General features: G+C 64.3%; 92 protein-coding genes (1 of these 92 running past the window's edge). 55 read left to right on the top strand and 37 right to left on the bottom strand.

Annotated elements, in window-relative coordinates; translation table 11 throughout:
• A partial coding sequence (locus LQ564_RS10970) for an RNA-guided endonuclease InsQ/TnpB family protein (protein WP_231058118.1) occupies positions 1-977 on the top strand: 977 nt, incomplete at its 5' end.
• Between the two features lie 39 nt (positions 978-1016).
• On the opposite strand, the gene LQ564_RS10965 is transcribed toward LQ564_RS10970, so the two are convergent.
• Positions 1017-2207, bottom strand: coding sequence for a mechanosensitive ion channel family protein (locus LQ564_RS10965; RefSeq protein WP_231058117.1), 1191 nt, complete (start codon positions 2205-2207; stop codon positions 1017-1019).
• Between the two features lie 202 nt (positions 2208-2409).
• Positions 2410-2589: a DUF3606 domain-containing protein gene (locus LQ564_RS10960; RefSeq protein WP_231058116.1), complete on the bottom strand. Its 180-nt coding sequence runs from the start codon at positions 2587-2589 to the stop codon at positions 2410-2412.
• Positions 2590-5126: 2537 nt separating this feature from the next.
• Between LQ564_RS10960 and LQ564_RS26015 the strand changes: the two genes are divergently transcribed.
• The 3 genes from LQ564_RS26015 to LQ564_RS10945 all read left to right on the top strand — a co-directional run bounded on the left by LQ564_RS26015 (position 5127) and on the right by LQ564_RS10945 (position 7648).
• On the top strand, positions 5127-5963 hold the full coding sequence (locus LQ564_RS26015) for an amidohydrolase family protein (RefSeq protein WP_371873469.1): 837 nt from the start codon (positions 5127-5129) through the stop codon (positions 5961-5963).
• 75 nt (positions 5964-6038) lie between these two features.
• Positions 6039-6353: a thioredoxin family protein gene (locus LQ564_RS10950; RefSeq protein WP_231058114.1), complete on the top strand. Its 315-nt coding sequence runs from the start codon at positions 6039-6041 to the stop codon at positions 6351-6353.
• Positions 6350-7648: an MFS transporter gene (locus LQ564_RS10945; RefSeq protein ID WP_231058113.1), complete on the top strand. Its 1299-nt coding sequence runs from the start codon at positions 6350-6352 to the stop codon at positions 7646-7648. The genes LQ564_RS10950 and LQ564_RS10945 overlap by 4 nt, the downstream gene beginning before the upstream one ends.
• 37 nt (positions 7649-7685) lie before the next feature.
• Here LQ564_RS10945 and LQ564_RS10940 read toward each other — a convergent pair whose 3' ends face one another.
• Complete coding sequence (locus LQ564_RS10940; RefSeq protein WP_231058112.1) at positions 7686-8489, bottom strand: DUF481 domain-containing protein; 804 nt, start codon at positions 8487-8489, stop codon at positions 7686-7688.
• Positions 8490-8625: 136 nt separating this feature from the next.
• Entirely contained in the window at positions 8626-9918 is a 1293-nt protein-coding gene (locus LQ564_RS10935) for an NCS2 family permease (protein WP_231058111.1), read from the bottom strand.
• Between the two features lie 112 nt (positions 9919-10030).
• Here LQ564_RS10935 and LQ564_RS10930 point away from each other — a divergent pair, with 112 nt between their 5' ends.
• Positions 10031-11236 (top strand): hypothetical protein, encoded by a 1206-nt coding sequence (locus LQ564_RS10930; RefSeq protein ID WP_231058110.1) that lies wholly within the window; start codon positions 10031-10033, stop codon positions 11234-11236.
• A 392-nt stretch (positions 11237-11628) separates the two neighbouring features.
• A complete protein-coding gene (locus LQ564_RS10925) occupies positions 11629-12762 on the top strand; it encodes a glycosyltransferase (protein ID WP_231058109.1) in 1134 nt (377 codons plus the stop codon).
• Positions 12763-13034: 272 nt separating this feature from the next.
• Here the strand turns inward: LQ564_RS10925 and LQ564_RS10920 are convergent, their stop codons facing one another.
• Positions 13035-14123, bottom strand: a complete 1089-nt coding sequence (locus LQ564_RS10920; protein WP_231058108.1) for a mechanosensitive ion channel family protein — start codon at positions 14121-14123, stop codon at positions 13035-13037.
• A 254-nt stretch (positions 14124-14377) separates the two neighbouring features.
• Positions 14378-16735: a hybrid sensor histidine kinase/response regulator gene (locus LQ564_RS10915; RefSeq protein WP_231058107.1), complete on the bottom strand. Its 2358-nt coding sequence runs from the start codon at positions 16733-16735 to the stop codon at positions 14378-14380.
• A 223-nt stretch (positions 16736-16958) separates the two neighbouring features.
• Between LQ564_RS10915 and LQ564_RS10910 the strand changes: the two genes are divergently transcribed.
• Positions 16959-17792, top strand: coding sequence for a phytanoyl-CoA dioxygenase family protein (locus LQ564_RS10910; protein ID WP_231058106.1), 834 nt, complete (start codon positions 16959-16961; stop codon positions 17790-17792).
• 33 nt (positions 17793-17825) lie between these two features.
• On the opposite strand, the gene LQ564_RS10905 is transcribed toward LQ564_RS10910, so the two are convergent.
• From LQ564_RS10905 to LQ564_RS10890, 4 genes are read right to left on the bottom strand one after another with little or no spacing between them, the layout of a single operon-like run.
• Positions 17826-18110 (bottom strand): hypothetical protein, encoded by a 285-nt coding sequence (locus LQ564_RS10905; protein WP_231058105.1) that lies wholly within the window; start codon positions 18108-18110, stop codon positions 17826-17828.
• A gap of 38 nt (positions 18111-18148) precedes the next feature.
• Positions 18149-18409: a DUF5985 family protein gene (locus tag LQ564_RS10900; protein WP_231058104.1), complete on the bottom strand. Its 261-nt coding sequence runs from the start codon at positions 18407-18409 to the stop codon at positions 18149-18151.
• A gap of 4 nt (positions 18410-18413) precedes the next feature.
• Positions 18414-18671, bottom strand: coding sequence for a DUF5985 family protein (locus LQ564_RS10895; RefSeq protein ID WP_231058103.1), 258 nt, complete (start codon positions 18669-18671; stop codon positions 18414-18416).
• Positions 18672-19064, bottom strand: coding sequence for a hypothetical protein (locus LQ564_RS10890; RefSeq protein ID WP_231058102.1), 393 nt, complete (start codon positions 19062-19064; stop codon positions 18672-18674).
• 183 nt (positions 19065-19247) lie between these two features.
• Between LQ564_RS10890 and LQ564_RS10885 the strand changes: the two genes are divergently transcribed.
• The 4 genes from LQ564_RS10885 (at position 19248) to LQ564_RS10870 (ending at position 22929) form a co-directional block, all read left to right on the top strand.
• Positions 19248-20036 carry a DNA/RNA non-specific endonuclease gene (locus LQ564_RS10885; protein ID WP_231058101.1) on the top strand — a complete coding sequence of 263 codons (789 nt, stop codon included), beginning with the start codon at positions 19248-19250 and terminating at the stop codon, positions 20034-20036.
• A 16-nt stretch (positions 20037-20052) separates the two neighbouring features.
• Complete coding sequence (locus tag LQ564_RS10880; RefSeq protein ID WP_231058100.1) at positions 20053-20310, top strand: hypothetical protein; 258 nt, start codon at positions 20053-20055, stop codon at positions 20308-20310.
• A gap of 57 nt (positions 20311-20367) precedes the next feature.
• Positions 20368-20673: a hypothetical protein gene (locus LQ564_RS10875; protein ID WP_231058099.1), complete on the top strand. Its 306-nt coding sequence runs from the start codon at positions 20368-20370 to the stop codon at positions 20671-20673.
• Positions 20674-20835: 162 nt separating this feature from the next.
• Positions 20836-22929: a general stress protein gene (locus LQ564_RS10870; protein ID WP_231058098.1), complete on the top strand. Its 2094-nt coding sequence runs from the start codon at positions 20836-20838 to the stop codon at positions 22927-22929.
• 413 nt (positions 22930-23342) lie between these two features.
• Here the strand turns inward: LQ564_RS10870 and LQ564_RS10865 are convergent, their stop codons facing one another.
• Complete coding sequence (locus LQ564_RS10865) at positions 23343-24350, bottom strand: sensor domain-containing diguanylate cyclase (RefSeq protein WP_371873463.1); 1008 nt, start codon at positions 24348-24350, stop codon at positions 23343-23345.
• Between the two features lie 136 nt (positions 24351-24486).
• Positions 24487-25338, bottom strand: coding sequence for a sensor histidine kinase (locus LQ564_RS10860; protein WP_231058097.1), 852 nt, complete (start codon positions 25336-25338; stop codon positions 24487-24489).
• 235 nt (positions 25339-25573) lie between these two features.
• On the opposite strand from LQ564_RS10860, the gene queE reads away from it, so the two are divergent.
• From queE to LQ564_RS10815, 9 genes are all read left to right on the top strand, one after another.
• Positions 25574-26209 carry a 7-carboxy-7-deazaguanine synthase gene (gene queE / locus LQ564_RS10855; RefSeq protein WP_231058096.1) on the top strand — a complete coding sequence of 212 codons (636 nt, stop codon included), beginning with the start codon at positions 25574-25576 and terminating at the stop codon, positions 26207-26209.
• A gap of 7 nt (positions 26210-26216) precedes the next feature.
• On the top strand, positions 26217-26663 hold the full coding sequence (queD, locus tag LQ564_RS10850; protein ID WP_231058095.1) for a 6-carboxytetrahydropterin synthase QueD: 447 nt from the start codon (positions 26217-26219) through the stop codon (positions 26661-26663).
• Positions 26656-27192: a tRNA adenosine(34) deaminase TadA gene (tadA, locus tag LQ564_RS10845; protein ID WP_371873462.1), complete on the top strand. Its 537-nt coding sequence runs from the start codon at positions 26656-26658 to the stop codon at positions 27190-27192. The genes queD and tadA overlap by 8 nt, the downstream gene beginning before the upstream one ends.
• 100 nt (positions 27193-27292) lie before the next feature.
• On the top strand, positions 27293-28219 hold the full coding sequence (locus LQ564_RS10840) for an alpha/beta fold hydrolase (protein ID WP_231058094.1): 927 nt from the start codon (positions 27293-27295) through the stop codon (positions 28217-28219).
• A 10-nt stretch (positions 28220-28229) separates the two neighbouring features.
• A complete protein-coding gene (gene ldcA, locus LQ564_RS10835; RefSeq protein WP_231058093.1) occupies positions 28230-29153 on the top strand; it encodes a muramoyltetrapeptide carboxypeptidase in 924 nt (307 codons plus the stop codon).
• Between the two features lie 107 nt (positions 29154-29260).
• Positions 29261-30862, top strand: a complete 1602-nt coding sequence (locus LQ564_RS10830; RefSeq protein WP_231058092.1) for an ABC-F family ATPase — start codon at positions 29261-29263, stop codon at positions 30860-30862.
• A 133-nt stretch (positions 30863-30995) separates the two neighbouring features.
• Complete coding sequence (nadA, locus tag LQ564_RS10825; protein WP_231058091.1) at positions 30996-32144, top strand: quinolinate synthase NadA; 1149 nt, start codon at positions 30996-30998, stop codon at positions 32142-32144.
• On the top strand, positions 32141-33025 hold the full coding sequence (gene nadC, locus LQ564_RS10820) for a carboxylating nicotinate-nucleotide diphosphorylase (protein WP_231058090.1): 885 nt from the start codon (positions 32141-32143) through the stop codon (positions 33023-33025). Before nadA ends, nadC begins: the two co-directional genes overlap by 4 nt.
• Positions 33026-33039: 14 nt before the next feature.
• Complete coding sequence (locus LQ564_RS10815) at positions 33040-33345, top strand: hypothetical protein (RefSeq protein WP_231058089.1); 306 nt, start codon at positions 33040-33042, stop codon at positions 33343-33345.
• A gap of 319 nt (positions 33346-33664) precedes the next feature.
• Here the strand turns inward: LQ564_RS10815 and LQ564_RS10810 are convergent, their stop codons facing one another.
• The 4 genes from LQ564_RS10810 to nadB all read right to left on the bottom strand — a co-directional run bounded on the left by LQ564_RS10810 (position 33665) and on the right by nadB (position 37657).
• Complete coding sequence (locus tag LQ564_RS10810; RefSeq protein ID WP_231058088.1) at positions 33665-34096, bottom strand: alpha/beta fold hydrolase; 432 nt, start codon at positions 34094-34096, stop codon at positions 33665-33667.
• On the bottom strand, positions 34093-34986 hold the full coding sequence (locus LQ564_RS10805; protein WP_231058087.1) for an NAD-dependent protein deacetylase: 894 nt from the start codon (positions 34984-34986) through the stop codon (positions 34093-34095). Before LQ564_RS10805 ends, LQ564_RS10810 begins: the two co-directional genes overlap by 4 nt.
• A gap of 43 nt (positions 34987-35029) precedes the next feature.
• Positions 35030-35929 carry a DMT family transporter gene (locus LQ564_RS10800; protein ID WP_231058086.1) on the bottom strand — a complete coding sequence of 300 codons (900 nt, stop codon included), beginning with the start codon at positions 35927-35929 and terminating at the stop codon, positions 35030-35032.
• Between the two features lie 99 nt (positions 35930-36028).
• Positions 36029-37657: an L-aspartate oxidase gene (gene nadB / locus LQ564_RS10795; RefSeq protein ID WP_231058085.1), complete on the bottom strand. Its 1629-nt coding sequence runs from the start codon at positions 37655-37657 to the stop codon at positions 36029-36031.
• A gap of 155 nt (positions 37658-37812) precedes the next feature.
• Here nadB and LQ564_RS10790 point away from each other — a divergent pair, with 155 nt between their 5' ends.
• Positions 37813-38307, top strand: coding sequence for a pyridoxamine 5'-phosphate oxidase family protein (locus LQ564_RS10790; protein WP_231058084.1), 495 nt, complete (start codon positions 37813-37815; stop codon positions 38305-38307).
• A 6-nt stretch (positions 38308-38313) separates the two neighbouring features.
• Here the strand turns inward: LQ564_RS10790 and LQ564_RS10785 are convergent, their stop codons facing one another.
• On the bottom strand, positions 38314-38664 hold the full coding sequence (locus tag LQ564_RS10785; RefSeq protein ID WP_231058083.1) for a hypothetical protein: 351 nt from the start codon (positions 38662-38664) through the stop codon (positions 38314-38316).
• A gap of 145 nt (positions 38665-38809) precedes the next feature.
• Here LQ564_RS10785 and LQ564_RS10780 point away from each other — a divergent pair, with 145 nt between their 5' ends.
• Positions 38810-39988, top strand: a complete 1179-nt coding sequence (locus LQ564_RS10780; protein ID WP_231058082.1) for a tyrosine-type recombinase/integrase — start codon at positions 38810-38812, stop codon at positions 39986-39988.
• On the opposite strand, the gene LQ564_RS10775 is transcribed toward LQ564_RS10780, so the two are convergent.
• Positions 39985-40263: a hypothetical protein gene (locus LQ564_RS10775; RefSeq protein ID WP_231058081.1), complete on the bottom strand. Its 279-nt coding sequence runs from the start codon at positions 40261-40263 to the stop codon at positions 39985-39987. The genes LQ564_RS10780 and LQ564_RS10775 overlap by 4 nt on opposite strands.
• A 105-nt stretch (positions 40264-40368) precedes the next feature.
• Positions 40369-41889, bottom strand: coding sequence for a hypothetical protein (locus LQ564_RS10770; protein ID WP_231058080.1), 1521 nt, complete (start codon positions 41887-41889; stop codon positions 40369-40371).
• 218 nt (positions 41890-42107) lie between these two features.
• On the opposite strand from LQ564_RS10770, the gene LQ564_RS10765 reads away from it, so the two are divergent.
• Both LQ564_RS10765 and LQ564_RS10760 read left to right on the top strand, forming a co-directional pair.
• A complete protein-coding gene (locus tag LQ564_RS10765) occupies positions 42108-42971 on the top strand; it encodes a protein phosphatase 2C domain-containing protein (protein WP_231058079.1) in 864 nt (287 codons plus the stop codon).
• A 431-nt stretch (positions 42972-43402) separates the two neighbouring features.
• Complete coding sequence (locus LQ564_RS10760) at positions 43403-46399, top strand: TonB-dependent receptor (RefSeq protein WP_231058078.1); 2997 nt, start codon at positions 43403-43405, stop codon at positions 46397-46399.
• Between the two features lie 635 nt (positions 46400-47034).
• Here the strand turns inward: LQ564_RS10760 and LQ564_RS10755 are convergent.
• On the bottom strand, positions 47035-47247 hold the full coding sequence (locus tag LQ564_RS10755) for a hypothetical protein (RefSeq protein WP_231058077.1): 213 nt from the start codon (positions 47245-47247) through the stop codon (positions 47035-47037).
• 153 nt (positions 47248-47400) lie between these two features.
• Between LQ564_RS10755 and LQ564_RS10750 the strand changes: the two genes are divergently transcribed.
• Entirely contained in the window at positions 47401-48057 is a 657-nt protein-coding gene (locus LQ564_RS10750; protein ID WP_231058076.1) for a hypothetical protein, read from the top strand.
• Positions 48058-48070: 13 nt separating this feature from the next.
• On the opposite strand, the gene LQ564_RS10745 is transcribed toward LQ564_RS10750, so the two are convergent.
• The gene (locus tag LQ564_RS10745; protein ID WP_231058075.1) at positions 48071-49144 is read right to left on the bottom strand and encodes a DNA-binding protein; all 1074 of its coding nucleotides are present in this window, start codon (positions 49142-49144) and stop codon (positions 48071-48073) included.
• 233 nt (positions 49145-49377) lie between these two features.
• On the opposite strand from LQ564_RS10745, the gene LQ564_RS10740 reads away from it, so the two are divergent.
• Together LQ564_RS10740 and LQ564_RS10735 are read left to right on the top strand one after the other, a co-directional pair.
• On the top strand, positions 49378-50463 hold the full coding sequence (locus LQ564_RS10740; RefSeq protein WP_231058074.1) for an AAA family ATPase: 1086 nt from the start codon (positions 49378-49380) through the stop codon (positions 50461-50463).
• Between the two features lie 6 nt (positions 50464-50469).
• Complete coding sequence (locus LQ564_RS10735) at positions 50470-51426, top strand: hypothetical protein (protein ID WP_231058073.1); 957 nt, start codon at positions 50470-50472, stop codon at positions 51424-51426.
• Positions 51427-51493: 67 nt separating this feature from the next.
• Here LQ564_RS10735 and LQ564_RS26010 read toward each other — a convergent pair whose 3' ends face one another.
• Positions 51494-51670: a Tn3 family transposase gene (locus tag LQ564_RS26010; protein WP_371873468.1), complete on the bottom strand. Its 177-nt coding sequence runs from the start codon at positions 51668-51670 to the stop codon at positions 51494-51496.
• A 158-nt stretch (positions 51671-51828) separates the two neighbouring features.
• A complete protein-coding gene (locus LQ564_RS10730; protein ID WP_075791083.1) occupies positions 51829-52845 on the bottom strand; it encodes a YeiH family protein in 1017 nt (338 codons plus the stop codon).
• A 55-nt stretch (positions 52846-52900) separates the two neighbouring features.
• Here LQ564_RS10730 and LQ564_RS10725 point away from each other — a divergent pair, with 55 nt between their 5' ends.
• The 8 genes from LQ564_RS10725 to sorB all read left to right on the top strand — a co-directional run bounded on the left by LQ564_RS10725 (position 52901) and on the right by sorB (position 59530).
• Entirely contained in the window at positions 52901-53875 is a 975-nt protein-coding gene (locus LQ564_RS10725) for a LysR family transcriptional regulator (RefSeq protein ID WP_231058072.1), read from the top strand.
• A gap of 81 nt (positions 53876-53956) precedes the next feature.
• A complete protein-coding gene (locus tag LQ564_RS10720; protein WP_209586670.1) occupies positions 53957-54385 on the top strand; it encodes a nuclear transport factor 2 family protein in 429 nt (142 codons plus the stop codon).
• A gap of 28 nt (positions 54386-54413) precedes the next feature.
• Entirely contained in the window at positions 54414-54920 is a 507-nt protein-coding gene (locus LQ564_RS10715) for an RNA polymerase sigma factor (protein WP_027868096.1), read from the top strand.
• Positions 54917-55714 carry an anti-sigma factor family protein gene (locus LQ564_RS10710; protein ID WP_209586669.1) on the top strand — a complete coding sequence of 266 codons (798 nt, stop codon included), beginning with the start codon at positions 54917-54919 and terminating at the stop codon, positions 55712-55714. The genes LQ564_RS10715 and LQ564_RS10710 overlap by 4 nt, the downstream gene beginning before the upstream one ends.
• A gap of 5 nt (positions 55715-55719) precedes the next feature.
• Positions 55720-56163, top strand: coding sequence for a DUF305 domain-containing protein (locus LQ564_RS10705; RefSeq protein WP_209586991.1), 444 nt, complete (start codon positions 55720-55722; stop codon positions 56161-56163).
• 3 nt (positions 56164-56166) lie between these two features.
• Positions 56167-57561, top strand: coding sequence for a YncE family protein (locus LQ564_RS10700; RefSeq protein WP_091874567.1), 1395 nt, complete (start codon positions 56167-56169; stop codon positions 57559-57561).
• Between the two features lie 119 nt (positions 57562-57680).
• Entirely contained in the window at positions 57681-58880 is a 1200-nt protein-coding gene (gene sorA, locus LQ564_RS10695; protein WP_370660048.1) for a SorA family sulfite dehydrogenase catalytic subunit, read from the top strand.
• Positions 58881-58891: 11 nt separating this feature from the next.
• Entirely contained in the window at positions 58892-59530 is a 639-nt protein-coding gene (sorB, locus tag LQ564_RS10690) for a SorB family sulfite dehydrogenase c-type cytochrome subunit (protein WP_228892616.1), read from the top strand.
• A gap of 146 nt (positions 59531-59676) precedes the next feature.
• On the opposite strand, the gene LQ564_RS10685 is transcribed toward sorB, so the two are convergent.
• Positions 59677-60693 carry a tyrosine-type recombinase/integrase gene (locus LQ564_RS10685; protein WP_084416635.1) on the bottom strand — a complete coding sequence of 339 codons (1017 nt, stop codon included), beginning with the start codon at positions 60691-60693 and terminating at the stop codon, positions 59677-59679.
• A 185-nt stretch (positions 60694-60878) separates the two neighbouring features.
• Between LQ564_RS10685 and LQ564_RS10680 the strand changes: the two genes are divergently transcribed.
• Entirely contained in the window at positions 60879-61847 is a 969-nt protein-coding gene (locus LQ564_RS10680; RefSeq protein ID WP_231058071.1) for a DNA-binding protein, read from the top strand.
• Positions 61848-61954: 107 nt separating this feature from the next.
• Positions 61955-64915 carry a Tn3 family transposase gene (locus LQ564_RS10675; protein WP_231058070.1) on the top strand — a complete coding sequence of 987 codons (2961 nt, stop codon included), beginning with the start codon at positions 61955-61957 and terminating at the stop codon, positions 64913-64915.
• Positions 64916-64923: 8 nt separating this feature from the next.
• Here the strand turns inward: LQ564_RS10675 and LQ564_RS10670 are convergent, their stop codons facing one another.
• A complete protein-coding gene (locus LQ564_RS10670) occupies positions 64924-65496 on the bottom strand; it encodes a hypothetical protein (protein WP_231058069.1) in 573 nt (190 codons plus the stop codon).
• 133 nt (positions 65497-65629) lie between these two features.
• Here LQ564_RS10670 and LQ564_RS10665 point away from each other — a divergent pair, with 133 nt between their 5' ends.
• Complete coding sequence (locus tag LQ564_RS10665; RefSeq protein ID WP_371873467.1) at positions 65630-66958, top strand: S8 family peptidase; 1329 nt, start codon at positions 65630-65632, stop codon at positions 66956-66958.
• 48 nt (positions 66959-67006) lie between these two features.
• On the opposite strand, the gene LQ564_RS10660 is transcribed toward LQ564_RS10665, so the two are convergent.
• The 5 genes from LQ564_RS10660 to LQ564_RS10640 all read right to left on the bottom strand — a co-directional run bounded on the left by LQ564_RS10660 (position 67007) and on the right by LQ564_RS10640 (position 72750).
• Entirely contained in the window at positions 67007-67171 is a 165-nt protein-coding gene (locus LQ564_RS10660) for a hypothetical protein (RefSeq protein ID WP_231058067.1), read from the bottom strand.
• 145 nt (positions 67172-67316) lie between these two features.
• Positions 67317-69737, bottom strand: coding sequence for a heavy metal translocating P-type ATPase (locus LQ564_RS10655; RefSeq protein ID WP_371873461.1), 2421 nt, complete (start codon positions 69735-69737; stop codon positions 67317-67319).
• Positions 69738-69804: 67 nt separating this feature from the next.
• Positions 69805-70143 carry an ISC system 2Fe-2S type ferredoxin gene (gene fdx / locus LQ564_RS10650; RefSeq protein ID WP_231058152.1) on the bottom strand — a complete coding sequence of 113 codons (339 nt, stop codon included), beginning with the start codon at positions 70141-70143 and terminating at the stop codon, positions 69805-69807.
• Positions 70144-71301: 1158 nt separating this feature from the next.
• On the bottom strand, positions 71302-71943 hold the full coding sequence (locus LQ564_RS10645; RefSeq protein WP_231058066.1) for a DUF305 domain-containing protein: 642 nt from the start codon (positions 71941-71943) through the stop codon (positions 71302-71304).
• Between the two features lie 405 nt (positions 71944-72348).
• Entirely contained in the window at positions 72349-72750 is a 402-nt protein-coding gene (locus LQ564_RS10640) for a DUF305 domain-containing protein (RefSeq protein ID WP_231058065.1), read from the bottom strand.
• A gap of 234 nt (positions 72751-72984) precedes the next feature.
• Between LQ564_RS10640 and LQ564_RS10635 the strand changes: the two genes are divergently transcribed.
• From LQ564_RS10635 to LQ564_RS10580, 12 genes are all read left to right on the top strand, one after another.
• Positions 72985-75474: a heavy metal translocating P-type ATPase gene (locus LQ564_RS10635; RefSeq protein WP_231058064.1), complete on the top strand. Its 2490-nt coding sequence runs from the start codon at positions 72985-72987 to the stop codon at positions 75472-75474.
• Between the two features lie 2 nt (positions 75475-75476).
• A complete protein-coding gene (gene cueR, locus LQ564_RS10630; RefSeq protein WP_231058063.1) occupies positions 75477-75935 on the top strand; it encodes a Cu(I)-responsive transcriptional regulator in 459 nt (152 codons plus the stop codon).
• Entirely contained in the window at positions 75877-76233 is a 357-nt protein-coding gene (locus tag LQ564_RS25970) for a heavy-metal-associated domain-containing protein (protein ID WP_307729950.1), read from the top strand. Before cueR ends, LQ564_RS25970 begins: the two co-directional genes overlap by 59 nt.
• Positions 76234-76577: 344 nt before the next feature.
• Complete coding sequence (locus tag LQ564_RS10620; RefSeq protein ID WP_231058062.1) at positions 76578-76994, top strand: hypothetical protein; 417 nt, start codon at positions 76578-76580, stop codon at positions 76992-76994.
• A 106-nt stretch (positions 76995-77100) separates the two neighbouring features.
• Positions 77101-77424 carry a hypothetical protein gene (locus LQ564_RS10615; protein WP_231058061.1) on the top strand — a complete coding sequence of 108 codons (324 nt, stop codon included), beginning with the start codon at positions 77101-77103 and terminating at the stop codon, positions 77422-77424.
• 10 nt (positions 77425-77434) lie between these two features.
• On the top strand, positions 77435-78853 hold the full coding sequence (locus tag LQ564_RS10610) for a TolC family protein (protein ID WP_371873460.1): 1419 nt from the start codon (positions 77435-77437) through the stop codon (positions 78851-78853).
• Between the two features lie 15 nt (positions 78854-78868).
• Complete coding sequence (locus LQ564_RS10605) at positions 78869-80260, top strand: multicopper oxidase family protein (protein WP_231058059.1); 1392 nt, start codon at positions 78869-78871, stop codon at positions 80258-80260.
• Between the two features lie 22 nt (positions 80261-80282).
• Positions 80283-80726, top strand: a complete 444-nt coding sequence (locus tag LQ564_RS10600; RefSeq protein WP_231058058.1) for a DUF411 domain-containing protein — start codon at positions 80283-80285, stop codon at positions 80724-80726.
• A 24-nt stretch (positions 80727-80750) separates the two neighbouring features.
• Positions 80751-81107, top strand: a complete 357-nt coding sequence (locus LQ564_RS10595; protein ID WP_231058057.1) for a copper-binding protein — start codon at positions 80751-80753, stop codon at positions 81105-81107.
• 63 nt (positions 81108-81170) lie between these two features.
• A complete protein-coding gene (gene copC, locus LQ564_RS10590; protein WP_231058056.1) occupies positions 81171-81536 on the top strand; it encodes a copper homeostasis periplasmic binding protein CopC in 366 nt (121 codons plus the stop codon).
• Complete coding sequence (locus LQ564_RS10585; RefSeq protein WP_231058055.1) at positions 81537-82478, top strand: CopD family protein; 942 nt, start codon at positions 81537-81539, stop codon at positions 82476-82478.
• A 25-nt stretch (positions 82479-82503) separates the two neighbouring features.
• Positions 82504-82947, top strand: coding sequence for a YybH family protein (locus LQ564_RS10580; RefSeq protein ID WP_231058054.1), 444 nt, complete (start codon positions 82504-82506; stop codon positions 82945-82947).
• 67 nt (positions 82948-83014) lie between these two features.
• On the opposite strand, the gene LQ564_RS10575 is transcribed toward LQ564_RS10580, so the two are convergent.
• The 7 genes from LQ564_RS10575 to LQ564_RS10545 form a co-directional block, all read right to left on the bottom strand.
• Positions 83015-84523 (bottom strand): calcium-binding protein, encoded by a 1509-nt coding sequence (locus LQ564_RS10575; RefSeq protein WP_231058053.1) that lies wholly within the window; start codon positions 84521-84523, stop codon positions 83015-83017.
• Between the two features lie 63 nt (positions 84524-84586).
• Entirely contained in the window at positions 84587-84964 is a 378-nt protein-coding gene (locus LQ564_RS10570; RefSeq protein WP_231058052.1) for a four-helix bundle copper-binding protein, read from the bottom strand.
• A gap of 104 nt (positions 84965-85068) precedes the next feature.
• A complete protein-coding gene (locus LQ564_RS10565) occupies positions 85069-85794 on the bottom strand; it encodes a copper resistance protein B (RefSeq protein ID WP_231058051.1) in 726 nt (241 codons plus the stop codon).
• Between the two features lie 506 nt (positions 85795-86300).
• Entirely contained in the window at positions 86301-88109 is a 1809-nt protein-coding gene (locus tag LQ564_RS10560; protein ID WP_231058050.1) for a copper resistance system multicopper oxidase, read from the bottom strand.
• A 785-nt stretch (positions 88110-88894) separates the two neighbouring features.
• Positions 88895-90697, bottom strand: coding sequence for a 2Fe-2S iron-sulfur cluster-binding protein (locus LQ564_RS10555; protein ID WP_231058049.1), 1803 nt, complete (start codon positions 90695-90697; stop codon positions 88895-88897).
• Entirely contained in the window at positions 90694-91386 is a 693-nt protein-coding gene (locus LQ564_RS10550) for a PepSY domain-containing protein (RefSeq protein ID WP_231058048.1), read from the bottom strand. The genes LQ564_RS10555 and LQ564_RS10550 overlap by 4 nt, the downstream gene beginning before the upstream one ends.
• Positions 91387-91467: 81 nt before the next feature.
• A complete protein-coding gene (locus LQ564_RS10545; RefSeq protein WP_231058047.1) occupies positions 91468-94179 on the bottom strand; it encodes a TonB-dependent receptor in 2712 nt (903 codons plus the stop codon).
• A gap of 699 nt (positions 94180-94878) precedes the next feature.
• On the opposite strand from LQ564_RS10545, the gene LQ564_RS10540 reads away from it, so the two are divergent.
• The 5 genes from LQ564_RS10540 to LQ564_RS10520 form a co-directional block, all read left to right on the top strand.
• Positions 94879-95109 (top strand): hypothetical protein, encoded by a 231-nt coding sequence (locus LQ564_RS10540; RefSeq protein WP_231058046.1) that lies wholly within the window; start codon positions 94879-94881, stop codon positions 95107-95109.
• A gap of 247 nt (positions 95110-95356) precedes the next feature.
• Entirely contained in the window at positions 95357-96595 is a 1239-nt protein-coding gene (locus tag LQ564_RS10535) for a DUF6161 domain-containing protein (RefSeq protein WP_231058045.1), read from the top strand.
• A gap of 965 nt (positions 96596-97560) precedes the next feature.
• The gene (locus LQ564_RS10530) at positions 97561-98862 is read left to right on the top strand and encodes a TolC family protein (protein ID WP_231058044.1); all 1302 of its coding nucleotides are present in this window, start codon (positions 97561-97563) and stop codon (positions 98860-98862) included.
• Positions 98859-100070, top strand: coding sequence for an efflux RND transporter periplasmic adaptor subunit (locus LQ564_RS10525; RefSeq protein WP_231058043.1), 1212 nt, complete (start codon positions 98859-98861; stop codon positions 100068-100070). The genes LQ564_RS10530 and LQ564_RS10525 overlap by 4 nt, the downstream gene beginning before the upstream one ends.
• Before the next feature lie 13 nt (positions 100071-100083).
• Positions 100084-100222, top strand: the 5' portion of a protein-coding gene (locus tag LQ564_RS10520) for a CusA/CzcA family heavy metal efflux RND transporter (RefSeq protein WP_231058042.1). Its footprint extends 3026 nt past the window's final position; 139 of the gene's 3165 nt are visible here — the first part of the coding sequence; its start codon is at positions 100084-100086; its stop codon lies beyond the right edge, outside the window.

Here is a 100222-nt window from a genome sequence, read left to right as displayed (position 1 = left end):
TGACGAAGTGCGCGGCTCAGGAGGCGATCCGGCAGTTGGGAACAGCTTTCAAGAATTTCTTTGCCAAGCGCACTGGCTATCCGACATTTCACCGCAAGGGGGTCAATGACCGGTTCACGTTAAGCAACGATCAAATTGAGGTGCAGGACAAGCACATCCGGATCGCGAAGCTGGGGTGGGTGCGCATGCGTGAGTGTCTGCGTCATCAGGGCCGCGTCGTCTCGGCCTGCATCTGTCGCATTGCCGATCACTGGTATGCCAGCATCACCGTCGATACGCTCGAGGAACGATTACTGCCGCCATCCGAAAACCAAGGCGCGGTGGGAGTCGATCTCGGCGTGAGCAATCTGGCGACGCTCTCCACTGGCGAAGTGTTCACAGGATCGAAAGCGCTGCGATGTGCACAGAAACAGCTGCGCCGACTAGCCAAAGCTGTTTCGCGCAAGGAAAAAGGATCGCACAACCGCCACAAAGCCAAGCGCAAGCTGGCGCGGCAACATGCGCGGGTCAGGAATATTCGCTCGAACGATTTACACCAGGCATCGACGAGCATCACGCGACGCTTCCACACGATCGGCATCGAGGATCTGAACGTGAAGGGAATGCTGGGCAACCATTGCCTGTCGCGGGCCATTGCCGATATGGGCTTTGGCGAGTTTCGCCGTCAGCTGGAGTACAAGGCGGAACGGCGTGGTGGGCAGGTCGTCGTGGTCGATCGCTGGTACCCGAGCAGCAAGACCTGTTCGTGCTGCGGCGTCAAGATCGAGACGCTGACCCTGGCGCAGCGGCACTGGACTTGCGACGCTTGCGGGGCCGCGCATGACCGTGACGTGAATGCGGCGATCAATCTGAGAAACATGGCGGTGAGTTCCACCGTGTCAGCCTGTGGAGGGGAAGGCGCTGGCCCTGTGCGCGAGCGCAGGGTGAAACCGGCCCCTGTGAAGCAGGAATTCAACAGCAAGGCGAGCTTTAAGTAGTATCAGGCAGCTTTGCGTAAGTTTGAAAGAACGGTTCCTTCAATGTTTGAGGATGAGGGAGGGGGTGTCCGGCCGTTCGCGGTCCGCCGCCGGGTCGCCGGCGCCATCGACCAGCTCGTTGGCCGCCGCCTGTTCTTCGCCGCGGACGTCGGCCCTGGCGTCGGGCGCTTCCTGCAGCAGCACGTGCTGCGGACGCGGCGCCATCGAGATGCCGAGGTCGGCGAACATCTGCATCGCGTCCAGGTTGATGGCCTGCTGGGTGTCCATGTAGAGGTCGAAGCTCGCATCCAGCATGGTGTAGACAATCTCGTATTCGATCCAGTTCTGGTCCACGGTCTTCAGGTGGGCGCGGTCGAAGCGCACCTTGTCGCGGCACTTGACGATCTCGGCCAGCATGCCCGGCACCTTGCCCGCCAGCCGCGGCGGCGTCGCCGGGCTGGCGCGCAGCGCGAACACGATGCGGCGCGTGGTCATGCGGCGGAAGTTGTAGACGGTGCTGCGCAGCAGCTCTGCATTGGCGACCACGATCTGCTCGCCGCCCAGGGCGCGCAGGCGGGTGGTCTTCAGGCCCACGTGCTCCACCGTCCCGGAATAGTCCTTGGCCGAGATGAAGTCGCCGACCTCGAAGGGCTTGTCGACCGCGATCGACATCGAGGCGAACAGGTCGCCCAGGATGTTCTGCACGGCCAGCGCGATGGCGACGCCGCCGATCCCGAGGCTGGCCACGAAGGTGGTGACGTTGATGCCGAGGTTCGACAGCATGGCCAGCACGAACACCACCCAGACCGTGGTCTGCAGCAGCCAGATCACCACCGTGTGCGCGACCGTCACCTGCTGGTCGACCGCGCCCGGATTGTGCGCCAGGAAGTAGCGGCGCGAGGCGATCTTGACGGCGCGGTGCAGGAACATCGCGATCTGGATGCCGAGCGTGAAGAACCAGAGGTGGCCGAGGCGCGTGTTCCAGGGCTCGGGCAGGTCGAGCACCGACAGGCCGATCAGGATCGCGGTGGCGACGATGGCCAGGGCGCCGGTATGGGCCAGGGTCTTGCTGAGCACCTGGGCGATGGTGCCGTGTTCGCGGTCGGTGCTGAGGGTGCCGAGGCGCTTCCTGAACATGATCAGCGCGCCGTGCATCAGGAGGTAGCTCAGCACCGCGGCGCCGAGCGCGAACAGGGCGTTGGGCAGGGTGATGTCGAGGGAACGGAAAAAGTCGATGAAGTGGAAATCCAAGCCGGGCTCCTTTCGGATGGAGCCGGCGCCGGCCGCGCCAGCCGCATGGAATGCACTCAATGCATGGGGGCGCGCGGCGGGCGGCGCCGGATGCGGGGCACAATCGCCCCGCAGGCCGGCAGGCTGTTCTGATGACCTGCCGGCGGATATGGGAGACGGTAGCGGTGCCGCCGTCCGTGCAGACACGCGGCCCGCGGGTCGATCAATGGCGTTTCAGGTGCTCGCGCACTTTGTCGGCGCTGGAACCGACCTGCTTGACGGCGCGTTCCAGCTCTTCCTTGCTCACGCCCAGCGACTCGGTCCAGTGACGGACTTCCCAGTCCTCGCTCATGTTGATGCGGGCACGATCCTGGGCGCCGCGGTTTTGCAGATTGTCGGACATGATGGGCTCCTTTGTAACGGGTTTGACCTACTATGCCCCTGCGACCTGGTGGAGTCCGTTAGGCACTTCACCTTGCCGCATCATTTCTGCCTGGTAGTGGAGAGGCCAAAAAGTTCCCTGTCAGGATGGTTGACGCTTGAGCGACATCAGCCGCCGGCGCTTTAGACTGCGATGCCTTTCCAGCCAAACTCATCTGTCAGCCATTCGTCAGACCCCTGGCCGAGCATCGCATGGTCACTACCGCACCAGCCCGGTGCGTCCCGGAAAACTTCTCTGGAGACAGACCATGACTACTCCTTCCAAGCGGCGCGCTCCGGCGCGCACCCTGCTGGCCCTGGCGGCCGGCGCCGTCCTCCTGGCCGGCTGCCAGTGGCCGCGCGGCGGCCCGGTCGACCAGCTCAACGACCTGCACGGCCCGGTCCGCGACTTTGCGGTGGAGCTGCGCGAAGGCACCAATATGGCGGCCGCGCCGTCGCCGGACGGCCGCCGCATCGTCTTTTCGGCGCAGGGCGCGCTGTGGGTGATGCCGGCCGGCGGCGGACGCGCGCTGCGCATCACCGACTACCGGCTGGAGCCGACCGCGCCGGTATGGTCGCCCGACGGCAAGCGCATCGCCTTCCAGAACTACGCGCCGGAGGGGAACTTCCATATCTGGACCATCGCGCCGGACGGCCGCGACCCGGTCGAGATCACAACCGGGCCGTTCGACGACCGCGAGCCGGCCTGGCTGCCCGACGGCAGCGGCCTGGTGTTCTCGTCGGACCGCAGCGGCGACGGCCAGTACAAGATCTGGCGCGCGCCGCTCGCCGGAGGCGCGCCGGTGCAGCTGACGACCGGGCCGGGCGCCGAGAGCAATCCGGTGGTGTCGCCCGACGGCACCCGCCTGGCCTATGTCGACGGCGCCAACGTCGTCACTGCGCCGATCGCGGGCGGCGCGCCGACCGTGGTGGCGCCCGGCGCGGCGCCGGCCTGGAACCCCGCCGGCACCGGCCTGGTCTACCAGAACGCCGCGCGCCAGCTGGTGGTGAACGGCATCGAGGTCACCGCCAACGAGGACCTCTTCCCCTTCCCGGTGCGCTTCCTGCCGGACGGGCGCTTCCTCTACACCGCGGACGGCAAGATCCGCACCCGCGCGCCGGATGGCGCCGCGCCGCGCGACATCGATTTCCGCGCCACCTTGCTGCTGCGCCGGCCGGCGATCCGCAAGGGCAAGGACCGCGGCTTCGACGATCCGGACACGCGCACCGTGGCCGGCATCAGCGCGCCGGTGCTCTCGCCCGACGGCGGCAGCATCGCCTTCGGCGCCCTGAACGACATCTGGGTGATGCGCATCGGCGAAGCCCCGCGCCGGCTGACGAACGATGCGGACCGCGACCTCAATCCCCAGTGGACCGCGGACGGCGCCGCGATCTACTTCTCGTCCGAGCGCGCGAATGCGGGCCAGCTCGCGGTCGACCAGGTCGACATCGCCAGCGCCGCGCGCACCCGCCTGGCCGCGATCCCCGGCCGCTCGATGGCCACCCCCAGGCTGTCGCCGGACGGCGCGCGCATCGCCTACACCACCTTGTCCGGGCAGCTCGAGATCTGGACCCGCGCCACCGGCGCCTTCGAGGTGATCATCCCTTCGCTGAGCACCCAGGTCAGCACGCCGCAGTGGACGCCGGACGGCGCGCGCATCCTGCTGGTCGACAACGAGCGCATCAACAACCGCTTCCGCGAGGGCTACAACAAGCTGCGCGTGATCGACCTGGCCACCCGCCAGGCGCGCTTTTACGAAGTGGCCCCGGCCCCGCGCCAGATCGCCGAGCGCGACGAGGGCGCGGCGGTGCTCGCGCCGGACGGCCGCCACGTCGCCTTCATCATGGATTCGCGCCTGCACGTGATGCCCGTCGGCGCGGACGGCGCGCCCACGGGCCCCGCGCGCCAGGTGAGCGAGGACGTGGCCGACCTGCCGTCCTGGGGCGGCGACTCGCAGACCATCCTGTACAAGTCGGCGGAGCGGGTGCGCAGCGTGCGCCTCGACGGCAGCGCGACGCGCGAGGTGCCGGTTCTGCTGACCTGGCGCCAGGCCATCCCCGCCGGCCGCACCGTGATCCACGCCGGCGCGCTGTGGGACGGCAAGGAAAGCACCCTGCGCCGCGAGGTCGACATCGTGGTCGAGGGCAACCGCATCGCCTCGGTCCGCCCGCACCGCGAGCACGCGCCCGGGGTGAAGGTGGTCGATGCGAGCGAACTCACCGTGATGCCGGGCCTGATCGAGACCCACCTGCATCCGCTGACCCTGTACCAGGGCGGCCAGTTCGGCCAGATCGCCCAGCTGATGCTGTCCTACGGCGTCACCAGCGCCCAGTCGGTGGCCGGGCCGCTGCACCAGAGCGTCGAGCTGCGCGAGGCGCTGGAAGCGGGGAACCTGCTCGGGCCACGGCTGTTCGTGTCGCCGCCGCTGTGGGAGGGCAACCGCCTGTTCTACAACTTCGCGCGCACCCTGCGCACGGTAGACGTAGCGGACATCGAGATCGCCAAGGCCAAGCGGATGGATGCCGACTTCCTCAAGAGTTACGTGCGCGCCCCGATCCCGGTCATGGAGCGCATCGCGCAAGGGGCGCTCGACCTGCGCGTGCCGAGCGGGACCCACATGGTGCAGCCGGGCGCCGCCACGGGCCTGGGCGGGACCACCCACCTGTCGGCCACCCAGCGCATGGGCTACGGCTGGTCGAAGTCGCTGGCGCGCGCGATCACCCCAGGACGCGGCCGACGTCTACGGCAAGGGCAGCTTCCACCTGATCGACACCCTGTTCTCGGCCGGGGTGCTGGCGGGGCTCGACCCCGACATCGTCAGCGACCCGCGCTTCATCCTGGTGCCGCCCAACTTCGTGACCAACCTGCAGAATGCCCAGCCGCCCACGCCGGCCCAGATCGCGACGCTGGTCAACGACGCCACCCAGCAGGCGCGGGTGGCCGCCGCCGGCGCCCTGGTCGCCAACGGCACCGATTCGCCGCTGGTGGTGCCCGGCATCTCGCTGCACCTGAACCTGCGCGGCGCGGCCATGGTGCGCGGCAACCTGGCGGCGCTGCAGTCGGTGACGCGCGACGCGGCGCGCATCGCCCTGGTCGGCGAGGATCTCGGCACGGTCGAGAAGGGCAAGCTGGCCGACCTGATCGCGGTGCGCGGCGACCCGCTGGCGGACGTCAACGCGGCGGAGGCGGTGCAGTTCGTGGTCAGGAACGGGCGGGTGATCACCCAGGACGAGATCCTGGCGCCGGCGCGCACGCCGCAGCAACTGGAGGCGCGGCGCCAGGCGCTGGCGGCGCAGGAGCCCCTGTGCCGCGACGATCCCGGGCATGGCGCGGAAGGTGGCGGCCACGCGCATTGACAATGCATCGCTGCTGGCTCCTCCATCGCGTTTTGAGGTAACCTTGCCACATCGGCAAACTGGAGGAGTACCCGCATGACCTACGAAACCGCCCAGCCCGAACGCAGCGCGATCGACGCGCTGCCGGGCACCGTCGTTCTCGATTTCGGCGCCAACTGGTGCGGCTACTGCCTTGCCGCGGAGCCGCTCATCAAGGAGGGCCTGGCCGGCGTCCAGGTCCGCCACGTCAAGGTCGAGGACGGTCCCGGCCGCGCGCTGGGCCGCTCCTTCCGCATCAAGTTGTGGCCGACCGTGGTGGTCATGAAGGATGGCCAGGAAGTGGCGCGCGTGGTGCGGCCGGTCTCGAGCGACGAGGTGCGGGTGGCGCTGGCCCGGGCGGGCGGCGCATGAGCGGAGCGGTACCCGTACAGCCGGCGAACAAGCCGCGCACCGTCCTGTTCGCGAGCCTGATCGGCACCACCATCGAGTTCTACGACTTCTATATCTACGCCACCGCCGCGGTGCTGGTGTTCCCGCAGCTGTTCTTCCCGGCCGCCGACCCGGCGGCCGCCACCCTGCAGTCGCTGGCGACCTTCGCCATCGCCTTTTTCGCGCGCCCCGTCGGTTCGGCCGTGTTCGGCCACTTCGGCGACCGCATCGGCCGCAAGGCGACCCTGGTCGCGGCCCTGCTCACCATGGGCGTCTCGACCATCCTGATCGGCCTGCTGCCGACCTACGCGTCGATCGGCGCCGCGGCGCCCCTGCTGCTGGCGCTGTGCCGCTTCGGCCAGGGCCTGGGCCTGGGCGGCGAGTGGGGCGGGGCGGTGCTGCTCGCCACCGAGAACGCGCCGCCGGAAAAACGCGCCTGGTACGGCATGTTCCCGCAGCTGGGCGCGCCGCTCGGCTTCTTCCTCTCGGGCGGCACCTTCCTGCTGCTGGACCGCCTGATGAGTGACGCCGCCTTCTTCAGCTGGGGCTGGCGAATTCCCTTCCTGGCCAGCGCGCTGCTGGTGCTCGTCGGCCTCTACGTGCGCCTGAAGATTACCGAGACGCCCGACTTCCAGAAGGTACTGGAGCGCGGCGAGCGGGTCAAGGTGCCGGCGCTGACCGTGCTGCGCGAACACCGGCGCGAGCTGGTACTGGGCACCCTGGTGGCGCTGGCGACCTTCGTGGTGTTCTACCTGATGACGGTGTTCGCGCTGAGCTGGGGCACGAGCAAGCTCGGCTTCTCGCGCCAGGAATTCCTGGCCCTGCAGCTGGTGGCGGTGGTGTTCTTCGGCCTGACGATCCCGCCGTCCGCGATCCTGGCCGACCGCTACGGACGGCGCACCGCGATGATGCTGGTGAGCGCCGCGATCGCCGTCTTCGGCCTGCTGTTCGGGCCCCTGTTCGGCGCCGGCACCATGAGCAGCGCCGCGGTGTTCATGGTCGCCGGGATGTGCCTGGTCGGCTTCACCTACGGCCCGCTCGGGACCCTGCTGGCCGAGATGTTCCCGGCCGAGGTGCGCTACACGGGCGCCTCCCTGACCTTCAATTTCGCCGGCATCCTGGGCGCCTCGCTGGCGCCTTACATCGCGACCTGGCTGGCCACCAGCTACGGCCTGGCATCGGTCGGCTGGTACCTGAGCGGAGCGGCGCTCCTGAGCCTGGCGGCCCTGCTGCTGGTGGGGAGGCGCGGCGCCGCGAAAGTAGCCGCGGCGCGCTGAAAGAAAAGGCGCGGACCGGGCGTCCGCGCCGCGCGCATCAGAAGGAATACACCATCGTCAGCGAGGTCTGGGTATCGGTGTTCTTCTTGCCCGGGGTGACGCTGGTGTCGTTGCGGGCCGAGAAGCCGGCCTTCATCTGCATGGTCGAATTGATCTTGGTGCTGAGCGAGGTCTCGGCCACCGAGTGGGTGTTCGAGGTGCCCTTTTCGACGCTGATGGTCTGGGCGAAGAAGGCCGAGGGGCTGACCCGCCAGCGGAACTGGGCCGCGCCGCGCACGGTCAGGCCATTCTCGTCCTCGCCGGTGTCGCGTTCGCCCGCGAAGTAGCCCGGGCCGATCTCGACGTCGAGGGTCTTGTCCGGCGCGCTCAGGATCTGGCGGCCATGGCCGATCGACAGCGAGGAGTAGCGCGTGTAGGCGCCGAAGCGGTCGTTGACGTGGGAGCCCAGGATGAAGGCGCGGGTGTTCGCGCCGAGCAGCTTGTAGGAAGCCTTGGCGGAAGCGGCGAAGCGCTCGGCCGACTTGTTGCGTTCCTTGTTGCCGTCCTCGTCCTCGTATTCGTCTTCCTTGAAGAAGCCGCTGACCACGAACTCGTGACTCCACTTGGAGGTCTCGTGCCGGGCGTCGATCTTGCCGGTGATCGAGGTGCCGGTGGTGTTGCCGGAGGTGGCGATGGCGCCCAGTTCGGCGGAGGTGAACCAGCCGCCTTCGGGAATCTTCGGCAGCGCCACCCTGAGCGGCCCGTGCACGTCGATGACCTGGGGCAGGTCGTCGTCGGCGTGCGCCACGCCATGCATGGCGAGGAAGGCCAGCGCCAGGGAGGAGAGAGTAGTCTTTTGCATCGGATTGCCTAGCTTGGATTACGCAAGATCGGCGACATTGTATCCCAAAGGCAGCGCGAAGCGATTCTTTGTGACACATTTAAACGCTGTTTAACGCCTTTTTACGCAAGCGGGATAGAAGACTCAAGTCCCTGCCTCAGGTACCAACATAAGCAATCTTGAAAGCAAACAGCGCCGCGATCACCCACACCACCGGCGCCACCTCGCGCGCGCGGCCGGTGAGGAGCTTGAGCGCCGCATAGGTGATGAAGCCGAAGGCGATGCCTTCCGCGATCGAGAAGGTGAAGGGCATGCCGAGGGCGGTGACCGCCGCCGGGATGCTTTCGGTGGAGTCGCCCCATTCGACGTCGCCGAGGTCGCTCAGCATCAGGCAGGCCACGAACAGCAGGGCCGGGGCGGTGGCGTAGGGCGGCACCACGCCGGCCAGCGGCGCGATGAACAGGCAGGCCAGGAACAGCACGGCGACCGCGATGGCCGTCAGGCCGGTGCGTCCGCCCGCCTGCACGCCGGAGGCGCTCTCCAGATAGGCGGTGGTGCTCGAGGTGCCCAGCACGCTGCCGGCGACGATGGCGCCGCTGTCGGCCAGCAGCGCCTTGTTCAGGCGCTCCATCTTGCCCTCGACCAGCAGGCCGGCGCGGCGCGCCACGCCCATCAGGGTGCCGGTGGCGTCGAACAGTTCGACCAGGAAGAACACCAGCACCACGTTCAGGATGCCGGCGGACAGGGCGCCCGGGATGTCGAGCTGGAACAGGGTCGGGTCGATGCTCGGCGGCGCCGAGAACACGCCCTTGTAGGTATTCCCGCCGAAGAAAAAGGAGAGCACCGTCACCAGCACGATGCCGATCAGGATCGCGCCCTTCACCTTCAGGCGGTCGAGCGCGACGATGGCGAGGAAGCCGACCACCGCCATGATCGCGGCCGGCTGGTGCAGGTCGCCGGCCTTGACCAGGGTCGCTTCGCTGGCCACCACGATGCCGGCGTTCTTCAGCGCGATCAGGGCCAGGAACATACCCAGGCCGACCGTGATCGCGACCCGCATCGACTTCGGGATGCCGTTCACGATCATGCCGCGCAGGCCGAGCAGGGTGACCACGATGAACAGGCAGCCCGAGATGAACACCGCGCCCAGCGCCGCCTGCCAGGTGATGCCCATGCCCAGCACCACGGCGTAGGCGAAGTAGGCGTTCAGGCCCATGCCGGGCGCCATCGCGATCGGATAGTTGGCGTACAGGCCCATGACCGCGGTGCCGAGCGCCGCCACCAGGCAGGTGGCGACGAACACCGATTCCCTGGGCATGCCGGCGTCGCCGAGGATGGAAGGGTTGACGAAGATGATGTAGACCATCGTCAGGAAGGTGGTCAGGCCCGCCAGCAGTTCGGTGCGGACGTCGGTGCCGTGCTGGCTGAGTTTGAAGATCTTGTCGAGCATTGCGCTGCGCTCCCGGTTATTTTGCCGGAAGCATAACATCCCGCCCCTTGCGGCAGCGCGCCATGCTGTCGATGCGCTAACATGTGGCTTCCAACCATGAAGAATTGACGCCATGCCGAAAAACAAACGTCCGCTGCCCCGCACCTCCAACAATCCGCGCGAGCCGGACACCGCCAGCCAGGCCCAGGAACTGGCCGACCTGGCCCTCGCCATCGCCGAGCGCGAGGAGGAGCCGGGCTTCGGCGCGGACGCCGAGCGCGAGGAAGAACTCACGAGCGCGGTGAGAAAACTGCTGCGCAAGAAGCGCGACGAAGCGCTGTACGAGGCGATCGAGACCGCGCGCTTCACCGATCCGCTGGCCTGCCGCCTGCTGCGCGGGCGCATCGAGGAAGAAGCGGCCACCCTGCGCATCCGCCGCGACGATGGCGAAGTCGAGATCGACGCCTTTTTGATCCCGCTGTTCGTGCGCAGCCCGGGCGGGCTGGTGGCCCAGGAGACCTTCCAGGACGAAGCCGCTTTCGAGGAATTGTCGAACAGCTTCCTGGCGGGCGGCCTGGAAGGCGGCAAGGGCAGGCTGGTGCTGATCCAGCACGCCTACGACCTGGCCGAGATCGACCACGTGTCCTTCTCGACCCTGCAGGAGATGCTGCGCGAGGCGGCCGCTTCGCTGCTGGAAAAGAAGCTGCAGCCGGCGCCCACCATCGAGGCCAGCATCCGCGGCTGGACCGGCGAACGCTTCGCCCCGGACGACTCGGCGGTCGAGCTGCGCTTCCTGCTGGGCTTCTCGCTCAAGCGCCTGGACGACCCCTTCTATGCGATTCCGGCGGACGAAGCCGAGGCCGACGCCTGGTACGGCGCGCGCGAGGAGCGCTACCGCGCCTGGACCTTCAAGGCCGCGCCGCTGGTGCGCCGCTGCCTGGCCGCCGACCCCGAGCGCGTGCACGTCGACTTCCTCTACCAGGACCTGTTCTACGGCGCCAAGGAGCAGGGCGTGGCGGAACTGTCGACCCTGTCGACCCTGTCCGAGGTCGCGCGCACCCTGGCGGCCAAGGAGCTCGACGCCGACCAGGTGCACGCCGCCGTGGCCCCGGTCGACGCGGGCGAACATATTGTGCTGCGCATCAACCTGTACGCGCTCGACGGCGGCCGCCCCTGGGGCACTGTCGAGACGGCGGTCGACCTGGCGGCCGACCTGACGGTCGAGGTGGACAACCTGTGCGACGCCCTGCTGGCGCTCGGACTGGAGGGCGTGTCGGTGGCCGATGGCTTCAGCGAGGACGGCCATGCCGAAGGGGCGGAGCCCTTCCAGCCACGCTGACGGGCTTGGTATTTGCGGGATATTCCTGTTGCACAGGGTAAAAACTACGCTGAAATCTCGTAGTGGAATCTCTCGTGTCAGTGTAGGACGCGGCTTACAGGAGCCTGCTCATCCATACGGTCTCCCCTATGGCAAGGCCGGTACAAAGCCGGGACCGATGTTTCTCGATTTTAATATTGCAATGCACAACTAAAAATATTGGAAAATTTGCATGTTACGATTCCAGAATCCGGTGCGCGCCACGTGTCGCCGGGAACTGGCTTTCGAGAGAAAAACGGCCAGGCTTTGCCAACAAAATAGCGCCACGAAGGCGAAAGGAACTGAATATGCCGACCTTGATCGTGTTTTGCCACCTCCGTTGGGATTTTGTCTTCCAGCGTCCCCAACACCTGATGACGCGTTTGGCGGAACACTACCAAATCCTGTTTGTCGAGGAACCGGTGTACAGCGAAGGGCAGGCATACCTGAAAAAGACGGCGGTCGCGCCGAACATCACGGTCTGCCAGCCGCACACCGCGATCCACGCGCACGGTTTCCATGACGACCAGATCCCGACCCTGCAAACCCTGCTGGCCGACCTCGTGCCGGAAGACGAGCAGCCGGTGGTCTGGTTCTACACCCCGATGGCCCTGCCGCTGCTGCAAGGCCTGAACCCATCGAAGATCGTCTACGACTGCATGGACGAACTGGCGATGTTCAAGAACGCCCCGAAACAGCTGCTGCAGCGCGAAAGCGCGCTGCTGAACATGGCCGACGTGGTCTTCACCGGCGGCCCGAGCCTGTACCAGTCCAAGCGCGACCGCCACGCCAACGCCCACTGCTTCTCGAGCAGCGTCGACGCCAAGCACTTCCGCCAGGCCCAGGACCGTTCCATCTCGCACCCGGAGCAAGCCCACATCCCGCATCCGCGCCTGGGCTTCTACGGCGTGATCGACGAACGCTTCGACGTCGACCTGGTATCGAGCATGGCGGACGCGCACCCGGAATGGAACATCGTGCTGGTCGGCCCGGTCGTGAAGATCGACCCGGCCACCCTGCCGAAGCAGCCGAACGTGCACTACATGGGCCAGCGCACCTACGACCAGCTGCCGCAATTCCTGGCCGGCTGGGACGTCTGCCTGCTGCCGTTCGCGATGAACGACTCGACCAAGTTCATCTCGCCGACCAAGGTGCTCGAATACATGGCGGCCGAACTGCCGTCGGTCTCGACCCCGATCACCGACGTGGTCGTGCCCTACGGCGACGTGGTGGCGATCGCCGACACCCCGGAAACCTACATCGCCGCCTGCGAGCGCATGCTGGGCCTGAGCGAAGACGACAAGGCGTCGCTGGCCAAGCGCATGCGCGAAGTCGTCGCCGGCACCTCGTGGGACCGCACCGCGAACCGCATGCACGAACTGATCGAAGGCGCCGTCGCCGGCAACAAGTCGCGTCTCCTGACCCCGGTGGCTTCGGAAACCGTGGAAGCGGGCGTGGTGAATTCGGACGTCGGCGCCGTCAAGGGCGGCCAGGTGCGCGTCGCCTGAACGACCTGAGTAGTCAATAGTTCGAAGGGCCGGCCGCGGAAGCGCGCCGGCCCTTTTTCGTAGGGTGGGCGCTCCCGCGCCCACGCGTGCAACTACACGGTGAACTGAGGCACTGCATCCATTTCTACGATGGTCGAACGCGTGGGCGGAGGACCGCCCACCCTACGAGGGTGTGAAAAATTCCGCCATGGCTGCGTTGCGCCGTCTCGCCGTACAAGTGTACTGTCTTCGACGGCGCGCCTTGCCCTGGCGGATTTTTCACACCCTCTACGTCAATGCCGCAGCTCGGATCCGAACCGCGGCGCCGGCCACCCGCCCGCCGGATCCTTGGCATCCGCCACCCGCACCACCGACAGCGGATGCGCGAACTGGATCCCTTCGCGCTGGAAGGCGCGGTAGATGCGCAGCAGGATGTCCTGCTGCGCATCCATGTGCAGGATGTAGTCCGGGCTCTGGAAGTGGTACACCACCTCGAAGTCGAGCGACCAGTCGCCGTAGCGGAAGAAGTGCGCGCGTTCGAAGGCGACGTCGCTGCGCGCCTGGACGATCTCGCGGATCATGTCCGGGATCGCGGTGATCTGCGATTCCGCGCTGCCGTAGGCCACGCGCAGTACGAAGGCGACGCGGCGCGAGGCCATGCGCTTGTGGTTGTGGATGCGGCTGCGGAGCAGTTCCCCGTTCGAGAACACGATCTGCTCGCCGCCCAGGCCGCGCAGCCGGGTGGTCTTCAGCCCGATGTATTCGACCGCGCCGAGGGCGTCGCCGACGATGATGAAGTCGCCCACCTCGAACGGCTTGTCGAGCATGATCGAGAGCGAGGCGAACAGGTCGCCGAGGATGTTCTGGGTGGCCAGGGCCACCGCGATGCCGCCGATACCGAGGCTGGCGACAAGGGTGGTGATGTTGAAGCCGAAGTTATCCAGCATCATGAGGAAGGCCACGGTCCATACCACGAGCCGCATCATGAAGAACAGGATGGTGCTGGACGCCTTGCGCGCGCCGTCGCCCGGCGTGGCCAGCAACTGGGCGCGCCAGCCGCGCAGGCCGGTGTCGCCCCAGATCGCCAGCTGCAGCAGCAGCGAAGCCACGGCGATGCGCGAGATCACGAGGCGCCAGCTGTCCGGCATCACCACGAAGATGGCGCCGAGGTGGACCCCGATCGCCAGCAGGAACAGCAGGTAGGTCCGGCGCAGCATGCGCACCGCGAGGTCGTCGACCTTGCTGACCGTGCGCCGCGACAGGTCGCCGAGGCGGCGCAGCATGACCGAGCGGATGAAGTAGAGGGCGGCCGTGGACCCCAGGCACACCCCGAGGGCCATCATCCAGTTTTCGAGATCGTTGTTATGCAGTAGGAACTCCATCCACCACTCCCGCCGGGACATCCGGCAAAAGTGATAGTGTGCGGGGTCGCGCGCATGCGGCGCGCACGCTTCGCAGCGTGACGGCTAGCGAGTACTTAGAACCTGTCCCGGTGGATGGGAGTCGTTCCTGCCGCGCCTGGCAGGCGTGCGCTGCGTTGCTCGTCGTTGCATGGCTAGCCATGCGGCCTCCTCGCGCCTTGCTCACGCCAGCCATGCATCGCCATGAACTTCCCCCCACCTACCGGGATAGATTCTTAGAGCCCGGCCAGCACCGCCTCGATCGCGTCCATGGTGGCCGGCTTGGTGAGATGGCGGTCGAACCCGGCCTCCAGGGTGCGGGCGCGGTCGGCTTCGCCGCCCCAGCCGGTCAGGGCCACCAGCCGCACGCCCGCGTGGCGCGGGTCGCGCCGGATCGCGCTCGCCACCTCGTAGCCCGACATGCCCGGCATGCCGAGGTCGAGGAACACCACCTGCGGCTGGAACGAGGCCAGCATGCGCAGCGCCTGGTGGCCGTCGTTGGCGACCGGCGCGCTGTGGCCGGCGTGGGCCAGCAGGGCGGACAGGGTCTCGGCGGCGTCGCGGTTGTCGTCCACCACCAGCACCCGCAGGCCGGCCCCGGGCGCCGCCGCGTTCGGTGCGGCGACGGGCGCCGGCAGCGGAGCAGCCGCGCCGCCGGCCAGCGGCAGCCGCACCGTGAACACGCTGCCGGCATTGGTGCCGGCGCTGCTGGCCGTGACCGTGCCGCCGTGCAGCTCGACCAGGCTGCGCACCAGCGACAGGCCGATGCCCAGGCCGCCGGCCGCCTGCTGGCGGTGCTCGCCGACCTGCGTGAACATGCGGAACACGTCGTCGAGCGAGTCCGGATGGATGCCGATGCCGTTGTCGGACACCGCGATCACCGCTTCCTCACCGTCGCGCTGGGCCGCCAGCACGATGTTGCCGCCGCGCGGCGTGTAGCGTGCCGCGTTGTTGAGCAGGTTCGATACCACCTGGGTCAGGCGCGTCAGGTCGGCGTCGACCCACAGCGGTTCCGGCGGGCGCTGCACGTCGAGGTGGTGGCGCGCCGCCTCGATCAGCGGCATGCTGGTCTCGACCGCGGCCCCCAGCACGGTGGCCAGGTCGATCCGTTCGCGCCGCAGCTCGATCTGGCCGCGCGTGATGCGCGCCACGTCGAGCAGGTCGTCGACCAGGTTGACCAGGTGGCCGAGCTGGCGCTCCATGATGTCGTGCACCCGCGCCACCGCCGCCGCGTCGCCCGGCGCGCGCCGGATGAACTGCAGGCCGCTCCTGATCGGGGCCAGCGGGTTGCGCAGCTCGTGCGCCAGGGTGGCGAGGAATTCGGTCTTCTGGCGGTTCGCCTCGGCCAGGTCGTCGGCCATGCGCCGCAGCGCGTCTTCCTGGCGCCGGCGCTCGGTGATGTCGTTGAACACCACGGCCACGCGGCGCTGTTCGGCCGGCCCGGTGCGGGTCGCGTACACGTCATACCAGCGCCCCAGTGCGCGCGCCTCGTTGATGAAGCGCACCGGTTCGCCGCTGGCGGCGACGCGGCCGTAGATGTCGAACCAGTGCTGCTCGTGGCGCGGCGCGAACTGGCGCACGGTGCGGCCGATCGCGTCCACCAGGCCGGTCTGCTTGACGAAGGCGGGATTGGTCTCGAGGAAGCGGTAGTCGCAGGGCTGGCCGCCGCTGTCGTACAGCATCTCGATCACGCACACGCCTTCGTCGATCGAATCGAACAGGGTGCGGTAACGCTCCTCGGACAGGCGCAGCTGCTGCTCGGCCTCGAACTGGCGGGTGGCGTCGATGATGACGCCGCGCAGGCGCATAGCCTGGCCGCCGGCGTCACGCTCGACCTGGCCGCGCGCGATCACCCAGCGCCATCCGCCGCCAGCCAGGCGCACCCGGAAGGTGGCGTCATACAGGCCGCCGCCGCGCCCCAGCGCCGCCTCCAGCAGGGCGCGCGTGGGTGCCACGTCGTCGGGATGGAGGGCGGCGAAATAGGCCGCCAACGGCGCGGCTTCCCGCAGCGCCGGATCGAGCCCGAACATGGCGGCCATGCGCGCGTCGCCGATGACCCGGTCGGCGGCGACGTCCCAGTTCCAGACCCCGAGTTCGGCCGCGTCGATGATCGCTTCCAGGCGTGAACGGGCATCCACCAGCGCGTTTTCGGCGCGTCCGCGCTGCACCAAGGCCTCGAAGGCGTCGATGTAGAAGCGCGCCTTGGCGCGCAGGATCACCGGCGACAGCGGTTCGGTCAGCACCGCGACGGCGCCCGCCTCGTACAGGGGTTCGAAGGAGAACGGGGCGTTCTCTGGCAGGGCCAGGGCGACGACCGGGGTGTGGCTGGAGCGGCCATTGCCGCGCACGGCGCGAATGAGGCCGGCCAATGCATCGATCTGACCCGGGAAGCCGAGCAGGATCAGGGCGAAATCCTGCTCGCGCACGAGTTCCATCGCCTCGAGCGGCGAACGCGCGCGCACGATCGATTCGCCCATCACCGCCATCACCTGCAGCACGGCGGGGTCGCTGTCCGGGCGGCCGCATACCAGCAGGACGCTGGCGCGCTCCGGGAATCCGGCGCCAGGCGGGATCGGCGCGGCCGGGGCGGTCATGGCGTCCCCGCGCGATCGCGGGCCGGGCGGGGGCGGAAAGATTTCATCGTGCAATGTGTTGTTGTGACATTTCACAATGTACGGGGGCGCGCCGGCGCTGTCAACGGGCCACCACGCCGCGCTGCCGGGCTCGCGCCGCAGGGCGTCGAATGCCGTTAATATGGGGCGGACATTGCGCGGCCGCATATATCGGAATGGCCGCGCCGCTCAATGGAGGAAGAACATGGAAGCACAACACCAGTCTGCCGGCTTCGAGACCGCCGACATCATGCGCGGCCTGTACGGGGACGGCATCATCGGCCTGCGCGGCGCCTTCAGCCGCGAGTTCATCCAGGAACTGCGCCAGGACATCGACGCGCTGTTCGGGGAAGCCCAGGCCCGCCCCGGCGGCGCGCTCAACCGCGGCCCCAACCGCTTCTACGTCGAGGTGCACCCGGAACGCCTGCGCGGCTTCGCCGCGATCGCCGGCCACCCCTGGGTGATGGCGGTGTGCAGCGCGGTGCTGGGGCCGGACTACCGCCTGGTCGAAGTCGGTTTCGACGTGCCGGGCCCGGGCGCCATGCACCAGCCCTGGCACCGCGATTTCGCCTCGCCGCCGGAAACCGCGCAGGGCAGGCGCCTGAGTTCGCTCGCCTTCAACATCACCACCATCGACGTCACCGAAGACATGGGTCCGTTCGAGATCGCTCCCGGCACCCAATGGGACCTGTACGGCGGCGACCCGATGTTCCCGGACGCCGCGCTGTGGCCGCGCTACGAGGCGCTGGCCCAGCGCAAGCTGCCGCGGATGGGCGACATCTCGGCGCGCTCGGCGCTGACGATCCACCGCGGCACCGCCAACCGCTCGAACCTGTCGCGGCCAGTGCTGGTGGTCGGGGCCGATGCGCCGGACGCGACCAATGCGATCCGGCACGACCTGCAGATGTCGCGCGCGTATCACGAAAGCTTGCCGGAAGCGGTGCGGAAGCACCTCAGTTGCCGCGTGGTGGAAGAGCTTGAGCCGATCCACCAGGCCCACACGATCGAGGGACTGAAGATGGGCGTGACGATGGGATAGCTTGGAAGGGCCGCCGGGGAGGCGGCCCCGGAATTACTCCTTCGGCGGCACCTGCTGCGACGGCACCGGCGACTTCAGCGCTTCCGGCAGCGAATCGGCGATGCCGTTTTCCGGCAGCTGGCCGACCCGGCGCGCCTCGTCCGAGTGCTGGTCGAGGCTGACTTCCTCGGCCACGTCGAAGCGGCCGTCTTCCGCGCCGCCTTCGCCGGGCAGCAGGTTCTCGGAACGCTGCTCCTCGCCGCCGCCCGCGTTCGGCGCGGACTGGTCTTTCTGCTGGTTTCCCTGGGCCATATCGTCCTCCTGTTGACGGTTTTTCATGGCCCATTATCTCCGCCGCCCGCCGAGGCGGGCGCACGTTAGTCCTTGCGCGGCAGGTTCTTTTCCAGGATCGCCCACAGGATCATGCCGTAGGCCGCCAGGCGGATCAGGTAATGCAGCGGTGAATCCTCGCCGGCCTCGTTCAGCACCGCCGAATAGACCCGGTGCAGCCCTTCGATGAAGAAGGAGAGCGCGAAATACAGGAAGAAGCGGTCGCCGGTATTGCGCCAGAAGCGCAGGAAGAACAGGGCGATGGTGAGCGAAGCCATCGAGATCGCACCGTACATCATCTGGGTCATCGCGTCATTCCTTCTCGTAGATCAGTCCGTAGAGCAGCAGCAGGCAGGCGACCAGGGCGCTGATCAGGCGCAGCGGCATGAAATCGACGTTCGGAAAGACGATCTTGTCGAAGATCAGGAACAGATTATTGAAGGTCATGACCGCAAAGCACGAGCCGCTCCAGAACAAGAGACGGTGCCGGGTGCGGCGGTAACTGGCCAGCAGCAGCCAGGTACAGGCCAGCGAGGTCAGCATGCACAGCGTATAGATGAGTTCGCCCATTTAGGAATCCTTTCGGAGGCGGAAGGCGTCGGCGAACTGCTGCGCCTTCCGGTCGAGAGAAGAATGGATCAGGTTGGTGACGTCGACCAGGTGGCGTGCGTAGAGCTCGGCCAGGCCGTCGATGCGTTCGCGCAGCGTGGCGGACGCCGGCGCGTAGCAATGGCAGTCTTCGTGCGGCGCCGGGCAGGGCGCGGCCATGCCTGCGCGGCTTAGCTCGTCGAGCAGGGTCTGGGCGGTGCGCTCGGCGATATAGAGGCGGCTGGCCAGCATCGCGCCGGACCATTGCTGGCCGGGGCTGGCGCGCAGCAGCAGCAGCGCTTCGAGAAAGGGGACCGAGGGAACGCTCGTCAGGATAAAACGGCGCAGCTCTTCGGGAATCGGCGGTCGGTTCATTCGTACCGAATGTAATTTCCGAAAAGGAATAGTTTGTTGAGAAAGGCGCAATTTTAGACCAATTCTGATCGGCAAGGAAATTCAATCGTGCGCGCTCGCTTTGGAGTCGCGCAATAGCTGTGCTTGACCTCCGTCAAATGGGCTCGGCTACAATGTGGCTTGTCTCATTTACCGCCACGTTTCATGCTTCGAACTCTGCTGTCGCGCCTCGGCGCCGCCTCCGTCTTGCTGTTGTCCACCCTGGCCGGCGCCGGCGCCCAGGCCGCCGACTGTCCGGCCCACTACCTCGACGGCCGCGCGCCCGAGATCCGCAACCCGAAGCTGGCCACCGCCACCCGCGAGCTGTGCTACGGCGTGTTCGGCGTCATGCATTCGGGCGTGACCCGCACCCCGCTGTGGTCGGCCGAATACCTGCGCGCCGACAATCTGGCGGCGGCCGAGGGGCTGGATCGCGACAACGCCTTCCACGCCGAATCGCGCCTGCCGCGCAGCCAGCGCGCCGAGCTGTCCGATTACGCGCGCAGCGGCCTCGACCGCGGCCACCTGGCGCCCAACGCCGACATGCCCGATCGCCGCGCCCAGCGCGAAAGCTTTTCGCTGGCGAACATGGTGCCGCAGGACCGCGACCATAATCGCCACATCTGGGCCCCGATCGAGGGCGCGGTGCGCAAGATGGCCAAGCGCGAGGGTGCGCTCTACGTGATCACCGGCCCGGCCTTCCTGGGAACCAGCCTGCGCAAGGTCGGCAACGTGCTGGTGCCGACCCATTTGTACAAGGTGGTGTACAGTCCGCGCCAGAAAGCGGCCGCGGCCTGGTTCGTCGAGAACCGCGCCGACGCGAAGATCGACGTAATCCCGGTCGCGGAGCTCGAGCGCATCGTCGGCATCGAACTGCTGCCCTCGCTCACGCGCCAGCAAAAGGAGCGCATGCTGGCGCTGCCGAAGGTGCGCCAGCCGAAGCGCAAGAACTGATACGGGAGAAATCGCCATGCCATCGAAGAAATCCTTCACCCCCTATGCCAACGAAGCCGACGTGGTCGAGATCGGCGACCTGATGCTGGAAAACCGCCTCGACCGCATCACCATCTCCGGCGACGTCGACCTGACCCGCGACAAGGCCGGCCTGGAACAGGCCCGCCGCCTGCACGCGCTGCTCGGCGCCGTGGTCGCGGCACTGGAAGCGCAGGACCTGCCGGACCGCCTGCCGCCGCCGGACGTGAAGACCGTCGACAACCCGTTCGCCTGAATGTCGCGAGTTGCGGTAGGCTGGCCGAATCGCATTTGCAGATTCGGAGGCAGCACCATGCAAGATACCGGCAGCAGCACCCGGTCCGACCAGGACGACGAGTCTTACCGCAAGCACTTCGACAGCGCCTACGGCGCCTCGGGTGCTTCCTACGATGAAGTCGCACCGGCCTACGGTTACGGTTCGCAGGTGGCGGGCAGCGGCCGCCATGCCGGACGCCACTGGGATGACGTGGAACCGGAACTGCGCAGCGACTGGGACAATCAATACGGCGGCGGCGCCTCGGCCTGGGACAAGATCAAGGCCGCGGTGCGTCACGGCTGGGACCGCGTCACGCGCGGCGACAGCGGCCTGACTTACTGAGAAGAAATCGATTTGACACCGGAAACGGCGCCTGCGGGCGCCGTTTTTCATGGCTGGGTCAGGCGCGCGCTGGACCGGAAAGGATTGATGTAATCTCAATTCGTCCGCCACGGGTGCCGCGCATCCCGTGTGCGATACCACCTATCCAACGGAGGAATGACCATGCAACATACTCTTGTAGCCGTGTTCGACAACCGGACCGATGCACAGAATGCCATGAACGAGCTGCTGTCCTCGGGCTTTTCGCGTAACGAGGTCAAGCTCTCCAACGCCGACCCGACCGGCATGACCGACAGCGTCACCGGCCGCAGCGATACCAGCGCTTCCAGCACTGACACCTATGCCGACGGCACCGGCGTGGGCATCGGCGAATCCATCAAGAACTTCTTCTCTGACCTGTTCGGCGCCGACAACAGCGAACACGCCAGCCGCTACGAAGGCGCGGTCACCCGCGGCCACCACGTCGTGACCGTGCGCGCCGATTCGCTGCCGGAAGTCGAGCGCGCCGCCGACATCGTCGAGCGCTACGGCCCGACCGACATCGACGAGCAGGCATCGGGCGCGGGCCTGGGTGGCCTCGGCGCCACCGGCGGCCTGTCGGAATCGATGCGCGCCAGCGCCGCCGGCGGCCTGCAGCAATCGTCGCAGATGTCGGCGCAGTCGGGCCTGTCCGGCAACCTCGGTTCGTCGTCCGCCTCGGCGTCGGGCTCCGCCACCGGATCGAACATCGGCTCGACCATCGGCTCCACCTCGAGCGCCGCCAGCCAGCAGCTGGACAACCCGGGCGACCGCAACATCTTCCAGCAGCAATCGCTGAACCAGGCCGAGCCGATGGGCACGACCTACCAGGAGCCGCAGGGCCAGAGCGGCCTGAGCGCTACCGGCGGCACCAACCTGCAAGGCTCGACCCTGCAGGAAAACTCGGTCCAGTCGTCCTCGCTCGAGGGTACGCAGAACGACCGCAACATCGGCAGCTCGGGCGGCCAGGCCGGCACCTTGCAAGGTTCCTCGCTGGAAGGCTCGGCCTACCAGGGCGGCGCCACCGGCTCGCTGCAGCGCGACACGACCAGCTCCAGCTTCAACGAAGTCCAGCGCGGCCGCTCGCGCATCTACTCGCGCACCGGCGAAGGGGCGGCCGGCGGCTCGGGCCTGCAGGTCGGCAGCAACTTCTTCGGCGACGACGACGACGCCTACCGCAACCACTTCCTCGCCAACTACACCGGCGAAGACTACGACACCGTCAAGCCGGCCTATGCCTACGGCGCCGAAAGCGCGCGCAGCGACAAGTACCGCGGCCGCAAGTGGGACGATGTCGAGAACGATCTGCACAGCGACTGGACCAGCCGCAACGGCGGCATCGCCAACAGCGCCGGCGACACCTGGGACAAGATGAAGGCCGCCGTGCGCCGCGGCTGGGACAAGATGACCAGCGACGACGACGACACCATCTACCGCAGCCACTTCAGCAGCACCTACGGCACCTCGGGCGCCAGCTACGACGATTACCAGCCGGCCTACAGCTACGGCGCCGAAAGCGCGCGCAGCGACAAGTACCGCGGCCGCAAATGGGACGACGTCGAAACCGACCTGAGCAGCGACTGGAGCACCCGCTACGGCAGTACCGGCTCGACCTGGGACAAGATGAAGGCCGCCGTCCGCCGCGGCTGGGACCGCATGACCCTGGACGACGACAACTACTACCGCAGCCACTACGACACCCACCTGGCGTCGTCGGGCGTGGACTACGACAGCGTCAAGCCGGCCTACAGCTACGGTTCCGAGATGCGCAGGAGCGAGATGTTCCGCAACCGCCCGTGGGACGACATCGAGGGCGACCTGCGCAAGGGCTGGGATTCGCGCGTCGAAGGCGGCGGCACCTACGCCGGCTCGACCCCGGCCACCACTTCCGCCAGCACCACCGGCAGCGTGGGCGGCGCCTGGGACAAGATGAAGGCCGCCGTGCGCCACGGCTGGGACAAGATGACGGACGACGACGACAACGACGCCGCCTACCGCTCGCACTGGAACGCCACCTACAGCACCGCGACCGACGGCAGCACCTATGACGAGTACAAGCCGGCCTACTCCTACGGTTCGGAAATGGCGCGCAACGAGAAGTACCGCGGGCGCCAGTGGAACGATGTGGAGAACGACCTGCGTACTGATTGGGATTCGCGGTATGCCAATGGCGGGCAGTCGACGTGGGAGAAGATGAAGGCGGCGGTGCGTCAGGGGTGGGATCGGATGACGGCGTGATTTGGCGCTAGCGGTCTGCGGGCAAACTTGGGTCCCGGCCTTCGCCGGGAGTCGTAGGCCCCAGTGGGGCGTACGACGTGCGGAGGGTGCGTTCCGAAGGAACGCTTTTGCTCACCTAGCCCCAAGACCGTCGTTCCGGCGAAGGCCGGAACCCAATTTCCGTAGCGCAGCCACTACGCAAACAAAATCGGCGCCCTCCGGCGCCGATTTCACTCCATCAGCCCGCAGGCCAACACCAACTCACTCCGCGTAATCGGCGACTCCGCATCCGACACCAGCTTCTCCTTCAGCCCGCCGCATCCTTGGTGATCACCACCACCGCCGGGTTCCTGGCCGACGGGTGCTTCCTGATCGCCGCATTCACATTTGCCACCGTCAGCTTCGCCAGGCCCTCACGCATCATGCGCGTGAAGTTATGCGGCTTCGCTGAGAGGCAAGCTGATCCGGTTCCGGCCCAGGTGCTTGGCCCGGTACAAGGCCGCATCCGCCGTGGCCACCAATTGGCTCGCATTGTTGTCCGGCCCCGCGATCGCCGTCGCCGCGCCGATCGACACCGTCACGTGGCGGGTCGGGGCGGTGGACGGCAGCTGCAGGGCTTCGACCCGGCAGCGGATGCGCTCGGCGACGATGGCGGCGCCCTTGAGCGACTGGTTCGGCAGGATCACGGCGAATTCCTCGCCGCCGTAGCGCGCCACCAGGTCGTTGGCGCGCATCTCGCTGGCCACGGCGCGGGCGATGCGCTTCAGGCATTCGTCGCCGCCCAGGTGGCCGTTGGCGTCGTTATAGGCCTTGAAGTTGTCGACGTCCACCATCAGCAGGGACAGCGGCTGGGCCTGGCGCAGGGCGCGCGACCATTCCGCATGCAGGGTGTCGTCGAAGCAGCGGCGGTTGGCCAGGCCGGTCAGACCGTCGCGGGTGGCGAGCTGTTCCAGGGCGACCTGCGCCATCTTTTCGTCGGTCAGGTCGCGCAGGGTCTCGACCACGGCCGACAGGTTGCCGTGCGCATCGTAGATCGGCGTGGCGTCCGCCGCCAGGTAGCGACGCCGGCCGGCGCGCGGCATGTCGAACCAGCTTTCCAGGCACAGTCCGGTGGACGAGCCCGGCTGGGCGGTGCGCGGCATGATCTGGCGCACGTCCTCGGTGCGGTTCTGCAGGACCAGGTCGGCCAGGGTGGGGCGGCGGTGCTCGTAGAAGCTGCGCCAGTGCTCGCCGGTGCCGATGATCTCGCTGGCCGGCACGCCGGTGAGCTGCTCGCAGGCGCGGTTCCAGATCATGACGCGGGCGTCGCGGTCGAGCACGAAGACAGGGATCGACAGCGATTCCATCAGCTGCCCGACAAAGGCGCCGTCGCCGATCAGGGCATGTTGGGCGGCATGGGCGGGCACGCCGCTGGCGGCGCTGTGGCTTGCTGTCTTGAGCATGTTCGTCCTCTGCATTCCGGTCCGGCCGCCGAATTGGCCGCCAACAGGAATGGATTCTGCTACCGCGCAGACACGGACTTATTGATTTTGAGCAAGCCTTCTTTTCGGCAACGATTTTGCCGGGTCGGGGCCCGGACTAGGCCGGCGCAGCCTCGGGGTGAGTAGGAAGCGACACCCGGACCACGGCGCCGCCGCGCCGTCCCGCCGAGAGCCGGACCGTGCCGCCGCAGGCGGTGGCGCGCTGCTGCATTCCCTCCAGGCCATGGCCGTGGCGCACCGGTTGCGCCGGGCCGACGCCGTCATCCTCGACCGTGAGGGTGACTTCGCCTGCGGTCTCGACCAGGGTCACGCGCACCGCGCTGGCCTGGGCGTGGCAGGCGACGTTCGACAGTGCCTCCTGCAAGGCGCGGAACAGCACCGCGTCCAGGTCGCGCGCCCGGACGCCGCCCGCGTTCCCCTCGACGCCCAGGTCGAGACGGTAGTCGAGCCCGTGGAGGCGGGCGAACTCGGTCAGGTGACGCTCGAGTGCCTGGCGCAGGCTCAGGCCCGGGGCGATCGGGCGCATGCCGGAAACGATCGCGCGCACCGAGCGGATCGCGGCGTCCAGGTTGGCGATCGTGCCGCCCAGGCGTTCGTGATTGGCCGGGGAGGCGCTGCGCGCCGCCACTTGCTGCAGCGACAACTCGGCGCGCAGCGAGAGCAGCCGCTGGCCGAGCTCGTCGTGCAGGGCGCGCGCGATGCGGGTCCGCTCGATGTCGCGTACGCCTTCCTGCTGGCGCACCAGGCGGCACAGCACCTCATGGCTGCCGGCCAGCGCCTCGGCGGCCTGCGCATGGGCCTGCTTCTCCGTGGCCAGCTGCTCTTCGAGGGCTTCGCTGCGCTCTTCCACCGTTCGCATGCGCCGGCCCTGCAGCAGCGCCACGCCGGCCGCGGCCAGCGTCAGCAGCGCCGCGCCCAGCAGTTCCGGCGAAGCGAAGGGCAGGGACATCGGCGCCGGTATGACGGCATGGGCCGGCAAAGCGAGGACCGCGAAAAGCGCGACGCCAATTCGGCCTAGGAATGAGCTGTATTTGTTCATGGTGTCCTTCTTACTAGCGTTAGGAACATTCCGTACGAAGGTACACCCGTGTACTGTAGGGAATATTGCTTATCCTCAACGCATGACGCCTATCCCACGGACGGCCCGGGGAGCGCTATAATGGAAGGTTGACGAGAGGTTTAACGTGACTTACAGCATCAAAGAGATCTTCTATACCCTGCAGGGCGAAGGCGCCCATGCGGGGCGCCCGGCCGTGTTCTGCCGCTTTTCCGGCTGCAATCTGTGGACCGGCAGGGAAAGCGACCGCGCCAGCGCCGTCTGCACCTTCTGCGACACCGATTTCGTCGGCACCGACGGCGAGCGCGGCGGCAAGTTCCGCGACGCCGGGAGCCTGGCGCGCGAGATCGACAGCCTGTGGCCGGCAAGCCATGCCGCCAGCAAGTATGTCGTGTTCACCGGGGGCGAGCCTCTGCTCCAGCTCGACCGTGCGCTGATCGACGCCATGCATGCGCACGGCTTCACGATTGCGATCGAGACCAACGGCACCCTGCCGGTGCCGGAAGGCGTCGACTGGATCTGCGTCAGCCCGAAAATGGGCTCCCAGCTGGTGGTCGCGAAGGGCAACGAGATCAAGGTCGTGATCCCGCAGCTGGGCCAGGACCTGTCCGCCTACGAGCACCTGGACTTCGAGAACTTCTACGTGCAGCCGATGGACGGCCCGCTCGCCGCGCGCAACACCCAGCTGGCGATCGAGACCTGCCGCCGCAACCCCAAATGGAAGCTCAGCCTCCAGACCCACAAACTCCTTCAAATCCCTTAAGCTTCAGATGCTCACCATTACCCGCAAGCTGGAATTCGACGCCGGCCACCGCATTCCCGACCACAAAAGCCAGTGCCGCAACCTGCACGGCCACCGCTATACCCTCGAAATCACGCTGCTAGGTGAAGTCATCGACGCGGAAGGAAATTCCGACAACGGCATGATCATGGACTTCTCGGACGTCAAGACGCTGGCCAAGGAGCACCTGATCGACGTGTGGGACCATGCCTTCCTGGTGTACGAAAAGGACGATAAGGTGCGCGAGTTCCTCGCTTCGCTGCCCGGCCACAAGACCGTCGTCATCGACTGCATCCCGACGGTCGAGAACCTGGCGCGCGTGGCCTTCGGCATCCTGAAAACCGTGTTCACCGACCGCTTCGGCACCGGCCTGCGCCTGCACAAGCTGGTGCTGCACGAAACCCCGAACTGCTGGGCCGAAGTCACCGATGCCTGAGGACCTGGCCCCAGTGCCGCTCGATGCCGGCGCGGCGTTCGACGAGCGCTTCATGACGCTGGCGCTGGAGCAGGCGCGCCTGGCCTGGGCCGAAGGCGAGGTGCCGGTGGGCGCGGTGGTGGTCAAGGATGGCGAAGTCATCGCCACCGGCTACAATCGCCCGATCGGCCGCCACGACCCGACCGCCCATGCCGAAATCATGGCCCTGCGAGCGGCCGCCGAAAAACTCGGCAACTACCGGCTGCCGGGCTGCGCGCTCTACGTCACCCTGGAACCCTGCATCATGTGCTCGGGCGCCATGATGCACGCCCGGCTGGCGCGGGTCGTCTACGCCGCCACCGACCCCAAGACCGGCGCCTGCGGCTCGGTCGTCAACCTGTTCGGCGAAGAAAAGCTGAACCACCACACCGGCGTGCAGGGCGGTGTCATGGCGGAGCAGGCGAGCAGCCTGCTCAGGGCCTTTTTCGCCGAGCGCCGCGCCGCCGCGCGCAAGCTGCCCGGACCGGACGCGGCAAGCAAGGAGGCGTGAATCCGGGCCGGGCGCGCGCCCGAGCGCCCCCGCCCTGGCGAAAGTGGTATGCTGGTTTCGCGTCTCGCCTGGAGCGCACCGAACCAGTCGCCCCGATCCCATGCCTACGCTGAACGCTAACGGAATCCGCATTGCCTTCGACACCTTGGGCGACCCCAAGTCCGTCCCGTTGCTGCTGGTACATGGCCTTGGGATGCAGTTGACAGCCTGGCCCGACGAATTCGTCGAAGGGCTGGTCGAACTCGGCTTCTACGTGATCCGCTTCGACAACCGCGACAGCGGCCTGTCCACCAAATTCGAGCAGGCCGGCGTGCCCAACCTGCCTCTGGCCTGGATCAAATCCAAACTCGGCTGGCCGCTGCGCGCCGCCTACGGCCTCGACGACATGGCCGAAGACGCGATCGGCGTGCTGTCGGCCTTGGGCGTCGCCCGCGCCCACGTGGTCGGGGTCTCGATGGGCGGCATGATCGCCCAGATCCTGGCGGCCCGGTATCCGCAGCGCATCCTCAGCCTGACCTCGATCATGTCGAGCTCCTGCCGGCGCGGCCTGCCCGGGCCGGAAAAGAAGATCCGCAAGCTCCTGATGCGGCGCGCCCGGGACCCCAGCAATATCGACAGCATCATCGACCTGGGCGTGGAAGTCATGCGCGCCATCGGCAGCCCCTCCTACCCGACCCCGGAACGCCTGCTGCGCAAGCGGGTCGCCCGTTCCGTGCGCCGCAGCTATTGCCCCTCCGGCGTGGCGCGCCAGATGATGGCGATCGCCGCCTCGGGCGACCGTTGCGCGCTGCTACGCACCATCACCGCGCCCGCACTGGTGATTCACGGCGCCAACGATCCGCTGGTGCCGCTCGCTTGCGGCGAAGACACGGCCAGCCGCATCCCCGACGCCCGGCTGGAAGTCATCGAAGGCATGGGCCACGATTTGCCGCCGCAGCTGGCCGAGCGGCTCCTCGCCTTGATCGACGCCCATGCCAGAGGTAAGATGTTGCCGGACTCAACACCCCGCTTATTCGTCAAACAATAAGCCTCAAACAGTGATCACCCAACAAATCGGCATCGCCATCGTGGCCCCGGCCGGCCAGGCGCTCGACCCCTGCGCGGTCGACCGCGCCGTTTCCCGCCTCGAAGCCCAGGGCTGCCTGGTGCGCAACTACTACGACCACAACGCCATCCACCAGCGCTTCGGCGGCACCGACGCCGGCCGCCTGGCCCAGCTGGACGCGGCGATTGCCGATCCCGACGTGCAGATCGTCATGGCGCTGCGCGGCGGCTACGGCGTGACGCGCCTGATGCCGCACCTCGATTTCGAGGCCATCGCGGCCAGCGGCAAGCTGGTCGTCGGCTTTTCCGACATCACGGCCATCCACATGGGCTTGTTCGCCCGCACCGGTGCGCTCAGCTACGCCGGGCCGATGGCGGCCGGCGATTTCGGCGCCCGCGAGCCGGTGCCATTCACGCTCGATCAATTCTGGCACTGCCTGGCCGGTCCGACCCATACCATCGCCGAGTGCGCGCCCGGCAACCCGCGCGTTTCGGTGCAGGGCAGGGTCTGGGGCGGCAACCTGGCGATGGTCGTCTCGCTGCTCGGCACGCCGTACTTCCCGCAGGTCGACGGCGGCATCCTCTACCTGGAAGACATCGCCGAACACCCCTACCGGATCGAGCGCCTGCTGCTGCAGCTGCACCAGGCCGGCGTCTTGGCGCGCCAGCGCGCCGTCCTGCTGGGCGACTTTTCCGGCTACACCCTGGGCAAGAACGACAATGGCTACGACTTCGACGCCATGGTCGCCCACCTGCGCGAGACCCTGCCGGTGCCGGTCCTCACCGGACTTACCTTCGGCCACGGCCCCAGGCGGGTCACGATTCCCTTCGGCGCCCAGGGCCAGCTGGAATCGAACGAGGAGGGCTTCAGCCTGCTGCTGTCGGATTACCCGACCCTGCGCCGGGCCATGCAGTAAGCCTCAAACCCGCCGCGGGCCGCTGCGCCTGAGCCGCTGTCCCGCCATCCTGCCCACAGTGGTAAAATGCGCGGTTATACCAACATCCACGCTTTAGGGTTTACACAGTGCTCAGTACAGCCAATATCACGATGCAATTCGGCGCCAAGCCGCTGTTCGAGAATATCTCCGTCAAGTTCGGCGAAGGCAACCGTTACGGCCTGATCGGCGCTAACGGTTGTGGCAAGTCGACCTTCATGAAGATCCTGGGCGGCGACCTGGAACCGTCCGCCGGCAACGTCAGCCTCGACCCGGGCGAGCGCCTGGGCAAGCTGCGCCAGGACCAGTTCGCCTACGAGGACGTGCGCGTGCTCGACGTCGTCATGATGGGCCACACCGAGCTGTGGAATGCCATCTCCGAGCGCGACGCCATCTATGCCAACCCGGAAGCGACCGACGAAGACTACATGAAGGCCGCCGAGCTGGAGGGCAAGGTCGCCGAATACGACGGCTACTCGGCCGAAGCGCGCGCCGGCGAGCTGCTGCTTGGCCTCGATATCGCGAGCGAGTTGCACCAGGGCCCGATGAGCGCCGTGGCGCCGGGCTGGAAGCTGCGCGTGCTGCTGGCCCAGGCCCTGTTCTCGAACCCGGACATCCTGCTGCTCGACGAACCGACCAACAACCTGGACATCAACACGATCCGCTGGCTCGAGGACATCCTCAACCAGCGCAACTCGACGATGATCATCATCTCGCACGATCGCCACTTCCTGAACCAGGTCTGCACCCACGTGGCCGACATGGACTACGGCACCCTGAAGGTCTACCCGGGCAACTACGACGACTACATGCTGGCCTCGACCCAGGCGCGCAACCAGCAGCTGGCCAACAACGCCAAGGCGAAAGAGAAGGTCGCGGAACTGCAGGACTTCGTGCGCCGCTTCTCGGCCAACAAATCCAAGGCGCGCCAGGCGACCTCGCGCGCCAAGCAGATCGACAAGATCAAGATCGAGGAATTCAAGCCGTCCTCGCGCGCCTACCCGTTCGTGCGCTTCGAAGGCGAGAAGAAGCTGCACCGCCTGGCGGTGGAGACCGAGGGCCTGTCGAAAGCCTACGACCGCCAGCTCTTCAAGAACTTCTCGATCATGGTCGAAGCGGGCGAGCGCATCGCGATCATCGGCGCCAACGGTGCTGGTAAAACCACGCTGCTGCGCTGCATCGGTGGCGAAGACATCTCGGGCCTGGCGGCCGACCAGGGCCGCGTGAAGTGGGCCGAGAACGCCAACGTCGGCTACATGCCGCAGGATCCGACCGAGGAATTCGCCAGCGGCGAGAACCTGACCGACTGGATGGGCCGCTGGACCCAGGAAGGCGACGACGACCAGGCCGTGCGCTCGATCCTGGGCCGCCTGCTGTTCGGCGGCGACGAGGTCAAGAAGTCGGTCAAGGTGCTGTCGGGCGGCGAGAAGGGCCGCATGATGTACGGTAAGCTGATGCTGGGCCGTCACAACGTGCTGCTGCTGGACGAGCCGACCAACCACATGGACATGGAATCGATCGAGTCGCTCAACATCGCCCTCGACAAGTACGCCGGCACCATGATCTTCGTGTCCCACGACCGCGAATTCGTGTCCTCGCTGGCGACCCGCATCCTCGAGATCCGCGAGAACGAGATCGTCGACTTCCAGGGTAACTACGAAGAGTACCTGAAGAGCCAGGGTATCGACTGATACCCGCGGCCCGTCGTTCCCGCGCAGGCGGGAATCCAAGTTTTGCATGCATTGTGGAAACGCTTTCAAAATTGGGCTCCCGCCTGCGCGGGAGCGACGTTCATATGGCAACAATCATCGTGAGGCCTTCCACATGATCACCGCACCCATCAAAACCTACGAATACGACCGCCCCCAGGTCGGCGAAGCCTGCACCATCAACCCGGCCACCGCCGAAGCCTGGGCCCGCGTCCCCGCCACCCCGAGCGCCACGGAGAAAGCCGAGCTGAAGGAACGCATCAAGCGCCTCCTGAAGGAACGCAACGCCGTCCTGGTCGCCCACTACTACGTCGACGCCGAGCTGCAGGACCTGGCCGAGGAAACCGGCGGCTGCGTCTCCGACTCGCTGGAGATGGCGCGCTTCGGCCGTGACCACCCGGCGCAAACGCTGGTCGTGGCCGGCGTGCGCTTCATGGGCGAATCGGCCAAGATCCTGAGCCCGGAAAAAACCATCCTGATGCCGGACCTGGACGCCACCTGCTCGCTCGACCTGGGCTGTCCGGCCGACGAGTTCGCGGCCTTCTGCGACCAGCACCCGGACCGCACCGTGGTCGTGTATGCGAATACCTCCGCCGCCGTGAAAGCGCGCGCCGACTGGATGGTGACCTCGTCGATCGGCCTGGACATCGTCAAGCACCTGCACGAGCAGGGCAAGAAGATCCTGTGGGCCCCGGACCGTCACCTGGGTTCCTGGATCCAGAAGCAGACCGGCGCCGACATGCTGCTGTGGCAGGGTTCCTGCCTGGTGCACGACGAATTCAAGGGCATCGAACTCGATCTCTTGAGGACCGAGCACCCGGATGCGAAGGTGCTGGTGCACCCGGAGTCGCCGAGCAACGTGGTGGCGCAGGCCGACGTGGTCGGCTCCACCACCCAGCTGATCAACGCCGCCGTCAACCTGCCGGCGACCACCTTCATCGTCGCCACCGACAACGGCATCCTGCACAAGATGCGCGCCGCCGCGCCGGGCAAGCACTTCATCGAAGCGCCGACCGCCGGCAACAGCGCCACCTGCAAGAGCTGCGCGCACTGCCCGTGGATGGCGATGAACGGTCTGAAGAACCTGGCCGAGGTGCTCGAATCGGGCGCCAACGAGGTCCACGTCGATCCGGAGATCGGCCGCCAGGCCAAGCGTGCGATCGACCGCATGCTCGATTTCGCCGCCGCTAGAAAAGCGCAAGCACTGCCGAGCGGCGCGCTCGAGCAGAATGCCCCACTGTTCAATGGAGTAGGCCCCGCATGACGACCCTGCGCAATCCGCACGCCGATCAAGGCGCATTCGACGAGAAGCTGCAAGCCGCGTTCGAAGCCAACATCCTCGCGGCCCTGCTGGAAGACGTCGGCACCGGCGACCTGACCGGCATGCTGGTGCCAAACGACACCCGCGTGCAGGCCCGCGTCATCGTGCGCGAACAGGCCGTGCTGTGCGGCGCGCCCTGGTTCGAAGGCGTGATGCTGGCGATCGACCATGACATCGAGATCGACTGGCAGTATGCCGAGGGCGACCTGATGACGGCCGATTCCGTGGTCTGCACCATCGTCGCGAACCCGCGCTCGCTGCTGACGGCCGAGCGCGCGGCGCTGAACTTCATGCAGCTGCTGTCGGGCGTGGCCACCGCCACCCGCGGCTATGTCGACGTCATCGCCGGCACCAGTGCTGCCATCCTCGACACCCGCAAGACCCTGCCGGGCCTGCGCCAGGCGCAGAAATACGCGGTGCGCGTCGGCGGCGGCAAGAACCAGCGCATGGCGCTGTACGACGGCATCCTGATCAAGGAAAACCATATCGCCGCTGCCGGTGGCGTGACCAAGGCGCTGCAGGCGGCCGAGGCCCTGAACTCCGGTGCGCCGGTGCAGATCGAGGTCGAGACCATCGCCCAGCTGGAAGAGGCGCTGGCGGCCGGCGTGAAGTCGGTCCTGCTCGACAACTTCGACCTCGCCATGATGCGTGAGGCGGTGCGCGTGAACGCGGGCCGGGCGCTGCTGGAAGCGTCGGGCGGGATCAATATGGACACGGTGCGTGCGATCGCCGAGACTGGCGTGGACCGGATCTCGATCGGCAGCCTGACCAAGGATGTGCGGGCGACCGACTATTCGCTGCGTATCACCGGGGCGGCGGCATGATGGACTGGAGCAGGGTGAAGATCGCGACCGGCGCGCGGATGCTGTGGCTGGTGTTCGGGCTGCTGCTCGGCTTGCCGACCTTGTCGAATGGGGTGCAGACCAATAACACGGCTGATCTGTGCTTCGGGATCGGCATGCTGCTGGTGGGCGTGCGCGGGTTCCTGCGGCCGGTGATGTTCGGGAAGGCGATGCGGATGGAGATGGATCCGCGGACGGCGCAGGTGTCGATCGGGACGCCGATGCTGCATGGGGGCTTGTCGTTGGTGATCTTCATTGCGCTTACGGCGGGGATTGTCATCAAGTACGTACTCAAAGGCTGAGCGTTTTTCGTACCGTTACACGTTGAGTCGTCATCCCGGCGCAGGCTGGGATCCAGTTTCCCATGCGGTCCGTACGCGCTTGGGTGCACCGGTCAACGTGATGCGACGAACTTGGGTTCCGGCCTTCGCCGGAAGTCGTAGGCGCCAGCGGCGCGTACGACGGTCTTTAGAGTACGAGTGAATGTGGCGTTGGTGGTCCGACGACTCTCAGACCCCACTCTCGCTAGCCCTCGCCAACGCCTCCGCCTCCGGCGTCCGCACATGCACCGGCTCGCCCACCTGGCTGGCAATCTGCTATCAAAGACGTGAACAAAGGTGCTCAGCGTCCTCTTCCTGCCCCGAACCGTCTTGTTGACCGTGCTCGTATCTGACAGGCGTGACTTTCCCGCCTCCCACCAGCAGTATGCCGGCAGCAGTGCCTGACGTTGCCGTCAGACTCGCCACGGGTAGCGCCGTTGTCGCCGCGGGGGCGCTCGAAGGCGATCACGCCGTAATGTTCGGCGGCTCGGTCGAGCAGGCCGGAGGTGACGAAATCCTCGGTGTAGACACCGTTGCCGTGCAGGAGCACCAGGACCGGGCCGCTGCCGCGCTCCAGATAGTGCAGGCGCACGCCGTCGACCTCGACGAACTTGCCTTGCGGCGGATGTTCCCGTTCCGCCTGGCGGGATTTGGCGCGGACGTAGGACCAGGAAGCCAGGCCGATGCCCGCGAGTACGAGGCCGGCGGATGATGTAGTTGCGCGTGTGGTCACAATATTCCCCTGTGGTCGAGTTGTATCTGTGACTGCTCCGGCTCCTCCGCGTGGAGCAGGCCGGCGACGCGCGGCAGCAGCCGCTCGGCCGACTCTTCCAGTTTGAGCGCGAGCATATCGTCCGCGCGGGTCCGGCCCAGGTTCAGCACCGCGATCGGCTTGCCCTTCTCGGCGGCAAGGCGGCAGAAACGAAAGCCCGAATACACCATCAGCGACGAGCCCACCACCAGCAGGGCGTCGGCCGCCTCCATCCGCGCGAGCGCGTCCGCGGTGCGCGCCGGGGGGATGCCATCGCCGAAGAATACGACATCCGGCGACAAGGCGCCGCCGCATTGGATGCAGGTCGGCAGGTGGAAGTCGAGCAGCGCGTCGGGCTCGATCGCCGCGTCGCCGTCCGGCAGGGGCACTGCCAGCGCATCGGCCAGTTCGGGATTGGCTTCCTCGAGCAAGGTCTGGATGAAGGACCGCGCAAACCGTTCCTTGCAATGCATGCAGACCACGCCGTGGACATTGCCGTGCAGTTCGAGCACGTCCGGGCTGCCGGCGGCCTGGTGCAGGCCGTCGACGTTCTGGGTCAGCAGGTGGGCGAAATGGCCGTGCCGTCCCAGCGCGGCCAGGGCGCGGTGGCCGGCATTCGGCCGGGCGCCGGCCATGATCGGGTAGCCGACCATGCTGCGCGCCCAGTAGCGGCGCTGGATCAGTTCGGAACGGCGGAATTCCGGCCCCTGGATCGGGGCGCGGCCGCGCCGGGTGCCGTCACGGTCGCGGTAGTCGGGAATGCCGGAGGCGGTCGAGAGACCGGCGCCGGTCAGCACCAGGGTGCGCTGGTGCCGCTGCAGGAAGGCCGCCAGTGCCAGGGCCGGATCGGGATGGGGAGAATCGTTTTCCATGTGCCGGGATCGTATCACCGCCGACCCCAGCCCGACACACGCTTCAGCGCGCCGACACCGCGATGCCGCCGACGATCATGCCGAAGGCCAGCACATGGTAGAGGTGCGGCGCCTCGCCGAGAAAGGCGGACGACAGCAGCGCCGTGAACAGCGGCGTCAGGTTGATGAAGAAGGACCCGATGCTCGGTCCCGCGCGCTGCACGCCGGCGCCCCAGCAGCGCATCGCCAGGATCGCCGGCCCGATCGCGACGTACAGCAGCGCCGCCGCCAGCTGCCAGCTCCACGTGATATGCACGTCGCGCAGCGCCCACTCGCCGCCCGCCAGCACACTCGACCACAGCACGCCGTAGCCCACCTGGGCCAGCAGGAAGGCGGCCCAGTCGGCGCGCAGGCCGGGCGCGTCCTTCTTCTGCATCAGCATCCAGCTGTAGAAGGACCAGGCGATGGTCGCCAGGATCATGTACAGGTCGCCGATCACGAGGCGCAGGCCGAGCAGCTGGTGCACGTCGCCGCGGCACAGCACCACCAGCACGCCGGCGATCGACAGCAGCGCGCCGGCGACCTGCCTGCGCCTGACCGGCACGCCGAAGAAGAGGCGGCCGACCAGCAGCATCCACACCGGCACGCCGGAGGCGACCAGGGTCACGTTGATCGGCGTCGAGCTTTGCAGGGCCAGGTACTGCAGCGAGTTGTACAGGCCGACGCTCAGCAGGCCTAGCATGGCGTAGCGGCGCCAGTTGGCCAGCACGCCGCTGCCGTCGCTGAACACGGCGCGCCCCAGCGGGACCAGCACCGCCAGCGCGATCACCCAGCGCACCAGGTTGAGCGTCATCGGCGGCATGGCGTCGCGCACCAGGCGGCCGACGATGGCGTTGCCGGCCCAGAGCAGGGGCGGGACGCTCAGGAGCAGGGCGGTGGATGGGGTGAGGGTGGGGCGTGTCATGATGCGATTTGTATTGCTGACCGAAAGACCGTCGCACCGGCCGAGCGGGGACGCCCAGTCCGGTGCGACGTGCGTGCGGAGCGGGCCGGAATCCGGGCGTCAGCGGCGTTCCGGCGTCAGGACACTCGGCAGCGCTTTCGGCAGCGTATCGGGGAAATCGCGCGAATAATGCAGCCCGCGGCTTTCATGGCGCGACAGTGCGCTGTTCACGATCAGGGACGCGACTTCGACCAGGTTGCGCAGCTCCAGCAGGTCATGCGTGATGCGGAAGTTGCGGTAGTACTCGTCGATCTCTTCCTTCAGCAACTTGATGCGGTGCTGGGCCCGTTCCAGGCGCTTGGTGGTGCGCACGATGCCGACGTAGTTCCACATGAAGCGGCGCAGCTCGTCCCAGTTGTGGGCGATGACGACTTCTTCGTCGGCGTTCGTGACGCGGCTTTCGTCCCAGGGCGGCAGCACCGGATTCTCGATCGTCGGCGCCGCCGCGATCTGGTGCGCGCAGGCGCGGCCGATGACGACGCACTCGAGCAGCGAATTGCTGGCCAGGCGGTTGGCGCCGTGCAGGCCGGTGCAGGCCGTTTCGCCGACCGCGTACAGGCCCGGAATGTCGGTGCGGCCGGTCAGGTCCGTCACGATGCCGCCGCAGGTAAAGTGCACCGCCGGCACCACCGGAATCGGCTCCTCGGTGATGTCGATCCCGAGCTCCAGGCAGCGCGCGTAAATGGTCGGGAAGTGCTCCATCAGGAATTCCGGGCTCTGATGGCTGATGTCGAGATGGACGTAGTCGAGGCCGCGCTTCTTCATCTCGAAGTCGATGGCGCGCGCCACCACGTCGCGCGGCGCGAGTTCGCCGCGCTCGTCGTGGGCCAGCATGAAGCGCGTGCCGGCGGCCGGGCCGGCTTCCGGCGGCAGTTTCAGCAGGCCGCCTTCGCCGCGGATCGCCTCGGTGATCAGGAAGGATTTCGCGTAGGGGTGGTAGAGGCAGGTCGGGTGGAACTGGATGAATTCCATGTTCGACACGCGGCAGCCGGCGCGCCAGGCCATCGCGATGCCGTCGCCGGTGGCGGTGTCGGGATTGGTGGTGTACAGGTAGACCTTGCCGGCGCCGCCGGTGGCCAGCACGGTGTGCTCGGCCTCGAAGGTCAGCACCTTGCCGTTGCGTTCGTCCTGCACGTACAGGCCGTAGCAGCGCGGCTGGCCCACCAGGTGCGGCGCGCCGCCATGGACGCCCTTGCCGGTCAGCTTGTCGGAGGTGATGACATCGATCGCGCAGTGGTGTTCGAACAGCGTGATGTTCGGGTGGGCACGGACCTTCTGCTCCAGGGTCACCTGCACCGCGTGGCCGGTGGCGTCGGCCGCGTGGATGATGCGGCGCTGGCTGTGGCCGCCCTCGCGGGTCAAGTGGAAACCGAGTTCGGCCGAGGCGTCGCGGGTGAAGGGCACGCCCTGTTCGATCAGCCATTCGATCGCCTCGCGGCCATGCTCGACGATGTAGCGGGTGGCCGCTTCGTCGCACAGGCCGGCGCCGGCCACCAGGGTATCGGCGATGTGCTGGTCGTGGCTGTCGCCGGAGTCGAGCACGGCGGCGATACCGCCCTGCGCCCAGTTGCTTGCGCCGTCGAGCAGTTCGCGCTTCGAGATGATCGCAACCGTGCGCGTCTGCGCCAGGTGCAGGGCCACCGACAGGCCGGCCAGGCCACTGCCGACAATAGCGACGTCAAATTTCATGGAGGTGCCAGCTTCGCAATTTGTACAGAGGCATCACTATAGCCGAAGTGCGCGCTCCTCGCCCAGGGACAAGGCCGGGCCAATGTACGCGGACGCACCGACGCGGCAGGCAGCCGGGCCCACCATCGGCCCTGGACTCAACAAGGAGGAATGCCATGTCAACGAATAACAATCACACCGCGCTGCTGGCCGACAAGATCGGCTCGATGCGCTTCGCCATGTTCACCACCCGCGACGCCAACGGCCACCTGGTCAGCCAGCCGATGACCAACCAGCAGATCGACGCGGAAGGCGGCCTGTGGTTCTACACCCGCAGCACCACCGAGCTGTGGGAAAACATCGCCCATGAGCCGGAAGTCAACGTCAGCTTCGCCAACAACGACGACAGCACCTATGTGTCGGTGAGCGGCACCGCCGAGCGCGTGGTCGACCGCGCCCAGATCAAGGCGCTGTGGAACGCCATGGTGCAGGCCTGGTTCCCGGCCGGCCCGGAAGACGAGCACGTGGTCCTGGTGCGCGTGCTGCCGCACGCGGCCGAGTACTGGGATTCGAACGACAGCAAGATGGTGCGCATGTTCGCGATGGCCAAGGCCGCCGTCACCGGCTCGACGCCGGACGTCGACGCCGACCACGGCACCATCCGCATGTAAGAAGCGCTAGCCCCGCGGCGGCAGGTCGGAAGCGTCCTGGTTGCCGCCGGTTTCCGGGGTGCCCAGGCCGGTACCTGTTTGCGCGTCCGGATCCGCCTGGTTGGGGCGGGTGTCCTGCGCGCCGCGGCCCACGTTGGTCATCGCGCTATCTAGCGCCTCGGGGTGCGGCCTGCCGCCAGGCGCCGCACCGTCCGGGGCGTTCGCCGTTTCGCCGGCCTGGTTGCGGGTCAGGCCATCGCCGCCGCCGCCGCCGGTTTCCTGCTGGGTTTCGTGACTTGGCGTCGCGCCTTGCTGGCCGCTGGTGGCGCCGCCGACGCCGAGCGTCGTGGATGGATCGTTCTGGTTCGAATGGCTCATGGGGGCTCCTGGTCGTGGTGTCGATCCATTATCGGCCAGGGAGCCAGCGGAGCGCGCGCGCCTCGTCCCGGAAAAACAGCGCATTAGCTTGGTTCCCGGTAAACCGGGATGATATACTGTATATCAATACAGTATTTTCGATTCCATGCCGATATTCCTGCCCATCGACCTCGACCCGCCCCTCGACGAGGAGCGCGCCGACCGCGCGGCCGCCAGCGTGCGCGGCGCCGGCGTCTACCGGCCGATCGGCGACGAACCGGTCACCAGTGCGCAGAGCGACGCCGAGCTGGCCCGCGAGTACATCGGCCACGGCGAACTCAGCCCGCGCTCGATCGCCAACACCCAGAAGGAACTGTACCGCTTCCTTACCTGGTGCCGCGAAGAGGCGAAGAAAACCTTCCAGCAGCTGACGCTGGCCGACCTGCATGCCTACCGCGAATTCATCCGCAACCCGCCGCCGGAGTGGATCAGCCGCACCAAGTGGCCACGCAACGATCCGCGCTACCGGCCGTTCTCGGGTCCCCTGTCGGATGCCAGCCGGCGCCAGGCCATGATCGCCGTGAAGGGTTTGCTCGGCTACGCGGAGCAGACCGGCTACCTGCGCCGCAACCTGGCGCGCCTGGTGCGCAACGTGCGCGCGCCGCAGGGCAGCCGCATCACGCGCTACCTGACGCCGCAAGCCATCGGGTACGCGCTCGACGCGGTCTCGCAGCGCGGCGCCGACACCCCGGCGGCGCTGCGCCGGCGCGAGCGCGACCGCTTCCTCCTGACCGCCTTTGCCCAAACCGGGGCGCGCCTGAACGAGATCGTCGGCGCCGCCATGGGCGCGATCTACAGCGAGGGCGACGGCCGCTGGTGGCTGGACGTGATGGGCAAGGGCGCCAAGCCGCGCCGCCTGCCGGTGCCGCCGCCGATGCTGGAGGCCTTGCGCAGCTATCGCCAGGCCTTCGGCCTGCTGCCGCAAACCGGCCGCGCCGACCGCACGCCGCTGGTGCTCTCGAGCCGGCGCGAGGAACCGGTGCGCATTACGGACGAAGCGGCGTCGGAAGCGCTGAAGGCGGTGTTCATGGCGGGGGCCGAGCGCGCCGACGCGCAGGGCGACTTCGATAGCGCCGCCAGCCTGCGCCAGGCCTCGACCCACTGGCTGCGCCACAGCATGCTGACCAACCACGCCAACAGCGGGGTGCAGCTGAAGACCCTGCAGGACACGGCCGGCCACGCCAACATCGCCACCACCGCGGCCTACCTGCACAAACGCGACCACGAGCGGCACGACGAGATCGTCGGCTCGGGCGGCGGCCTGCTGCCTGCGTCGGAAGATTAGATCGGCAAGTCCGAGGTGCCGCCGCTTGATCCCCCGAAGTTCTGCAGGTCGTCCAGCGACAGGCGGCGCTCGTTCAGCGCCGCGACGATCGCCTTGAGCTGGTCCGGGTCCGGGTTCAGGTAGACGATGCGCTGCTCCAGCTCGTTGTCCCAGTATTTCGTGTACGGCACGTCGGTCTCCGCCATCACCCTGGCGTCGAAGCTGCCGTCCATCATTTCGCCGACCAGCAGCACCCTGGTCGATTCCGCGGTCGTGTTGTTCACGGTAGTACCCATGCTCATCCTTTCGAGTGATCAGTTCGCATGTGCCTTTTTACCCGCTGCGGCGCGTGCGTGCAAACGGCTGGTCGCCAGCCGTGCGCGCGCCAGCCGTGCGCGCGTTCACGGCGTCGCCGCAGGCGCGCACACCGGCGGCCCGTCGATGTAGCGCCAGCCGAGCGGATGGATGCGCGCATCGCCCGGCACGACCCGGCCGCCCGGCCCGCACAGCAGTGCGTGCGCCGCCGCGCTTTCGTGATTGAACAGGATTTTCTTCGGATGCTTCAGGTTCGGATACGCGACCACCCGGTCCGGGCGCATCGAGCCGTCCTGCTGCGTGAGCCGCTCGAAGAAGATTTCCGGCTCCGGTTCGTAGAGGGCAGGGAAGCGCTCCAGCATGAACGTCGCGGCCGGGCTCATGGTCTCGTGCCTGTAGCTGCGCGCATACTTCACCAGGCCGGCCTGGACCAGCAGCATGGCCAGCAGCAGCGCCAACGGCCAGCGCGGCACGCGGTGCATCCAGCCGAGCGCCAGGTACATCAGCGGCATCGCGCCCCAGAAGGCGTAGCGCATCACGCCGGCGGCGCCGGAATTCCAGTTGACCGTCGACAGCGAAGGGATCGCCAGTGCCACGCTGAACAGGAGCGCGAGCAGCGTGTGCGGCAGCCAGCGCCGCGCATTGCGCGCGAACAGCTGGGCCACAACCAGCAGCATCGCCACCGGGAAGGCCACGATCATGCCCTGGTTCAGGTCGAAATAGAACGAGACCAGGCGCAGCGGCGTGATAAATGGCGGATAGGTCGCCAGGGCCGCGATGATGCTTGGCACGCCCCAGGTGGTGTAGCTGTAGGCCACCGGCACGGCGGCCAGCGCCGCCTGCAGGATGGACGCCAGCACCGTGTGGCGCGTGACGACGCGGCGCAATGCTGCGGACCACGCCAGATCCTCGTCGGCGCGCACCCAGGCGATGCGGATCAGGGGCGCGAACATCGAGAAGAACAGCAGCGGCGGATTCTGCATCGCCGCCACGCCGGCCAGCACGGCGGCCAGGTAGGGGCGATTGATGATCGAGTAGACCATCGCGGCGAGCAGGGCGCTGGCCGTCATGAACTCGGGACTGCACCAGTTCGAATACAGCAAGCCGCCGGAGAACAGGAAGAACAGGGTGGCGAACACCGTACGTTTGACCGAGGCGCTGAAGCGGTACAGGGCCAGCACGAGAATCGTCAGCGCCGCCAGGTTCACGATCTGGAAGGCCTTGAAGGGTGGGGCGCCGATCGCATCCAGCAGCTTGAAGGGGAGCGCGGCCAGCGCGGAATAGGCGAAGAAGTGGATCGCATAATGGCCGCCATGCTGGCCGGCGACGAAGCCGGGGAAGGGCCATTTGTCGCCCCGCGCGATCCCGGCGCGCAGCCGGCGGTGGACCTCGACGAAGCCGACCTCGGGGGAGAGGCGTTCGGAGATCGTGATGTCCTGCGGCCGGATGTCCGGGCTCCCGTGGCTGGAGAAAGCGATCGCCATCAGCGCGTATTCCTGGAAGTCGCCGCCCTTGTTGGGACGGGTGAGGGCGAGGGCGGCCAGCCAGAGGACGGCGATGAAGAGGACGATGCGGCCCTTGGGCGTGACGGGGAGATAACGCTGCATGCGATGGGAACGGGTTGGCAAATGGTCCAGATTCTAGCTTGCCGGACCCAACGGGAAAAGACGCCGCAAGTGCGAGAATATATTTACTATTAGTGGCGAACTAGCAGAATGATCATGCCAAATTTCAATCGACATTAGCATATATAATGTCGAGTTCGAGATCGTGCGCCGGGTATGTATGATAACGCCCCATCCGACACCTCTCCTCAAGAACACCCATGCATCTCGAAGCACTTACGTCCGGCGCCACGGCGCATCATAACGAAGACTGGGCCGGCGCCATGCAAACGACCCACGGCACCGATCTCATCGTGCTCGATGGCGCCACCTCGGTCGCCGAGCGCGATTACATCGACCCCGTCCAGGGCGACGTGTGCTGGTTCGTGTCCCGTTTTGCGGAAGCGCTGGGCGCCGCGGTCGGCGCCGGCATGGCGCAGGACGAGGCTGTCGAGCAGTCGGTTGCTGCAGTCAGCCTAACGTTCGATGAACACGTCGCGGGACGGCAGATTCCGTTGTATGCATGGCCGATCGCGGCCCTGAGCTGGGTGCGGGTGCGTCCACTGGACGGCGGCCACCGGCTCGACCTGTACTGCCTCGGCGACTGCACGATCCTGATGCGCGGTCCGGACGGCGTGGTGCGCGATCTCGATCCCTTCGTCAATTCGCAGGAAGCGATCGTGCGCGCCGAGGTCGCGCGCCTGAGCGCCGCGGGCATCGACGATCCGGCCGATCGGATGGCGCGCCTGCTGCCGATGCTGCGCGAACGCCGCGTCTTCCAGAACACGACGGCGCACACCAATGCCCTGTGCCTGCGGCCGAAAGGCGGCTTCGGTCCGCGCCGCTACACGGTCGAGGCCCCGGCCGGCGCGTCGGTGCTGGTCATGAGCGACGGCTTCTTCCGCCTGGTCGACACCTACGGTTTGCATACACCCGAAAGCCTCTTCGCGCTCTGTACGGAGCACGGCCTGCAGGCTGCGCTCGACGAATTGCGCCGCTACGAAACGGCAGCCAGGGCCGGCGCCGCTCCGGTGGTGAAGGCGGCGGACGATGCGTCCGCGGTACTGTGGTGCTCCGCTCCTTAGCGCTCCCGCTCTCTGCCAAGCGATGGAGCGCGACGGCGCGCTGCGCATTATAAGTTGTAGCGGCACAACAGTTTCAAATCTAAATTGTTTAGCTGACCCAAACGTCAATACAGCATGTTCGGCGATCACGTGTGAGATCGGTTCATATCTCCTCGATATTTACGCAAATTTACGTGTTCCATGCTCCGCGCGCCTGTAAAGCGTGCATATCCATTTTGCATGACCGAGCTCACGCGCGCGTCTTTACTAAATAGAATCTATTGGCTCCCCACGGTCGGGCAGGCCCGCAAGACCCGCTTGCGCCGCGAGGAACATCAGCCCGCCACACACGGTGGCAGATAATGGTCAATAGGAGATTGTTCATGGCAGTGAAAACGAAACTGGCCCGTTCGCTCGTCCTCGCATTCGGTGCAACCGCACTGACTCTGGGAATGAGTTCGACGGTACTGGCGCAATCGAACACCACCGGTAACGTCTATGGCGCGGTCGAAAGCCCGGCCGGCGCGACGGTCGTCATCGAGAACCTCGACACCAAATTGCGCCGCACCACGACGGTCGAGAGCAACGGCCGCTTCCTGGCCACCTCGCTGCCGCCGGGCCGCTATTCGGTGCAGCTGGTGCGTAACGGCGCAGTGGTGCAGACCCGCGAAGTCGAGGTCCTGATCGGCCAGGGCGCCGAAGCCATGTTCACGACCCAGCAGGTGCAGGTGGTCGGCCGCCGCCGCGCGATCGACGTCAGCAACACCAACAACGGCGCCATCTTCACCGCGCAGCAGCTGCAGAACCTGCCGATCGCCCGCAACGTCGAGTCGATCATCCTGATCGCACCGAACACGACCCAGGGCGACAGCCGCTACCCGAACGGCGCCAACAGCTTCGGCGGCGGCGCCGTGTCCGAGAACTCCTATTACGTCAACGGCTTCCCGGTCACCAACCCGCTGACCCAGCTCGGCTACATGGAATTGCCGTACGGCGCGATCGGCCAGGCCCAGATCCTGACCGGCGGCTTCGGCGCCGAATTCGGCCGCTCGGTCGGCGGCGTGGCCAACATCACGACCAAGAGCGGCACCAACCGCTGGGAAGTGGGCGGCATCGCCCAGTGGGAGCCGAAGAAGCTGGCGGCCAGCCAGGTCGACATCTATTACCCGCGCGTGGGCGCCACCAACACCGCCGCCACCGACGGCACCCTGTACCGCCGCCGCTCGGACAACGAGACCGACCGCAAGCTGCTGGGCCTGAGCGTGGGCGGCCCGCTGATCCAGGACAAGCTGTTCTTCTTCGGCTCGGTGGAACAGTCGCGCACCGACTTCTCGGGCACCAACGCCGTCAACGGCCTGCGCACCAACACCTCGGCCGGCATCCGCGGCTGGGAAGATTCGGAAACCGACACCACTCGCTACCTGGTCAAGCTCGACTGGAACATCAACGACAACCACCGTCTCGAGTACACCGGGTTCGGCGACACCTCGAAGAAGGACAAGTACCTGTCCGGCTACAACTACGAGACCCGCGCCCGCAACGGCGTGACCGGCGCGAGCGAGCACTACAAGAACTTCTCGGGCGAGACCCCGGTCGGCGGCATCGTCAACATCGCCAAGTACACCGGCAACATCACCGACGACCTGACAATCACCGCGCTGTACGGCCGCTCGACCACCAAGCACGAGAACACCTACGGCACCTATGCCGGCGTGAACCCGAACGTGTACCAGGTGTCGTCCACCGTGGCCGCGCGCGTGCCGGCCATCGCCGCCAACTACGTCAACCCCAACCCGGTCAGCGGCAACGTGCCGGTGACGGGCGGACGCGACACCGTCGAATCGGCGCGCCTGGACCTCGAGTACAAGCTCGGCAACCACACGATCCGCGCCGGTCTCGACGAGAACCGGCTCAGCTCCGAGGACGCGGGCGTGTACCGCGCCGGCGGCGGCCTGTGGACCTACGCGCGCAGCGCACAGTCGCCGACCACGCCGATCCCGCTGCAGAACGTGGTCGTGGCCCCGGCCAGCGGCGGCGGCTACGGCCTGCAAGGCTACTACGTGACCGAGACCAAGTTCACCTCGATCACCGACGCCTACTCGGACCAGTCCGCGCAGTACATCGAGGACCGCTGGCAGGCCACCAAGAACCTGATCCTGACCCTCGGCGTGCGCAACGAGCAGTTCGAGAACCGCAACGGCGAGAAGCAGAAATTCATGGACATCAAGGACCAGATCGCGCCGCGCTTCTCGGCCTCCTGGGACGTCAACGGCGACGCCAGCATGAAGGTGTTCGGCACCGCCGGCCGCTACTTCGTGCAGGTGCCGACCAATATCTCGGTGCGCGGCGCCTCGCGCTCGCTGTTTACCACCCAGTCCTTCACCTATACCGGCGTGGACCCGGCGACCGGCGCGCCGCAAGGCCTGGTGCCGCTGGCGCCGGCGCCGTTCTCGACCAACAACGAGTATTTCCAGACCAAGCATCCGAGCACGGTCGCCGCGAAAGACCTCGACCCGACCTACCAGGACGAGATCACGCTGGGCTTCGAACGTGCGTTCACGCCGGACATCACCTTCGGCGCCCGCGCGACCTACCGCACGCTGCGCTCGACCATCGACGACATGTGCGACGACCGCCCGTTCAAGGCCTGGCTGGCGCGCAATCCGACGGTGAACACCTCGAAATGGACCGGCTTCGGCTGCGCCGCCTTCAACCCGGGCGAGGACAACACCTTCCTGGTCGACTTCGCCAACTCCGGCACCAACCTGACTGAAGTCAAGCTCAGCAAGGCCGACCTCGGCTTCGACGAGGCCAAGCGCACCTACAAGGCGGTCGACCTGTTCCTCGAGCACCCGTTCCGCAATGGCTGGTACGCCCGCGTGAACTACACCTGGTCGAAGAACTACGGCAATACGGAAGGGCAGACCCAGTCGGACATCGGCCAGCTCGACGTCTCGCACACGGTCAGCTGGGACAAGCCCGAGCTGATGCGCGGCAAATACGGCCCGCTCCCGAACGACCGCACCCACCAGCTGAAGGCCTTCGGCTTCTACCAGATCACGCCCGAGTGGATGGCCGGCGGCAACCTGCTGGCGCAATCTGGCCGTCCGAAGAACTGCCTCGGCTCGGACCCGACCGTGCCGGCGGCGCACAGCTACGGCTCGTACTACGACACGTGCTTCGGCCGCCCGGCGCCGCGCGGTTCCGAAGGCCGTCTGCCGTGGACCACGCGCCTGGACCTGAACCTGGCCTACATGCCGTCGTTCGTGCCGGGGCTGTCGGTGAAGCTGGACGTGTTCAACGTGATGAACCGCCAGACCGTCCAGTCGATCTCGGAACAGCTGAACAGCGGCTCGACCGCGACGCTGCTGGACAGCTACCACCGGGTGTTGTCGACCCAGACGCCGCGGTATGGGCGCTTTACGGTGGAGTACAACAACAAGTTCTGAGCTTGAGTTGCTGAGCTTGTAGCTGGGAGAAGCCGCGGGTGGGAGCCTGCGGCTTTTTTCTTTGGTGACGGTGGAGTCGTGCGGTAGGGAGCTTGTCGGGTTGGGCTCGGCAGATCGGATTTAACATAATATAGATTATGCGTACTTTAAGCTTCTTCAAGCTATGTCTATAGATACTGCAACTTCATCCTAATTTAGCAGCGCTCGTACCTAAAACCCCATACTCAACGTACCTAAACATGGCGACTCGGCGTAAAAGGCCCTTTTTTAACGCCGGGTCTATAGGTTTAGGTACATCTTCACGGACCACTCCCAACGCCACTACCTTTAGGTACAACGGTTTCGCCAGATTCTCAGCTATTGGTACGGCATGAGTTGTCGCGCCGAACTGTACGCTTTTGATGTGCGGGCCAGCGATAGTCGCGATTTCGTTCCGCCGGATTGCCTGAGGCCCCGCTGAGGTTGCGCGTCTTCGTGCGGTGTTGGGACCTGTTCTGTTTGGCCCTTCACCAGCTAATCAGCAACTTTACGATCTGCATGGCGCGGTACACAACGGTCAGCGCTGGCGCCAGTCGGCGTGTCACTTTGTATATAGTTTTATTCATCCGTCTAATCTTTCAGGGTCTGTGCTTCGTTCAACCTGCCCGCAAAATCTGCAGATCACCATCGTCCCGCCAGACCAGGCTTAATTCCTCTGGTGGTTTTTCCGGTGAGAGCTGCCGTTCAAGCATTGCGTCACGACTTCTGCCGGGCGCCAGGTTTATGAACATTTTTTGCTCTTCTGGCTCGTCGTGCTGAAACCAATCCAGTGGATCTGCGCCTAGCTGCCAAGACATGGCACGGCGCATTGACTCTCCTTAACCGTGCCTCCCCCCACGTCTGCGCGACGTCGAAACGAAGCTGCGATGGCGGTTAAGAATGCTTTGGCCTCCCTACAGTCACGACGGGGCCGGCGCCTGTCCAGGTCGATGCGTCATCGCACTTTTCTTCGGAGGGTCGACATGGCTGAAGCGAACGAAACTCATCGCGGACCACTCATTCGGGGCGTGCCTGGGCTGATTCTCCAGTCGTCCGCCCGGCTCGAGGACGGACGCGCAGAAGATACCGCCGCCGGGCGCGCGCTGGTGTTCGAACTGATTCCCCAGGTCATGCACCGCAAGTGTGTGCGGGCGGTCCTCCCGAATGACGTCTGGCGGCTGTTGCGCAAAATGACGATCGAGGGCGACGGCAAGCGGTGCCGAGAATGCGGAAGCACCCTACAACTGGAGTGCCACGAGGTATGGAGGTACTTGCCGCCTGGTCCCGGGGACACCGGCGGACGGCACGTCATGAAGCTGGTTCGGCTAAGGGCCCTGTGCCACTTGTGCCACCTAGGCAAGCACATCGGTTATGCGCTGCGGAACCCTGCGTTGTATCGCCAGGTTAAAGAGCACTTGATGGGCCTGTACCTGTTGCCGGAATCGGTATTTTCTCAGCTGGAGCAGCTCGCTTTTGCGGAAGTTGCCGAACTCAATAAGGCTGGAGCTCGTGCGCTTGACTTGACGTACCTGAACATGGACAGGTATATGTGGATCCGACATCGCTTTGGACGTTCGTTTACGACGGACGAGTCAGTCAGCTGCAGGCAGCTGAGCGGCGTGTCGGACTTGGGCCGCTAGCGTCCTGCCTACCCTATTCGCCTGGCTTGTTCCGCGCAGGTCTCCGACGGCGAGGGCCTGCCCGTGTCGGACTCGACGCCTGGCTAACTGATGCCGATTCCGGCGCTTTTCGCTCGAGCTGCCCGCGAAGCTCGGCTACCTTGGCGCGTTCGGCGGCAAGCTCGCTGCCAAGCTCTGCACTCCGGAGTGCGCATTCCGCAGCCTGCCGGGCCGCTCGGTCGCGTTCGTCCGAGAATAGTTCGGCCTTGGCCACATAGCCGCCAAGCTCCCGGCTTTGTCTTGCAAGCTGCAATTGAGACGCCTGAACCTGGCCCTGCAGCTCTTCAAGCCGGGAGGCAGAGGCCTTGCGCTCCGCATCGAGTTGCTTTTGTAGTTTGGACGCGGCCGTTCGCTCGCGGTCCAGGTCAACGAGCGTGCGTTTTTCCAGGTCGACATAGCGTTGTTCTGCTTGAACAACGCGCCCCGTTATCTTGTCGATCTCAGTCGCGTGTGCCGCGGACATTGACTCGATCAGGCCTTGCAGCCGCTCGATTTCTGTCCGGGATTCGGCCAACCTCGCCTGCGTCTCCCGCTCGATTGCCGCGCCGGCGCTAAGTTCTTCTCGCTGTTGCGCAACGGCCGCCTCAGCCGATGCGATCCGGGTGCGGGCGTCCTCGAGCTGCAATAAGAGTTCGGCAGCTTGCTTCTCCAGGGCGGCTTTCTCAGTCAGGGCCGCGTCGCGCTCGGCCGCCGTGCTCTGCCGCAGGGCCGCGATCGACTCGTCAGCTGCCTGGCGGGCCAACGACCAGATCTCCCCGACCAGCTGACCGGCTGACTGCTTGACCTGGTCCGGCAAGTCCGCGTGTTGCAGGTCGACCCTGGCTCGTTCTCGCAGTTCGCTCCAGAACCGCCTCAATGCTTCTGCAGGCACTGACATGCTTCCCTTGCGAACGAGCTGGTAGAGCGCGTTCGTTGTCGGCGTCAGTCCATACCTGAAGAACATGACGCCGCACGCCTCGCGATACAGATCCGCGGTACGGGGAAACCGTTCGCGCAGGGCGTCGATGTCGGCCTGCATGGCATTCGTAAGCTGAGCGTTGTCGAGCATGACGTCCTCCGGAGGTGTTTGGTAATACTACGTAAACCGTTGCGATGCCGGCGCCCTGCCCCGGAATTCTGACATTATTGCCATTATGTCGGATTACTGTGCACGCGCTCCACAGGCCATCGTCCTTTCTTCAGGTCCCCAGTGATATCAGTAGCTGAAGCGGTAAAGTTCAGTTAAAATCAACATCAAAGAATTTACCAGTTTCGATATCTGATTGTTTTTAAAGGATTCTCGTGGAAAGCTTCCCGCGAAAAGAGCTTGTTAGTGTTATTCAGTCCGGCATGACCGGCTCGCGTAGCGCATTCGCGCTCGCTGTCGGTCGGTTCGCGACCAAGCTCAAACACACCGATCTACCCCTGGCGCAGGAAATTGCACAGTTCCTCTCAGCCGAAAACGTCATGCGTGGTGCGGGCGACTTCGTGCCGGCGCCAGTCGACGCCGACTCTCGCATGGAATTGGTCGAGACCATCTTTCCAGTCGTCGTACCGAAAAGGCCGGTGTTTAACGGTACCGTGCAGGATGTACTCGACGATGTGCTCAAGGAATGGCGCAGCCTCGACGTGCTAATCCAGGAAGGACTGGCTCCGGCTCGCATGCTGCTGTTTTGTGGCCAGCCTGGCGTCGGCAAGACCTTGGCTGCGTACTGGCTTGCCCAGGAGCTCAAGCTCCCCTTGCTTACCCTGAACCTTGCGACGGTCATGAGCAGCTTCCTTGGAAAGACCGGGAACAACGTGCGCGCCGTGTTCGACCACGCCATGTCCCGGCCCTGCGTGTTGCTGCTCGACGAATTTGACGCGATTGCCAAGCGCCGAGACGATGACACCGATGTCGGCGAATTGAAGCGCCTGGTTAACGTGCTGCTGCAGGCCCTGGATGACTGGCCGGCCAACGCCCTGCTCATTGCCGCTACCAATCACGGAGAATTGCTCGACCCCGCGGTCTGGCGCCGCTTTGACCACGTTATCCAGTTTGAGCCACCCTCCGCCGAGCTTATCGAAACCTACTTGGCCGATCTGCCCATGGAAGAGAAGGTCCGCAAAAACCTCGCTGCGCTGCTCCACGGTGAATCGTTCAGCGGGATTGGCCAGCTGGTGAACTCCGCGCGCAAGACGGCATTGCTGGAAAAAGCCGACCTCGTGCCTACCCTGGTCAAGAACGCCGTGCGTCTACGAATGAGCAAGGGGAATATGGCCAAGCCCCAGGAAGGCGAGATGTTGCTCATGTACCTGGCTGGCCACTCGCGCCGGGAAATTGCCACAAGCATGGGCAAAACTCATCCAACAGTCGGCAGTGTCATCAAACGTTACCTCGGGGAGTAATTAAGCATGGCGGCAACGAACATCATCTTGGGATATGGCGAAACACTGACGCAGCCATTCAAGCTCAATCGCGGCTCGGGTGACAAAAAGTACCCGTATAACATCGCGGAGCAGCGTGAGTCGCTGGGCAAGCAGCTCGGGCGGCTCATGCAGGAGCAACAGGCGCAGCCAGCCATCATCAAGCCCCGCGGTGAGTCCGTTGCCAGGTTCACGCTCCATCCCGCCTTCCTGGCCAAGACACATCATCCTAACGGCCTCCTGAAGGCGAGCGGTCTGCGTTGCGTCGGCAGCCGCTCGGCCTACGTCGTGCCACGCAATGTCGCCAGCAGTCGACAGCGCAGTGGCGAATCGCTCTTCACGGCCGCGCTGTACGTGGCTGGCTCGGACGACGCCTTCCGCCGTTTGGCCGACATGCTGTTTTCCACCAGGATCCCACAGACGCACCAGAAGGCGTTTTGCCGCTTCGAATTGGTGCAGCCATTCGCAGCTTCCGACAAGAATTATGTCGACGAGACGATCTCGAATCGCCCAACCCTTGAGGTAGTGCTTCACGCGTCGGCGCAAGACGGCGACATCGTCAAGGCATTTGCCCGCTACGCCGAATCGCTTGGCGGGGTGGCCGATATCGCGCGTGCGTTGATCGTTTCCGGACTGACCTTTGTTCCGGTACGCCTGCCGGCGTCAAAAGCACATGGCTTGTCCGCATTTCAGTTCGTCCGCGCCGTTCGGGTCATGCCCTCACTACGTATCGGTGGAAGGGAAATGCGCGCATCGAGCATTGCGGCCCCTGCCCTGCCTGCTCTGCCGGCGATCGACACGTCGCTCAAGGTCGCGGTCTTCGACGGAGGGATTGGTCACTCCGACCTGAGCCAGTGGGTGCAGGAGACGGTCCTGCCGGGTGCCGAGTCGACGTCCGCGGCTTACCTGGGGAGAATAGGGAAAACGGAAAAAATCGGGCGCTAAGCCCTGTTACCGATTCTTGAAGTCCGCAGCGGCCGATATTTTTCTCATCAACCTTCTTGCTCTTCCTTCAAATGTAATATCCGGTCCCGTAGATGTGCTCCCAGGCCAACGAGGACACGAAACTGCAGCATACTGGCGTCGGGGTGCTGCCAGGACCGCGCGCAACCTGTGTCGCCCGCTCCAGAAACACCGCATGCCAAAGAACGATGGCGCCCGTCACCAGGTTTAAGCCGCGGTCGCACATATCACCTAAGCGATGAATCAAGACCGCTCTGGCAAGCGCATTGCGCGACTGCTTGCCAAGCGTATCAGACTGTAACTTTCTGCAATACCACCAAGTTTCTCGTATTAAAAAAATACAGATCCTCGATTTCTAACGGTAGCCGCTAATCGGGCAGTGCTTCAAACGATGCCGAGCATTTTTATCAGGAAAAAACTGATGACTGCCAACGCCAGCAGCGACAACACGACAACTGCGGCGACCCGGCAACCGGCCCGCATGACTGAGCGCGCATCGACGCCGAGTCCGAGTGCGGCCATCGACATAATGGTGAGAAAATTCGCCGTCACGTGCATCGGCGCAATTGCCGCCTCTGGAATGGCGCCGAACGAGCGCAAGGTCAGCAGTAGCAAAAAGCCGACGATGAACCACGGGACCATATGGGACAGCGCAGGACGACGACCACCTTCGCGCCGACCAATCAGCGACAGTACCAGCACGACTGGGCCCAGCATCAGCACCCGCACCAGTTTCACCAGGGTGCCGATGTGGACGCTGCTAAGCGATATCGATGAGGTCGCGGCCAGCACCTGGGGCACCGCGTAGACGGTCAGCCCGGCAAAGACACCGAACTGCGTTGGTGAAAACGACAACAGTGACACCATTAGTGGCAGCACCAGCACCACGACAACGCCAAGCACGGCAGTGAAGGCGATCGCCGCAGCGACGTCCTTTCCATCCGCATCGATAACCGGGGCCACCGCGGCAATGGCAGAGTTACCGCAAATCGAATTGCCGCAGGCAATCAAGATGGCCATCTTGCGCGGCAGACCAAAAGCACGGCCAAGGGCAAAGCTGAGCGCAATCGCGATGGCGACCACTGCCGCGATGCCGCTCATCAGACCGATGCCGTTTTCGAGCAGCGCACCGGCGCTGACCGAAGCGCCCAGCAGCACGACCGCGATTTCCAGCAATAATTTCGCACCGACTTGGATGCCGTCTTCGAAGCGAGTATCGAGCCGATGCACCGTCCGCACGGCGGTGCCTAGAAGAATGGCCAGCACCAGGCTTTCGAGCCATGCGTGGCCAAATAAAGCGCTTTCGATGTTTTCCATTGCGTAAGCTATCGCAGTAACCACAGCGCAAAGTGCCAAGCCTGGCAGCGCGTTGCGAACGAGTTTTAGTGGTTGCTTGACCATTTGCCGCTCCTGATTCTCGAATTCAATAGAACGATTATCAAGTCGACAGATTGTTATGTCCATCTTACAATATCGAATATATCGTTCAATAGAATTGAACAATCAGATGACACTAGAACAATTGCGGATTTTTGTTGAAGTCGCCGAGCGACAGCATTTGACCCAGGCCGCCGCAGTGTTGGCGCTCACCCCTTCAGCGGTAAGTGCTTCGATCAAGGTGCTGGAAGAACGCTATGGTACTGCCCTATTCAATCGCGTCGGCCGCGGCATCGAGATCAGCGAAGCGGGCCGTATTTTCCTGATAGAAGCACGCCGCACGATCGCCAGCGCGCGCGCCGCCGAACTGACATTGGCCGAGCTGGGTGGAATGAAACGTGGCACGCTGACCATTCATGCGAGTCAGACTATCGCCAGCTATTGGCTACCCGAGTACCTCGTGCAATTTCGCCAAGCGCATCCGGCGATCGCACTGAGCGTGACCATCGATAACACCCATAATGTCGCCCAAGCAGTGCTTCAGGGGGGCGCCGACCTTGGCTTTGTCGAGGGCGTCATCGACGAGCCGACACTATCGGTCGATGCCATCGCATCCGACCAGATCGTCGCTGTAGTCGCAGCGCACCATCCATGGGCTTCAGGGAGGAGGCTGCTGCACGCGGATCTTCTTGAGGCACAGTGGATCTTGCGCGAAAAGGGGTCCGGCACGCGCTCGGCGCTCGAGTGCGCACTTCAGGCGATGCATGTCGACTTCGATGCACTCGATATCGCACTCACATTGCCGTCCAACGAAGCGGTCCGCTCCGCTGTGATGGCCGGCAAGTTCGCCACCGCCATGTCGGAACTGGTAGTAGCCTCGCATCTGCGGGCAGGTTTGCTGGCGAAAGCAAACATCGACTTGCCGGAGCGCGCGTTCTACATGTTGCGCCATCCCGAACGGTACAAGACAAAGGCATCTCTGGCGCTGGAAGCGATGATCCGCCTCTCCCAAATAGCGCGCGACGAAACGCCTGCGAAAATTAATTTGAAATAGATGGAATAAATCATCCGCAGATCCGTTCACCTCGATAACACCGGTTTTTTCCGTCCGACTGACCCAACCAGGGAGAATTTCATGAAACAAGCGATCTTCGCCGTCATCCTCGCTAGTGCTTCGATCGGCAGCGCTGTCGCCAGCCCGATGAGCGATGCCGCGCAGATTCACTTTAGCGCCATTGGCGCCGGTGACACGTCCGTCATCATGCGTGGCTATGCCGACAACGCCCAGCTGACATGGGTCGGCGGGCCGCTTGACGGCATGTACGCCGGTTCCGATGCCATTCGCGCCACCTGGGAAAAGTTCGGCAAGGCTGTCGGGCCGGCGCGCGTGACTGTGCTTGCTCTGGAGGAATCGGCGAACCCAAAGGGTGCGACGATCGTCGCCAAGGTGCAGTTCGAAGGCAAGGCACAGGTCAATGTGCGCTATGTGCTGACCTACCGCGATGGCAAGCTGGTCAACGAAACCTGGCAGATCGATCCGAAACTGACCGCAGCAGCTTATTGATTAATCGACCGATACTCCAGTGACATCCATGCCCAATTCGCGCGACCAGCTGCTGGCCTGTATTCCCCGTCTGCGCCGCTATGCGCGGGCATTGGTCGGCGATCGGGCCGGCGCCGACGACCTGGTGCAGGACACGGTCGAGCGCGGATGGGGGAGACTGGCGTCATGGGAGGGTGGTAGCGATATGCGCGCATGGTTGTTCAGCATCATGCACAACGTGCGTATCGACCAGGCGCGGCGGCCTTCAGTGCCGACGGAAGCGCTCAACGAGGAGACATCGATGGCACTAGCACCTGGCAGTCCTTCAAGCGGACTCGAACTGCGCGACATGGAAACGGCCTTGCGTGCGCTGCCAGAGGAACAGCGTGAAATCCTGCTGCTGGTGGCCTTGGAAGAAATGAGTTACGACGACGTCGCGCAAACGCTCAAGATTCCCATCGGTACGGTCATGTCGCGCCTGTCGCGCGCGCGTGAAAAAATGCGCGCGAATATGGAAGGGAGAGCGTACATCGCACCCTTGAAGGTGGTCAAATGAATACCCTACCCATCACGGAAGCCGACTTGCACGCCTTCGTCGACGGCAAGCTGCCTGCCGCGCGCCGACTCGAGGTCGACGCCTATCTGGAGCAGCGCCCGGAAGAGGCGGAGCGGCTGCGCGCCTATACAGCGCAAAACGATGAACTGCGCGCGCTTTTCAATCCCGTGCTCGACGAAGCGGTGCCGGAGCGCTTAAGCGCAGCGCGACCGCGCCAGTGGCAATGGCAGCGGCTGGTAGCCGGTCTTGCCATCGCCCTGTTCAGCGGCACGACAGGGTGGCTGCTGCATGGCCAGCAGGCAGGCGAGATTCAGTACGCCCAAGGTGATTCCATGCAGGCCAGGCCGGCGCTGTACGTTGCCGGCTTGGCCCATCAGGCCGCAATCGCCCACGTTGTCTATAGCCCGGATGTCAAGCGGCCGGTGGAAATCGGGGCTGACCAGGAAGAGCAGCTAGTGGCATGGCTGTCCAAACGCCTCGGCACGGCAATTCGGCCACCCCGGCTGGGCAAACTCGGCTACGAGCTGATCGGTGGTCGCCTGCTCCCTGGCGCCCAAGGCGCGGTGGCGCAGTTCATGTACCACGACGCGACCGGGCAGCGCCTCACCTTGTACGTGTCGACCGACCAGGCGCACAACAAGGACACAGGTTTTCGCTTCGCCCAGGAGGGACCGGTGAATGTGTTTTATTGGATCGACGGCAAATTCGGCTATGCGCTGTCGGCTGGAATTAACAAGGGCGAACTGGCGCGCGTTGCCACCGCCGTGTACGACCAACTGGAGAAACCGTCATGACCTTAATGAACCGTCCCTTGTACCTTCGACGCTTGGCCACTTTCGCCGTTGCCGCCCTGATTGGCGCTAGTGCTCTCGGACAGGCCATGGCCCACCATCATGGCCAATCGCCAGCGGCAAAGCCCCCCGTATTTATCGCCAGCACGGCCAAGCCGTTTGCCGCGCTGACGGACGATGCCATGGCCGTCATGGATGACGGCATGAAGCGCGCGCCAATGAATGGCGTTGCGGAACATGATTTCGTGACGATGATGATTCCGCACCACCAGGGCGCCATCGACATGGCGAAAGCGCTCCTGCTCACCACCAAGGATCCTGAATTGCGCAACGTCGCCCAAGGCATCATCACGGAACAGCAAAACGAAATCAACATTATGCGGGCCTGGTTGCAGCGCTACCAATCGGCTCAGGCAAAAGTTGCTCCCACTTCGACCACCAAGAAAGAATAAATCATGCAACTCCGTCACTGCGTTTTCTCGTTGACCGTCAGCAGCCTGCTCACCGCCTCCGCGTTTGCCGCTCCTGGCGCGCAAGACCGCGTCTACACCGCTGACCAGAATACCAATACCGTTTCAGTGATCAACCCGGCGACCAATTTGCTGCTCGGCCAGATCAAACTGGGCAACCAGCGTCCGGACGTGTTGTCGCCGCTATACAAGGGCGAGATCAATGTGCACGGCCTGGGCTTTTCGCCCGACCACAAGACCCTGATTGCCATTTCAAACGGCTCTAACTCGGTGGCATTCATCGACACGGCGACCAACAAGGTCAAAGGAATCACCTATATCGGTCGCTCGCCCCATGAAGGGTTTTTCACTGCCGACGGCCGCGAAGTCTGGGCGGTGGTGCGCGGCGAAGACTACATCTCGGTGATCGACCCGGTCACCTTCAAGGAGAAAAAGCGGATCGAGACGACCGCCGGCCCCGGCATGGTGCAGTTCCTGCCGAACGGCAAGCTGGCGTTCGTCGTCTCCAGCTTCAATCCCGTGGTCGACGTGATCGACATGAAGTCGCACAAGGTCATCAAGCACATTAAGGTCGTCAGCCCGTTCTCGCCGTTCCTTCAGTTCACCCCTGATTTCAAGGAAATGTGGATGACGCACAAGGATGCCGGCAAAGTGACGCGCATCGATACTGCCAGCCTGGAAGTAAAGGGCGTCATCGATACCGGCTTCATTACCAACCACTTGGCGTTCGCGAAGACTGCGGCTGGCACCCGTGCTTACGTAACGATCGGCGGTGAGAATGTCGTCAAGGTGTACACCACCGACGCCACGCCGACGCTGGTTGCGACGATCCCTACCGGCGCGTTGCCCCACGGCATCTGGACCTCCGACGACGGCACACGTCTGTATGTGGGACTTGAAAACGGCGACGCGGTCGATGTCATCGACAGCGCCACCAACAAGGTGATTGCGCGCGCACCGGTCGGCCAGGCGCCGCAGGCACTGGTGTACGTTTCGAACGCCGTGCCGCACGGCGACGGCATGACCAACCTGGTCCCGCGCGCCAACAGCGAGCCAATCAACATTGCGCTTAAACCCGCTGCCGGCGAGGCCAAGGGATTCGTTGTGGCCCGTAACCTGGGCGTGGTGGACGCGCTGGAAGTGTCGCTGTTCAAACTCAAGCCGCAGACCGCGTACAGCGTGTACGTCACCGGCCAAGCCGCGCCGGTGGCCAGTTTCAAGACGAATCCGATGGGGATGGCGAACGGCACTGCGATCGGACCGATGCGCGCCGTGAGCAACAGCCTCAACGACAAGGCCGCGACGGCGAGTCGCATCCTGGTGATGGAAGGGGACGTGGCCGTCGATCCACAAAAAGCCGTATTGAGTAGCGTGCAGTAAGCAAATCACGACAATACTGTGGCAGTATCGAGCTAGCCGATTTCACAATAATAACGGAGACCAGTATGGCGAAGAACTCGTTGATATTGACGGCGGAGGCGTTGCGGCGCCGTTCCTTTATGAGGCAGGCCGGCACGCTCGGTGCCGCCGGCGTGTTCGGCAGTCCGGTATTGAGCGCGCTCGCGGCGGAGGCAGGCCACGTCACGCTGCCGTTTGAAAACGGCGAGCGCGAACTGGTCGTGTATCCTCAAAAGCGGCCGCTGATCCTGCTGACCGCCCGTCCGCCGCAGCTGGAAACTCCGTTCAGTGTGTTCAACGAATCGGTGATTACGCCGAACGATGCGTTTTTCGTCCGATATCACTGGAGCGGCATTCCCACCGCGATCGATGCGCAAACATACCGTCTCAAAGTCGGCGGCAATGTTAATACGCCGCTGGAGCTCTCGCTCGCCGACCTCAAACAAATGGCTGACGCCACCGAACTGGTTGCCGTGAACCAGTGTTCCGGTAACAGCCGCGGCCACCTGTCGCCGCGCGCCAACGGCGGCCAGCTATCGAATGGTGCCATGGGCAACGCACGCTGGACTGGCGTGCCGCTACGCAAGGTGCTGGAAAAGGCCGGCGTCAAGGCCGGGTCGGTACAGGTCTCGTTCAACGGCCTTGACACGCCGCCCGTTGGCGACGGGCCCGATTTCATGAAGGCGCTCAATATCGACCATGCGCTCGACGGCGAAGTCATGCTGGCCTGGCAAATGAACGGTGCCGATCTGCCGATGTTGAATGGCTACCCACTGCGCCTGGTGGTGCCCGGCTACTACGGCACCTATTGGGTCAAGCATCTGTCCGACATTACCGTGACCGACAAGGTATTCGACGGATTTTGGATGAGCACGGCCTATCGCATCCCCGACAATCAGTGCGCCTGTACCGAGCCGGGAAAGGCGCCGACCAAGACCGTCCCGATCAATCGCCTCAACGTGCGCTCGTTCGTGACCAGCCTGACCGACGGCATGCACGTCAAGGTCGGGCGCCAGACGGTGGTGCGCGGGATTGCGTTCGACGGCGGCTACGGCGTGAATGAGGTGGCGTTTTCGTCCGACGGTGGCAAGAACTGGCAAGCCGCACAACTGGGCAAGGACCTGGGGCGCTACTCTTTTCGAGAGTGGAGCGCGGCGTTCACGCCGAAACAAAAAGGAAACCACGAACTGCTGGTTCGGGCGGGCAACCGGATCGGTCAAGGCCAACCCGCGAGCGCCCTGTGGAACCCTGCCGGCTACATGCGCAATGTGGTCGAATCGACGCGCGTCGTCGCGGTATAAGGGGAACCACATTGAAACATCCACTGATTTGCTCTCTGTTCACCATCAGTCTGATGGCTGCGGCCCCAGCTTTCGCCCTCGACATTCAGCTTCCGCCTGAAACTGCTGTCTTCAAACCCAGCGAGTTGCCGGGATATGCGCTGGCCCAGCGCAACTGCATGACATGTCACTCGGTCCATTACATCCAGTCGCAGCCCACGACATCGCCGCGCGGCTACTGGGATGCCACCGTGAGAAAGATGAAGAAACCGTTCGGTGCGCAATTCTCAGACGCGGATATCCCGGACATGGTCGATTACCTGGTCAAGACCTACGGTGCCGAACGCAGTAACGCAGTGCCGATTGCGAACGCGGCGATAAAGCCAGCTGCAGTTGCACCGAAGGCCGGCGCCACCGCAGCAATCGATACGAAAGCGTTGCTTGCCGCAAATGCTTGCATGGGATGTCATTCGATCGACAAAAAGGTCGTCGGGCCGGCATTCAAGGAAGTGGTGGCAAAGTACAAGGGCAAGGCAGACGCGGTATCACTGGTGGCGAGGAATATTCGAGCGGGCGGCGCTGGCAAATGGGGGCCTGTACCGATGCCAGCTTTCTCCCAACTGAGCGAGGGCGAAGCGATGGCCTTGGCGCATTATGTCCTGGCGCAATGAATTTGATGCCATCCCCTTCCTGTAGACGCCTTTACTGAGCATGCCCGCCGGGGACGTGCTTCGCGCCATGCCGTCGCTCGCCCCGGCACAGTCGGGGGCCGGCCGGTGCTGCTTTTCAACAACGGGCAAGCGGGCGCTGAGACAAATCAGGCCGGTTTGACCCGCTTACGCAACAGACTGCCGGCCGCGTTATCCTCGAACCGGCTGGCCTCCTCAATGTAGCCATGGACCGTGCCGTCGTGGCGCCAGCCTCCTTGCTTCTTGATGTCGCGGAAGTCGGCGCCGGCGCGGTGCGCGCTGGTGGCCATGCCACGCCGCAGACTGTGACTAGACAGGTCTAGCACGTAGTCGAGTTTGACCAGTGTCGCGCAATCCTCCAGGATCGTATTCACGCTGCCCACGCCCAGAGCGGCGCTGGCCACCGTCCCCCACTTGCTGATAGACCGAAACACCGGTCCGGCCATGATGTCGGCGGCGTCGAGCCAGGCGCGCAACGCCGCCGCCGGGCAGCAAGGGCCGTCGCTGTACGGGATCGCCTTGATGATCCCTTCGCCCAGTTGGTCAGTCTTCGAGCGCGGCAGCATGATCTCGATGCCCTCGGGTGTCCAGCCAATATGTCCGACCTCGATGGCGACCAGCTCGCTGCGCCGCAATCCGCCGAAAAAACCGATCTGCAAAAGTGCGTTGTCGCGCGTCGCCTTCAACGTGCCGGCGCTGACCAGCTGCACCACGATACGTTCCAGGTCCTCGATTGGAAGGGCCTTGGCCCTCTTCTTCGGGCGGCCGTGCGTGCGTGCGATCCCCGTCAGTGTCTTGCGTACGGTCGGTGTCGAAGCCGGATTGGGGAAGCCCTGGTGGACGTGCCACTGCGACAGTGCCGTCAGGCGCAACGCCAAGGTGCGGGGATTGAGGGTCGGCGCGTAGGTGAGCAGGTATCGGATGATCGCCGCTTCGTCGGCCGGCAACACGCCGCCCCACGTCAGGTAGTGGTTTACGGCGGACCGGTACGCCCGGCGCGTGTTGTCGGCCGTGGCGGCGGCCAGGACGGCGCGGTGCTGGGCTGCGAGCACGGCGTCCACAGCTGTAACGGCAGAGTGCAGCGCCGACGCTGGGTGTGCATCGTTATTTTCGGCGCCGTTGTCGGCGGGTTCGGGGGTGGCCATGGCTGTGTTGCTCGCGGTCGGGCTTGTAACGGGGGTTACGCAGGATAGCACGCTGCGGATCGGCATCGGTGTCGATAATCTACATTATCGAGCCTAATTACTGAATCATTTCGGATCGATTTTATATCGTAATATAACGTACCATTACGTATTACACCGCACGTTATCTTATCCAAGGAGCGATCATGGCCAGAGCCGGTATCCTGTACTCCCACGTCGCCAAGGCGGCCGCCCAGCTGACCGCCGCCGGCAAGAACGCCACCGTCGACACCGTGCGCGAGGCCTTGGGTTGCACCGGCAGCAAGAGCACGATCGCGCCAATGCTTAAACAATGGAAGGCGCAGCACGAAGGCGAGGTCGCGGCGGCGGGCGCGGGCGTGCCGGCCGATCTGCTGGAGGCGATCAAGGGCGTCTACGACCGGGTGCAGGTAGGCGCGCAGGCTCAGGTCGAGCAGCTGCGCATTGAGCACCAGCTGGCGGCACATAAAGTCGCACAAGCGGCGGAGGCGCTGCGCGAAGAGGTGCGCCAGCTTGGCATAGAGCGCGAAGCCCTGAAAGCCGAACTGCACAGCGTAATGGCGGCGTTCGCGCGCGAGCAGGCTGCCCGGCATCAAGATGCGGTGGCGATCGCCGCCCTAGAATCAGAAAAGGCGGGGCAGGCCCAGCGCCTGGCCGACCGCACGGCCGAGGTCCGGGAGCTGGCGGACCAGCTGGCGCAGGCGCGGCGCCAGTTCGAGCACTTCCAGGAGGCGAGCGCGGCCCAGCGGCAGGATGACAAGCACGCCTACGAAACGCGGATTGCCCGCGCCGAACAGGAGGCGGCCACGCTGCGCGCCAACTTCCAGGACGGCCGCGAGGCGCTGGCCGTGCTGCGGAGCGAGAAGGCCCAGCTGGAACACACATTGCACGAGCAGCGAGACGCGGCCAGGGAGCAAGCCCGCAAGCTGTACGAGGCCACGGAAGGACTGACGGCGACGCGCGAGTTAGCTAGCAGCAGGCAGTTTGAACTGGAAATGGTGGTGGAACGCCTGGAGCATGCCCACCAGGCGAATGAGCGGCTGGAGGCTCGCGTTAGCGAGCTGGAGGGCGAGAACGCGGATTTGAAAAAGAAACCCGCCGCAGCCAGTCCGAAAACACGGAAGACAAAAACGTAAAGCGCTTTACCTTTTTAAATTTAATGGGTTCGAATGATGCGAACCATTGTCAGGGCGATCCTTCTACCGGCGCACCACACAAACCTTTCAGCGAAGGATCGGACCGAATGCCACGCCGCTCACTGCTGTCCGATACCGAACGCGACAGCTTATTGGTATTGCCACAAAGTCAGGATGATTTGATTCAGCAATACAGCTTCACGGATGCCGACCTGGCGTTGATCCGGCAGCGGCGCGGGGCAGCGAATCGCCTTGGGTTTGCGGTCCAGATGTGCCTGTTGCGCTATCCCGGCTACGCGCTTGCCAGCGACACCGCGCTGCCGGATTCGGTGTTGCACTGGATCGCCAAGCAGGTGCGCAGCGACGCCGGCGCCTGGCCGGAATACGGCGAGCGGGAGAAGACGCGCAACGAACACCTGCACGAGCTGCGCGCCTACCTGGGACTGTCAGTCTTCGGCCTGCCGGACTTCCGCAAGCTGGTGGACAGCCTGGCCGACCTCGCTATGCAGACCGACAAGGCGATGGTCCTCGCCGCGCATTCCCTTGAAACGCTGCGCCAGAAGCGCATCATCCTGCCGGCGCTTACTGTCATCGAGCGGGCCTGCGCCGAGGCCGTGACGCGGGCCAACCGGCGCATTTACCGCGCGCTGATCGATCCGCTGGAGCGGCACCACAAGCGCTCGCTTGACAACCTGCTCAACGTGGCGCCTGACATGAGCATCACCTGGCTTGTGTGGCTGCGCCAGTCTCCGCTAAAGCCCAATTCCCGCTACATGCGCGAACACATCGAAAGGCTCAAGGTGTTTCAGTCTCTGGCACTGCCGGAGGGGCTTGGCCGCCAGATCCACCAGAATCGCCTGCTGAAGATGGCGCGCGAGGGTGCGCAGATGACGCCGCGCGACCTGGCGAAGTTCGAGGATGAGCGGCGCTATGCGACACTGGCGGCGCTGGCCATCGAAGGCATGGCCACCGTGACGGACGAACTGGTCGACCTGCACGACCGCATCATGATCAAGCTGTTCAGCGCGGCCAAGAACAAGCATCAGCAGGACTTCCAGAAGCAGGGCAAGGCCATCAACGACAAGGTGCGCCTGTACAGCCGAATCGGGCGCGCGCTGGTCGAGGCCAAGGAATCCGGCATGGACCCGTATGCCGCGATCGAGGCCGTGCTGCCGTGGACAGACTTCACGCAAAGCGTGACCGAGGCGGCAGAACTGGCCCAGCCCGAGACGTTCGACCACCTGCACCTGGTGGGAGAGCAGTACAGCACCCTGCGGCGCTATACGCCTGAGTTCCTCGATGTGCTTCGGCTTAAAGCTGCGCCGGCGGCGCAAGCGGTGCTGGACGCGATCGACGTCCTGCGCGAGATGAACATGACCGGGGCGCGCAAGGTGCCGGACGATGCGCCGATCGCGTTCGTGAAGGCGCGGTGGAAGCCCCTGGTCATCACCGACGACGGTCTTGACCGCCGCTTCTACGAGATTTGCGTCTTGTCGGAGCTGAAGAATTCGTTGCGGTCGGGCGACATCTGGGTGCAGGGTTCGCGCCAGTTCCGGGACTTCGAGGAATACCTGCTACCCACGGAAAAGTTCGGGGCGATGAAATCAGCGCGCGAGCTGCCGATCGCGGTCAACCAGGACTGCGACCAGTACCTGCACGACCGCTTGCTCTTGCTCGAACAGCAACTGGCCACCACCAACCGGCTCGCGCTGACGAACGAACTGCCCAATGCGATCATTACTGAGACAGGACTGAGGATCATCCCACAGGACGCCGTGGTGCCGGACGAGGCCCAGGCGCTGATTGACTTCGCCAGCGGCATGCTTCCCCGGATCAAGATCACCGAACTGCTGATGGACGTGGACGACTGGACCGGTTTCACGCGCCACTTTGTCCATCTTAAGAGCGGGGAGCAGGCCAAGGACCGGACGTTCCTCATGTCCGCGATCCTGGCCGACGCCATCAACCTCGGCCTGACCAAGATGGCGGAATCGAGTCCCGGCGCCACTTACGCGAAACTGTCCTGGTTGCAGGCCTGGCACATCCGGGACGAAACCTATTCGGCCGGCCTGGCTGAACTGGTCAACGCCCAGTTCAAGCACGCCTTCGCTGCGCACTGGGGCGACGGCACAACGTCGTCGTCGGACGGCCAGCGCTTCCGCGCGGGCGGCCGGGCCGAGAGCACGGGCCACATCAACCCCAAGTACGGCGCCGAGCCCGGCAAGCTGTTCTACACCCATATTTCCGATCAGTACGCGCCGTTCAGCACCAGAGTGGTCAACGTCGGCGTGCGCGACTCGACCTATGTGCTCGACGGCCTGCTGTACCACGAATCGGACCTTCGCATTGAGGAGCACTATACCGACACCGCCGGCTTCACCGACCACGTGTTCGCGCTAATGCACCTGCTGGGTTTCCGCTTCGCGCCGCGCATCCGCGATGTGGGAGACACCAAGCTGTACGTGCCGGCCAAAGTGGGCGATCACCCCGCCTTGCGCTCGATGATCGGCGGCAGCCTGAACGTCAAGCATCTGCGCGCACACTGGGACGACGTGCTGCGCTTGGCCGCCTCGATCAAGCACGGCACCGTCACAGCGTCGCTCATGCTGCGCAAGTTAGGCAGCTACCCGCGCCAGAACGGCCTGGCGATCGCGCTGCGCGAGCTGGGGCGGATCGAGCGCACGCTGTTTATCCTGGACTGGCTCCAGAACGTCGAGCTGCGCCGACGCGTACACGCCGGTTTGAACAAAGGCGAAGCGCGCAATGCGCTGGCCAGGGCGGTATTCATCCACCGGCTGGGCGAGATCCGCGACAGGTCGTTTGAGCAGCAGCGGTACCGCGCCAGCGGCCTGAATTTGGTGACGGCCGCAATCGTACTGTGGAACACGGTCTACCTGGAGCGGGCGACGCAGGCCTTACGTGAGAAAGGCAAGTTGCCAGACGACGGTATGCTGCAATTTTTGTCACCGCTGGGCTGGGAGCACATCAACCTGACCGGGGACTATGTGTGGCGCCAGCAGCGTATAGCCGAAGGCGGGTTCAGGGAGCTGCGCAAGCCCCAAGAGTAGGAAATATTCTAGAAAAGGGAAGATTCAGTTCGCGGCTGCGTGAATCGATTTCCCCGCCCCTCACGCAAGATTCTTAGCTTCTCTAAATAAACCAAGCCCTGCCAGCCTGGTGTGGCCAGATTGAGCCCTGGGTATTGCCGGCGGCAGTTTTCCAGGGCAGGCGACTGAGCATTGCGTTCTTCGTCACGCAGCGTATCCGAGGCGCCTCTGATAATTCGTGCAGCTTCCTCGCGCTCTCGCTGTTCTTCTTGTCTAGCGCGTAAATCCAGTGCTCGGGCATGCTCCAGTTGAAGCCGCTGTACCTCCAGCATGGCAATGAAGTGTTCAGTGTTTTCGGCTAGTAGCTGACGCTCGGCGTCGGTAAGAAGCTGGCCAGCGCTTGATCCATAAACGGGCACCGCCCCGGTGTCATAGGAGCCGTATAGGAGCTTGAAGCACTCGGAGCCGAGGACGGTGAACCGCCCATTCTCCCGCACGATGTGGATGCGTTTGTACACGCTGTGGCGACAGCCGTCGCGCTGACAAATTATCCGATCTCCGTTGTCTACCTCGACTACTGCCATCAGCTGCGCGTTCGACATATTTTATTTTTCCAAGCAAAGACCGCCCCCGGTCATAAATGTCGACTATACAGTATAGGGTCAGGGCGTTTGCAAGTCGACTGCGCGGAATGGTTTGCGGGCGATATGCTCGGCCAAATCGCCTTAGCGCCCGATTTTTTCCGTTTTCCCTATTCGCCCCTACCTCAATCATGGAAACGGCGTGACCAGCTCGGTCCTGTTCGGCCCGATTGACGAGCAGGCCGACAGCTTTCCCCGTCCGTACGCAAACGTGCATCACTACCGCTGCATCAGCCCGGCGCTGGCAACGCCCGACGGCGTCCCCGACGCGGACCTTTACGACGTGCTCAAACACATCGACAATGTGCTCAAGAGCGAAAAGCCCGAATTCGTCAACCTGAGCATCGGACCCTACATGCCCATGAACGACGATGAAGTCCATCCCTGGACGGCATTGATCGACAGCCACCTCGCCTCGGGACAGACGCTTGCCGCCGTCGCAGTCGGTAACGACGGGGAAAAGGAGTGGCCAGAGTCGCGCGTCCAGCCACCGTCAGACATGGTTAACGCCTTGGCGGTAGGGGCTTGCGACGTCACCGCTGCGAACTGGGAGCGCGCGCCCTACAGTTCACATGGCCCAGGACGTAGCCCGGGTATGGTCAAACCCGACGGTGTGGCGTTTGGTGGCTCGGCCAAGCAGCCGTTTGTCGTCTACAACGCGCTTGCCGGCCAATACGCCCATACGAGCGGCACGAGTTTCAGTTCACCCGCTACACTGCGCACGGCCATCGGCGTCAAGGTTTCGCTTAATTCGCCGCTGACCCTCCTTGCGGTGCGGGCATTGATGTCGCACCACGCGAGCCGACCGAAGGAAATGCTGATGAGCCACGTCGGGCACGGCCGCTTCCCGCAAAGTGTCGATGAGGTGCTCACCTGCGACGACAACGAGGTCAGGGTGATCTACCAGGGCACCTTGAAGGCCGGACAGAACTTGCGTGCCCTGATTCCATTTCCGACCCTGGCCTTGAACGGTAAGGTGACGCTGCGCGCCACGCTGTGCTTCGCCAGTCACACCGATCCGGAACATGCCGTGAACTACACGCGCGCCGGCTTGACGGTCATGCTGCGGCCAAAGAAATCGCAGAAAAAAACCATTCCCTTCTTCTCCTCGTCGAAAATGTACACGACCGAATTAGAGGCGCGCATGGACGACCAGAAGTGGGAGACGACGCTCAAACACGAGCAGCGCTTTAACGTCGCCACCCTCGACGATCCCATGTTCGATATTACCTACGGCGCCCGCGAAGATGGGCAAAGCGTTGACAACGAATCGTTGCCGCCGCTGCCCTACGCCATGGTAGTGACGATCGCGGTCGAAGACACGCCTGGCGTATATAACAACATCCGGCAGCGATACCAGACCCTCCAGCCGGTCGAGGTCCGTCAGGAAGTACGTATCCAAAGCGCTGCCGGAAGGCCGTAAAGTGGGAATGCCATAAGTTGCTTCACGCTGGCAGCAATCCTGCCTGCTTCAAGTCCGGCGCCTGGATGGCTTGGCCGTGCGGATCTTCTTCCCGCGCTGCTGCTTACGGCGCTGATGTGCGCTGATCGCCATGAAGATTGCGGCTGCTAACGCCATCAGGACGCCGCCAATGACCACAACGTCGTACAGGTGGTCGGTGACTACGAAGTTCATATGAAGTACGCTGTTACCTGGAATAATCAATCAAATTGCTGCCGCTACCGTGGCGGCTGCCTACATCGTACATCATTGCGCTGTCCACGATACCGGCCCGAATGCACAGCGGCAGTCGGGCTCCCAGTCGCAGCCGTAGATCCGCTCAGGTTCGCGCACCTCTCAACCGCAGCGCATTGGCGATCACGGAAACCGAGCTCAGGCTCATCGCAAGGGCCGCGATCATCGGAGACAACAACTGGCTGGTGAAGGGGTAGAGTGCGCCGGCCGCCAACGGGATACCCATCGCATTGTAGATGAAGGCAAACCCGAGGTTCTGCCTCATGTTGCGCACGGTCTGAAGCGAAAGCAGCCGTGATCTGGCGATCGCCCGCAGATCGCCCTTGATCAGGGTTAGGTGCGCCGAGTTGATCGCGACGTCCGTACCAGTTCCCATGGCGATGCCGACATCCGCCTTGGCCAGGGCCGGCGCATCGTTGATGCCGTCCCCAGCCATCGCGACGACGCGGCCATCTTTCTGCAGCCGTTCGACCAGTGCAAGCTTGTCCTGCGGCTTGACCTCGCCGTGCACATCCTCGATTCCGAGGCGCGTTGCCACCGCCCTGGCGGTGGTGACCCCGTCGCCCGTTGCCATGACGACCCTCAGGCCAGCATCGCGCAGCGCCGCAAGCGCTTCCGGCGTGCTCTCCTTCACCGGGTCCGAGACCGCCACAAGTCCCATCAGGCGCCCTTCCCGCGCCAGGTACATTACGCTGGCTCCCGCCTGGCGCAGCTCCTCCGCAGTATGCTGCATCGGTTTCCAGTCGATCCCTTCGCTTTCCATCAGCGCCGTATTCCCAAGGGCCACCCATTGACCTTGCACGGTGCCGCGTACGCCGATCCCGCTCGAGGATTCGAAAGTCTCCGGCTTGTCGAGCTTGAGTTCTCGCTTCCTGGCCTCGGCCACGATGGCGTGCGCAAGCGGATGCTCGCTGCCCTGGTCGACACTGGCGGCGATACGCAGCACCTCCTCATCCTGGTACCCAGCCGCGGCCGCAACCCGGTCGAACGCTGGTTTGCCTTCCGTGAGGGTACCGGTCTTGTCGACGATGAGGGTGTCGACCTTTCTCATTGCCTCGATCGCCGCGGCGTCGCGGAACAGTACGCCCTGGGTTGCGGCGCGGCCCGTGGCCGCCATGATCGACATCGGCGTGGCCAGGCCCAGCGCACACGGACAGGCGATGATCAGAACCGCCACCGCGTTGACGAAGCCATATACCCAGCTCGGATCCGGTCCAAAGAGTCCCCAGCCGAGGAGCGTAGCCAACGCAACCAGAACCACGACCGAAACAAAGTAGCCGGCCACCACGTCGGCCAGTCGCTGCATCGGTGCGCGCGAGCGCTGGGCGCTCGCGACCATCTGCACAATCTGCGACAGCATCGTCTGCGAGCCCACGCGTTCGGACTCGATGATGAGACTGCCGCTGGAATTGATCGTTGCGCCAATGACCTTGTCGCCGGCACGCTTCGTCACGGGGAGCGGCTCGCCAGTGAGCATACTTTCATCGATCGCGCTTTCGCCTTCGAGGACGGTGCCGTCGACAGGGACCTTTTCGCCAGGCCGTACGCGCAGGTGGTCGCCAACGTGCACATGCGAGAGCTCCACGTCTTCCTCGCTTCCATCGGCACGGATGCGGCGGGCGGTCTTGGGCGCCAGGCCGAGCAAAGACTTGATCGCGGCCGACGTCTGCGAGCGTGCACGCAGCTCCAGGATCTGGCCGAGCAACGTCAGCGAGATGATCACCGCCGCGGCTTCATAGTAGACACCGATACGCCCGTGCATTTCAAACATCGCAGGGAACAGGCCAGGAGCAAGAGTGGCCACCATGCTGTACCCGTACGCGGCGGAAACGCCGATGCTGATCAGGGTCCACATGTTCGGGCTGCGGTTGCGGATCGACTGCGCGCCGCGCACGAAAAATGGCCAGCCCGCCCACAAGACGACTGGCGTGCTGAGTGCCAACTCGATCCAGCTTTGGTAAGCCAGTCCGCCACCGAACATTCGGTGGCCCACCATTGCCAGGACGGTGACAATCGCGGTCAGCGGCAGGGTCCACCAGAACCTGCGTCGGAAATCGCTCAGCTCTGGATTCTCATCCTCTTCCAGAGTAGGCATCATCGGTTCCAGGGACATCCCGCATATTGGACAGTTTCCTGGACCGGGCTGCTGGATCTCCGGGTGCATCGGGCAGGTGTAGATGGTGCCGGCGGGTGCAACTGGCGGTGCGCTGTCCGTCTTTTTTCCCAAGTAGGCAGATGGAGTGGCCCGGAATTTGTCCATGCACTTGACGCTGCAGAAATGGTAAACATTTCCGTCGTGCTCGATCCTTCGGTCAGGCTTATCCGCGACCTTCATTCCGCAGACCGGATCGGTGAACGGTTTGTCGACCGCAGCAGTCATCTCGCCAGGTCCGGACGCCAGGGCGGGTCCAGAGTCGCCTGCAGCGTGATGAGGTGCGGAGTGATCGTGATGGCAGCGCCCGTTTCCTTGCTCGTGACCTGAATGCTCGTGCGCGTCGTGCTTCATGGTGACTCCCTTGATAAATGCTTGTTCTTCGGTTCGGCCCTCGCCGGAGCCGATGCCGAGCCCGAGGCTAGGTACCTTCCGCCGCGTGGTTCAGCGAATACTTGGGGATTTCGACCACGAGGTCGGCGTCGGCAACGACCGCCTGGCATGAAAGCCGCGACTGCTGTTCGACGCCCCACGCACGGTCGAGCATGTCCTCTTCGGATTCGCCCGGTGGGCGCAGGGACTGTCCGCCCTCGCGCACGATGACGTGGCAGGTCGTACAAGCCCCGACTTTACCGCAGGCATGTTCAATGTCAACATGGTTGTCCAGCAGGGCGTCGCAGATGCTCGTACCAGAGGCAACGTTCAGCTCTGCGCCATTGGGCGCATAGTCAGGATGAGGCCGGACAAGGATCTTAGGCATCATCCCGCTCCATGCTTCGCGTGTTGACCTGACGGTAGCGGCAACACAGGCAGGGACGGTCGGGACGGATTGTGGCCGCTACCCCAGGAAGCTCAGGGGGCGGTCCTGAGACCGCTTTGTTCGTATACCCCGACGTGACCGGGCGATGCTCCGCAGGACTGGGCGTCCCACTGATTGGGTGGTACATGATGGACCTCGCGAATACTGAGTGAACCCACTGTAAACCCTACAACAATGGAAAGGTCAAGCGTATTCCGCCTTGTCTTGGTACTCAGGTGCAAACGTCACTATTGAATTAGCGAGGCCTTCTGAAGTAATCAGCTTTGCGGGGGATGATAAAGCGCAGGTTCTTCCGAAACTCGTACCGGTCCTGTCCTGCGTGTAGGCTTTGCAAGGTGTACGTGTCACCGTCCCGATAGTGATCGGTCGTGAGGTAGACGACAACGGGAGCGCATTGAATGCGAAGGTCGCCAGATGTGATTGATAAGGTAGGCGGCTGGGGCGCCAGATCTCCGCCGACTTCGCTACTCGTTCAGCCAAGTGATGCGAACAGTCATGCCGGCGCCGGCTTAACCCAGCGCCCAACCGCCTAGCGCCGAGGACACCTCTTGCCATTCCCACAGGGCTTACCAGGCCGCGCCACGGATTCGACTCGACCTGGTGCTGGATCTCCTGCGCCGCATGCGAACACTACATCATGCTGGCGACGGTAGCCCGCCGTTGAAGGGCGAACCGTGCCAACGCGTGCAAAGAACTGCGTCTTCAGCCATTGGCGAACGCGCACAGTATCTGCCTCAAACGGCAGGTAGAAACAATATGCGCCTATCACCAGCAACAAATACATGCCGGCGTAGATGAAATAGCGGGAAAGGACGTGGGGCGACAGCTAGCCGATTCCGTATAGCGAAGACCATGTTCTTGCCGGAGATGGGCCTGGAATCACTATGTAAGCCAGCTGCTGTTGGCAATCTGACCAGTCCCAAGGCCGGGCATCCCGTCAGTTGTCTCGTCCAAGCTGGACCACTCTTTCAACCACTTTCCTAATTTCACAAAGCCTCTGCAGCACCCACGGTACGGCCTAATCCTCCCCATCTTTCCGTTTGTGGCCGGCCGTCGGAACGAACCCGCAGTCCGCATATTTCTTGCAAAGAATCTCCCTCATATCGTTGATACCATTTTCTGAACAATCACGATGTTCTCGCAATAGCGGCGCAAGCTGTCATGCTGGATGTCGCTCGTGACCGTACAGTGAAGACTTGGCGCAAGTGCGCTCAGGTGATGGTTGCTGAACGAACGCAGGAAGACTTGATTAAATTGGGTGCCGGCCTGGGCAGCATCCAGCATCGCAATCATGCGGCGAGCGTCGGCTGAAAGCTGCGGTTGATGCTGGATACCGTACCACTCTCTGAGCATGCGCTGGGCTCGAGCAATTTCTTCTCTCTGTTCCCGATTTCCCATGCGCGCCATCGACCTGATCTCGTCGTCGCTTGCCTTGGCCGGCGTCGCGCCAAACCCTGGCGTTGGCGATGTTCCTTCCTGAGGATTGGCGATCTGGGGATCGCGCATCGGGTCTGTTCCGGCCGCGAGCTCGGTCATGCGCAGCGCCGAAAAGTGGTGGTCGATGATGAAAACGAGGTAGTTCTTCTCGAACTGCGCCGTGTTCCCCCTGCCCGGGCCATCCGCATGGGCCATGCCGACGGAAGCGGCTAGTATCCCAAGGCTCAGCAATGCATTCCTTGCGAGTTTGCGTGATTGATCCCATGCCTGAAAGCGGCTCAACTTCGTGTTCAACGCGTCCATGTCATCCCTCAGTGAGCAAGTTTAGCTTGTCAATGGATGGGAACTACCAAGCAGGCATGCCGATGCGCTCCGTCGCATGCTGTCGAGCCCCCGACGGCGCCGCTTTCGCTTGACTGGTGGCCGAAACATGTGCGGGAAGCGGCTAATGAGCTCAGACGCGCGAAGACGAGTCGAGTTCCATGGTGAGCAAACGGCGGGCGGAGTATGCGATGGTGCTTGTCTCCGACGGCGAGGGAGGGCACGCATGCAGTCATGGCAGGACGGAAAGCGCCTTGAAGCGGCGGGAAATTTGCACAGCACCGTCGTCTCCGCTGAAACAGGAGCAAATCGGTGCAACAGACCAAGGCTCTCAGCATTGGCCTTTGGCGCGCTGCGCTCGCTGTTTAGTCTATATTCCGCCCGCGCCTATTTTCCGGACCGGTGATGCCTGGCCATCCAATCGTCGAGCTTCTTGATTTCCTTGGTCTGCTCCGCGATCATTTTTTTTGCCATCTTCTGCATCTCCGGATCCTTTCCGTTATTAAGCTGGGCGCGCGCCATGTCGATGCCGGCTTGGTGCTGCGAGCGCATCATCATCGCGAAGTCATGGTCATGGTCCCCGGTCGTCTCCATGCTCGACATCTTCTGATGCATTGCTTCCATGCTCCGCATCATTTCGTGGCCGCTCCCTGCATGCTGCTGGCTGCCGGCTGGGGGAGCTGAGCCATGCTGAGCGTGCCCGGCTTGGGCAAACGCGTTTCCGGCCACACCCAGGACCAGCGCAACGGCCCCTACTGCAGATAGAACTCGCGACTGAACGGTTTTCATGGTCGCCTCCTATTGATGTGTTGGTTCGTGCAGCGCCCTTCGCCGCACGTTCTCGTGCCATGATCAGGCAGACGAATGCAACCGCGCCGTGCGGTACCACACGCAGGAGTCCCACGCCGCCCCACATCCTCCCGGCCGAAACTTTTCCTGTTGTCCCGTCGCGGCCCCTCTTGACCTTCCAACGATGGCAAGCTCTAGACTAATCGCATGTAAATTTGAGGCCTGGAGCGAACCATGAGCTTGACCAGCACAATGAATGAACGCGGCACGGCGACGATCAGCCTGCCCATCGAGGGAATGACTTGCGCAAGTTGCGTCGGTCGGGTGGAGGCTGCCCTGGCCAAGGTGCCGGGCGTCGGACGTGTTTCCGTCAATCTTGCCACCGAACGGGCGGAAATCCGGGCGGCAGGCAGCGTCGATCGGATCGCACTGGTCAAGGCCGTTGAGAAGGTCGGCTACGACGTCCCTGCCGGCACGGTAGAACTGGCGGTGGAGGGGATGACCTGCGCTTCCTGCGTCGGCCGCGTCGAGCGCGCATTGGCGGCTGTGCCGGGCGTCGCACAGGCAACGGTCAACCTGGCTACCGAGCGCGCCACCGTGCGCGGCGTCGCCAGTGTCGAGACCCTGGTGGCGGCGATCGACAAGGCCGGCTACTCAGCGCGGCCGGTCGATGCCGCCGCGCGCACCGACGAGGAAGCCGCGGAGAAGAAAGACGCGGAGCAGGCCGCACTGAAGCGCGACCTGATCCTGGCCAGCATACTCGCCCTGCCCGTCTTTGCCGCCGAGATGGGCTCGCACCTGATTCCGGGTGTGCACGAGTGGATCATGGCAAACATCGGCATGCAGGCGAGCTGGTACCTGCAGTTCGTGCTGACCGCGCTCGTGCTGGCCGTTCCGGGCCGGCGCTTCTACCAGAAAGGCATCCCCACCCTGCTGCGCCTGGCGCCGGACATGAATTCCCTGGTCGCAGTCGGTACGGCAGCCGCGTTCGGCTACTCCGTCGTCGCGACGTTCGCGCCGAACATGCTGCCCGCCGGCACCGTCAACGTGTATTACGAAGCGGCCGCCGTCATCGTCGCGCTGATCCTGCTGGGCCGCTACCTCGAAGCCCTCGCAAAGGGGCGCACCTCCGAAGCCATCAAGCGCCTGGTCGGCTTGCAGGCCAGGCATGCGCACGTGCTGCGCGATGGCCGTGTCGTTGACATCCTGGTGGCCGAGGTCGCACTGGACGAGCTCGTCGAGGTCCGCCCCGGCGAACGCGTTCCGGTCGACGGCGAGGTGACCGAAGGCCGCAGCTACGTCGACGAGTCGATGATTACCGGCGAACCGGTCCCGGTCGAGAAAATCGCTGGTAGCAGCGTCGTGGGCGGCACGGTCAACCAGCAAGGAAGCCTGAGAATGCGCGCCACGGCGGTCGGCGCGCAGACCATGCTGGCCCAGATCATTCGCCTGGTCGAGCAGGCCCAGGGCTCCAAGCTGCCGATCCAGGCCGTCGTCGACAAGGTTACCCTGTGGTTCGTCCCGGCCGTCATGCTAGCCGCCGCCCTGACCTTCGCGGCCTGGTTCGCCTTCGGGCCTTCCCCGGCGCTGAGTTTCGCCATCGTCAACGCGGTGGCCGTCCTGATCATCGCCTGCCCTTGCGCCATGGGCTTGGCGACACCGACCTCGATCATGGTCGGCACCGGCCGTGGAGCGGAAATGGGGGTTCTGTTCCGCAAGGGCGAGGCGCTGCAACTGCTCAAGGATGCACGGGTAGTGGCGCTCGACAAGACCGGCACGCTGACCGAAGGGCGCCCCGTCCTGACCGACCTCGAGCTCGCACCCGGGTTCGACCGCACAGAGGTATTGGCGATTGTCGCGGCGGTGGAGTCACGCTCGGAGCACCCGATCGCCCGCGCCATCGTCGAGTCAGCAACTGCGGGAGGGATTCCACTGCCGACGCTGGCCGATTTCGAATCCGTGACCGGCATGGGCGTGCGCGCGACAGTGGATGGGATCGAGGTTCAGGTCGGCGCCGACCGCTACATGCGCTTGCTGGGCATGGACGTCGGCGTCTTCGCCGATACCGCCGAGCGTTTGGGCAGTGAAGGAAAATCGCCGCTGTATGCTGCCATCGACGGGCGGCTGGCCGCCATCATCGCGGTGGCGGATCCGATCAAGGCCAGCACGCCGGCCGCCATTGCGGCCCTACACCGCCTGGGCCTGAAGGTGGCGATGATCACGGGCGACAACCAGCGCACCGCGCAGGCGATCGCGCGCCGCCTGGGCATCGACGATGTCGTCGCCGAAGTGCTCCCGGAAGGAAAGGTTGAAGCGGTGCGGCGCCTCAAAGCCGCACACGGTCGGGTCGCCTTCATCGGCGACGGCATCAACGACGCGCCGGCCCTGGCGGAAGCGGACGTCGGGATGGCAATCGGCACCGGCACCGATGTCGCGGTGGAATCGGCCGACGTGGTATTGATGTCCGGAAGCCTGCAAGGCGTCCCGAACGCCATTGCTCTGTCGAAGGCGACCATTGGCAACATTAAACAGAACCTTTTTTGGGCCTTCGCGTACAACACTGCCCTGATTCCTGTGGCTGCCGGTGCGCTGTATCCGGCTTTCGGCCTGTTGCTGTCGCCGGTTTTTGCGGCCGGCGTGATGGCCCTTTCCAGCGTCTTCGTGCTGGGCAACGCCTTGCGCCTGCGCCAGTTCAAGGCGTCGCTGGATAAAAAAGGAGAGTAAATATGAATATCGGAGAAGCATCCAAGGCATCCAAAGTATCGGCCAAGATGATTCGCTACTACGAGCAGACCGGCCTGATCCCGCCGGCCAGCCGGACCGACTCCGGCTACCGGGCTTACACCTCGTCGGACATCCACCGCCTGCACTTCATCCGCAACGCGCGCGACATGGGGTTCTCGGTCGCGGAGATCAGCGACCTGCTCAGCCTGTGGAACGACAGGTCGCGGCACAGCGCGCACGTCAAGCGCCTGGCGCAGGAACATATCCTCGACCTGCAGCGACGGATGGCGGCCATGCAGCAGATGGTAGACACCCTGGGAACGCTGGTCAGCCACTGCGCAGGTGACGAGCGCCCGGATTGTCCCATCCTGGCAAACCTGGCGCTGCCGGACGAGATTCCCGATGAGCCAGATCAGCGCACCGGTGCGTTGCAGCGGCGCCCGGGCGGAGCGATTCCCTAACCCTTGGCGTACCGGCGCCGGCGTGGCGACGAGGCGGATGCTTGACCTTCCAACCGTGGCAACCCTTATGCTGGCAGTTCACATTGAAAAAAGGAGTTTAATCATGCAATTTCATCTTGACGACATGACCTGCGGCGGATGTGCGCGCAGCGTCACCAAGGCTATCCAGTCGGTCGATGCGCATGCGGTTGTCGCTACCGATCCTCCGGCGCGGCTTGTGACAGTTGAGACCTCCGCGCCGCGGGCTCAGATCGCAGAAGCGCTTCGCGAGGCTGGCTTCCCGCCGAGGGAGTCTTGACTAGTCCCGGGTTTATAGGGTGAACATCGGCGGTGTCCTCAAAATGCGGGCACCGCTCATTTAAGCGATTTTGTGTCGCAGAACTTTGATCCAGGCGCTAGCGTCATGCAATCGCCGCTAACGTCATTCTCGGCAGCCGCCCGCTCCCGATTACGGACATGGTCAGGCCTTGGCTGTTGACTTCAACTGTAGATTGCCGCGATGCGTCATCGCCTGCGCACTGCAAGCGTCCCGAGGCGCAGCGTAAACTTACGTTTCGCTACAAATTGAGGGGCTCCGTCGGACTTTGCTCAGGCTTAAACCTGTTACAACGCGAAAACTGTCATGCTATACTCGCCGCACCTATGAACCGTCTGCTCACGACATTGCTGGTATGGCTCTTGATGGCCGCACTTCCGCTGCACGCGGTGGCTGCGTCCGTCAGCATGTCCTGCGCGCCGGTTCAGGAACAAACTGGCGCAGTACAGATGGCCCACCACGCGTCGCAGGCTGCCGCCGATGCCCCGCATGCGCACCATGGAATGCATGCCATGGATTCGGCCGACGCCGCAGCGGACGACGATTCTTCCGATACCAAAACCGGGAAGCTTTCGCACTCCTCTTGCAGTGCATGCTCGGCCTTCTGTATCGGTGCCGTGGCTCCCCCCTCTTCTTCGCTCTCCGTCCCTAGCTTCGACGGCTCGGAGGCGGTTGTTGCCGCCCCCGTCGACCTTCTCGTCGGTTTCATCCCCGACGGCCCCCAACGCCCTCCACGGCAGTAATCCGCTTGATCGACCAAGCCTTCGCGCCGGCGCCTAGCCGCGGCAGCGAAGCGCCTTGGAGTTTGGTGCCCCTGCGCACCTCATGACCGATTTCGAGGATTGAACAATGAAACTCAAGCTGTGGGCTGCCTTCGCCGCCCTGTCCGCTGCTGCGCTTGTAGCCCAGGCCCAGCAGTCCTCCCGTATGCCCGACCCGGCCGATCCGTCCGTTCCCGTGCCTGCGACCGTGTATGAATCGGTGCTGACCGGCCCTGTCCCGCCTACGAACGGCAACCAGACGCCAGACAAGTCCTGGCGCCCCGCCAATGATGCCCTCGCGGGCCAGACAGGTCACGCCGGCCATCATTCCGCTGCTCCCGCGCCAACGCAGGTGGCACCGCGTCAGCCGGCGCCGGTCGCCCCATCCAAGGACCAACACCAGCATCACTGAGTCGAAGCCGATGAGAACAATACAAAAATACCCAGCCCTACGCAGTATCGTGGTAGGCGCCGTAGCCCTCACGCTCGGCGGCTGCGCAACTTTTTCCAAGGACGGAGGGCTTGACGCCGTGTCGTCCATGACCATTGAGCGCATCGGCCAGGACATCCGCCTGCCGCGCGGTACCAGTGCGGAAAGTGAAGCACAGGCGGAACTGTCAGCGCTGCTGAAGCAACCCCTGACGGCCGATCATGCCGTGCGCGTTGCCCTGCTGAACAACCGCGGCCTGCGTGCCTCGCTTGCCGAACTGGGCGTCGCGGAAGCCGACCTGGTACAAGCCGGCCGCATGAGCAACCCGTCCTTCAGCTTTGGCCGCATGTCGGGTGGCGGAGAAACCGAGATCGAACGCAGCGTCATGTTCGATCTGGTCGGACTCGTCACGATCCCGCTGCGCCGGGACATCGAAGGGCGCCGCTTCGAAAGTGCGAAGCTCGTTGCCGCTACCGAGGCGGTTCGCACCGCTGCGGACACGCGCAAGGCCTGGTTCAACGCGGTCGCGGCCGCCCAGTCGGCGCGCTACGCCGAGCAGGTGCGCGAGGCGGCGCAGGCAAGCGCCGAACTGGCGACGCGCATGGCAAAAGTCGGCAACCTGAGCGCCCTCGACCAGGCGCGCGAGCAGGCATTCTCCGCGGAAGCCACCACGCAGCTGGCACGTGCGCGCCACAACGCGACGGCTGCACGCGAGCAGCTTGCAAGGCTGATGGGCGTGTGGGGCGAAAATATCGCTTTCCAGCTGCCAGACAGGCTTCCCGATTTGCCAAGCGCGCCGCGCGAACCCGGCAATATCGAATCGCTCGCGATGCAGCAGCGTCTTGATGTCCAGCTGGCGAAGCTGGGCACCGAAGCGACAGCGCGTGCGCTGGGCCTGTCGAAAGCCACCGGCTTCGTCAACGTGCTGGAGGCCGGCTACGTCAACTCGAGCAAATCCGGTGAACCGCGCGAGAACGGCTACGAAATCGAGCTCGCCTTGCCGCTGTTCGACTGGGGTGGCGCCCGCGTCGCGAAAGCACAGGCGCTCTACATGCAGTCGGTTCATCGCACCGCCGAAACCGCCATCTCGGCCAGGTCCCAGGTGCGGGAAGCGTATTCCGCCTACCGGACCAGCTACGACGTGGCGAAGCACTACCGCGACGAAATCGTCCCGCTGCGCAAGAAGATATCGGAAGAGACCCTGCTGCGCTACAACGGCATGCTCATGAGCGTGTTCGAGCTGCTGGCAGACGCGCGCGCGCAGATCAACGGCGTGAATGCGGCCATCGAGGCGCAGCGCGACTACTGGATTGCCGACACCGACTTGCAGGCAGCTATCAACGGTACGGGTGGCGCAACGGTCCGCATGGCCGGCGGCGCAAGCGATGCAGCCGCTGCCCCAGCACATTAAACAAGGAAATTTGTAATGAGTTCACGTCGAGATTTTTTCACTGGCGCAGCTGCACTGGTTGGCGCCGGCCTGGTGAGCCGCGCCGGCGCGGCCACCCTACCCGAAGCGCCCATCATGACCACCGCGGCCACCCAACCGCCACCGCCGCCGCCCAACGGCCGTCCCTACAACCCGGTCGTCACCCTGAATGGCTGGTCCCTGCCCTGGCGCATGAACAATGGGGTCAAGGAGTTCCACCTGATCGCCGAACCCGTGGTGCGCGAGATAGCACCGGGCATGAAAGCCAACCTGTGGGGCTACAACGGCCAGAGCCCGGGCCCGACCATCGAGGTGGTCGAGGGCGATCGTGTCCGCATCTTCGTCACCAACAAGCTGCCGGAGCACACCAGCATCCACTGGCATGGCCAGCGCCTGCCCAACGGCATGGACGGCGTCACCGGCCTGAACCAGCCCGGTATCCAGCCGGGCAAGACCTTCGTGTATGAGTTCGTCGCCCGCCGCCCGGGCACCTTCATGTACCACCCACACGCCGACGAGATGGTGCAGATGGCGATGGGGATGATGGGTTTCTGGGTCACGCACCCGAAGAATCCGGCCCACCACCGGGTCGACCGCGACTTCGTATTCCTGCTGAACGCGTACGACATCGAGCCCGGCAGCTACACCCCGCGCGTCAACGAGATGCTGGACTTTAACCTCTGGACCTTCAACAGCCGGGCCTTTCCAGGCATCGACACGATGAACGTACGCCAGAATGATCGCGTGCGTATCCGCGTCGGCAACCTGACGATGACCAACCACCCGATCCACCTGCACGGGCACGAGTTCGAAGTCACGGGCACCGACGGCGGCTGGACCCGTCCGGAATCGCGCTGGCCCGAAGTGACGACCGACGTCGCGGTGGGCCAGATGCGCGCCATCGAATTCATCGCCGACGAGCCGGGCGACTGGGCCTTCCACTGCCACAAGTCGCACCACACCATGAACGCGATGGGCCACGACGTCCCGACGCTGATCGGTGTCGACCACCGCGGCGTGGCCGAGAAGATCACCAAGCTGGTACCGGACTACATGGTCATGGGCGAAAAAGGCGGTTCGATGGGCGACATGGAAATGCCAATCCCAGACAACACGCTCCCGATGATGACCGGCCAGGGCCCGTTCGGCGGCGTGGAGATGGGCGGCATGTTCACCGTGCTGAAGGTGCGCCGCGACCAGAAGCCGGGCGACTACAAGGATCCGGGCTGGTACAAGCACCCGGCCGGCACGGTTGCCTACGAATGGAAGGGCGAGCCGCCGACGGCGGTCCGCAACCAGAACGTGGGCGGCCAGTCCATGCCAGCAGCGAAAACGCCCGAGGTGGAAGTCACGGTGCGCAAACCCAAGGGCCACCAGGGCCATCACTGACAACGTCAAGGAGGTGCACTTCATGCTCAATCGACTGATTCTACGATCTACCTTTGCGGCTGCCCTGTCCATGCCGGTGCTGGCAATGGCGGCCGCCCCTGTCATCGAAGTCTTCAAGAGCGAGTCCTGCGGCTGCTGCGCGGCCTGGGTGGACCACCTGAAGGCCAACGGCTTCGCTCCCAAGGTGTCGAACGTCGCCAACCCGTCGGATTACCGTGAACGGGGCGGTATTCCCAATGAGTTGGGCTCGTGCCATACCGCGATGGTGCAAGGCTATGCGATCGAGGGGCACGTACCGGCGAGCGAGATCAAGCGTCTACTGGCCGAAAAGCCGAAGGCAAAGGGAATGGCTGTGCCAGCGATGCCGCTTGGCTCCCCAGGTATGGAAGGTCCGCGGAAGGACCCGTTCGACGTCCTGCTGGTGCAAGCCAATGGCAAGACCAAAGTTTTCAAACACTACAACTGAACCGACTCAACGAAAGGAAACACCATGAACGCATTCTCGAAACTGACACTGGCTATCGTGATGACTGCCGCTAGCACTGTCGCATTCGCGCAGGACTCCCACGCCGGCCATGGCGCGCACGGTGCGGCACATGCGGGCCATGAAGCGCCGGCGGCGGCCGAGCTGACCGATGGTGAGGTGAAGAAGATCGACAAGGAGGCCGGGAAGATCACCCTGCGCCACGGCGAAATCAGGAACCTCGACATGGCTGCGATGACCATGGTCCTGCGCGTGAAGGAAGCAAGCATGCTCGACCAGGTCAAAGTGGGCGACAAGGTCAAGTTCGCAGCCGACCGGGTGAACGGCGCCGTAACCATCGTACAGATGCAGAAAGCGCAGTAACCACAAGCCCGTCCTTCAATTTCTTCCTGCGCGCACAGCGCGTCGGACATTCAGGAGAAATAAATGAAATTCAAGAACTTCATCGTCGCCGCAGCTGCGGCCGTGGCAACGATTGCCGCCCCAGCTGTGCTAGCCCATGCCAAACTGGAAGGCTCGTCTCCCCAGGCCAACAGCGTCGTGAGCCCCGCACCGGCACAGGTGCGCCTGCAGTTCAACGAGCCCCTGGAACTGCCCTTCAGCAAGGTCAGGCTGGTCGACGAGAAAGGGGCGATTGTGGAGCCGTCGAAGATCGCAGTCGATCCCGCCGATGCAAAAGCCCTGATCGCCAGTACGCCCGGACTGCACTCGGGTGCTTACCGTGTGCAGTGGACGACTGTCACTCGCGACGGCCACAAGGTCAAGGGCGAATTCTCGTTCCGGGTGAAGTAATTGGAGTCGGATCTCGCGTCGGCGCAACGCGCCGTCACCGCTTTTCTGAACTTGTTCCTGGCGGTACTTGTCGGCGCGAGCGCCGCAACGCTCTGGCTGCGCACCAGGACCTCCCCATGGGCGCGCAAGATGCTGCCGCGCCTGCGTACGGCCCTGCTGGCGGGAACTGGCGCAGCGATGCTGGCTTATGTCGCCATCCTCTGGATCGAGGCAGCGTCGATGGCCGAAGTCCCGCTCGCCGAAGCGTTGCCCGCAGTACGGTCGGTTATCACGGGAACACACTTCGGGCTCGCATGGATGATCGGTGCCGCCGCGCTTGTTGTTGTGGCGGCGGCCTCCGCGGCCGGAACGCACGTGCAGGCAGCCGCAGCGACGTCCGTGCTCCGGATCGGCGCGATCGGCGTGTTGCTCTATAGCCGCAGCATGGTCAGTCACGCCGGCGCCTCTGGCGACTTCACCTGGGCCGTCGTGGTCGACTGGGTCCACCTGGTGTTGATCAGCATCTGGGTCGGGGAAGTGATCGTGGCGGGCCTGATCACCCTGCGGGTCTTGCCTGACACCGCATCCGGCAGCCGGGCCGACTGCGCCGTCTACGTCGACGCCCTGTCGCGCAGCGCGACCGTCGCCCTGGCGGGCATCTTCGTGACCGGCGCGATCAGCACCTGGCGCGTGCTGGAAAGCCCTGACAACCTGTTCGGCAATCCTTACGGCACGACCTTGCTGATCAAAGTCGGGCTCGTCCTGTGCGCCGCGGCGCTTGGCGGCTTCAATCGTATCGTCGTCATGCCTTCCCTGCTGCGCTCCCTCCAAAAGCCGGGGCAAGAGGCACGCGCTGCGAGCGGCATGTTTGCACGCATCCTCCAGGTCGAGGCAATCGTCCTGGTGGCGGTGCTTATCACAGCGGCGTTCCTGACCTCAACCTCGCCACCTATGGCGTCCTGAACAATAACTATACGAAGGAGCAAACATGTTCAAGAAATCACTGGCAGTCACCATCCTCGCGACCGGTCTGCTCGGCATCCACGGAAGCAGCTTTGCTGCCTCGCCAAAGGAAACCCTTGCAGCTTTCCATGAAGCGCTTGTCAACGGCGACAAGACGAAAGCGCTCGCGCTGCTGTCTCCCGAGATCGCTATCTACGAAGCCGGCTACGTCGAACGCTCGCGCGATGAATATGCGAGCCACCACCTCGGTGGCGACATGCAGTTCGCCAAGAGCTCGACCCGGAAAGTATTGAAGCAGACCGAGCGCGTCGATGGCAACACCGCCATCGTTTGGGAAGAAACGGAGACGACCGGAACCTCACGTGGCCAACCCGTGCACGTGTTCGGCACGGGCACCGCCGTCCTCGAGAAGAAGGGCGACAACTGGTCGATCGTGCACGTGCACTGGTCTTCACGCAAGGCAAAGTGACATTTGGAAGGCGGGCGGTTGCTGCTCGCCTTCCTGCCGGACCCCACCGGGTCCGGCAGCCACCGCATCAGAAAATGTAATCGGATCCGACGGTGCTGATCCCTGCAATGAACGCCGGCTCTTCATTGAACATGAAGTCGGACTGCCGCAGGTCGACCTTGTAGACCCCTTGAAGCAGCACCGAACCGTCCGCGGAGCCATCGCCATCGGTATCCCAGGAGATGAGCGCGCCGGCGTCCACGTCCCGTACCGCTACCTGCTCAGGCAGGATGTCGATGAACGCGATGTGATCGAAGGCGCCCTGCGCTGCGCCCCTGGCTTCGAAGTCGAGCACGATATCGTGGCCGCTGTCGGGCATCACCATGAAGGCATCGGCACCGGTGCCGCCACGAATGGTATCGTTACCCATGCCCCCGTCGATCATGTCGTGGCCGGCGCCGGCGTCGATCGTGTCGTCACCTTCCGCCCCCATCACCTCGTCTTCCCCGTCGCCACCGGCCAACCTGTCCTTGCCCATGCCACCGTCGAGCCTGTCCGAGCCCGCGCCGCCGTCCAGCTGGTCGTTGCCGGCGTCTCCCTGGAGGATGTCGTTGCCCCCATTGCCGAACAGCCGGTCGTCGCCGTCGCGCCCGAACAGCTGGTCCCAGCTCGCGCCGCCATTGAACACGTCGGCGCCGCCCGTTCCTACCTTGACCGTGTAGCGTTCGTCGCCGGTAAAGTCGAAGCCCACGGGTATGTCGCGCCGGAGCATGGCGTCGGCGATGCGGTCGAATGCCGGGTTCGCGCGGTCCGAGCCGGTGATCACGGGGCCTTCCTGGCTCATGGTCGGCCGCTCGGGCGCTGGCCCATCGGCGGCGCGCGAGGACGGAGGAAGTTCGGGAGAATCGGCGAACATGAAGTCGTCCTGCGACAGATCGGCCATCTTTACCCCGTTAAGGAGTACTGACCCACCGTTCCAGCTGACCTCGACGCCGTCAGCCGTATCGGCAAAGGACAGGTCGCCCCAGCTCAGGCCTTTGATCGCCAGGTGGTCGAACATGCCCGGCCCTGCTGTAAAGTCCCTGATCACGTCGTGTCCGCTATCGGGCGAAATCATGAAGGCGTCGGCGCCGCGGCCGCCGATCAGGATGTCATTGCCCGGTCCGCCGTTCAGGTCACCATGACCGTCGCCTTCGTCGAGAAGGTCGTTACCGATGCCTCCCATCAACCCGTCGGCTCCCGCACCACCGAACAGCCTGTCATTGCCCTTACCGCCCACAAGGCGGTCGCCGCCGTCACCGCCTACCAGCAGGTCGGTACCGCCATCGCCGAACAGATTATCGTTCCCCGCGCCGCCGCTCAGCGAGTCCGTACCGGCGAGCCCCCAGAGGTAGTCGCGCGCAGCGCCGCCGAGGAAATGATTGGGACCACCGGTTCCAACCTTGATGGCGTAATCGTACGGTGCCATACCGGCGTCGAAATCAAACGATAGGCCAAACCTGGCATGCTGCTCCGCCACCCGCTCCAACGCTTGTGCGCCCGCATCACGCTGGCGTGCGTCCGATGTATCCCGCTCTCGATCCATGTTCTTTGCCATTATCTGTCCTCCTAAAACTGAATGTGTGGCATTCCAGGGACGACCGCGGCCGTCCCGGTGCGATTAATGGGATGCCGAGTGGGTACCAAGCGACGATCCGGCGCCGGAGCCCGACTGGGCCATGCTGCGGCACTCCTGGGCACAGCGCCGGCAAGCCGTGGCGCAGTCCTGGCAATGCTGGGCCTGATGCTGTGCACACTCTTCAGCACAGGCGTCGCAGATGGCGGCGCACAGCTGGCATACCTGCATCGCGTGTTCGGTCGAACGGCTCATCAGTTGGGCGGCAAGTCGACACATGGCCGCGCATTCATTGTCCAGCTCAATACAGCGGGCCATCATCTTCGGATCCGGCTCCTGCAGGCACGCTGCGGCGCAGGTGTCGCATGCCTGCGCGCAGTCATAGCAGGCCTGGATACAGGATTGGAATTGAGTTTGATTCATGATCTTTCTCCTTGCATTGGTTGAGAGTTCGCCTCTTTCAGGTTCCTGCACGCCTCTCAGCGCGTCGTTCGGCTCATGCGGCCGCTACGCTTCCCCAGCTGGAATCAGAACCAGAACCGCACGCCGGCGACGGCCTGCACTTCGTTCCTGTCCCCGCCACTGTGCCTGGTGATGTCGGCCGTCCTGCCGAACTGCCTGCTCCAGGTCACCCCGACATAGGGCGCGAACTGGCGGGTGACTTCGTAGCGCAGGCGCAGGCCGGCGTTGATGTCCGATAGTCCGCTGCCCGTGCCACCTTCTAGGTCGCTCCGGCTGTACAGGTTGGCCGCCAACTCGGGTTCCAGGATCAGGCGGGACGTGAACAGGATTTCGTATTTGGCGTTCAGGCGCGCGGCAAAGCCGCCGCCCGGACGCCAGTAGGCGGTGGCCTCGGTCTCGAACCAGTACGGCGCCAGTCCCTGCACGCCGAACGCGAGCCAGTTGCGGCTTGGACCCTCGCCGCTGTCGTGCCGAATGCCGAGCTGTGTGCTCCAGAAAGGCGCAAAGGCCCGGTCCCAGAGCAGCTCGGTGCGCGCCGCTTCCAGCGCCCCGCCCCGCCGTTCTCCTTCGACCTTGACCCACGCCTTGTTGTAGTCGTTGCCGTACCAGGCCTCGATCTCGACGTTCTGGCTACGCTCGCCGTCGCCTTTGGCCGCCTCGGCCTTATCGACCAGTACCTTCCAGAATGGCGCGTTGTCATTCATCTCATGGTTGCCGAGGTGAGCAAACCGCGTGCCTTCGTTGTAGGCGCTCGGGTCGCGCGTATCGGCCGGCGGTGGACCGCCCTGCATTCGGCCCATCTGCATCTCGTGCGCACCACTCGGCGCCGCGTTGGTCCGATCCGGTTGCGCCATTGCGTCGTGCGTGGCCGACGGTGACGAACCAGTCGCAGGCCCATGACCCATTGCCGCATGGTCGATGGGCTGCCCCTGTCCGGCCGTAGCCTGTTCCTGTGCGGGAGGCGCCGGCGGCGGTGTCATGTGTCCTGCATGCGCCCCGCCGTGGCCCTCATCCTGGACTTGTTTGGGGCGCGGGGCGGATTGCGCAGTCCCTACCGCGGAAGCGGGGCTGCCATGGCCCATCGCCGCATGGTCTGGCTCGGTTGCCTGACGGGTGGCGCCCTGCTCCTTCGCCATACGCGTCCCGTGTCCGGCATGGGCGTCTCCATCCCCTTGGTGCGGGTCTTGCTTTATTGGCTGGCTAACTTGCTGCGTGGCCGCCTCCTGCGCCGCAGCGACCTGCGGGAGTATCAAGGCGAGCGCCAGGGCGTAAGGGATCGGCCCCTTCAACTGGTTTTTCATGATACGACTACCTCCCTGAACATGCCTGCTTCCATGTGATAGAGCAGGTGACAGTGGAACGCCCAGTGGCCGGGCGCATCAGCGGTCACTCGGAAACTGACGCGCTTGGCCGGCTGCACATTGATGGTGTGCTTGCGGACCTGGAACTGGCCCGATTCCGACTCCAGCTCACTCCACATGCCGTGCAGGTGGATCGGATGATTCATCATCGTGTCGTTCACCAGGACGATACGCAGGCGCTCCCCATGCCTGAAGCGGATGGGCAGCGACTCTGAGAATTTCTGGCCGTCGAAAGACCACATGAAGCGCTCCATGTTCCCGGTCAGGTGAAGCTCGATTTCGCGGGACGGCTCACGCGGATCGACCGGCCCGCCGATGGTGCGCAGGTCAGCGTAGGTCAGCACCCGGCGGCTGTTGCCGCGCAGGTTCACCCCGGGATCGTCGAGGTTCGTCCTGGGCATGTCGACGCGCATGTCGACGCCTGGACCGTATTCCGTGCGCGCGTGGGTAACCCTGGGCGGGTGGATCGCCCTGCTTGTCGCAGGAGCGGCCGGCGTCGTTTGGCCTGCATGCGGATCCCCGGCCGTTGCCGCATCCTGTGCATGCCGCATCGCTCCCCCGCCCGCCCCATGGGCGCCGTGCGCGCCGGACATCGCCATGGCGCCCATCATGTCGACCATCGTCAGCCACTGCGCTTCATCGATGTCGGGAACGGGCGCCTGCATGCCCGGACGGGGCGCCAGCGTTGCCCGCACCGATCCGGAACGGCCGATCGACTGTGCAAAGATCGTGTATGCCCGGTCCTCGGCCGGCTCGACGATCACATCATAGGTTTCCGCGACCGAGATGCGCATCTCATCGACCGTGACCGGCTCGACATCCTGCCCGTCGGCGGCGATCACGGTCATCTTCAGGCCGGGAATGCGCACGTCGAAAATGGTTGTCGCGGCGCCGTTGATAAAGCGCAGCCGCACTTTCTCGCCGGGGCGGAACAGCCCAGTCCAGTTAACGTCCGAGGTCGCGCCGTTGATCAGATAGCGCAGCGCGCCGCCGATGTTCCGGCTCGCCGTCACGTCGCTGAAGTCCGTGGGCATCATACGCATCTGGTTCCACATCTTGCGCTTCTCGACCGCTGCGGCAAGCCCCATCTTCCGAATGTCGCTGTAGAACTCCCCGAAGGTCGGCTGCTTGTTATTGAAGAAGTCGCTCATCTTCTTCAGCTTGGCCAGGACGCGCTCGGGCTTTTCATCGGTCCAGTCGGACAGCATGACCACATGCTCGCGCTCGGCGCGGACCCGCTCTCCTCCCTTGGGAAGCACGACGATCGGGCCGTACAGGCCAGTCTGCTCCTGGAGGCCCGAATGGCTGTGATACCAGTAAGTCCCGGACTGCCTGACCTGGAACCGGTAAGTAAAGGTCTGGCCCGGAGCGATCCCTGAAAAGCTCAGCCCCGGGACGCCGTCCATGTCGGCCGGCAGCAGGATGCCGTGCCAATGGATCGAACTGACCGCTGGCAGGCGATTTGTGACACGGATCGTGACGGTGTCGCCTTCGTTCCAGTAAAGGGTCGGTGCCGGCACCTGGCCGTTGACGGCGGTGGCGATCCTGTCGGCGCCGGTGTAGTTGACGGGGGTCGGTCCGATGACCAGGTCGAAGTCGGTTCCGCGCAATGCGCCGCGGTCGCTTTGCTGCGCGAACAGCAGGCGCGGGCTCAGCCCGGCGAGCCCGGCCGCTGCGCCAAGTCCCCGCAGAAAACGGCGGCGCCAACTGCTCTGGCATTTGGCATCCAGTTCCAGCCCATTCATGTCACTCTCCAATCAGCAAAGAAGTATCTGCTTTCGATGCGCGAGCAGGACGCTGCGGTCCGCGCATCGGATATCCGCATCGAAAATTTTTCTGGAAATGCGCGAAATAGAGGACGTGAAACCTACGGCAGAAAAGGATGTGCCGAGCGGGCGTCACGCCACACAGGCGCGCTGGTCCTTGTCACGATAAGAGTGACAGTGCGGCTCTAGGAGGTCGATCGAGTCGGGCCGGAACCGGCCCGGTGAAGGAAGGGGAAGACTGGGGGTGCACGATCTGCGCAGGGGCCTGCGCGGCTGCTACGGTTACCACGGGCGGAGGGGCATAGCTGCCGATACAGCATCCGGAGCACTTTCCGCAGCTCGAACACTTGTGGCTTTCCATGCTTTCGCAGTCTTCGCCGGACATCGGATTGCTGGCAGAAGCCATCGACATGTCGTCCTGCATCCCACCGCCCGCCATTGTTGACATCATGTCAGGCGCAGGGTACACACTTGCCTCAGTGCTATCACTTGCCAGCGAGGCGTGCGCCATGGCGCACTGAAACCTCGTGACCCCGGCGATACTTTGTATCGGCAGAGAGACGAACAGGAAACACAATAACAATGTCCGTAGCCTATGACGCATGTGACGAATCTAGCATGTCCCACACGTGCGGCGCACACGTTTCGCCAGGGCAGCATGTCGAGGGAGGCCGAGTGCCTTGTTACTCGGCAAGCCTAGCAGGCCATCCCTTGCTGTCCCGGCCTCGCTGGTCTTACGTCAGCACAGAAGAGCAAGCTGAACGTCAGACCTTGAAATCGTCGAACGCGACCTGCGCATCCTCTACCCCCACCTCCCGCAGCATCCTGCGCGTAGCGTCCAGCATCGCTGGTGGACCGCAAACGTAGAAGTCGAGCGAAGCGATGTCGCCGCGACCGCGCAGCAGACCGTCGCAGACCGCCTCGTGCACGAGGCGCACCTGTCCGCCTTCTTCGCCTGCCGCCTCGGAAAGTACCAGGTGCCAGCGGAAGTTCAGGTGCTCCCTGGCGAACGCTTCCATCTCCTCGACATAGGGCGCATCGCGCAGGGTGCGCGCACCGTACCAGAAATGCAGCGGCTCGCCAGCGCCCTTCGAGAGAAGTTCATGGAGCATGGCGCGCAACGGCGCCATGCCCGCCCCGCCGCCGATGAATACCTTCTCGCGGTGGCCGGGCTTGAGCGCGAAGTCGCCGAATGGCCCGCTGAAGTGGACCTCGTCGCCTTCCCTGAGCGTGTACATGTAGCCGCATCCCCGGCCTGGCCTATCCCCGGGCATGAAGCGCACGAGGAAGGACAGCTGGCCATCCACCTGCTCGACCGGAACGGAGATCGAATAGCAGCGGCGCACCGGCGCATCGTTCACCAGTTGCGCCAGGCCGCCCACGGCGCGCCAGTCCTCGCGGTGGTGCTCCGGAACGTCGATTTGACTGGCCTCGCGCGCATAGGCCGGCACGTGCACCTGCACGTAGGCGCCGGGGCGGCAGTCGATCGGACGCTGCGGCCGCAGCGTGATCTCTCGCAGGAACGGGGTCAGCGCCTTGATCCCGGTGACCGTCGCGGCATGCTCCTCCTGCAGCGCGGCGGTGTCGGCTACTTCGATGTCGAGGCTGCGCTTCACGGGAAGGTTGCACGCGAGCCGGTAACCTGCCGCGAGCTTCTGCGGCGACAGCAAAGCCCGGTCGGCAGCCGTAGGTTCGGGCGCCAGGCCGACGCAGCGGACTTCGCACAGGCCGCAGCTTTGCCCGCCCCCGCAATTGGACGGTAGCTGCAGGCCCGAGCGCGCAAGTGCGCGGAATACGGTGTCGCCTTCCGCCGCATCGATCGAACGCGTTACCTGCCCAGCGCCGCCGAGCAGGTTCACGCGGCGCTGCCTTCGCCAGCGCGCCGGCACGAACTCGGCCAGGCGAACGCTGGCAAACAGGAGCCACACGCCGCTCAATGCCATCCACAGGCCACCGACCGCACTCGACACCAGCAGCGGATTGTTGAAGTCGATGCGCTCACTGTAGTCCATGATGTGGAGCATCCAGAAGATATCGAACAGCCGCCAGGTGCTGTTGCGGTGCTCGAGCACGTTGCCGGATACGCTGGAGACGTAAACCGTCGTGTCGTCCGCATCGGCGAAGTCGACGCGCCATACTGGTTCCTTGTGCGCACGGGCCTCCAGCGAATAATTCAGCAGGCGGGGCGTCGCCGGCTTCCCGCTGCCGGAATACGAAGCGCTCGCGATCGCCTGTGCGAGCGGCGCGTCGACCGCCACTGCACGGCCGTCGGTCGCGCTGACCAGCCAGCTGCGCTTGTCGTTCTGGAGGCGGTACACGGGCCGGTCGAGCAGCCAGCCGGAGGTGATTGCCATGACCTTGTCGGTACTCGCAACAAGCACCTCTTCCGGGGCCAGCACGCTCGCGGGCCAGGTGGCGGGTGCCGGCGGCTTGATGCGGAACTCGCGTCCCTGCACCTTGTTCGCATCGAGCAGGCTCATCATCACACCACTCGACATCCACAGCAGGAACTGGACCCCGATGATCAGGCCAACCCACTTGTGCAGCTTTCTCATCCAGTGGCTCATGCCTCCTTCCTCCTCTGGAAGCTGTAGAAGAGCAGCCACAGGCCGCTCAAAGCGAATGCCAGACCGCTGATCGACGCGACCCGCAGCAGGGTATTGTTGACGTTCTCGCGCTCTTCATAATCCATGATGTGGAACATCCACACGAAATCGAACCATCGCCACAGTTCATGACGCCGTGCGACCAGGTCGCCCGAATACGGCGAGTAGTACAGCGTGCTCTTGCCTGGCTCGTCATAGTGCACGGCCCACAGCGGCACCGGCCGCGCGCCGACCTCCTGGGGTGCCTTGGTGACCCACTCGATGCCGCGAATGCTGCCCTCCCCCACGTAGGCGGCGTCGGCCAGCGCTGCGATGCTGTCCCGGTCGAGCGGACTGATGGTCTTACCGCTAGTCGCATCGATCAGGCTCGTCGTCTTGCCCTGCTTGATTTCGTAGACCTCCTTGCCGAGCAGGACCTTGAGACGAAGCGACGTGATGCCGGGGTGGTCGACGTGAAGCTGCGCCTGCGTGATCCGGCGGCTGGAAGGGTCGAGACGTTCGGTCGGTACGTGGGCCAGGTGGTCGCCATGGATCACGTCCAGCGGCACCACGACCATGTAGAGGCCGCTGATCATCCATAACAGGGCCTGCACCCCGATGACCAGTCCGATCCATTTGTGGGCGCGGCGCACCCAGAAAGCTGATTGCATAGTATTGACAGTTGGATGAGTAACCCGGCCCGCGCAACGGGGCCGGGATCGAAACGACCGGCTAAATATCACGGCCAGCGATCAAAACCTGTAGCCGAGCCGGACATGCCAGCGGCGTCCGAGCAGGTCATAGGTCATCGTGTCGGTATTGCCGTCGGTCCAGCTCTGGATGTATGGCGGACGCTTGTCGAAAAGGTTATCGACGCCGAACGAGAGCGCTAACGCCTTGCTGACGGCGTATTTGACGCTAGCGTTATGGTACAGAATGCTCGGCGCACGGGCGCCGATGTCTTCCGGTGCCGCATTGATATCGTCAGCCTTGCCGATGTGCTGGACCGTGTACGATCCCGACCATGGTCCCTTTGCCATGGTCAAGGACGCGGTCGAACGCCATTTCGCATAGCTGCCGCGGCCGCCAGTAATCTTGCCCGCATATTCGATCACCTCGCCGCCGGGGAACGGCGCAACGTCAAAGCGGTTCAGGCGCGACACGTCGGCCTGCAGCGACGAGGTCCAGCCGAACAGCGAGAAGTCATACAGTGCGCCGATGTCGATACCCGAGACGCGCTGCTGCGCCGCATTGGCTGGCTGGGACGAGAGGAGATTGATCTCGCCGGTACGGGGGTCGCGCGTGAAGCTGGTCGGGCTGCAGAAGATATGGCTCAGGCCAGGCGAGTTGTAGCAAACCGAGAGCTTGGTCGACCCCGGCACGGTCTCGATCGCATTATCGATCTCGATGTTGAAGTAGTCGAGCGTCAGGGTCAGCGATTTCACCGGTGTCCAGACCGCGCCCACCGTGAAGGTGTCCGCTTCTTCCGGTTCCAGGTTCGGATTGCCTCCGCCGGTAGTCAGGATCGAGGGACCGAACTGGCGGAAGCCAACCGGCACGCCCGACGCCTGGCAGTTCTTGTAGACCACCGAATTCGGGTCCATCGTATTCCAATTGTTGCATGGGTCCGTGGTCGTCAGATTGCCTTCCGACACGCCGCCGAATAGTTCGGGGACGTTTGGAACGCGGAACGCAGTCGACCGGTTGGCGCGCACCTTCAGCGACGGGATGACCTGCCAGTCCAGGCCAAGCTTGTAGGTGCCTTGGGAGCCGAACAGGCTATAGTCGGAATAGCGCGCGGCCGCATTCAGGGTCAGCGCCTGCACCAGCGGCAGCTTCGCCAGCAGCGGAACGGACAGTTCGGCGAAGACTTCGCGTGCGCTGTACTCGCCGGCGATCGGATCCATGGCGTTTGTGTTGGCGGCGCCCGAGACGATCAGGCTGTCGGGATCGCGCCAGCCCTGCTCGCGGCGATATTCGAAGCCGGAGGCGAAACCGACCGGGCTGGCCGGCAGCGAGAACAGCTCGCCGCTGACGCTGGCATTGAAGCTTTTCTGATCGTTGCCGCCGTGGTCGCGTGTGGTGAAGTGGATGTAGTCCAGGACAGCCGGGCTGAGGTTTCCATAGCCCAGGTAGTTACCGCAAGGTGCGGCCGTCGGGCTCTTGCCGCAGGTGGCGGCATTCAGGGTTGCGTCGACGCGGTCGAGGTTGATGATGTTGGTCATCCCGTCGATACCGGTGTTGCGGCCCCAGTTCAGCGATGCCGACCAGTCCCAGGTATCCGCAAGCCTGCCCTTGAGTCCGGCGACGACGCGGAAGGTGTTCGTCTCCTGGAAGAAGTAGCGCGGTCCGACTTCTGCAACCCGACGGCGCTCCAGCGTCAGGTCCTGGCCGGTTGGATTGGTCGGGTGGCCCGCTGCGATATTGATCGGGCGGTATACACCGATGGCGCCCGGCGTTGCCAGCTGTTCGGATTTCCGGTTCGTGAACATCAGTTCGGTGAACAGGTCCACCTGGTCGTTCAGGCGGAGGTTGCCGAAGGCGCTGACTCCGATCCGTTTGATCGGGTTGACCGCGTTCAGGAAGGGGTTACTGTTGTAGGCGTGCTTGGCCGCGCTGTACGTCTCGAACCCGCGCGGATTACCGTTGGGATCCTGGTTGAAGTTGACACGGCGGCCGTCGGCCAGGCGTGCACGGCCGCCGATGGTCGAGGAGCTTCCCGAGCAGACCAGCTTTCCCTCCTCCTCGAACAGCGAGCATGGTGCGCGCGACGCCAGGTTGACCGGCTCGCTCTCGGAATAATTCAGGGAGGAGACGAGCGATCCGCGCTCGCCGCGCATGCCCCACACCAGGTCGACGGATTTCTCGGCGCCGTCGCCGCGATCGGTCTTACCGTACCGGACCAGGGCGTCCACGCCGTCGAAGGCCTTCTTGGTAATGATGTTCACCACGCCGGCCACGGCATCGGCGCCGTAGATCGCCGAGGCGCCGTCCTTCAGCACTTCGATGCGTTCGATCATCGCGACCGGGATCATATTCAGGTCGACCGAGCTGTTCGCGCCCGTTCCGCCCGAGACGACGCGCCGCCCGTTGAGCAGTACCAGGGTTCGATCGATGCCGAGGCCACGCAGGTTTACCTGGGTGGTCCCGTAGCCGTTGCTGGTCCAATAGGCGCTCGATTGGTTGCCGGCGGTACCGGCCGAGGACGGCAGGCGCTGCAGGAGGGTTTCGACTGAGATCGCCCCCGAACGCTGAATGGTCTCAGCGTCGATCACCGTCACCGGGCCCACTCCCGAAATCTGCTCTTGGCGGAGGTTGATCCGGCTACCCGTGATCTGGACACGTTCGATCCCGGGGCTGGAGGCCGGATCAGCGGCAGTTGCAGGTTGCTGTGCGTTTGCGCCCTGCTGCACCATCATTAATGCGAGCGCTGCTGTGGTTGCTGGGATGTACTTGTAAGCCATTTACCCTCCGGGTTTTGTTGTTGTGAAGACTCAGGATCAGCCATGGCTCGACGCACACGGCACAGACGAAACGACAATGAACGCAAGTTGTATATACAGATAAACGCTTTTTTAATTTATTCGCAAAATCGAGCCTGCGCAACAAAAAGCTATTTGTGCGCGAATTCGCCACATAAAAAACTGAAAAATCGATTTGTACCGATGCTTGTTTGAGTTATCGCGACTTTGTCGTCAACAGGCAAAGCTCCGCCCGTGTGCGCGGCGATATCGCTCACGCAGCTCGCATTCGATGGCATGACATCAACCCGAATAGCCTTTCAGCCCTGCAGGCTGTCGGACCGTGGACGAGCGAAAATTAACTCGGCCTGGGGCGATTGCACATGGGTATGGCGTCGACTGGCGGAAACGGAACGTCGTACTGTTGGTCTCGGTCGTCAGGGATGCACGATGACGCTGCGCGCTTTGTACCCAAAGCGGCAGCCAACGACAAGATCATCCGCACACGTCGTTCTCGACGCATGTTGATCAGGCAACTCGAGGAGGACGTTCTATGCGGGCAGGAATATGCCCGGGGAAGGAAGTGAGTGAGGATTGCTGGGTGTCGCTTACCGCTTCCTCCACAGCGGTGCCTGAAACGACTGGAGGTGGTGCGGACGCGCCAAGGCAGCAGCCCGCGCAGGTCCCGCAACTGGCGCGCTGGTGACCGCTATCGCATTCTTCGTCAGATTGGCTGACGTCCTGCATAGCGGTGACATCGTGCTCATGCGATTGTTCGTGCGTGCCTTGGTGCATCATCTCCGCCATCGGCATTTCGTCCGGCTGGACACTGCCTTCGTTCTGGGGATGATGGCTCATGCCGCATTCGAACCTCGCCACTCCCGCGATGCTTTGCATGGGCAGGGATACGATGAGGAGGCACAGGAAAAATAGCCGCAACCTATTCCGCATGTAATCAATGTAGCATGACACAGCGAGGATCGGCACTGATTTTGTTGCACCTGCGATAAATTATCGCCAGGCATCGGATGCTCTTCAGACGCGTCTTACGCTTGATCGCTCTCACCCTTGCATGAGCAGCTCTGTCGCGGTGCTCCCGTTTTAGCAACACCCTTCGCGAAGTGTCGAAATAGATCGCATACGGCTTACAATGGAGAAACAGTCCATTGACGGAGTTGCCATGCCTGATGTCGTTTCGGTACCGCCTGAAGCCAAGCCTGCACCGCTCTTTTCGCTCGATCTGGGCGCCAACGGCGGGGTACTCGCACCGCGCACTTCAGATGAGCTCAGCAGCTGGATCCAAAAAGAGGTGTCGTTCTGGACTTGGCTCGGCAATTTAAGTATGGGTTCGCATCACGAAGCCGCGACCCAGGGATACCGGGCCTTGGCCAATGCCATAGGACAGTTTAACGAGGCACTGCAATACCAAGGCTCAAACACCAGTGCCTTCAACGAACGCCTTGCGAACGTCAAGCTAAACCTGTCCTCGGCATATCTCACACATGGGCTGCCACACAGCACATCGAAACTGGCCAGGAAGGTCGAACAGCTTCGCCAGGCCAGCCCTCAACGCGCACTGGCATATCTGTTCACGCAGCTTCCAAACCCCAACCACTATCAATTCGAAGCACGCGATTTCCAATCCTGGTCCGGTTTCATCGAAGGCCTGGCGGAGCGCACCAAGATTGCCGATATTCCGAAGTCGGCCCTGCGAGCGGCGACAGAGGGTGTTGACGAGCTGCGCACCAAGGTGGAGCACCTCATCGCCGAGAAGCAGGGTGAACTGGATCAGCTGCACAGGACGTACGCTGACCTAACCCAATCGATGGCGAACAAGGAGCTGCACCGGACCGAGACCTGGGACCGGTTTATTGAAGACGCCGGCAAGCGGCATGAAGACGCCATCGCAGACCATGAACAGCGCATGAACAACATCGAATCCGTGTTCCGGGAGAAGATGGCCCTGCGCGGCCCTGTCGAGTACTGGTCCAAGCGCCAGGATCACCACAAGGACTACGCCGTCGGATTCGGTATCCTTTCCTTCATCCTCATTGTCATGGGCGGCGGCGGGCTCGCGTGGTGGGCGTCGAGGGTGTTTGGCGCGATCCCGGACAACGGCAACCCCAAGGCGTGGCAACTGGCCTCGCTCGTGATTGTGGCCGTGTTCCTGACATGGGCAATTCGTCTCGTGATCCGACTTTTCCTCAGCCATTCGCACTTGCGCACGGATGCGGCGGAACGGGTAGTCATGACGCAGACCTATCTCGCGCTGCTCGAGGAGAACAAGCTGGCCGAGGAAAAGGATCGCACTCTGATACTGGGAGCCCTGTTCCGTCCAGCCTCTGACGGCATGGTCAAGGAAGAAAGTATCCCGCATCCCATGCTCGAAGCGCTGACTCGGCTTGGCGGTAAGAGCTGAATGACTCTTGCACGTGCTCGACACAAACTGTTCAGCTGGACCGGACTCGGTGAACTTACACGTGACAGGCTCACTTCGTTTATCAGTACGCACGTCGCGCCGACAGATCGACGCTGGATGATGACAAACATCGACAGCAAGTGCCTCTACCATCGAAACGACGTTGCGCTGCAGATCTCCAAGCCCGTGGCAGACGACAATAGGTCAGCGTGCGATCGGAATGGGCGCTACGCGTCGTACCCGGCATGGCGCAGCAACACCGGGTCGGCATTTCCTCCGGCAATGCACGACAGTAGGCAAGAAAGGCATTATGCACGCAATCCGGGGTATTCAGGCCGGCGACGGTGGCCCATAATACGGTGCGACGCCACGCAATGCCTGGGCCTCGCAACCAACATAATCGTTCGCGTACCAGGCTTTTGGTGATCGCTCTGGCCTACCACGCATAACGTCAGCGTGCGGCACTGCGTGCTATACTTTTCGCATGGCAGCTCGACGACTTATCTTTTTCGTCCTAACAATCCTAGTTCTCCAGTTAAGCTGGACGACGGTTGCTGCCTATTGCTCGCACGAGACTGGTCGAGCGGCCCAGCATTTCGGACATCATTCGTCCGAAAGCGATGCCGATAAACTCGTAAGTGTCGACAAAGACAAGCCGGCGGGCGCGATAAAAAAGCTGTCGCTGCACTCGCACTGTTCGTCCTGCGCACACGTGACCCTGTCGTTTGACGGCCTGCCCGGTGCATTAGTCGTCGTTGAAGCGGTACGCCTCGTGCCTGGAACATCCTCGCTCCAGTTCTCGTCCTCCTACTCCCCGCGCCCTGAACGGCCCCAGTGGATCTCCGCCGTCTGATTCGGCGGCGAACCGTGTAAGCATCCAATTTCGAATTGTCCGCTAGCGCCTCGAACGGCGCCGGCACGCGTCGCTGCTGAATAGCCTTCGTTTTCCATAACCGGAGTTATTCATGCATCTCAAGTATTACGTCCTTGGGGCGGCTGCGCTATTTGCGCAGACGCTGCCCGCTGCTGCCCAGGTAAGCGCGCAGCCAGCAGAGAGCCTCCCATCCGTGCAACGCGCGGGATCGCCGGGCGCTGCCCTGACGCTCGACCAGGCGATCGCAAAGGCCTTCGCCGCCAACCCGGGGCTACGCGCGGCTGCCCTCGACATCGCGATCGCCGCAGGGGCCCGTCGTCAAGCCGGTGTTTTCCCCAATCCTGAAGTTTCATTCGTCCGGGAGGGAACCCAGCGCGGTACCCGCACCCAGACGGTCCAACTGAGCCAGGTTCTTGAACTGGGCGGTAAGCGTTCGGCGCGGATCAAGCTCGCCGACAGTGAACGCAGCCTCGCAGCCGGCAACCTGGACGTCGCTCGCACGGATCTGCGTGCAGAGGTCACAACCGCGTATTTCGACGCACTGGCGGCGCAGGAACGGGCGCAGCTCGCGCAAGCGTCCCTTGACGTGGCCAGCAAGGCGGCAGGCGCCGCTTCCAAGCGCGTTGCCGCCGGCCGGGTTTCGCCGCTGGAGGAGGATCGCGCCAGTGTCGCGCAGGCAGGAGCCCGGGTCGACCTGGCCCAGGCCCAGTCGGAGTGGAAGGTCGCCTTGACCAAGCTTGCCGCCTACTGGGGAGACACCAGTCCGGCCCCTGCATCCTTGGCCATTCCGGAGCTGGACCTGGCCCCGGCGCCGGCGCTTGACGAGTTCGAACGGCGGCTCGAGAACCTCCCGCAAATGCGCCGTGCACGGCTGCAAGTGCAGCGCGAACAGGCGCAGGTCGGCGTCGATCGCGCACAGCGCATGCCCGACCTGACCCTCATCGTCGGCAGCAAGAAAGACGACGAGATCGGGCGCTCGCAAACCGTGCTCGGCATTTCCGTGCCACTACCGCTGTTCAACCGGAACCAGGGTTCACTGCAGGCTTCGCTTGCAAGAAGCGAAAAGGCACAGGCCGAACTCGAAGCCGAGCGCGTGCGACTGCGTCAGGAACTGGCCAGCACACACCAGCGCGCGCAGCTCGCCCGCGAACAGGTGCGCACCATGCGCGAGGAAATCCTGCCGGCGGCACAGCGCGTGTTCGACAAGACCGTGACCGGATTCGAGGCCGGCAAGTTTGGTTTCCTTGATGTGCTCGAAGCCCAACGCACGCTCCTTTCGACACGCACTCAATACCTCCAGGTGCTCTATGAGCGCTATCGCGCCCTTGCTGACCTTGGCCGCTACGCCAGCAGCGACGCTGGAACGTTACCAGATAACAGGAACACCCCATGAAGTTCAACATCGATAAGAAGACCGCTTTTTCCATCGCCACCATACTCGCCGTTGGCCTGGTGCTGGCGATGGCAATCCTATTGTGGAAAAAGGAGCCGTCCGCGGTAGAAGGCGAAAACGAAGGCGAGCGTGCCGAGGAGACCGGCGGCAAAGCGCCCGGCGCCGAACGCGCGGACAAGCCTGGGCTGATAGCAATGACGCCGCAGCAGGTGCAAAGCGCAGGAATCGTACTTGCGAGCGCGGGTCCCGCCAGCATCGACAGCACCGTCACCCTGCCCGGCGAAGTACGCTTTAACGAAGACAGGACAGCCCACATCGTGCCGCGTGTGGCAGGCGTCGTCGAATCGGTATCGGCCTCGCTAGGGCAGGAAGTGAGCAAGGGCCAGGAACTCGCCGTCATCGCCAGCGCCGAGCTGGCCGAACTGCGCAGCGCCGCCCTTGCCGCCGGCAAGCGGCTGGAACTGGCGCGCGTCACCTACGAGCGCGAAAAAAGACTGTGGGAAGACCGGATCTCCGCGCAGCAGGATTACCTGCAAGCCGAACAGGCGTACCGGGAGGCCCAGATCGAGTTGCAGTCCGCCCGTGCGAAGCTGACGGCGCTGGGCGCTGCGACCTCGTCAAGCGCAGTCAACCGCTATGTGCTGCGCGCACCGTTCAACGGTGTCGTCGTCGAAAAACACCTGGCCCAGGGCGAGGCTGTGAAGGAAGACGCGAACGTCTTTCTCGTCTCGGACCTCTCGTCCGTTTGGGTTGAAATCGCGGTGGCGCCCAAGGATCTGCAGTACGTGCGCGTCGGTCAGGCTGTAACGATCAAGCCCGCTGGTGGCAGCGCAGCGGTCGACGGCAAGGTGAGCTACGTCGGCAGCCTGCTTGGAGAGCAGACCCGCACCGCGACCGCGCGTGTCGTTATCGACAACCCGGGCCGCGCCTGGCGCCCGGGACTGTTCGTCAATGTCTCGGTCGTGCGCGGCAAGACGGAGGCGCCGGTAACGGTAGCAACGGATGCCGTGCAAACCATCGACGGCAAACCAGTCGTGTTCGTCAAGGCCCCCGAAGGCTTCCAGGCCAGGCAGGTAAGCACGGGAGCCAGCGACGGCAAAGTCATCGAAATCAAGGACGGGCTGGTAGCAGGCACCCAATACGTCGCAACGGGCAGTTTTGTCGTCAAGGCGGAGCAGGCCAAGGGCTCTGCCGAGCACGAGCACTGACCGAGGACCTCCCATGTTCGAACGAATTATCCGTTTTGCCATCGAACACCGATGGCTCGTGATGCTCGCGGTCGTCGCCATGGCGGCAGTCGGCATCTACAATTACCAGAAGCTGCCGATCGACGCGGTTCCCGATATTACCAATGTCCAGG

The sequence above is a fragment of the Massilia phyllostachyos genome (genome assembly GCF_021044825.1).
GTDB lineage: Bacteria > Pseudomonadota > Gammaproteobacteria > Burkholderiales > Burkholderiaceae_D > Telluria > Telluria phyllostachyos.
Note: the sequence above shows the minus strand (reverse complement) of the source record. Positions and strands in the feature narration are given on the sequence as shown.

Coding starts and splice junctions, on each gene's coding strand:
- LQ564_RS10910 (WP_231058106.1), top strand. CDS start 16,959: ATGGAAGCACAACACCAGTCTGCCGGCTTCGAGACCGCCGACATCATG.
- LQ564_RS10720 (WP_209586670.1), top strand. CDS start 53,957: ATGAAACAAGCGATCTTCGCCGTCATCCTCGCTAGTGCTTCGATCGGC.
- LQ564_RS10805 (WP_231058087.1), bottom strand. CDS start 34,986: ATGGAAAACGATTCTCCCCATCCCGATCCGGCCCTGGCACTGGCGGCC.
- LQ564_RS10550 (WP_231058048.1), bottom strand. CDS start 91,386: ATGCAATCAGCTTTCTGGGTGCGCCGCGCCCACAAATGGATCGGACTG.
- LQ564_RS10670 (WP_231058069.1), bottom strand. CDS start 65,496: ATGTCGAACGCGCAGCTGATGGCAGTAGTCGAGGTAGACAACGGAGAT.
- sorA (WP_370660048.1), top strand. CDS start 57,681: ATGAGGCAGGCCGGCACGCTCGGTGCCGCCGGCGTGTTCGGCAGTCCG.
- LQ564_RS10535 (WP_231058045.1), top strand. CDS start 95,357: ATGCCTGATGTCGTTTCGGTACCGCCTGAAGCCAAGCCTGCACCGCTC.
- LQ564_RS10915 (WP_231058107.1), bottom strand. CDS start 16,735: ATGACCGCCCCGGCCGCGCCGATCCCGCCTGGCGCCGGATTCCCGGAG.
- cueR (WP_231058063.1), top strand. CDS start 75,477: ATGAATATCGGAGAAGCATCCAAGGCATCCAAAGTATCGGCCAAGATG.
- LQ564_RS10735 (WP_231058073.1), top strand. CDS start 50,470: ATGGCGGCAACGAACATCATCTTGGGATATGGCGAAACACTGACGCAG.
- LQ564_RS10765 (WP_231058079.1), top strand. CDS start 42,108: ATGCATCTCGAAGCACTTACGTCCGGCGCCACGGCGCATCATAACGAA.
- LQ564_RS10610 (WP_371873460.1), top strand. CDS start 77,435: ATGAGAACAATACAAAAATACCCAGCCCTACGCAGTATCGTGGTAGGC.
- LQ564_RS10545 (WP_231058047.1), bottom strand. CDS start 94,179: ATGGCTTACAAGTACATCCCAGCAACCACAGCAGCGCTCGCATTAATG.
- LQ564_RS10800 (WP_231058086.1), bottom strand. CDS start 35,929: ATGACACGCCCCACCCTCACCCCATCCACCGCCCTGCTCCTGAGCGTC.
- LQ564_RS10960 (WP_231058116.1), bottom strand. CDS start 2,589: ATGTCCGACAATCTGCAAAACCGCGGCGCCCAGGATCGTGCCCGCATC.
- LQ564_RS10605 (WP_231058059.1), top strand. CDS start 78,869: ATGAGTTCACGTCGAGATTTTTTCACTGGCGCAGCTGCACTGGTTGGC.
- LQ564_RS10710 (WP_209586669.1), top strand. CDS start 54,917: ATGAATACCCTACCCATCACGGAAGCCGACTTGCACGCCTTCGTCGAC.
- LQ564_RS10895 (WP_231058103.1), bottom strand. CDS start 18,671: ATGGGCGAACTCATCTATACGCTGTGCATGCTGACCTCGCTGGCCTGT.
- LQ564_RS10760 (WP_231058078.1), top strand. CDS start 43,403: ATGAGTTCGACGGTACTGGCGCAATCGAACACCACCGGTAACGTCTAT.
- LQ564_RS10655 (WP_371873461.1), bottom strand. CDS start 69,737: ATGAAGCACGACGCGCACGAGCATTCAGGTCACGAGCAAGGAAACGGG.
- LQ564_RS10780 (WP_231058082.1), top strand. CDS start 38,810: ATGCCGATATTCCTGCCCATCGACCTCGACCCGCCCCTCGACGAGGAG.
- LQ564_RS10525 (WP_231058043.1), top strand. CDS start 98,859: ATGAAGTTCAACATCGATAAGAAGACCGCTTTTTCCATCGCCACCATA.
- LQ564_RS10745 (WP_231058075.1), bottom strand. CDS start 49,144: ATGCTCGACAACGCTCAGCTTACGAATGCCATGCAGGCCGACATCGAC.
- LQ564_RS10885 (WP_231058101.1), top strand. CDS start 19,248: ATGCTTCGAACTCTGCTGTCGCGCCTCGGCGCCGCCTCCGTCTTGCTG.
- nadA (WP_231058091.1), top strand. CDS start 30,996: ATGATCACCGCACCCATCAAAACCTACGAATACGACCGCCCCCAGGTC.
- LQ564_RS10725 (WP_231058072.1), top strand. CDS start 52,901: ATGTCCATCTTACAATATCGAATATATCGTTCAATAGAATTGAACAAT.
- nadB (WP_231058085.1), bottom strand. CDS start 37,657: ATGAAATTTGACGTCGCTATTGTCGGCAGTGGCCTGGCCGGCCTGTCG.
- copC (WP_231058056.1), top strand. CDS start 81,171: ATGAAATTCAAGAACTTCATCGTCGCCGCAGCTGCGGCCGTGGCAACG.
- LQ564_RS10640 (WP_231058065.1), bottom strand. CDS start 72,750: ATGAAAACCGTTCAGTCGCGAGTTCTATCTGCAGTAGGGGCCGTTGCG.
- LQ564_RS10950 (WP_231058114.1), top strand. CDS start 6,039: ATGACCTACGAAACCGCCCAGCCCGAACGCAGCGCGATCGACGCGCTG.
- LQ564_RS10755 (WP_231058077.1), bottom strand. CDS start 47,247: ATGCGCCGTGCCATGTCTTGGCAGCTAGGCGCAGATCCACTGGATTGG.
- LQ564_RS10900 (WP_231058104.1), bottom strand. CDS start 18,409: ATGACCCAGATGATGTACGGTGCGATCTCGATGGCTTCGCTCACCATC.
- LQ564_RS10930 (WP_231058110.1), top strand. CDS start 10,031: ATGCCGAAAAACAAACGTCCGCTGCCCCGCACCTCCAACAATCCGCGC.
- LQ564_RS10940 (WP_231058112.1), bottom strand. CDS start 8,489: ATGCAAAAGACTACTCTCTCCTCCCTGGCGCTGGCCTTCCTCGCCATG.
- tadA (WP_371873462.1), top strand. CDS start 26,656: ATGCCTGAGGACCTGGCCCCAGTGCCGCTCGATGCCGGCGCGGCGTTC.
- LQ564_RS10660 (WP_231058067.1), bottom strand. CDS start 67,171: ATGAACTTCGTAGTCACCGACCACCTGTACGACGTTGTGGTCATTGGC.
- LQ564_RS10680 (WP_231058071.1), top strand. CDS start 60,879: ATGGCCAGAGCCGGTATCCTGTACTCCCACGTCGCCAAGGCGGCCGCC.
- LQ564_RS10700 (WP_091874567.1), top strand. CDS start 56,167: ATGCAACTCCGTCACTGCGTTTTCTCGTTGACCGTCAGCAGCCTGCTC.
- LQ564_RS10775 (WP_231058081.1), bottom strand. CDS start 40,263: ATGGGTACTACCGTGAACAACACGACCGCGGAATCGACCAGGGTGCTG.
- LQ564_RS26010 (WP_371873468.1), bottom strand. CDS start 51,670: ATGTGCGACCGCGGCTTAAACCTGGTGACGGGCGCCATCGTTCTTTGG.
- LQ564_RS10730 (WP_075791083.1), bottom strand. CDS start 52,845: ATGGTCAAGCAACCACTAAAACTCGTTCGCAACGCGCTGCCAGGCTTG.
- LQ564_RS10860 (WP_231058097.1), bottom strand. CDS start 25,338: ATGTCCCTGCCCTTCGCTTCGCCGGAACTGCTGGGCGCGGCGCTGCTG.
- LQ564_RS10620 (WP_231058062.1), top strand. CDS start 76,578: ATGAACCGTCTGCTCACGACATTGCTGGTATGGCTCTTGATGGCCGCA.
- LQ564_RS10935 (WP_231058111.1), bottom strand. CDS start 9,918: ATGCTCGACAAGATCTTCAAACTCAGCCAGCACGGCACCGACGTCCGC.
- LQ564_RS10570 (WP_231058052.1), bottom strand. CDS start 84,964: ATGAATCAAACTCAATTCCAATCCTGTATCCAGGCCTGCTATGACTGC.
- LQ564_RS10945 (WP_231058113.1), top strand. CDS start 6,350: ATGAGCGGAGCGGTACCCGTACAGCCGGCGAACAAGCCGCGCACCGTC.
- LQ564_RS10880 (WP_231058100.1), top strand. CDS start 20,053: ATGCCATCGAAGAAATCCTTCACCCCCTATGCCAACGAAGCCGACGTG.
- LQ564_RS10705 (WP_209586991.1), top strand. CDS start 55,720: ATGAACCGTCCCTTGTACCTTCGACGCTTGGCCACTTTCGCCGTTGCC.
- LQ564_RS10575 (WP_231058053.1), bottom strand. CDS start 84,523: ATGGCAAAGAACATGGATCGAGAGCGGGATACATCGGACGCACGCCAG.
- LQ564_RS10530 (WP_231058044.1), top strand. CDS start 97,561: ATGCATCTCAAGTATTACGTCCTTGGGGCGGCTGCGCTATTTGCGCAG.
- LQ564_RS10785 (WP_231058083.1), bottom strand. CDS start 38,664: ATGAGCCATTCGAACCAGAACGATCCATCCACGACGCTCGGCGTCGGC.
- LQ564_RS10685 (WP_084416635.1), bottom strand. CDS start 60,693: ATGGCCACCCCCGAACCCGCCGACAACGGCGCCGAAAATAACGATGCA.
- LQ564_RS10615 (WP_231058061.1), top strand. CDS start 77,101: ATGAAACTCAAGCTGTGGGCTGCCTTCGCCGCCCTGTCCGCTGCTGCG.
- LQ564_RS25970 (WP_307729950.1), top strand. CDS start 75,877: ATGAGCCAGATCAGCGCACCGGTGCGTTGCAGCGGCGCCCGGGCGGAG.
- LQ564_RS10565 (WP_231058051.1), bottom strand. CDS start 85,794: ATGCAGGGCGGTCCACCGCCGGCCGATACGCGCGACCCGAGCGCCTAC.
- LQ564_RS10555 (WP_231058049.1), bottom strand. CDS start 90,697: ATGAGCCACTGGATGAGAAAGCTGCACAAGTGGGTTGGCCTGATCATC.
- LQ564_RS10925 (WP_231058109.1), top strand. CDS start 11,629: ATGACGCGTTTGGCGGAACACTACCAAATCCTGTTTGTCGAGGAACCG.
- LQ564_RS10580 (WP_231058054.1), top strand. CDS start 82,504: ATGTTCAAGAAATCACTGGCAGTCACCATCCTCGCGACCGGTCTGCTC.
- LQ564_RS10840 (WP_231058094.1), top strand. CDS start 27,293: ATGCCTACGCTGAACGCTAACGGAATCCGCATTGCCTTCGACACCTTG.
- LQ564_RS10770 (WP_231058080.1), bottom strand. CDS start 41,889: ATGCAGCGTTATCTCCCCGTCACGCCCAAGGGCCGCATCGTCCTCTTC.
- queD (WP_231058095.1), top strand. CDS start 26,217: ATGCTCACCATTACCCGCAAGCTGGAATTCGACGCCGGCCACCGCATT.
- LQ564_RS10890 (WP_231058102.1), bottom strand. CDS start 19,064: ATGAACCGACCGCCGATTCCCGAAGAGCTGCGCCGTTTTATCCTGACG.
- LQ564_RS10675 (WP_231058070.1), top strand. CDS start 61,955: ATGCCACGCCGCTCACTGCTGTCCGATACCGAACGCGACAGCTTATTG.
- fdx (WP_231058152.1), bottom strand. CDS start 70,143: ATGCCTAAGATCCTTGTCCGGCCTCATCCTGACTATGCGCCCAATGGC.
- LQ564_RS10790 (WP_231058084.1), top strand. CDS start 37,813: ATGTCAACGAATAACAATCACACCGCGCTGCTGGCCGACAAGATCGGC.
- LQ564_RS10635 (WP_231058064.1), top strand. CDS start 72,985: ATGAGCTTGACCAGCACAATGAATGAACGCGGCACGGCGACGATCAGC.
- LQ564_RS10870 (WP_231058098.1), top strand. CDS start 20,836: ATGCAACATACTCTTGTAGCCGTGTTCGACAACCGGACCGATGCACAG.
- LQ564_RS10920 (WP_231058108.1), bottom strand. CDS start 14,123: ATGGAGTTCCTACTGCATAACAACGATCTCGAAAACTGGATGATGGCC.
- LQ564_RS10750 (WP_231058076.1), top strand. CDS start 47,401: ATGGCTGAAGCGAACGAAACTCATCGCGGACCACTCATTCGGGGCGTG.
- LQ564_RS10645 (WP_231058066.1), bottom strand. CDS start 71,943: ATGGACGCGTTGAACACGAAGTTGAGCCGCTTTCAGGCATGGGATCAA.
- LQ564_RS10595 (WP_231058057.1), top strand. CDS start 80,751: ATGAACGCATTCTCGAAACTGACACTGGCTATCGTGATGACTGCCGCT.
- nadC (WP_231058090.1), top strand. CDS start 32,141: ATGACGACCCTGCGCAATCCGCACGCCGATCAAGGCGCATTCGACGAG.
- LQ564_RS10875 (WP_231058099.1), top strand. CDS start 20,368: ATGCAAGATACCGGCAGCAGCACCCGGTCCGACCAGGACGACGAGTCT.
- LQ564_RS10600 (WP_231058058.1), top strand. CDS start 80,283: ATGCTCAATCGACTGATTCTACGATCTACCTTTGCGGCTGCCCTGTCC.
- LQ564_RS10865 (WP_371873463.1), bottom strand. CDS start 24,350: ATGCTCAAGACAGCAAGCCACAGCGCCGCCAGCGGCGTGCCCGCCCAT.
- LQ564_RS10560 (WP_231058050.1), bottom strand. CDS start 88,109: ATGAATGGGCTGGAACTGGATGCCAAATGCCAGAGCAGTTGGCGCCGC.
- LQ564_RS26015 (WP_371873469.1), top strand. CDS start 5,127: ATGCCGACTTCCTCAAGAGTTACGTGCGCGCCCCGATCCCGGTCATGG.
- LQ564_RS10905 (WP_231058105.1), bottom strand. CDS start 18,110: ATGAAAAACCGTCAACAGGAGGACGATATGGCCCAGGGAAACCAGCAG.
- LQ564_RS10715 (WP_027868096.1), top strand. CDS start 54,414: ATGCCCAATTCGCGCGACCAGCTGCTGGCCTGTATTCCCCGTCTGCGC.